Here is a 115,343-nt window from a genome sequence, read left to right on the forward strand (position 1 = left end):
TCAGACTTTCGCCCTGATCCTGTGCTTCTGAACCTGCTCGATCGATCGCCGATTTAGCTCGACCGATTCCTTCTTTAGCTTGACCCTGTGCCTGTCTGGCAGCACCTTCCGCCTGTCCAGATGCTTTGCCGAACTGACGTTGGACATTACCGTAGGCTCGGTCGATTTTTCCTTCAGCCTGATCGCTTGTTCCTGCGCCAAAAGCCCGATCAATTTGCTCTTGGGCATTTTGCCGCTCGTATTGCACCATGTCATTTCCCGCCATTGCAGCCGGAGTTGAAACGGTGAAAACCCCTTGCCATCCCAGGGTCAGGACAACTAGGCAAGCAAATGTAGCAACTAGTTGATAAGCTCTCTGTAGAAAGTTCACTATTAAGTGATTACGTTTCATCGACGAAACCTCTTCATTCACTGATGCTCCTATTTGTACTCTGAAGCACTCCCTTGATGAATCGATCTAGGGGGTGAGGTTATGACGCGATGAATACAGAAAAAATCTCCCTCTAGGTGTAGTGAAATAACAGAACGATTGCTGCTATTCTAATTAATCCCTCAATTTCAGCCAAATTAATTTATTCAGCCGCATTTTGGAAAAATTTCTTCCTGAGACTGAATCCGCTGCCCAGATGAGCCGCCGATCGCCTCAAAGTTCAGCAACGCCGCTAGATAATCTGGATGACCTTTCCCTATTCCCGCAGCACATATCCTACGCTCCGCACCGTATGGATCAGCCGCTTTTCATTCTCTTCTTCTAGCTTCAGGCGCAAATAGCGAATGTAAACCTCAATGATATTAGAATCACCCATAAAGTCGTAGCCCCAGACTTTTTCCAGGATTTGATCACGGGTGAGCACCTGACGGGGATTGATCATCAAGTATTCCATTAAATCAAACTCCTTTGCCGTTAGCTCGATCGCCCGTCCCCCTCGGAAAACTTCGCGGGTTTTACGGTTCAGGGTCAAATCATCAAACTGAAGCTGATCGGCATCAGGTTCTTGGGTTCGGCGTAGGTGGGCCGAACCCTGGCCAGGAGTTCTTCAATGCTAAAGGGCTTCACCACATAATCATCTGCCCCTGCATCCAGTCCTTCAATCCGATCGCCAACCGCATCCTTTGCCGTCAAGAAAATCACTGGAGCCTTATTACCCGTTGAACGCAGCCGCCGACAAATTTCCACTCCCGTCATCCCTGGAAGCAGCCAGTCTAAAATGAACAGATCTGGAGATTCTTCCCGGGCAGGGTTAGCCCCGTTAAACCATCGTTGGCAACACTGACTCGATAGCCTTCAGAGGTTAGCTCCAATTCCATAAATCGGGCTAATTTCACTTCATCTTCTACCAAAAGAATGTGGGCCGCCATAATTTCTAGTCCTTGATGCCTGTCGATAGATGACTGGAAGAACATAACTGGGAAGGAAGGGTCACGGTGAACAAACTGCCTTCCCCAGGATGTGACCAGACTTTGATTTGTCCGTCCATACTTTCAACCAGTGTTTTAACAATAGATAATCCCAAACCCACCCCTCCCGTCGCCCGACTCCGAGCGTGATCGATCCGATAAAAGCGATCGAAAATTCGTTCCTGTTGATCTAGCGGCATCCCACAGCCGTAGTCTCGGATTTCAATTGTGCGCGTCTCTTCAGTCTGCGATAGGGTGATGGTAATTGGATGGTCTGGCGGAGAATACTGGGCAGCATTATCCAGTAAGTGCGTCAAAATTTGGATCAGGCAATTGCGATCGGTGGTCATCCAAATGTCCTGATCAGCATTCACTTTAATTAGAGGGTGCTGTGCTTTTTCAGTCAGTTTGACCACATCTGCAACCAGATCATTTAGTTTCAGGCGTTCTGAATGCAAGTAAACACAACTGTTGTCTGCGCGGGCCAGATCCAGCAAACTTTGTAAGAGTTGAATCGTCCGATCGGTTTCTGAAATGGCGGTTTCTAATAATTCTTGCTGCATGGCACTGAATGAACTGCCTCGACGCTGCATACACTGGAGGGAACCATAGGTCACGCTCAACGGTGTTCTCAGCTCATGGGAAATATCCCCCAGCAATTGCCGCTGCTGTTCCCAGGACAACCCCAGGCGAGACAGCATTTCGTTCAGCTTCTCGGCCAGCTCTCTTACCTCAGTGGGGGCCTTGTCCAGGGTCATTTTGGCTTGACTTAAATCGTGCGCTGAAATGGTAGAGGCAATCTGGCTAATGCGGCGTAGGGGACAGAGCGATCGCTGAATGTACCAGGCAATCACGGCAGCCAGCAAGACGATCGCCAGACCTGTAACAATCCACAACCCTTGCATGGTACGGTTCAGCATTAACTGATTGCTGGTAATATCCTGGGCAATTCGCATCTGTCCCAGGTTCCGCCCGCGTACTTTGAGTAAATCGCTACACAGCACCAGATACCGCTGCTCGACCTGGTAAACGTTGGGCTGTTTGGGCAGTTCGTACAGTGCAAATAGATTCTCCCGAAATTCAGGCTCAATGACCTGAAAGGACTGGGATTGGGCAGTGATTTCCCCATCCGCTGCCTCTACCCAAATCAATACATTTGGTGGGGCCTTGTCGATCGCAAGCTGGACACTCTCCGCCATTGGGAACGATTCATTATAAATCTGCACATCCAGCGGCAGCCGATCGCTCAGGTGCTTGATCGTGTCAGTATGGGTATCAATCAAAATTTCCTGCATCCGCCAGCCTACCCAACAAGATACCCCCCCTAACCCCAGCACTGAGAACGTCGTCACTCCCACCGTCAGGCGAAATTGCAGTGAAGCAGGATCTAGCCAACGATGGGGCGATTGGGGGGGAGGGGGGAGGATTGGCGGGATTTTGGGTTAAACGATTTTCCACCCAGCTTTTAGCTCTAGACCATGCAGTGGAAGCATGGGAGCGTAGGTTAGTCATTACAGGCTGTGGCAGAATTCGCTTCATAGAAGAAAGGACGGCTGAAACAAAGATGACCTTTTATCTATTAAGCGTGATCAAGCTGAGATTGCGCTGAGAAACAACTGGGCAACTCCTAAAATTTTGCATATTTTTGGATCAAGTCCGACTCGCTGCGATCGTCCGTCGAGCCACTAGGGCTGCACTCAACAAAGAAATACCGCTCATCAGCAAACTAATTCCCACGTACAGACCAATCAGCCAGATGGCACTGAAGGGCCAGCGGTTCAGAACCATGATGCCCAAAATCAGGGTCACGATGCCATTCACAGCTACCAGCCATGACATCCTGTGCCCCGATCGGTTGGTGAAGGCCATAATGATTGTAAAAGCACCTTCAACAATAAACAAAATACCAAATGCGAAGGTCAGGGCAACCACCGCAGCCCCGACATTAAACAAAATGTAAATCCCGGCAACGACATACAAAAGCCCCACAATCAAGTTCAGCCAAAATCCTCTGACTGGCTTGGACTGAAAGGACTCCACAATCATCACAATACCGCTAATCAGCGTAATCCAGCCGATGACAAGGGTAAAAAACGCGGAGGCAATTCCAGGAGATAAAATCGCCAGAATGCCAAGAACAATTAGAGCAATACTGAGGGCAATGATCCACCCCGTTGCTTTTCTAAGATTAGGTTCAACCTGATATTCAACCGTCATAATTACACACCTCGGATTTTACAATTTCTACGGTTTGCAAACTGGCTACTGACAAGTCAAGCCTGATTCCATCTGCACCTGAGCCGCTTCTACCGCCGCAACTTCCTCTGCGATCGAGTCTGTTGCCTGTTGCAGGGTCGCTGTATTAGAAATGCCTTGAATGGCTCTGTCCAGTTCCTCCTGGGCTTGCTCTAACTCAACCACTCTTGCCTCTTGCACACTGGCGGCTGAGGTTTTCACCTGATTAAACGTCGCTTTCACTTCATCCTGGGCCTGCTTTAAGTCACCCACGGTGGAGTTTGGACTCAAGCTTCTGAGCGCGGCGACCGATGTTCTGAATCTTGCTAAATCTGTGCAGAGGGCAGCTTGTTTCTCTGCTGCGGTTGGAGTGGATTCATTTGCACAACTTGCCAGTAAAAGCAGAAAAAGCGCAGTTAGAGAAAGTTTAATTAATTTCATAGTTAATTCCTTGGTTGATAGTGATGAAAAATGTAAACCGTTGTAAAAAAAGAGCAACGAAAAGTAAACCAAATTGGCAATACAATCTGCATTTAAGGTGTTGGTCTAAGCATGGAGAATCAAGGGTTTGTTCTTAAAGCTAGAACAATAAAATATGAAATTGATAGGAAATCAGGGTTTCACCTGTCAATCAAGGATCATGAGGCGCGATCGAGTTGACGAATCAAATTCCAGCCTATGTTTTAACTTCGGAGGTTGGCGCAAGTTCTGGATTGGAGATAGGGGGCATGCGAGCGATCCGAAAACCTGTAATGCCATACAGCAGTGACAAAATCGGGCTGGCAATATTAAAGATGGCAAACGGCAAATAGAGGAACGTGGACACCCCCAGAGTGGCTGCCATGTAAGCCCCACAGGAATTCCAGGGCACCAGAGGAGATGTGACCGTACCGCCATCTGCTGCGGCCCTGGATAGATTTTGGGGACTTAACCCCCGCTTCTGGAACTCAATCCGAAACAATCGCAGGGGTAGCACTAATGCAATGTATTGATCCCCAGCAGTAATGTTCAAGCCGATCGCCGTTGCAATGACAGTTGCAAACAAAAGCCCAGTTGTTTTAGCCCGGTAAAGGATAGGATTGATCAGCTTTGCCAGCAGCCCAAATTCTTCCATAAGGGCGCCAAACGTGACCGCACCGATAATGATCCAGAGAGTGTACAGCATACTGTCCATCCCGCCCCGCGACAGCAGCATATCAATATCGGCAATGCCAGAATTTTCCTGATAGCCATTGGCCAACGCCATCCAGATGCCTTTGATATAGACCAGGGGGGCACCCAGGGTGGGATCATTCACAAAGCGCAGAATGGCTTGGGGTTGGAAAATTGCCCCCAGTACACCTGCCACCAGTGCTGCACTCATGATGGCCAGGGAGGCAGGCACTTTACGAATGGAGAACACCACCAAAAAGACCAGGGGGAGTAAATTCAGGGGGGTAATCCAAAAGAGTTGATTCAGTTGAGCCAGATCTGTTGCCGTTTCCAGGCTGGCAACGACGGTTTCCCTCAAGCCGAGCATGATAAAGATCACGAAGGCAATGACAAAGGCCGGAACTGATGTCCAGATCTGGGTGCGAATGTGCGTGTAGATATCAACGCCCGCCAACTGAGCACTCAAAACGGTGGTTTCGGAAAGGGGAGATGTTTTGTCACCAAAATAGGAGCCAGAAATGACGGCACCTGCGGTAATGACCGGGGAAACCCCAAGCAATGAGGCGATCCCAACCAGACCCACGCCGATAGTGCCAACCGTTGTCCAGGAACTGCCGATGCCCATCGAAACCACTCCGCAGATCAGGGCACTGGCCGCATAGAACCAGTTGGGTTGTAGCAATTGAATGCCGTAATACACCATCGTTGGAATAGTGCCAGACATATTCCATGTCCCAATCAACGCCCCCACTGCCAGCAAAATAAACACCGCACTGACGATCGAGGAAATCGCCCGCCCCCCCGCCGCACTGATATCACTCCAGGGATGCCCATTTTTCAGAATGATGAGCGCAGCAACCATTGTGCTGAAAATCAACGCAACCTGGACTGGCCCATCGATCGCATTCAGCCCAAACAAAGAAACGGCCCCACCGATCGAGACAATCAGCACAACCAGCGAAATCAGGACATCCAGATAGGACGGTTCTTTGATGGGACGGGGACGAGGAGGTGGATTAGACATAGCATTTCCTCAGTTCTCAGCACTGTTCTCAACAGAGTTCTCAACAGAGTTCTCAGCACTGTTGTACAAAATCTGGATGATCCGGGAACCCGGTTCACTCAGCGCATCACGGGCGATCGTCGCCACTTCCCCCGCCACACTTACCGTATATTCAGCCACCACATCACCAAAAGAATTGCGCTGGATGGCCACCGTTTGTCCGGGAGTCACTTTATCTCGCAGGTCAACTAGCATTTCCAGGTAGCCGCCCGTTGCCGAACGTATTGTCTCGAAGGAGTCACCGAAGAAAGTTCCCGCTTCCCTGGAGGTGCGATCGATCGAGCCGTCAATCACCCTGTAATGCTTCAGCACATTCATGCTGCCCTCCACCGCCATCGCAATCTTGCGCGGATCAAAAATTCGCGGTTCACCAATTTCGATCGTCATTACCGGAATTCCCGCTGCTACAAACGCCATTTCCAGGGAGCCGCTTTCCCCTGGATCGTTTTTGATTTGCTCCACCGGAAACAATTCAGCCATCTGGCGAATCTCTGGCTGTCGCAAGTCGGCAAAGATGAACATCGTGAAATCGCCCCCCGTTGAGGCGGTGTGATAGTCGAGAGCCACATCCACGTTGGGTTTGAACAACCGATGCCAGAGCATTCCGGCATGGCGAGTCGGGGCATCATCGCCCATTTCGTCACCGGGCCAGACGCGGTTCAGATCAACCAACGAGCCGCCTTTTTGCCCGATCGGCCATTTGCGCTGAATGTGCTCTTTGGCTGGACGGGAGAGATCGAAAACCGCCATCACCGTCCCGGCCATTTGGGTGGGATCAAGACTTGCCATCACCTGATGGGCCGCATTCACCGGGCTGAGTTCATCCCCATGTACCCCTGCCGTCAGCACAATGCGTTTGCCGGTCTGTACTCCCTTGGCTACCACCACGGGTACATACCAGTGTTGCCCGGTTCCCATTTGCACCCCCTGGAAAAAAAAGCGGTGCTTCTGTCCGGGTTCCAGGTCGTTGATATTCAACTGGCTGATCACTGGCACCCCCTGGATCACATCGCCTGTGTAGACCGTCTGCTCTGAGGGAATCAGCATTGCATTCAGTAGTGTTGTCATAATGACTGATTTCCCCTCATAACAGCGGCAGATGCGTCTTTAAGTTAAACCGATAGCCGTGGGGCAAAATGTGCAGCTTCACCCCGCAAAGGGCGATCGGTTCATCTTTGAGCAAACCCTCCAGGTTGTTGTGGGTTGTGGTCGTTTCATCCACCACCGTAATTGCTCCCTGCCCCACCACTTCAAATTCATCGCCCTTCACAATAATGCCTGTGTCTTCATCAATGCCCAGTCCTATTACCGCAGGTTGCAACACCAACGCGGCTAACAGGCGACCCAGGCGACCCCGTTGGGCAAAGTGCTGGTCGATCACAATTCCCGGTAAAAAGCCCATGCCCGGCCCCATGCTAACGGCATCCACACTGGGGTTAGAAACCGATGCCCCCCCGACAATCATTTGATCCGGCATCATGGCTGCTCCGGCACTGGTGCCCCCAATCGCGGCTCCCCGATCGTGCCGCTGGTGAATCACTTTATCGAGGGTGGTTCCTTGAATAAATTCCACAATCCGCGACTGATCCCCCCCCGTGAAGAAAATGCCCGTTGCTTCTTCCACAATGCGAAGCGAACTTTCCCGTTCCGAGTGGTCACGGTGTTCCGTATGTACCGCTTCTACTGACTCCGCCCCCAATCGCCCAAACACATTGATGTAGGTTTCTCCCACCTCCACGGGGTAGCCTGTCGCGGCAGTCATCACAGCAATTTTGGCATTCACCCCGCCCGCAGCCCGGACGAATTCCCGCAGGACAATACAATCGCCTTCCTTGTCTTCAGCTCCGCCAATAATGACCAAAGGCCCCCGTGTTGATTCTGTACCCATTGTGATTTCTCCTTGTTTTTTCCTGGTTAAAAGTCCACCGCATCTCGAATAATCGGGCAGGTCATGCAGTGTCCACCTCCCCGTCCCCGTCCCAGTTCCGCCCCAACGATCGTCACCACTTCGACTCCTTCTTTCCGCAGGGCTGTATTGGTTAACGTATTGCGATCGTAGGCCACCACTACACCGGGTTCCAGGCAGACAAAGTTATTGCCGCTGTCCCACTGCTGCCGCTGGCGAGCGTAGACATTGCCCTGGGTTTCCACCACCCGCAGCTTTTTCAGGTTGAGGGCCGCAGCCACCACCTCCACAAAGGATTCTGTCTCTTTAACCAGTTCATAGCCAGGGGCTTTATCGCTGGGATACAAAGAGAAGGGTGTCACCTGATCCATGATTTCTGGAAACAGACTGACCAGATCTCGATCGCAGAAGGTAAACACCGTATCCAGGTGCATGGCCGCCCGGAGTTTGGGCATAGCTGCAACAATCACCCGTTCCGCTCCCCCCTTAGCAAACAAAGCTGCTGCCAGTTGGGTAATGGCCTGACGAGAGGTGCGTTCGCTCATGCCAATCAGCACGGCTCCATTGCCGATCGGCATCACATCCCCACCTTCCAGGGTGGCAGACCCATGATTCACCGTTGGATCGCCCCACCAGACTTCAAAGTTTGCCTGGGCAAAGTCGGGATGGAATTTGTAGATAGCGGTGGTCAGAACCGTTTCTTCGTGACGAGCTGGCCAGTAGAGCGGATTCAGCGTCACACCACCATAAATCCAGCAGGTGGTATCGCGGGTATAAAGCGTGTTGGGCAGGGGTGGCAGCAGGTATCCGGTAATGCCGCTGGACTCCTGGGCCATTCTCAGCCATGCGCTACCAAAATCCTCCGGAATGTCGTAGGCCGCCAGTCCACCAATCAAATATTCTGCCAGTTGGCGAGAACTCAGTCCATCCAGGTAAGCGCGAACTTCGTTGACCAATCCCAAACCCACTTCATTGGGGACAATTTGCTGATCTAAAATCCATTTTTTCGCTTCCGGCACCTCCAGCGTTTCTGCCAGCATGGCATGCATTTCAACAACATCAATACCGCGATCGCGCATTTTCATGGCAAAGTCTGCGTGATCTCGCTTGGCCATCTCCACCCACAGCACATCATCAAATAGCAGATCATCACAGTTGGAGGGGGTCAAACGAGAATGGGCCAGACCAGGGGAACAAACCATGACTTTTCGCAGTTTGCCCACTTCGGAATGGACACCGTAGGAAACAGTCGCTTGATTTGTAGCAGCAGGATTAGTTGCAACAGTCATACATGGCTCCGTTTATTGATTTCAGTCCAGTAACGTCAGTACAGCAATGTCAGTACAAGGAAAAATTTCAGGAGTATCCCACTTGGGGCAATTGATTAACTGGCAAAATTGGATGCGATCAAAGTATGAGTTCAGGAATACAAATTGAATAATTTGAAACTCTTGTGGGGTGGGCATCTTGCCCGCCCAGCCAGCAAAGTAAAATGATTGACAGGTTGTTTAATTCATAATCCTTAGTGTATTAATTTTTATCTAATCTTCATCGTTAATCGATCCGATTCTTTTTCACTCGCTAAATCACAATTAATCCCGTAAATAATCCGTAAATAGCTGAGAGGGCAGCAATCAGGATAATCGTGAAAAAGAACCACTCCCAGGAGCGAAAAGTGTTCAGGTTTTGCTCTCGACGGGCCAGGATAAACAAAATCGTTCCAGGCGCAAGGATTAGTCCTGACAACAGCAATTTATCCAGTCCACCCGCATAGAGCATCAGTAGGGAATAAAGGGTGGCGATCGCAGCAATGATCAACTCACGGGTGCGATTGCGAGAACGTTGAGCATTGGTGTCTCCACCCATTGCCAGCTTTAGCCCAAAGGCTGCTACCAATAAATAGGGAATCAGGGATAGGGCACTCGTTAACTCCAGGGCCACTTCAAAGGCTTGCTGAACAAACAGCGTCACAATCAAAAAGCCCTGAACCACGATATTGGTCAACCAGAGGGATGCAGACGGCACCTTCTGAGCATTTTCCCGGTTCAGGAACGTGGGCATCAGTTGTTCCTTGGCTGCCATGTAGGGCACTTCTGCCGCAAACAGCGACCAGGCCAGGTAGGCTCCCAGGACTGAAATCAGTAACCCAATACTGATGAAGATATTTCCCCAACGACCCACCACCAGTTCCAGCGCACCAGCCATTGAGGGATTTCGCAATTCCGCAATTTCTGCACGCGGCAAAATGGCATAGGGTAGGACAGTCACCATAATCAGCAAACACAGCACACCCACGAAGCCCAGCACCGTCGCCAAACCCACATCCGATCGCCTCTCAGCATAGCGGGAGTAAACGCTTGCCCCTTCAATGCCGATGAACACAAATACTGTCACCAGCATTGTGCTACCAACTTGCCGTACCAGCGATTCTGCCTCATAGTCCTGCCCGCCCCAGAGATTGGCCGTAAAGACATCGAGGTTAAAACTAAACAGGAGAATCAGAATAAAGGCGATGATGGGGACAATTTTGGCGATCGTGACGATCGTATTCAAGCCTGCGGCCTGCTTAATTCCCCGCAGAATCATAAAATGAAACACCCACAGCACGATCGAAGCAACGATGACGGCTGGAACGGTGTTGCCATCCCCAAATACCGGAAAAAATTCCCCTAAAGTGGATTGAATCAGTACAAAGTAGGAAGTATTTCCGACACAGGTTCCCGTCCAGAAAGCTAATGCTGCCAGGAACCCCAAATAGTTACCAAAACCAGCTTTGGCGTAAGCAAAAATCCCTGAATCCAGATCAGGTTTGCGTTCAGCTAAGGTCTGAAATACGAATGCCAGCATGAGCATGCCGACTCCTGCAATGACCCAGGCAATTAACGCACCAACTACACCCGTCGCTCGACCAAAGGCCGCAGGTAAGGTGAAGATTCCTGCCCCCACCATTGATCCGACAACGAGGGCAATGAGGGCATTGAGTGGCAGGGTTTGCTTCCCTGTGGTTGAAACCCGATCGGATTCTATATTTACCTTAAATTCCTGATTTGATGTCATACGGTGTTCCCCAGCGTGACTGAGTCAAAATAAGCAGTCTGTCGTTAGGATTGTGGAGTAAATGACCTGTACGGTGGTTTTGCTGAATGGACTGGGCGGGCAAGATGCCCACCCCACAAAAGTTTCAGCTTATTGTGGAGCGATTATCTCGCCCATGGATTCAATCAATTTCCAATGACTGTGTTCCAAACTCCGATGGCTCCTGATGACGATTCATTTGATCGAGCAGATTAGAGATTTGAACCGGTAAGGTAGACGGATCAAATGGTTTGGCGATCGCCCCAGCAAAGCCCATCTGGTGAAGCTGCTGACAGGTGAACCAATTGGCTCTGGAAGTAATCAGCAAAATCGGAATGGAGTGCCGAATCGAATGTTCCTTGAGTTGCTCAACAAAAATGAGTGCATCTGCCTCCGATGTAGAAGTATCAAGCAAAATTACGTCAGGGTGCAATGTTCTACACAAATCAATTCCTTCTTGAATAGTGTAAGTTAACGTCACCCGCCATCCTCCCAATTCACTGAGACAAATATGCAAAACATCTCCAATGCTGGCTTCACACTCAATTAGTAAAATTGATTTTGTAGACATGGGAGCGCCCTCTGTCTCAGAAAGGAAAATTTTATAGCTTAAGCAATTTCCTACCTTTCGGATTAGTCATTTTTGAACATAATCTGAACAACGAACAACTGGAATCCAAAATCTCAAAGGCTTTTAAGATGAAACCAATGTCCAGGATTTGATCTAATTCAACGATCGCTGAAATAGCTGTTCCAATGCCATTTCAGCTTGAAAATGCAGATCAAAGTCCAGTTGTAGTTCTTCTAATGTTTGTCTGGAAATTGCCACCATCACCTGAGCCGAAGGATAATCATGTTCACGGAGCTTAACTAAAGCGTTTGATAGAACATTGATCACAGTTTCAACCTGCTCAATCTTGGAAGAATCATCATTAAACATGATGGTCAAAAATTTACTGAATTGCTTCGTGATTTAAGTTAACAAAAAGATGGAAAATTGACATAAAGGAACGACCGTTTGCAGGAAACGAATTGAATCCAATGTGCCTTGAATCAGCATTGAAATAATTCAAGTTACCTGCCCTGTAATATAGGACAAAAAAATAAGAAACTGATATGAACCAAAGTTTGATAGCTCTATAGCTTCCACTGCATGATATCTGCAACCTGGTTCCAAACCGTAAGGGGATCAAAGGGTTTGATGATTACCCCTGCCACATTTAGCGCGGCAAATCGCCTTTGATCGCTGGGTAGTGCCTTTGCAGTGAGGAGAATGATGGGAATAGTGTGGGTATATGGGTTTGACTGAAGTGCCTGATAAACCTGGAAGCCATCCATATCCGGCATTGAAACATCTAGCAAAATGGCATCCAACGTTTCCGCCTTAGCAATTTGCAGTCCTTCCTCCCCGGAGGCGGCTGTGATGGTCTGCCATCCTGCAAACTCCTCTAGCGACACCCGCACCACCTCCCGAATATCCACTTCATCATCGATAATCAAGATCCGTTTGGTCATTCTTCTCCTGAACTATCAACGGCAACGTAAAGTAAAAGGTGCTGCCCTCTCCTAAAGAACTCTCGACCCAAATCTGCCCCCCATGCTGCTGCACGATGCTCTTACAAATGGCTAATCCCAGCCCGGTTCCTCCCTTTTGGCGAGAATCCGATACATCTACCTGCTGGAATTGTTCAAAGATAGATTCCAGTTTGTCCGCAGGGATACCACGCCCCCGATCTTGAATGGAGAAGAGCACATGGGGACTAGAAGGATGCAAGTCGCTTTCAGCTACCCTCTCAGCCTTCAACCAAACTGTTTCACCAGCCGGAGAAAACTTAATGGCATTGCTCAGTAGATTCGTCAGGGTTTGAATCACGGCATCCGGGCTGGCCCATAGAGTAACCGCAAGGGGAGTCATAGAAAGGGTAATGGTAGACTGATCGGCGATCGCCTGCACACTGTCGATCGCTTGTTGCATCAGAGTTGACACCTGACAATGTTCTTTGACCAGTTGCACCTTGCCTAATTCCAGTTTTTCTAAGGTGAGAATGTCATCCACCAGCCGTACCAGTCGATCGCTATTGTTAATCGCAATTTTTAGCATATGTTCGGCCCGTTCGGGCCGGTTACTAAAAACCCCCGATCCTAAAATCCCTAGCGCACCTCGAATGGAGGTCAGAGGGGTACGTAGTTCATGGCTGACAACAGAAATAAATTCATCCTTCATGCGTTCTACTCTGTGGCGATCGCGCATATCCATCACCTGTCCAATACAGTAGAGCGGTTGTTCGCGTGCATCTCTAATTAAGGCGGCACTCATCAGAACGGGAACAATGATTCCTTGTTTGGTGATGTATCGTTTTTCAATTTGAAACGACTGAAGTTTGCCCGCCATCATTTGATTGAACCCTTTTAGATCGATCGCCAGATCGTCCGGATGGGTAATGTCTTGAAAGCTGAGGGACAACAATTCCGCTTCGGAGTACCCTAATAAATCGCAATAGCAAGAATTGGCTTTGACAAATTGTCCCGTTGTTGAAACGAGGGAAATCCCAATGGGCGCATAATCGAAGGCACTGCGGAACAACTCCTCACTGGACTGCAGGGCCGCTTCCGTGCGTTTAAGGTCGGTAATATCGACTTCTACCCCATCCCAAACGGTGCGTCCATCCTGCAAGCGGCGAGGAACGGAGCGAATCGACGACCATTGAATGTCTCCCTGGGCTGTCCGATTTCGCATTTGGAGTTCAATGGGGGTCAGGTGCTGGAGCGACTCCTGAACCACCTGATCAGCGTGAGCCAGTTCTTCCTCAAAGCCAATGGTGCGGATTGCTTTGGGATCGGCCAGGATGGCTTCTGGTTTCAAGCCCAGCAACCGTTCCACGCCAGCACTCACGTAGGAGTAGTAGAAACCCTTTCCCGGTTCGTAAATCCGCTGATAGATAAATCCTTTGGGTAAGTTATCGCCAATGGCCCGCAGCATCGCCTCCCGTTCCTGTAACGCTTGTTCCGTTTGTTTGCGTTTGGTAATGTCTTCTACGGTGCCCACGATGCGAATTGTCTTGCCACTTTCATCTTTAATGGGAAAAGACTGCGATCGCAGCCAGCGAATGTCTCCCTGCGGGTGGAGATAGCGATACTCTGCATCAAAATTTTTGCCTTCCTGCTCCTGCGCCAGGAGGGTTTGAACATACTCCCGATCGTCTGGATGAATTCGATCGATCCAGCGAGACATTCCCTGTTCCAGGGGCACATCTTTGATGCCGTCAATTTCAATGTAGGATGGATTGACATAGGAGTAGTAATCCGCTTCCACTTCGTAGACAAAAAAGCCTTCTCGCACGGTTTCTGCCAGTTGACGAAATCGCTCATCGCTGTCTCGCAATGCGGCTTCTGCCTGTTTCCGCTCGCTCAGCTCTGTTTGCAGTTGTTGGTAAAGATTGGCTTGATCAATGGCGATCGCCAACTGATTGCAAATGCGCTGCAAAAAATGGGCTTCTGAGTCCTGCCATTGCCGGCAATGGGAACAGGCATGAACAATCAGTAATCCCCATATATTTGAAATCGCATTGCCGCAGGTTTGGACGATCGGCGCAACAATTTTTGACTGCACGCCAATACTCTGCATAAACTCCAGCAAACAGTCCGCCCCATCAAGAGCCGTCACATCCAGCACAATTCGAGGTTGGCCCTGCCGATAATATTCATAGCAGTCCTCTGGGAAGTGTTCATCTGTCCAGCACATCTCCGCCGTGATGGGATATTCGGGGGCAACCGCTTCCTGAATCACCTGTCCCGAACCATCGGCATTCAACCGACAAATTAAGACCCGATCGGCTTTCAGGGTTTGCTGGATTTCAAGGACTGTTGTTGCCAGAATTTTTTCTAGATTGAGCGACTGCCGGATCGTTTGGGTGATAGTGGCTAGCAAACGTTCCTCTTCCGCTTGCGATCGCAGTGAGAGTTCTAGCTGTTTGCGATCGGTAATGTCTTCTGCAAATCCGGTATAGCGCACTGGCTGTCCGGCTTCATCCTGGGTCAAAGAAATTTCAGCAGAAATCCAGCGAATGACCCCATCGGGCCGGATGATCCGATATTCTCGTTGCGCAGATTGACCCTGAAACTGAGTTTGGAGCGAATTCAAGACTAGAGGGCGATCCTCTGGATGAATGGCTGCTAACCAGGAGTCGGGGTCTTGATAGAGGCTCTCGCAGGTGCGTCCCCAAATCTTTTCGTAGGCAGGGCTAATGTAGAGAAACTGACCGGACTGAGCCGATCGCACAAAGAAAAGCTGATTGACGGTTTGAGCAATCTCTCGAAACCGTTCTTCACTTTCTCGCAGAGCCGCTTCAGACTGTTTGAGCGGGGTAAGGTTGCGCACACTGACCACTACCCCAGAGATGGTTCCATCCGTCTCCACATAGGGAGAATAGGTCACGCTGACAAATTGCCGTCCCAAACCAGCAAACTCAAACCACTCGTGATACTGAACCGTTTCTCCGGCAAAGCAGCGATCGAGGTAAGGACGAATGGTGGTTTCAAAGACTTCCTGTCCCATCAGTTCACTGACGGAATGCCCGACAATTTCGGTATAGGTTTTACAATTCCAGTCCAGGTAGGTCTGGTTGACGATCTGATAGTGGTACTGGCGATCGACCAGAGAAATTGCATCGATCGTCGCAGATACAATGCGTTCATATCTTTGCAGGGCCAATTCTGCGGTTTGACGATCGGTAATGTCCGTCACCACCCCATGCCAGGCGATCGCCCCGCTCTCCCGTCGTTCCGGCTGAGAATTCCCCTGAAGCCATTTCACCAAACCCGTCGGTGTAACAATCCGCCACACATGGGAAAACGGTTTGAAGGTGCGTGTACTTTCCAGCACAGCCGCCTGATAGCCGGCTCGATCGTCGGGATGGATCGAATTCAGGATGACGCTGGCATCTTGCAGGGTTTCTTCCACCGTGATTTCGTGAATCGTCTCCACAGCGGAACTCATGTACTCAAACCAGAACCGCCCATCGGTTTCCCGCACCAGGGTATAGATGTTACCGGGGGATAGCTGGCTGTAATGGTGTAGCCATTGTTCCGTTTTGCGGAGTTTTTCTTCGGTTTGCTTAAGTTCGATAATATCCCGATGGGTCACGATCAGACAATCTTGTCCTTCCAGCCGCCGCCGTTCCGCAGAGATTAAAACAGTTTTGACTTCACCCGATTGGGTCCACAACTGGGCCTCCAGATTGGACACTCGACCCTGCTGTTGGAGTAAGGCTCGATAGCGTTGACGCTGGTTCAGGTTACTCCACAGGTTGAGTTCCAGGGCTGTGCGACCGATCATTTCCGATCGGGAATAGCCAAAAAATTCCAGCAGGCTATCATTAACTTCCAGCAGGCATCCTTCAAAGCTGGCGATCGCCATTGGATCAGGACTGGTGCGGAACACCGTGGTGAATTTCTCTTCAGACTCTTCCAGGGCTGTTTGGATGCGATCGAAAGACTGTTGCAGTTGGTCTGCCATCTGGTTAAAGGACTGGGCCAGACCATTGAATTCATAAATCAGGCTATGGGTCGGTAGCCGTTGATTCAGGTTGCCATTGGTCAATTGTTGACTGACCCGATTCAGTTGAGCCAAACGGGCTGTGATCTGGTTCGCAGCGATCCAATTCAGACTGATCGCCGTTCCCAGGGTCAGCAGATAGAGCCAATCGTCTGCCTGGGTATGCGCTGCCCCATCCTGGTAGGACAGATAACCCACTACAACCATTGCCGCCAGGACAGGCAACAGCCAGGGAATAATCAGTACCCACTTTAGAGGCAGATTCGCTGGGAACCTGGGGAGCGATCGGGGAGGGACAATCGGCATGAAAGATGCTTAACGTTAAGCGCAACAGGGCTATGGTCAGAAATCCCCATTTTAACGGGGCAACATGAACCGCGCTGGCATCACCTCCTGGATAGACTGGGTTGGGCGATCGGGGGTTCGGTAGATTGGGTCAGTTCCTGGCGTAGCTCCTTCAGCAGTTGAGAAAACTGAGTGACCAACTGGGTTTCCTGGCTCACCTGGACATCTAATAAATGTTCAACGGATCGGGCAATTTTTGAAGCCTTAGCATAGCCAAAGGTTCCCAATCCACCGGCTAATTTGTGTGCCTGGATGCGGGCAGATTCCTGTTGTTGTAAGCTCCAATCACCCGATAGAAACGATCGCTCGATCGCCTCCAGGGCTGCAATGCGCTGTTCTAAAGACACCTGAAAGTGTTCAGTAATTTGGCGAATGGCTGCTCTGCCCCGTTGCTCTCGAAGATTCCAATCATCATCCCGATCCACGGGTACAGACAAAGGCAGGACTTCGTTTCCTCCATTTACCGCTGTGCCTGCGTTCTCCATCGCTAGCTGCACCTCTTCGTCCGGCACTGGGGCTGCTTTTAACCGATAGCCCAATCCGTAAACCGTTTCAATCAAATCATCAAACATCCCAGCACACTTGAGGCGTTGGCGCAGATCTTTGATCAGATTGGTGATCGATCCTTCAACAGGTGTTTCCTCGATCGACCACAGATGATCGATAATGTTGCTGCGGCTGAAAACCCGGTGCGGATGGCGGAGAAAAAGCTCCAACAGGCTATACTCTTTCGGGCGAAGCGCGATCGTTTTCTGCTGATAGGTGACCTGAGCCGCAGCAGGATTCAGACACAGTTGCCCCCACGTCAGTACCGGAGGCAGGGCGGCATGTCCACTGCGTCGCAATAGGGCGCGTACCCTTGCCAGAAATTGAGCCGAGTGACAGGACTTAGAAACATAGTCGTCGGCTCCTGCATCCAGTCCAGTAATGGCATCTTCATCTGTATCCTTCACAGTCAGCATCAAGATCGGAGTTTGACAACCCTGGGCACGCAATCGGCGGCAAACCTCAATCCCATCCAGAGTTGGCAGCATGATGTCTAACAGAATCAGGTCATACCTCCATTGAGTTGCCATTTCCAAACCTGCCGCTCCATCTGAAACCCCATCAACCGCATAACGATGGGCAGCTAGCAAAGCTGAAAATAGCTCACTCGTATATTTGTCGTCTTCTATAAAAAGAATTTTCATATCAAACGCTCTATAGTGGATTTTAACGAAGATGCGGGCGAAACCTGAGGGAGGCAAGACCTGTCAGGAGACACAGCAAAATCTACTAAGAAAAGCTTTTCCGCAGACGCTGCTGACATGAGGAATACCCCTGGCACTCCAACAGCTTTTGCGACTGAACTGGCTGGTAGATGCAGATCGTTGGGGCTAGCCAACCTAAACCTTACGGAGGATCAAAGTTTTAATTTTTAAGCAAAATATAAACGATACAGGGTTTTATCTTCAGAAATTTCTATTGATCTTTTTGTTTTTTCCTAAGCGAAAATTTGCATCTATCTATGGTTAGATAATACTACAGATGCGTCGGAGTACGATGGGGATTTTGTTTTCTCTTCAGTCAGCGCGTACAGCAGTAGGGGTACACAGTATTGTCCCCTACCGGGTATTATCGCCCCTACACATTGCGGTTTTGTCCGACTCGATAGACCTGATACAGCAACAGCAGGGCAATAACCGTTCCAACTAACCCAGCCGCGATCGTGTTGATCATGGCTTGGATGGCAATCATATTAGACGGAGCAATCACCGCTCCCGGAGTGACAGTGGTGCCAATTTGATTCGGAGCAATTACCGTTGCCCCCTGGGGAAAAACCAACATGCGGAAGGTTAATTCACCCACCCGCGACAGGGCAATCAGCACCGCGATCGCCATCACTCCCAGGTTAGCCATCAGTCCCCACTTCAGATCTCGAATCACCTGAGCTTTAGCCGGACGGAGTTCTCGAACCTCCAGTTGACGAGCCAATTGGGTGTAGCGAAAACACCAGTAAATGCTGAACAGCAGGATGAATAGACAGACGATCGCCAACCACAAGCCAAAGGAAAACCCACTGCGCTGCGGTTGAACTGGGCTAAATAGAACGCTAGTCACCACCACCAGAATCGGAATAAATCCCAGCAGTGCTTGCAGTCCAAACCCCGTCCAGCCTAACCAGCGAAGCGATTGGGCAATTTGCTGGGGAGTCGATCGAGTGACTTCAGGCTTCAGAAAATCAAACATAAAACCAATTCCAACCTACTAAAGTTAATGCTTAGGAATGCGAATTAAATAAACTGAAACTCTTGTGGGGTGGGCATCTTGCCTGCCCAGTCAACAAAGCAAAACGCCTTACAGGTTATTTAATCCATGATCCTTAATGCTGCTCCACTACCACAATCCTCGAACCGCTTGAGCCGACGTAAAACGCAAAATGCCCGTGCCCTGCTCCGTTTGGTAAAAAATGGCCAGTTGCCCCTGATCATCCACCTCGTAGCGTTGGGCCCCCTGCAATGCGGCCAGATAACGCATTTCCTGATCCATGACTGCTGCCTCACAGGCCATAAACGTGGTGGCCAGTGGGCCAACGTTCAATTGTTCTCCTGCCGTTGTAAAGCCGCCCATAAAGCGATTACAGCCTCCCGACCCAGTAATGCGATCGCCCGAAAAGTCCGCAGTGAGTTCGGTGGTTTGGGGGGGCACCATTGGAGTCGGCGTTGCTGATTCTGTGATGCTGACCAACCGCCAGTTGCCTGTAATGGAAGCCGTTTGAGCCATGAGCTGTTCTTCTAAAAGGGGAACTGCGAGTCCGGGTATTGCAGCCACCATCTGCACTAAACCCAGGGTCAGAACCACAAAGCCACCTGTCAATGATTGATAACGTGAATGCTTGTTCATACTGATATCAAATAAAAATAGATGAGGGATTTGGGAGATAGAGCGTGTAACGGTGAAACCTTAGAATGGGCTGATTTTGATCCCCAGAAACCGATCGAGCAACGCACGTCGCCAGGCAAACCGCACAACCCACATCCAGATTAGGGCAACCAGTCCAATTCCTAAGTAGTGAATGAAATTGAGCGAAGAAAGTTCAAAAAAGTGATGCAACCCTGGAATCACAAGAATCAGCACGTACAGGATGAGAACAACACCCGCCAGGATGGTGTAGCGCCAGTCCCGACTCAGGGGTTCTCCACCCACCCATGCCGGAGTCGGCGGTTTCAGGAAGGGGAGCAGCAGTGAGCCTGCCAAAATCTGCATCGTCACCAGTGCCTGTTCTGCAATCTGTTGGGCCCTGGCAACATCAGCGCGGGTAATTTGGCGGCCTAATTCTGCAAACGGCAGTTGACCGCTTAACCAATCAAACACAGGGCCAATATTTTCTGCCAGAAAGTAGAGATACACCAGAACACTGGCAAAGGAAAGGGTCAACGTTGCTGGGAGAACAAAATGCAGAAATGGATCGCCTGATTCGGTTTTGATTTGCTGCGGCTTTGCCCAGAGGGTGACAAAGAAAGGGGGTAAGCCCACGGTCAGGAAGGTAGCAAGGGTACTGGTTTTAATCCCAAAGGGAAATGAGAGCGTAATCATGCCGATCGCCACGATCGCCAGAGTAAACGAGAAAATCCGCACCATAAACAGCTTACTGATATCAGCAATCCCATTACGAATGCGTTGTCCTTCCAGAAAGACTTTCGGCAACGCACTGAAGGTATCCTTCAGCAACACAATATCGGCAACTCCTCGTGTGGCCTGGCTACCGCTTTCCATAGCCACCCCCACATTCGCCTGCTTCAGCGATAGTACGTCATTGACTCCATCCCCCATCATGGCGACGTAATGACCACGAGACTGAAGACTCTCCACCAGACGGGCCTTTTGCTCTGGCGTAATCCGACCAAAAATCGTACCGTCTTCGGCCGTTTGTGCAAAGACAGCCTCATCCATGACCGCCAGCTCTTGCCCGGATACTGCAATAATGTCGTTGCTCAACCCCGCTTGCTTGGCCAGAGCAGCTACGGTCGCTGGGTTATCACCCGAAATCACTTTCACCTGAATCCCTGCCCGCTGGAATTCTGCCAGGGTTTTCTGGGCATCTGGACGCAGTTCATCGCCAAACCGTAAAATGCCGAGCGGTTGCAGATCGGGGGGTAAGACTGGATTTCCTGCCTGATCTTCCAGGTTCAGCACCGTTGGACTGTAGGCAAACATCAGCACGCGCAAGCCCTGATCCGCTCCTTCACGAATGTAGGCTTGCAGGGTGGACGCGAGTGGGATGACCGTTGCTAAAACCTCTGGAGCACCCAGCACATAAACCCCCGGAGCATTTGCAAAGGCGATCGCACTCCACTTGTGGGCTGAACCAAAGGGCACTTCAGTGTGAAGCGATCGTTTCTCACGGGGAAATGCCGTCAAAATTGCTTCATTGGTTTTGTTGCTGGATGAAGCACTGGCAGCATAGGCTCCCAACAGATGTTCTAATTTAGCGAGATCAATATCGATCGGATAAACAGATTGCAGTTGAATCCGGTTTGCGGTCAGTGTCCCCGTTTTGTCCAGGCACATCACATCCACATTGCTGAGGGATTCTACGGCATTAGACTGCTGAACCAAGGCACTCTGTTCGGCAATCCGCGCCGCGCCCAATGCATAGGTCAGGGTGATCATAAAATACAAGCCGATCGGCACTAAGCCGACAATCACCGCCAGGTTTTGCACTCCCGCCGTGAGGGAACTCACCCCCAAAATCATGCGCAGTCCGGTGATTAATCCCAGGACGATCGCCACTCCTAATAGCAAGCGAATCATCATGTTAATCCGCTGTTGGAGCGGAGTCAGCACTTTGCGAAATCGACGGGCTTCGGCAGTCATTTTGCTCGCTAAACTTTCAGCTCCTACTTTCTCCGCTTCGTAAAACCCCGTACCGCTGACGCAGAAACTCCCCGAATAGACCGGATCACCCGCCTGCTTGGGAATGAGATCGGATTCCCCCGTGAGCAAAGACTCATCCACTTTCAGACTGCCTTCACCGACCACCACCCCATCCACCACCACCTGATCACCCGGAGCGATCACCAGCACATCGCCCACCACAATCTCTGCCGGATCAACCACTCGTTCCTGCCCTTCCCGAATCACAATGGCTCTCGGACGAGTAATCAAAGCAATCCGATCGAGCTTTTTCTTGGCGCGGATCTCCTGAATCACATTAATCACGACATTCAGCAGCACCACAAAGGCCAGCACCAATACATCACTGGCGCGTCCCAAGGCAATCAGTACCAGGCTCAGAAAGAAGTACACCCCGTTAATGAAGGTGAACAGATTATCTCGGAGAATTTCCCAGTAGGTACGTCCGGTTTGTAAAGCGATGTTATTCCCTTGACCCGCCTCTCGACGACTGGCCGCCTCTCGATCGCTCAAGCCTTGCAGTTTGCTAACAGTAGATTTCATAGGTGCAGATAAGATTTTTCCGAATCACCGCAGTCCAGGTTCAGGTCAGATGTCGCTTAACGAAGAGGATCAATTTAAGTCTGGACGGACATCATAGACTAAAAGAGTATGAAACTGATATGACAACTGGGAGGAGGTTCAGCCTGAGCGGACAAAGCAAATTTTCCATGCAGTAAAATCATTAAGTCCTGTAACGACCCTGGCCTGCATCATTGCGCGCGCTCACACTAAAAATAGTGTTTAGTCACAGTTTGAATCATTCAGGTGAGATAGGGTAACGATAGGTCTAATCTGGGCATCCTTGATGTAAGACGACGATTCCTTCCTGCTGCAAATGCCCATAGCCCTGGGTATCCTGCATTTTCCCCTAGCACCAACGAGACTCCAGATGTTTAACGCCACTGAACTTCTAATTGATGATTTCGTCAAAAAACTGAAAGAGGGCTATCAGCGCACCTACGGCGGCTGGAAGCATGACTATGAAGACATCATTGGCTGGGTCGGTTCAATGGCGTTAGAGAACATCGCCAACAGTGATGCACTCTACCACAACGTCGAGCATACAATTCTGGTGACGCTGGTGGGTCAAGAACTGTTGCGTGGCAAACATATTCGTGAGGGCGGAGTCTCCTGCGAAGATTGGCTTCACTTCATTATTTCCCTGGTGTGCCATGACATTGGCTATGTCAAAGGAGTCTGCCGCCACGATCGCAACGGCTGGTATGACACGGGCAACGGCGAAATGATCCACCTGACTCCAGGCGCATCGGATGCCAGCCTGACTCCTTACCATGTCGATCGGGCCAAGCTATTTATCGATGAACGATTTGGCGGCCACAACTTAATTGATTCAGAGCGGATCAAGCAGAATATCGAGCTAACGCGCTTCCCGGTTCCCAAGGCTGAAGACCACCAGGACACCGAGAACTTTCCAGGGTTAATTCGCGCTTCAGATTTAATTGGGCAACTCAGCGATCCCCGCTACCTGAAAAAAATTGGGGCATTATTCTACGAATTTGAAGAAACTGGAGTCAATAAAGCACTGGGCTATCGACATCCCGGCGATCTCCGCAAAAACTACCCCAAATTCTACTGGAATGGGGTATATCCCTACGTTAAAGATGGTTTGCGCTATCTGGAGTTAACGCAGCAGGGCAAGCTGGTGATTGCAAACCTCTACTCCAATGTGTTCGTGGTCGAGCACGAACCCCTGAATCCGGAAAATCTTCTAGCTGAAGACTAAGATTAGAGATGTCAAGCAGGAATTGATACATTTCACTAAAAGTTCATAAAAACCTCACGATTTAAACAAAACTCTTCAACCGAATAGGGTGTTCTGCTTCAGCCCCCAGCGGTAGGATATGCAGAGGGGAAACTTGTGACCTGATGAATCCTGTAGTGATTTCCAGCTCACTAGGGTCTGTTCTCTGGGGTCTGTTCTCTCGGGCAACAACTTATTCCCCGGAGGTGGTGGATTCTTCCATGTCGTTCTGCCCACCCGTGCAAAGCCTTCCTGCAATCTATTCTCTCTCCAATTGCTTCAAGTTCCTGATTAGCAAAAGTCCTGATTAGCAAAAAGTTCTGATTAGCAAAAGTCCTGACTGTCAAAAATCGCTCAGGTCATCGCAACGTTGCGCGATCGTCATGTACCTGATGTACCTGTGAGGAGTGTGTTCTTGGTTCAGATTCAGCCTTTCAATCAATCTCGCTGGCAGCATCTCCCCCTTGCCCCTTCATTCATCACTTTTCTGGGGAGAGGAATCATTGCTGCTCTGGTAATGATCTGTGTATATTCTCCCGATCGAATGCATAGCGTTTGGGCCCAGCCAGCCCCGCCTGATGCAGCAAGCTCAGCATCCACAGATCCGCAACAGGATTTAGTCTTAGGGGTAGTGCGAAGTACCGATAATGCGGACTACTGGCAGCAAATTACAACTCGGCTGGATGGGGCAAACCTGCGCTATCAGGTGATTGACTGGGATCGAGTGGGACAAAATACCCGATTTGACAACATTTCTGTCCTGTTTCTCCCCGATGTTGCCCATGTTTCTGCTGAACAGGTATTAGCCTTACAAGACTGGGTTAACCGGGGTGGATTAATCATTGCTAGCGGTCGCACCGGCACGAGTGGTTCCGCAGGGGTTCGCCGTGCCTTTCAAGCCCTACTGGGAGCCTACTGGGAATCTACCCTGTCTCAACCCGTGACCCTACAGCCCGTTGCCCTCAATAGCCAGCGGTGGCTGCGAGAAGGAGATACGCAGTCGGTGATTACTGGAGGCACATTAATCCCCACAGGGCTGGGCAGTCAGTCCGTCGCCACCTGGAGAACCCCAGATGGAGCAACCGATCCGCGGGAGGGTTCCTCCACCAACACCGTAGCCATTATCACCACACGGCAGACTGTCTTTTTAGGATGGCGATGGGGACATCCCAATGACAGCCTGGCAGAGTTCGATGGACAATGGCTCGCCGCCGCCCTCACCCGCTTTCAGAACGCCCTCCCCGTCCGTACCGCCACCGCCCCCACCGCCCCATCCACTCCACCCACTCCCACCTCCCCACCTACTCTCCCTCAAACCACTCCCCCCTCCCCCCTCCCCCCTCCCCCTCCTACTTCCCACTCCCCCCTCCCCACTCCCCCTCCTTCCGTTTCCCCTCGTCCCGATCGCAACGCAGCTCCCCCCGGACTGGTGGTTGAACCCGGCTCCCGGCCGATCTCCATTGTCGATTCGATCGCCATGCGGCAGGAATTGGAAAACCTGATTGGGCGATATGAAAGTGCCTTGTTAGCTGCCGATGCTACTGCGGGAGAGTTTGACCTGGCGTTGCAGGGAGAAGCAGGAGCGGAGGACAAAAACGAGGAAGCGAAGGCAGAATCCCCAGAGGTCAGTTTAACGGCCAGTGCCGATGAGGTGGTTCGGCTGGCGAATAATCACACTGAAGGCAACCTGAACAGCCAGATCCTACAGGAAGCCCGCGAGAAACTGGCTATTTTCCTGGAACGAGTTCGCCAACAGGACTATGCTACTGCCCGCAGTGAATGGCTGGCTGCCCGTCAGATCCTCTGGGAAAACCTTCCCACCGATCGCCCCTTAGCACAAACGGAAATTCGGGCCATGTGGCTCGATCGCGGCACGATCGTTGAGGCGGGTTCAAAGCAGGGATTGGCAGTCATCTTCGATCGGCTGGCCGCAGCGGGAATTAATACCGTCTTTGTTGAAACGGTGAATGCAGGGTATCCGATCTATCCCAGCCAGATTGCGCCCCAACAGAACCCTTTGACGCGCCATTGGGATCCCCTGGAGGCAGCGGTTGAACTGGGACACGATCGCGGCATGGAAATTCACGCCTGGGTTTGGACTTTTGCAGCAGGGAATGAGGCCCATAATCGCATTGTCAATACTCCCCACAGTTATCCTGCCCAATCCTGACAGCAAATCCGGACTGGGCCAGCTATGACCATCGCGGCAGTCTAAACCTGCCGGGGCATGAGGAGCCTTTTCTGGATCCAGCCAATCCAGCCGTCCGCCGCTACCTCTTGCAACTGTACGAAGAAATCGTCACCCGCTATGACGTGGATGGGTTGCAACTGGACTATATTCGTTATCCCTTTCAAAATCCCTACGCCGGACGAACCCACGGCTATGGAACTGCTGCCCGTCAGCAATTTCAACAGTTGACTGGGGTGGATCCCATTACCCTGACCAGTCGATCGGGGCCCCTGTGGCAGCAATGGACAGAATTTCGGGTGGAGCAGATTACTTCCTTTGTCGCAGAAACGTCAGAAATGCTCGATCGGGTGCGGCCTGAGGTGGTGCTGTCCACCGCAGTTTTTGCCATGCCAACCCAGGAGCGGATCCAGAAACTTCAGCAAAATTGGGAAGTCTGGGCCCAGAATGGCTATGTCGATATGGTGGTGCTAATGGCCTATGCAGCGGATACCAATCGGCTCCAGCAACTGACTCAGCCCTGGCTCACCGGAGAGCGGGAGAACCTGGGATCGGCAATTATCCTGCCCGGAATCCGGATTCTTAACCTGCCGGATGCAGTCGTGTTTGATCAGATCCAGGCATTGCGAGACTTACCTTCGGGGGGCTACGCTCTGTTTGCCGCAGCCCATCTGCACGAAAACTTGCAGGGTATTCTGAACCGGACTCAGGGACTCAATCAATCGGATCCGATTCCCTTTCGTGAACCGTTTGCTGCTGCCACCCAACGGTTTACCGCCCTCCGTCGAGAATGGAACTTGATGCTGAGTCAAGACCAGCTCTGGATTCGAGAGGCGGAACGTGAGGCATGGCAGGCTCAGGTGGAGGCGCTGAATCAGGCTTTAGTGGATTTAGCGGAAAATCCCTCTCGCCGCAGGCTGTCTGAAACTCAGGCGCAACTCCAGGACTTTCAGACACAGTTTGATGACTGGATGTATCTCCAATCCCTCACCCAGAGTTACCGGGTGCGTACCTGGAACAACCGTCTGACGGTGATCAGCAACTTACTGGAGTATGGAGAGCGAGGCCTGTAATTGCGTGAACCGATCGCCCGTCTATCGTTCAGCGACTCGATCGGAGTATGCCCACCTGCCCCGTCACTCCCTGATGGTCTGTGCAACCCTGGTGCAAAATCCAGCGAATTTGGGGGGCTTGTGCCGTACCTGTGAGGCCTTTCGACTGGAAGCGCTGGTCATTGCCGATGGCTCCATCCCGCAAACGGCTGCCTTTCGCAATCTAGCCGCTTCCACCCACCACTGGCAACCATTGCTCACCTGCCCCCGATCGCACCTCCTGGACTGGTTGACTCACCAACAACAGCAGGGATACTGCCCGATCGCCCTTCACGCTGACGCAACGGCAATTCCCCTTTCCCAATTTGCCTTTCCCCAGCGATCGATTCTGGTGCTGGGCCAGGAACTCACGGGAATTCCCTCAGAAGTGTTGCAACAATGCGATCAAACGGTGACAATTCCGCAATTTGGTCTGGTGGAGTCTTTGAATGTGCAAACGGCTGGGTCGATCGCGGTGTATGAGTATATGCGGCAGTGGGCTTCCCCATCCCTCTGAGCCAACCCAAACCCAGATGAGACAATGGCGAAGGGGAACAGCATCGCCTCCTACATCTAACAAAATCTACCCTACGACGCACGCCTTAACAAACCTGCTTGTCGCTGCAAAGCTGTAAGTATTCTGGAAAACATTTTTTGAGGATTTTTTCAAAATTCCCATGATTTCCTTATTTTCTTGTTGTATTGTCCAGATAGTGTCTTCAAGCAGTGCTTACCTTCAAAAAGCAATTTACTTGCATCAGAGCAACAAGGAGCTAATGAGTTATGCCACTTCAACGTAAAAACGTTCCAGCTAAGTCAGTAAAGAGTGCGCTACTAGCAGCCGCCCTTGGGGTAGGAGCGGCATCCTCTGCCATTGCCAGTACCCAAGTGGCTCAAACCACCACGATCACTGGAACTGACTTCAGCAACATTGCTGATATCTTGACTGAACATGATTGCGTCATTCGCACCTATGACGGTTTTGTGGTGAATCAGGATGGTAGCCTGAGGGACTGGGCAACGGATGACTATCCTCGCCATGAGCGCGTTTGTACTCCAGGTCAACTGAATTATTTGTATAAGAACGAAAATTTTGCTGATGTAGACCTGCTCGCTGACTACAGCATTGGCACCTATGAGGCAGACAATCCCATCTTGATTGACATTGACAATATCATTTCTGTTCGCAATGTCACCCCCGGCAACTATGTCGTGGTCATTGCCGAAAGCTATACCCCCAACTCCGCCGCTGTGATTGATCTGCGAGAAATCTCCGAAGAAGATGCCCTGGCGTTATTAACGGCGATCGAAACTCGTCAGGTATTTGAACGGACGCAAATCACTCCGCCCCCTGCCCCGGCTCCGGCTCCAGCCCCCGCTCCGGCTCCGGCTCCGGCTCCAGCCCCAGCTCCAGCCCCAGCTCCGGCTCCAGCCCCGGCTCCGGCTCCACCCCCAGCCCTCTGGTAAAGAGTAAGGGCGCACAGTTGTGCGCCCCTACCGGGTACGTTGTTTTTCCGCATCCCCCTAAGCTTCGTCGATCGGATTTCTATCGATCGGCTCTCCTTCCGAGGGGACGATTGAAATGTCGGAGGGAGCAGGGGGCGGTTCGTTCGAGTTCCCCCAGGATTCGCCAGTTCAGAGGGAGCAGTCGTCGGGTTCGTTAGCTCATCTGCCTGAAATCCAGCGGTTGAAGGTTCAGCCCACAACGGATCATCTGGATCGGACTTGACTCGTTTGATGGGCAAATTGGCGATCAGGGCAGTGGTGCGCTGATCACTTTCCAGAGCAAACTCCATATCTTCCGGGTTAATCTCTACATAGCGAGAAACAATCTCCAGAATTTCCTGACGAATCTTTTCCACAATGGCAGGGGACAGGTCAGCGCGATCGTGAGCTACAACAATTTGCAACCGGCGCTTGGCAGTCTCCCGGCTCGTTTGAGGGACACCACGGGAAAAAATTCGTTCAAGAAGTTCAGTTAGCATGGAACATCGGAAGAGTTTGGCGAAGCAAGTCAAGGTTGGGAAGATGGGGGATAGAAGGAGTCAGGGGATTAATCGCGGGAACTAAAAAATCGACGGATTCGGGAGAATAGGTCGTCGTTGGTCGCTGTCAAATCCAGAAAGGGAACCTTTTCGCCATCCAAACGCCGCACAATGTTTTGGAATGCGATCGCTGCCGTTGACTCAGTTTGAGACAGAACCAGCGGTTCACCTTTATTGGTTGAGACGATGACGCGCTCATCATCTGGAACGACACCAATCAGAGGAATTGCCAGAATTTCCTGAACATCACTGACTGACATCATCTTATCCTGCTGTACCATCGCAGGCTTAATTCGATTAATGATTAAGTGAAGTTTCTTTACATCATTGGCTTCTAGCAAACCTACCACGCGATCGGCATCTCGCACCGCAGCAATTTCGGGTGTTGTGACAATCAGGGCTTCCTTCGCAGCCGCGATCGCATTCTGGAACCCCATTTCAATCCCAGCCGGACTGTCGATCAGGATGTAGTTGAAAACTTTTGTTAAAGCGTTGACCAGTTTGCGCATTTGATCTGGCGTAACTGCATCCTTGGTGCGATTTTGGGCTGCTGGCAACAAGACCAGGTTCGGTTGTCGCTTGTCTTTTACCAGGGCTTGCTCCAGGCGACATTGCCCCGCCAGCACCTCAACGGCTGTATAAACAATCCGATTTTCCAACCCCAGCAACAGGTCAAGATTGCGTAAGCCAAAGTCAGCATCAATCACAGCGACTTTATGCCCTCGCTGCGCCAATGCCATGCCAATGTTGGCACTACAAGTCGTTTTACCGACTCCTCCCTTGCCCGATGTAACAACAATAATGCGACTCATGAGTGGATGAAAATGGAATGGTGAATTTTAATCTTAAGGTTTGTCGTGTCTCAAGGTTTGTCGTGAATGTGAACTTGCTTGATTAATGCCCTCAATGATTGCCCAACTTGCATTACTCCAACGCGATGCCCCGATTTGGTTCCCCAAATGATAATCCATCAAACTCATATCGGTGGATGGGATGCATCATAGCTTCATACTAGGACAATCGTTCTCTGGAAAAATCGGAGGCTTTGGTGATGCGAATCCCGTCAGAAGCGACGTAGGCAACCTCTGGAAGATACTGGGAGTGGGGGTTCTCTGGCGATCGGGCCACAAAGTCGGCAATGCGGATCTGAGTCGGGTCTAATCGAAGTGCCATAATCATACAGCGAGAATTGCCCGATGCACCTGCCTGAACGACCCCTCGCAACGCCCCCCACACTAAAATATCTCCATCGGCGACAATGCTGCTGCCTGGATTTACGTCCCCCAACACGACCACCGTTCCCGGATGGCGCACTTCAATCCCCGATCGCAGGGTGGTTTGCAGATACAGCGGTTCTGCTAAGACCTGTCCTACGGAATCAGACTGGCTGAGGTGAGCGATCGCCGCTTGCTGTTCTACCGAAAACCCTGCCGTAGCAGCGGCCACTGCGGTTTGCCGTCGGCTCGTATAAACCCGTTTTAGTTGCAGTTGTGCTTCAGCCAATGCTTCAGAAATATCCTGTAGCTGTCGGACATCCAGCAGGCGATCGCGGGAGATCAGATGGACAGGCGCGTTGGGTTGCCAGAAGCGTTCCCCAGCACTCAGGCGGTTCTTAAGCTGCACCCACAGTTCTGACCAGGTCAGCGCACTGGGCGCATCGCTTTCTGGCGGCAGCAGGAGCAACAGCCGGCCATCTTCTCCTTTGAGCCGAACTTGAGGAACTTGGAGTTGGGATTCCGCTGGGTCAGGTGACTCAGGCGTAGATACCGATGGGGATTCATCAGATGTAGTCGTAGGCAGGGCAGCAGGTTCAGGCATAGAAGTACCTGATGCAGAGGAATCGGGCAGGGAGATATCAGGTACAGGGGTGTCAGAGTTCATGTGAAATGAATCTTGAATTCAGCGAAGACAGTAAAACACTAGCAGTAACCAAGATAACTTTCCATGATAATAGACACGACCTGTTATGGCGTTCAGGATCAATGCCGCTTCTCCTCAGTTCTCCCTTTGGTGGCTATACCCACGGACAATGAACGCGGTGGAAGTGTCGGAATCGCAAATCAAGCCGATCGCCCCTCCGGTTTCTGAAGTGCAACAAGCGGGATAGATCGCCCCTTTACATTCCCCTTTTCCCTGAAATCGTTAGATACGATGAAGGTTTACGAATAGTTGGATACATTCGATGAAAATGCCGTCGGGCTTGGTTATCCAAGATCGAAAGCTGACTCATTACCTTCTTGTTTACCAAGCGGAGGATGATAAGTCTGAATTTTTAGCCCGTGCCGGATACAAGTTGCAAAACTGGCAATTGCTGAAGCGGGATATACTCAAGGCAATGGAAAGTGCAGAAATAGCAGAGGTGACTCGGACGGATTGGGGAACCCGTTTTAAGGTCAAGAGTGAGTGGGTCGGGTTGAATGGACAACGGCTTGAGGTCATTACAATTTGGCAGCAAGATGAAGGTACAAGTACGGCTCGGTTCATCACGCTGTATCCAGACAAATTAAGGAGTACCGATACAGATAGGGAGAAGTGAGACAAATGACGACGGACGCATTGTTTCATTGGGTGGTGTTGCAGCGAGATATTCCGAATAGTGAACTGAAGGCAGGCGATCGGGCGGTGATTGTTGATTGTTTACCTGCTACGGTGAAGCAGCCAGAACCAGGTTACACCCTGGAGATTTTTCAACAGGGCGAAACGCTAGATGTGGTTTCGGTACCGCAATCGTGGGTCAGGCTTTTGCCTGAAGTTTGGGGTGAACCGGGAACTTCAGCGATCGAAGCAAGCTGAAAGACAGAACCGATCGCCCCTCTTCATTCTCCCCTTTCTCCTGGTGGCTGCCTCAGGTGTTCGATCGATCGTGTCCAGAGATGATCGGAGAGATTTCTTTCCTGCTTTTTGTAGAATAAGACATAAGGAGGAAGTTCTATGAACTGGTTGGTTGTGCTTGAACCTGACTCAGAAACTGGAGAATGGGCGGTGTGGTGTCCTCAATTACCCGGTTGTACCTCTGCTGGAGAGACTGAAGCAGCAGCACTGGAGAATATCCGTGAAGCGATCGCACTCTACCTGGAACCTGACTCGATCGAACTGGCTCCAGGGGCAATGATTCGAGAGGTTGCGGTAGAATGACGCGCATTCGTCGTATGAATGCTGCTGAAGTAGAGAAACTGCTAAAGCAATATGGATTTGAATTGATTTCACAGAAGGGCAGTCATCGAAAATGGCGAAATCCTGAACAGGGACTCCAGGTGATCGTGCCTTATCACAAGGGAAAAGATTTGCCGCTGGGTACGCTGCGGACTATTTTGACAGATGCCAGGATTCCTCAAACTGAGTGGAAAACAGATTAGGTTTTGCTCAATTGTTGGCTCTCCCTGATGGTTCTACTCCGCTGGTTACTGGATGTGCTGAGTCGCCTCTCTTCATTCCCCCATGTCCCCTGGTGGTTGCCTCAAATGCTCGTTCGCGTAGCTCTCCGTTCGCGTAGCGTTCCGAAGGAAAGGAATCGCCCCTTATCGTATTCGGATGTCTTTTGCCTAATCGCTGCTCTGATCAATAAACTTCATCATGAGATCCGAGTGTTAGCAGTAGAATCTCTTCTTCGCTTGAATCTGGGTTTTGTACAAATCTGAATATAATCCGATTGCTGTAATCAATTGAGCAAGCCCACCGTCCAACGAGATCTCCTTTGAGTTTATGGGTTCGTAAGCCTGGGTGAAATGGGTTTTCAGAGAGTTTCTGTAATGTTTGTTCGATCGGCTTTCTCAGTTGTGGATTGCGACGAATCAGCCGTTTTAGCTCTCGACTAAACCCTTGGCTCCAAACCAGTTGCATTAGCCATCTAGCTCCGCCATCAGGTCTGCGACTGATCCGCGTTTAACGTTACCTGCGGCGTAGTCTCGTTCAGCTTCTGCAACTCGCTGAAGCAGTTCTTCCCGTTGTTGTTGCTTTAATCGCTGTTGAATAATGTCCACTAAGACGGCTTGATCTTCTAAAGGTAAGGCTTCAACGGTTTCGATCGCCTGCTGAAAGGCAGAAGTTTCTCTAGGCATAGCAATCCATAAGTTGATTGGCACGAATAAAATCCAGATGTTTCTATCCTACCTGGAAGTCAGTTGCTCGTTCGCGTAGCTCTCCGTTCGCGTAGCGTTCCGAAGGGAAGGAATCGCCCCTCCGGTTTGTGAAGTTCGACAAGCAGGATACGATCGCCCTTCCGCATTCCCCCATTTTCCCTGATGGTTGGCTCAGTTGCTCGATCGTCTCTTGTACGGTCGGTGGTTCCGAGATTTGCTGCGATTTGTAGATGTTGCCTCTGAAATCAATGTCATAAATTTGGAGTTCGTCTGATTCTGCATCAATTCTGAAAACAATCCGGATTTTGCCAACGCGCATTCTCAAAAAGCCCTGCCATTCTCCCTTCAAACTCTTGATATCCATTTCGTTGAACGGAACGATTCCTTCTGAGTCAATGGACCGGCAGAAGATTGGCGAGTTTCTCGCGGATTTTTTCGGTTTCTTTTGCAGATAGCTTTTCTAAAAATTTGACAGCCCCTTTACTGAGGACGATTTCCATCTTTGACCCAATCTGTCATGTTCACGAACTCGCTCTTGTCATAGTCTGAGGGGGAGCCAAGCTTTTCTTGAATTTCCTGCATTTCTTTGTCGCTGACGAAGGGGAGCAAAACCTGGCATAGTTTTAATCTTTCTTCCCGCAGAACTTCTCGCACACTATCTTTAACCAGTTGCTTTAATGCGTTTTCATCCATCTTGAAATCCATTGCTCTCCATCATCAGTGTATCGCTCCATTCCTCGATCGCCCCTTCTGTCTTTGAGGTTCATCAGATAGAACCGATCGCCTCTCCTCATTCTCCTATGTCCCCTAGTGGTTAGCTCAGTTGCTCGTTAGCGTAGCTCTCCAGAGGAATCGCCCTTTTTGTCCAGGGATGATCTGATCTCGATTGATCATTACTTCAGCTTCAAGTTCTTCCAGTAATGCTGTTTCATTGGCTGCGATCCCCGCAAATCTCATAAAGTCTGGTTCTTGCTCAGGTTGTGCGGATTTTGGTTGAGCGAGTGAGATGACAATTTCAACTTCCTGTCCTTGAAATTGGGATAAACCGTTCACTTCCAATGAATCGCTGAGAATGGTTTTGCGAATCTTGATGATTTCCATCGTCCGGCTTTCCTCAATCCCATCTGCTTCAGTCTATCGCTTCTTCTCTCCATCCTTCTATCCCTCTATTGTCCCTGAAGCAATTGCTGAATCGCCCCTTGTGTCGCTGGATGATCTGAAAGCCGATCGGTTTGCCCTGCCTCTATCACCTGCTCCAAGAAGGAGAGGAAATTCTTCCACACGGTTTGGGTATTGGGGTGGGTTTCTCTAAGGCGATCGAACAGAATACCTAATGCCCGGACAAAGAGCGGTTCGGCTTCCCCGTAGCGTCCTACCGAGTAGTACAGTAATGCCAGATTGTTCAGACTGAGAGCGGTGTCGGGATGGTCTGCTCCTAACTGCTGCTCATAGATAGCAAGCGATCGCAGATAGAGCGGTTCGGCTTCACTGCAGCGTCCCATCGAGTAGTACAGTAATGCCAGATTATCCAGACTGGTGGCTGTAGAAGGGTGGTCTGCGCCCAACTGCTGCTCATGGATGGCAAGCGATCGCAGATAGAGCGGTTCGGCTTCACTGTAGCGTCCCATCAATCGGTATAGTGCTGCCAGATTGTTCAGACTACCAGCGATACCGGGATGGTCTGCGCCCAACTGCTGCTCATAGATGGCAAGCGATCGCACCAAGAGCGGTTCGGCTTCACTGTAGCGTCCCATCGAGTGGTACAGTAATGCCAGATTGTTCAGACTGAGAGCGGTGTCGGGATGGTCTGCTCCTAACTGCTGCTCATAGATAGCAAGCGATCGCACCAAGAGCGGTTCGGCTTCACTGTAGCGTCCCATCAATCGGTACAGTTCTGCCAGATTGTTCAGTCTGAGAGCGATACCGGGATGGTCTGCTCCTAACTGCTGCTCATAGATAGCAAGCGATCGCACCAAGAGCGGTTCGGCTTCACTGTAGCGTCCCATCGAGTAGTACAGTAATGCCAGATTGTTCAGACTGGTGGCGGTATGGGGATGGTCTGCTCCTAACTGCTGCTCATAGATAGCAAGCGATCGCACCAAGAGCGGTTCGGCTTCACTGTAGCGTCCCATCGAGTGGTACAGTAATGCCAGATTGTTCAGACTACCAGCAATACTGGGATGATTGGCTTCGAAACGTTGACTTGCTGTGTTGCAAGCAGCAATGTACCAGGGTTCTGCCTGCTGGTACTGTCCTTGACCTGAATAGAATTTAGCTATTCCAGTCAACGCCGACAGCATATCCTCATCGCTGTAAAAATCAGTCAGGTGTTGAGCAGCAGATTCTAGATGGGGAATGGCAGGAGTGAGTCGGGCGATCTCCATCAGGGTTGGGGTTTGGGGAATGGTGCGGGCAATCTCCGCCATGACACGACAAATCGATCGCTTCAACGCATCAACCGCTTCAGGATGGGAATGGGCGATCGACTTTGCCTGAAAGAACTCGCGGATCAGTTGGTGCAGCAGGTAGGTGCGTTCCCCCGATCGTTGCAGCAGGCTGAACCGGATCAACTGGTCATCCCTCAAGTCTTCCAAATCCTCTGGATCGCCATCGGCAAAACACGATTCCACCCACTGCCACTGCATCGGAGCCAGCCCAAACCAGCCCAGCAAATAGCAAAGTTCCCGCGCCGCGCCCTCCAACTCCTGCCAACTCAACTCAAAAGCCGCCGCCACGCCCAACTGAGCCGACATCCCCGCTTCCACTCGTTTCAATGCCCTGGCATCCAGCCGTTTTGCCTCCAACCGTTGCAGCATTTCGTCCAAAGCCAGATCCGGTTTCTGCGCCAGATATCGCCCCACTAGCTCCAATCCCAACGGCAAGTAGCCCAACCATTGACACAACGATTTAGCAGTTTCTAGCTGGCGATCGATCCGTTCCGCCTCCGTCAGTGCCCGCAACAAATCCAGAGCCGCCGCTTCCTGCAACACTTCAATTTCCAACTGCTGAAACGACTTCCCCAACTGCAACCGAGTCGTGATCAACAGCTTGAAGCGATCGCCAGACGGCAAATAGGGTTGAACCAGCCCATAATCCGTCACATCATCCAGAACCAGCAACACCGCTCCCTCGCGCCAGTGCTGCCAACACCAGCCCATCTGCTCCTGCAAATCCAACCCTTCCGGCACCTTCAAGCCCAACCGACTGCGGGCAAAGCTAACAATCTGAGTCCCTACATCTGCCTCCCGCGCCCGTAACCAGCACACCCCACCCGGATAGGTTTCCTGCTCCAGATGATGCCGCGCATACTGCAACGCCAACTCCGTCTTGCCAATGCCCCCCATCCCCGAAATCGCCGAAATCGCCAGTCGGCTACCTTGCTGCAACTGCTGATGAAGTTGCTCCAATTCCTGCGATCGACCCACAAACGCCTGAGCATGAATCCGAGGCAGGTTATGAGGAATCCCGACGATCGGAACTTCCGGCTCAGGATAGAACACATTGGTATTGTTCTCACCCGTATTCACCTGATAGTTCGTCCCACCGTAGTTCGTTTGATCATTCATGGGAGTTTGTCAAAGATGTGAATTCAAACCACCAAAACTCTTGTGAGATAGGCATCTTGCCTGGCCAGAACCAAGACTCTTGTGGGGTGGGCATCTTGCCTGCCCATTCAGGGCAAAGCATTTGCATAAAAAACGGTGATCTTAAGCAACACATCCTGCCGCAAATGCTTTGCCCCTACCGACCGTGATTGTGGGTTCCGCCAAAGAAATTTGTATTGTCCACGCCGGTCTTCACCTGATAATTCGTCCCCCCATAGTTCGTCTGGTTCATGCTGCTATTGTCTTCAATCCGCATCAGCGTAATTTCATGGGCGATCGTCTGCACCTGTTGAGCAAACTGCGGTTCCTTCCTCATCGCAATCTGCAAATGGGCGGTAATCTCCTCCAATTGCTCTGACGTAACCTTGTGAGACTGTTCGATCGCCTGAGCCGTAGGTCGCAGATCCGGATCGCGGCTGATCAGCTTTGACCAGACCAGCTTTCTCAGATCATCCATTTTTTGAATCGCATCCTGGGTAAATTGCTTTGCCAGTTCACCCGCACCCGCCTCCACAAATTTCTGAAACGCAAGGGTGGCGATCGCAGCAGCCGTAATCGTAGCAGGTTCCATAAGCATTAAAAATAAGGGAATTGACTCAGTTTTAACCCAATCCCCCAATATTTTTCAAAATCTCTCTACGCTGAGTGGACAGAACAGCTTGGTAAAGGCGGAAGACAGAAGGCGGAAGACAGAAGGCGGAATCAAAGATCTTCCTACCTCCTACTTCCTACCTCCTACCTCCTACTTCCTACTTCCTACCTTCTACTTCCTACTTCCTACTTCCTACTTCCTACTTCCTACTTTCCTCAGTCCTCAGTCCTCAGTCCTCAGTCCTACGGGCTAACGCCCACGCTCCGCGAACAGTCCTCAGTCCTTTCCCCCTCACCCATTCAACTTCTTCTGAAGCAACTGATTCGTCAACTTCGGATCCGCCTTACCGCCCGTCTCCTTCATCACCTGCCCCACAAAGAAGCCCAGTAGCTTCGTCTTACCGCCCCGGTACTTCTCCAGTTCATCTGGATTCGCCGCAATCACCTTGTCGATCGCCGCTTCAATCACCTTGGGATCAGATACCTGCACCAGTCCCTTCTTCTCCACGATCGCCTTCGGGGAACCGCCCTTCGTCAGCAGATCGGGCAGGATATCTTTGGCAATCTTATTGCTGATGGTGTTGTCCTCAATCAGCGTAATCATTTCCGCCAACTGCTCTGGCTTCAGGGGAATCTCCGCAATGCTCAACTTCTCATTGTTCAAGTAGGCACTGATATCGCCCATAATCCAGTTGGCCGCAGGTTTAGCACTGCCCCCGGCTGTCACGACCGCCTCAAAGTATTCCGTCATCGTCCGATCGTCCGTCAGCACCCGCGCATCGTAGGGAGATAAACCCAGGTCATTCTCATAGCGATGGCGTTTGGCGGCAGGCAGTTCTGGCAGTTCCGATGTCCAGGTGGTGAGCTGTTCCTTGGTGACTTCGATCGGCCCCAGGTCTGGCTCCGGGAAATAGCGGTAATCGCTGGAACCCTCCTTCACCCGCATCGTAAAGGTGCGCTGGCTCGATTCATCCCACAGCCGCGTTTCCTGAATAATCGGTTCCCCCGATTCGATCGCCTCAATTTGCCGCTCAATTTCGTAGTCGATCGCCTTCTGAATGGCACTGAAGGAGTTCATGTTTTTGATTTCCACCTTCGTGCCGAATTTTTCCGTTCCAGCCGGACGCACCGAGATATTCACATCGCAACGCAGCGAGCCTTCCTGCATATTGCCATCGCTCACCCCCAGGTAGCGCATGATTCGCCGCAACTCCTGGGCATACTCCGCCGCCTCCTGCCCCGATCGCAGGTCTGGTTCCGAGACAATTTCGACTAAGGGAACCCCCGCCCGGTTGTAGTCCACCAGGGAATGGGTCGAACCCGACAGCCGATCGCTGCCCGCATGTACCAGCTTTCCGGCATCCTCTTCCATATGGAGCCGCGTAATGCCCACCCGCTTGGTCAGGGCTTTGCCATCTTCACCCACCAGGGGTTTCCCCTTGTCGTCAGTTAGTTCAATTTCCAGCCAGCCATGTTCAGCGATCGGCAGGTCGTACTGGGAGATCTGGTAATTCTTAGGCAGATCTGGATAGAAATACTGCTTACGATCGAACTTACTGTAGGGAGCAATGGTGCAATTCAACGCCAATCCCGCCTTCACCGCATATTCCAGTACCTTTTGATTCAGAACGGGCAGCGTTCCGGGTAGCCCCATGCAGACCGGGTCGATATTGGTATTGGGATCTGATCCAAACTTCGTGGAGCTATCGGAAAAGATCTTGGTTTCTGTGCTGAGTTGGCAATGGGTTTCTAGCCCGATAATGGCTTCGTACTGAGTTTTAGTTTTCGCCGGAGTTGCAGTTGTCATGGGTAGGAATCTTGCATTAAGCAACGATCGATAGGCTCTATTTTATAGCAGTCGGCAGGGGGATGAGGATCGAACCAGGGGTGGCAAACCGATCGATGGGCAAAATCCTTCCTGGAATTCTGGTTTGTATTCCTGAGATGTTGGAAGTATTGGCAGAAGGTGGGCGGTGCCCACCCGACGTGAGGTTTTTAGTCTCATTCATCCGGATCTGGTTCCTCCGGTCAGCGGCGCAGGGGCGAAATTTGCCGATGGGCGGTTTGCCAGAGTTGAAACAGAATTTGCTCGGTGGGGGCGTGTAATTGAGCCATGAAAATCCCCTCTTCCTCAGAGTTGGACGTAACCCAGGTGCCCGAAATGCAAACCTCCATATGATCCGCATCGCAGATAGACAGGGACATCACGCCAGAATCTTCCTGGAGAATTGCCACCTCCAGTGCTGCATCATCCAGCGATCGCACCGGGAGTAGAATGGATGCGGTACTGGCTTCCAGCATCAGCCGATGCCCCGTTCTAAGGGCCAATAATACGCGCACAGTAATCCAATCTTCGAGCGATTCCTTCAAACATTCCAGGTGTAAGCCGCTTTCAGTATAGGTAACCTTCAGCATGACCAAGACTCCATCCCTGTTGATTCGTTTAGGTGATAATGCTGACCGTTATAAAATCGTGATCAATAATGGCGATCGCTGCGGTGGGCAGAATCCAAAGACGTTGGCTTTTGGGTGAGAACTGGAGTTCACGGTCAGATGAAGAACCCCCGCCTCGGTGAAGCCTGGGAAGCGGGGGTAGAAAAAACAAGCTGTTCTTCTAGTCCTGAGTCAGTACAGTAATGGTGCAAAGATTGCATCTGTACCTCCCGCTTCCGGATATGGGTCGCAGTCCGCCTAACTGGTGTCGAATAAGATGAGCCGGAGCCAATTGATCCTGTACAGATCGATCGCAGGCAGGCCGATCAGTCCTATCCAATCCAACAACAACACCGCCGCTGAACTTTGCGGAATTTTCTGAATTCTCTGCGTAATCGACAAAGGCGTAATGGACAAACCTGTCCGGCCCAAGATCGCTATGCCGATGATCGCCACACCCAAGGTTGTGCATAACGCTACCCATAGAGCGATCGCGCCCAAAGCCAGCTTGCAGCCCTGTTTGCAGAGAATCAGACCCCAAAGAGCCAGTATTGTGAATTGCGGAACCCATACCTGACAAACCAAGCCCTTGCCCAGCACACTCTACAGCAGCGATCGTGCCTCTGCCATCACCAGACTGGTGGATTCTGGGCGATCGGATTCTAAATGCTGGAGTGGTTTTTGAGTGGGTCATGGCTCGCCTCAGGGGAGATAAACCTTGCATCTAACTTTTAACATACTACACTTGTATTACGGAAGTGTCCAGAATTTCCGTGAAATTAAACCCAGTACCCTTTGTTCATTAGGAGAGGATCATGTATACAATGAATCGCACTGCAACCACCGATATGGAAGTCACGAGTATCCGCCTGGAGCGGGAACTGAAGGAAAAGTTGAAGGAATTGTCCGGCAATCAGGGCTATCAAGCGTTGATTCGGGATGTGTTGTGGAATTATGTTCGGCAGCGATCGGGAGAGGCAGAACCCCTGTTTGAGCGATCGGAGATTCGAGCCAGTCTGGAAGCGGTGGCTCAGAAAGAAGAGCGATGTGTACTCACGGGCGCGCTGATCAAACCCCGGGAGCCGATGTTATTAGGGCTGACGATGCAGGGAGAGCTGGTTCCCCTGAGCGTGGACAGTCTCGGTTAAGCGATTTTGGATTGGCAATTTGGGATTTTGGATTGGCGGGATGCTGCTTGATAGAGGGTGAAAACAACCTGAGCGGTTTATCTGCTCCAATCCAAAGTCCTGGCTTTGATTGAATTGGATTTAGAATGAACGCCTTCCGCTATGCTGATAGCTGAGATGCAATCCAGTCTTGGAGTTGATTCGTGAAAGCTGTATTGATGACTGCCGCCGGAAGCCCAGAGGTTTTGCAAGTTCATGCCGTTCCTGATCCTGCGATTCAGGGGGATAGCGAATTGCTGGTACGACTCCATGCGGCGGGTGTGAATCCGATCGACACGAAACTACGGCAGCGAGGCACGTTTTACCCCGATCAAATGCCTGCGATTCTGGGCTGCGATGGGGCAGGGGTAGTCGAAGCCGTGGGTTCTGGAGTGCAGCAGTTTCAGGTGGGGGATGCCGTTTACTTCTGCAATGGCGGTTTGGGGGGACATCCCGGTAACTATGCAGAGTATGCGATCGTCGATGAAAAGTTTGCGGCACATAAACCCAAATCCATGAGCTTTGCTGAAGCGGCCGCGGCTCCGCTGGTGCTGATCACAGCCTGGGAATCGTTATACGATCGCGGAAAATTAGAGGCAGGCAGACGAGTTTTAATTCATGCGGGGGCAGGGGGTGTGGGTCATGTGGCGATCCAACTGGCAAAGTTAGCTGGAGCCAGTGTTTGCACAACCGTCAGTTCTCCCGAAAAAGCAGAATTTGTGCAGCACCTGGGAGCCGATCGCGCCATTCTTTATTCAAACTCTGATCCGGTTAAAGAAACGCTGGAGTGGACAAAGGGAGAAGGCGTTGATCTAACCTTTGACACGGTGGGCAGAATGGTTTTATCCCAATCCTTTGCTGCAACTTGTATCTACGGGGATGTGGTGACAATCCTGGCTCCAGATGCCAATACGGACTGGAAAACCGCCCGCGATCGGAATTTGCGAGTGAGTTTTGAGTTGATGCTCACTCCTATGCTCAAAGGATTAACTCCTGCTCAACAGGATCAAGCCAAAATCCTTCAGCAGTGCGCCCGACTGATCGATCAGGGGCAACTCAAGATTCATCTGGCTCATACTTTTTCCCTGGATGAAGCAGCTCAAGCCCATCGCGTGCTGGAATCGGGATCAATGGTTGGCAAAATTGCGCTGGTGATGGAGTAGAGTTGAATGGCACTGACATCAGCAATTTTGAATCGCTGAGAGCCTTGATTTCTCGTAGGGTGGGCATCGCCCACCAGCCTTAATTCAGTGCCATTCAAATAGAATTTGTTACGAAAACGGGCAAGTTCTAGTGGGTACTGTTTGACTCTCAACTTGAATCGTCTGAAATGCTGCTTTGCTTAAGATAGTACGAATTTGAGCTTCAGCATTACGGCTAGCTACTTTCAGAATATTGTTGGCACATGCCTCTTCTCGAATCTGAGCAATCGCCTTGCGTTGTGCTTGATCATACAATTCTGGGCCTACCTGTGTGCCAAACCACTTCCGGTAGTTTGCCAGGGTTGAAGATTTATTTACATTTAAGCTGACATCACTGATATACGGTGCAGGCAGTAGGACGTAAATATTATGGTGTTCTGCATCCAGTGCTTTCACCTCTGCTTCTTCCAAATTGATAGCTGCCTGTACCCTGCCAACACCTTCGTAGATTAAATTAGTGTCGCCGACAGGAATTTTCAAGAGTTTTGCTTCTTTATTGATTACGACGGTTGCCCTGTTTTCAGTAGTGGCAGTGACAAGTTCATGAGCATCCTCAACACTACTGATGAGAAGCGTAGTCACATCTTCTTTAGTCGTAACGGTGTAGATATGGTGAGAAAAGTGGTTGACTGCATACAAGACAAGCACAACAACAATGAGCGAGCTGATGACCGCTCCGATAATATTCTTAGCTACAAATTCAGCCGTACCCTGGGCAATCTTGGGCAAACCAGCAAATGAGGTCATGTTTATACTCCTGCTCCATAAGACTTAGAGAATCTAGTCTATTGAAGCCTTGATTTACCGCTGCTTCCACAGAGAATGTACGGGGGTTAATAAACTTTCCACCCAAAGTCGCTCAAGGTTCATTTACCACTGTCGATCGCCTCCAGGGTTTGACTAATCTCAGCACACAACTGATCGTGACATTGCCCATTGCTGGCAACCAGACATCCCCACTGGCTGACATCCCCCGTGTTGTAGGTGAGGGGAGAACCATCCGCATGGGTAAAGCGGCCCCCCGCTTCCGTCAGGATTAATTCTGGTGCTGCCATATCCCAATCCTTCGGAGCAGACTTGCCAGATAAGGAAATATAGACATCAGCCCGTTGATCAACGATCGCCCCAATCTTGCCACCCACACTGCCCACCGCTAATTGATTCTGACAGGTGAGCTGTTGCAGCATTTTATTAAAGCGTTCATCTCGGTGAGTCCGGCTGACCACCAGCGTCAGGTCTTTCATCTGGTTGCGTTGAGACACCTGGAGGGATTTACTTTCACCATCAAGCGTTTCCACATAGGCTCCACCCCCTAAAACAGCATAATACAGCTTCTCTAGAGCCGGGCAGGCAACCACCGTTAGAGCTGGGCGACCCCGATAGGTCAATGCCAGGTGAAAAGCAAACTCGCCAGTCTTGTCAATAAAGTCGCGGGTTCCATCCAGTGGGTCAATAATCCAGACCCAATCCTGCGGCAGTGGTTCCGATTTTCCCTTCCCTTTATAGGTTTCTTCGCTCAGGTAGCCAAAATTCTCATTGCCAAATGCCGTTGCCAGGCGATCGAGAATGTAGCGATTAACGGCTAAATCAGCAGCGGTGACAGGGCCGTCTTTTTTTCTTGAACCGCCAAATCTCGCTCACTTCCATCCTGATTTGGCTCCTCAAAATAATACGATCGCAGAATCTTGGAGGCTCCCCATCCCAAGGTACGAGCAACGGCTAACACATCAGAAATCGGGGTTCCATCAGTTGTCTGTAACTCAGCCACGTTCAGCGTCTCCCAACGGCATCTACCGCATTATAAGAGGTGGGGAGTAGGGAATGGGGAGTGGGGAATGGGGAATGGGCGTAAGATGCTTGTCTCATCAGAATTCCAGATTATTCAATGACCGATCGCCCACAAATATTGCCCGCAAAATTTCTCTTTTTTGAGACTTTTTTGAGATAATTCGCAGTATTACTGTCACGTCAGGAGCGTGTGCGATGACTGTTCGCCAAACTCTACAAGCTATTGTTGCTGAAAAGCATTTGCTGACTCATCCCTTCTATGTTGCCTGGACGGAAGGAAAGCTAACCCGTGAACACCTGAAGCATTACGCCGAGCAATACTTCCATCACGTTTTGGCCTTTCCGACCTACATCAGTGGAGTTCATTACAACACGCCGCATCTCTCAGTTCGGCAGGAGCTATTGGAAAACCTGGTGGGTGAGGAGCAGGGAGAGAAAAACCATCCCGCCCTCTGGCGCAATTTTGCGGTGGCTCTGGGGGCAGAAGCCTCGGAGCTGGAGCAAAATCCCCAGTTGGACACCACAGCTAACCTGATCAGCACCTTCCGTGACCTGTGCATTCGATCGCCTTTCTATGCGGGTCTGGCGGCTCTGTACGTTTACGAGTCTCAGATTCCCGAGGTGGCAACGGTCAAAATTGACGGACTGAAACAGTTCTATGGCATGGATGACCCAGCAGACTATGAGTTCTTCTCGGTTCACCAGGTTGCAGATGTATACCACGCTGAATCGGTGATGCAGTTGGTGGAAGCCCATGCGGTGACGGAAGCGCAGCAGGCTGAGGTGGCTGAGGTGGCTCAAACGGCGGCTAATGCCCTCTGGTCGTTCCTGGATGGGGTTTATGAAACCTACTGCCAGGATATTGCTGAAACGGAAATGAGCGTTGCCTAGTTCACCGTATCCTTAGACCCTCTCCCAACTCATTCGATCGAGCGTTTGTCGTTGATTGTGTGCAGCGGCGAGTAGGGTCTAGGGAAGCATTCCATTGAGGCCAATTGGGCAATTTTCGTCGCGCAGGCAAGATGCTTGCCTGTAAACGCTTTGTCGTATAAATGCAGATTTGGGATACCCACGAGGCTAAGTGGTTTGTAATACCGATTCAAATCGTTTGCACGGCAGATAGATTGCCTGTAGGGGCGCACTGCTGTGCGCCCTTACTTACCGGGATGTGCAATTTCTGCCAATCAAATTGGTATAACCCTTCTCGCGCATTTCGCCATATTAAAGTTTTTATCGAAAGGCCAATCGGTTTTGCATTCAGGGAACCCTAGCTCTATTCCGAGCAGGCAGGGGAATTCCGATGACTGTCATCAGTGCCGAGGATTTGTTCAATCAGGGGTTAATCAAGGCCCAGAGAGATGCACAAGGGGCGATCGGACGGTTGAGTGAAGCGATTCAACAGCAACCGGACTTTGCGCATGATGGTGACAACCCAGGCTCAAATTAACCTTGAACAAGCCCTTGATCGAGAAATGAACGAAGCAAAAATTTATTTACAACGGGGACTGGTGCAAATGGCCCTGGGACGGTACGACGGAGCCACGGAGGATTTTGATCGGGCGATCGATTTGGATCCCACTTCTGCGGATGCCTACTTCAGCCGGGGCACCGTCCGATTCCGGTTAGACGATCAGCAGGGAGCCACGGAGGATCTGCACCAGGCAGCAGACTTATACATTGACCAGGGAAAACCTGAAGCGGCGAATCAGGCATTACAAGTGTTAGGGGAAGAAACAGACGATGCCTGGACAGATTTTGAAAATTAATCCCAATTCTCTATAAGGTTGCGCATTAGTCCGACCCCTCCCAACCTCCCCTGGGTAAGGGGAGGAACTGTAGGCGGGGGGGTAAATTCTATGCAGCACTACAAAGAATTGGTATTCAGATCAACCCAGACCAGAGACGATTCAACCATCAATTAGCAGGAACAATTAAGGGAGTACTTTGCTAATTCCTTCAACCAATTCAGAAAGGAACTGGGAAATCATTTCTTGAATGTGCCAGTTATGCACGAGATTCCATAGGAAGGAATGATCCTGAGATCCATCCTGAGCAATTTGCAGTAGGGTTAATAACAGGTGCTGTGACATATCGGTTTCCTGAGGCCATGCAGAGGTACATCGCTATCCTGACAACTGGAACCCAGGATTTGGAATAGTCCTGCGATCGGTACTTAAAAACTTCAAGTCCGAATGAGCAAAGTATGAAGTCGGCACGATTTATCCTGAAGCTGGCTGAAGAGAAGGAAAGAAGATGTTGCAGCATCAAGAGATGAATCCTGCGATTACCTCTTGATGCCGTGGCATGAAGCTAAACTTCGCTGACCGGATCAACCAGATCATCGGATGCTCCACCGCGAAGATACCGATTCTTTTCCCAAACCAGCGGCTTACTCAGCAGCAGTAATGCAATCAGGTTAGGAGCAGCCATCAATCCATTCAGCGTATCTGCCACATCCCAAACCAGGGTCAAACCACCGATCGCACCGATAAACAAGAACGCCAGAAACAGGAAGCGGTAGGGCAAAACGACACCTTTACCAAACACATACTCCCAGCTTTTCTCACCATAGAAATTCCAGGTCAGCATGGTGGTGTAGGCAAACAAAATCAGCCCAATCATAACCAGAAAGCCACCAGCCGGAATGCCCGTATCAAAGGCAGTAGAAGCCAGTTCTGCTCCCGTCGCGCCGGTGGGGAGAGCATCGGTGACAAGAATCACCAGGGCTGTCATCGTACAAACAATAATCGTGTCAATAAACACTTCCCACATGCCCCACATCCCCTGGCGAGCAGGTGTGTTTCTGGCTTGAGCATGGACGATCGAGGCAGCTCCCAATCCAGCTTCGTTGGAGAAAATCCCCCTGGCAATTCCATAGCGAATCGCTAACCCCACGGTTGCTCCGGTAATGGAATCGGTGGAAAAAGCATTGGAAAAAATTGCGCCAAGGGCGGCTGGAATGCTGGGAAGGTTCAACAGCAGAATAATCAGTGACCCCAAAATATACAGGATCGCCATAAAGGGCACGATTTTCTCAGCTGTACTGGCAATCCGAGTAATCCCCCCCAGGGTGACTGCTCCCACCAATACCAGCACCACGATTCCCGTAATCCAGGTAGGAACACCCAGGCGCAGGTTTAGCTCCTGGGCAACGGTGTTCGCCTGCACCATGTTGCCAATTCCGAAGGCTGCCAATCCCGCCAGCAGAGCATACAATACGGCCAACCACCGCCAACGAGAACCCAGCCCTTTCTCGATGTAGTACATTACGCCACCTGAAATCGTGCCATCTGCTTCAATCTCCCGGTAGCGCACACCGAGGGCCGCTTCACCAAATTTGGTGGCCATGCCCACCAGCCCCGACATCCACATCCAGAACACAGCACCGGGGCCGCCTAATGCCAAAGCCGTACTCACGCCAGCGATATTTCCCACGCCGATCGTTCCTGCCATTGCCGAACTGACGGCCTGAAACGAGGAGATTGTACCTTGTTCTTCGTTGGTTGTCCGAGCAAAATACTGCCCAAAGGTTTGATTCCAGGCATCAATCAGGTGAGTAAATTGAAAAAATCCAAGGCGAATAGTCAGAAAAAGCCCAGTTCCAATTAGCAGAATCATGAAGGGAGGGCCCCACACAATCCCATTAATCACACTATTAATTTCTTCAATGACTTCCATTTAAACAGATGCTCCACTTCTCTCAAAAAATGTGATTGTGGCAAAATGTGTCTCGTTGCCATGTACCGCCCAGGGTGAATCACTGGGGCTAGCAAGCGAGGGGCAGGGGTCTAATGCCCGTAGGGTACACCCTACCCGTCTTGTTTCGCAAAGCAGAATTGTACAATAGGATACCGTTTTCATCCGGGCAAGCCTGGGGCGATCGGCTGTAGGGTTTGACCGCAGGGAATTTCAGGAAAGTTAATTAATGTGATCGGGTGTGGGTTTTGTGGGTTCACAGTCGTTCATCAGTTCATGACATGAATCCCATGCTCTGAATCCTATTGCATGAATCCATTACATAACTCGATCGCGTTGGGTGTATCCCACTTTTGCATCTGCATGATGGATAGTTCACTGGCAGGCAAGATGCCTGCGCTACAGCGATCAGCTCAATCCAACCTTTGTTTACTCGTCCTACTCATCTTCATCCTCTTCGAGCCTATGACGATCGATGATTGCCCTCATCTCATCGTTTTCCACAAATTGTTCCACTGCACGATTAATCAAAGCGTTCATGCTGGTGTCAGATACACCCGCAATTTTTTTGATCAGCTTATATAGCCCGATATCCATCGAGACTTTAATGTCGTGTTTTCCTCTGCCAGTCGGCGACATAAACCTTTAAGTGACCTAATCCTAAAGGATTCTGGCATAGTATGATTAGTTTTACGTGTAAATGGGTTATCCACCCCATATGCACGTAAAACAATTGAACTACAAAGGCGAACCTATGATTATGCTGACCGAAGCCGAGGCGAACGAGATCAGGGCACTGCTGATTCAACTGAGCCGGGAGATCCTGTTACAGGGAACCTATCAGAGAAAAATTGCAAGCTGCCTGGTGATTTTATCCAAACATCCGCAGTAGCCCAATCTGCCTACTGAAAAAATTGAATAACCTGAAATCTCTTGTGGGGTGGGCAGCGTTTCGACTGAGCTCAAGGACGAAGTCTTGCCCGCCCAGTCAACCAGACAGACTGAAACTCTTGTGGGGTGGGCATCTTGCCCGCCCAGTCAACCAGGCAGATTCACTCCACCAAGGAAATGAATGAACTCATCCGGAATCGCAGGTCAACGAGGGGTAGATCTGGATATAGCAAAGCGTTAACTGAATCTCTATGAATACCGCCCCTCTGCGATCGTCTTCGTTGGGGGGCTTATAATTTGGGCGATCGGGTTTGATTTCTGAGAGCATCTCTGATAGGCAAGATGCCTGCGCTACGGAAGGATTGCCCCAATCCCTCGCAATTCCGATCGCAAATGGCACAATGGTAAATATCGATGAGCGAAGTGATGGGCAGTCTCTCATTTTTGAAGGGGTCTTACAAACAAGGCCTATGTAGAACTCTGCATCCTTTGGTAGGATGAGCTACATTAATAAATATTAAGAAATGAAACTGCCCTCGCCTTGAGAATGTAGGAGGAAAAGCCTCGGTGAATAACAAGCGGTGGAGAAATGCCGGATTATATGCCCTTTTGGTTGTTGTAGTTGTGTTCCTGGCATCGTCCCTATTCGACGGCCGGAACACGCAAACGACCGAGCCATTGCGCTATAGCGAATTTATTGGCCAGGTTGAAAACAATCAAGTTGCCAAAGTCATCATCAGTGCCGATCGGACTCGCGCCCAGGTGACGACCAACGACGGGCAACGGGCCCTGGTGAACTTACCCAATGATCCTGGTTTGCTGAACACCTTGCAGGAAAATGACGTTGATATTTCAGTCTCTCCCCAGGCTGAAGACAACGTTTGGGCCAGGGTTCTGAGTACCCTGTTCATCCCCTTCCTGCTGTTGGTGGTACTATTCTTTGTGCTGCGACGCGCCCAGAGTGGGCCGGGTAGCCAGGCCATGAACTTTGGTAAGTCCAAAGCCAGAGTCCAGATGGAACCCCAAACCCAGGTGACGTTTAACGATGTTGCTGGAATTGAGCAAGCCAAGCTGGAATTGGCTGAAGTAGTAGACTTTTTGAAAAACGCCGATCGCTTCACCGCCATCGGGGCCAAAATTCCCAAAGGGGTGTTGCTGGTGGGGCCTCCGGGAACGGGCAAAACGCTTCTGGCTAAAGCCGTGGCAGGGGAGGCCGGTGTACCCTTCTTCTCAATCTCTGGTTCTGAGTTTGTGGAAATGTTTGTCGGGGTGGGTGCCTCTCGCGTCCGCGACCTGTTTGAACAAGCCAAAGCCAATGCTCCCTGTATCGTATTTATCGATGAGATTGATGCCGTCGGTCGGCAACGGGGTGCTGGTTTAGGGGGTGGTAACGATGAGCGCGAACAAACCCTGAACCAGTTGCTCACCGAAATGGATGGGTTTGAGGGGAATACTGGAATCATCATCATTGCGGCAACGAACCGCCCGGATGTATTGGATGCAGCTCTGCTCCGTCCAGGACGTTTTGACCGTCAGGTGGTGGTCGATCGCCCTGATTACCAGGGACGCTTGGAGATCCTGAATGTTCACGCGCGTGGGAAGACCCTTGCTAAGGATGTCGATTTAGAGAAAATTGCCCGTCGGACTCCAGGGTTCACCGGGGCGGATCTGTCCAACCTGCTGAACGAAGCCGCGATTCTGGCTGCCCGACGTAACCTGACCGAGATTTCGATGGATGAAGTCAACGATGCGATCGATCGCGTTCTGGCGGGGCTGAGAAGAAAGACCGGGTGATGAGCGAGAAGCGGAAGCATCTGGTGGCGTTCCACGAAGCCGGTCATGCTCTGGTGGGTGCTTTAATGCCCGATTATGATCCAGTCCAGAAGATCAGCATTATTCCTCGCGGTCGGGCTGGCGGTTTAACCTGGTTCACTCCCAGCGAAGATCGGATGGATTCAGGTCTATACTCTCGTTCCTACCTGCAAAATCAAATGGCGGTGGCGCTGGGCGGGCGGATTGCTGAAGAAATTATCTTTGGTGAAGAGGAAGTCACGACGGGAGCCTCCGACGACCTGCAACGGGTTGCCCGTGTCGCCCGGCAAATGGTCACTCGCTTCGGCATGAGCGATCGCCTGGGGCCAGTGGCGCTGGGTCGCTCTCAGGGTGGGATGTTCCTGGGACGAGACATCATGTCAGAGCGGGACTTCTCTGAGGAAACGGCTTCCGCGATCGATGATGAAGTTCGTAACCTGGTGGATCAGGCTTACCGTCGGGCCAAGTCGGTCTTACTGGAAAACCGCCACGTTCTGGATCGGTTGGCCGAAATGTTGATTGATCGAGAAACCGTTGATGCGGAAGATCTGCAAGAGTTGCTGGCCACCAGCGATGTCAAGATGGCTTCGATCGCGTAACGACGTTGAATCGAACAAATTAACTTGGTGATTTGATTAGGGCAGGTGCGATACCTGCCTTTTTTATTGGTTGACCTGTTGATTGGTTGACCTATTGATTGGTTGACCTACGCAGGTTGCCATTCCGGCTCCGGTCATCACCAGAAAATCCCATGCTCCCGTTGCGTCATCTGATGAGAGTTCCCTTCATATGTCAAATTAGTTTACTAATTGCCAGGGATGCTGAGGGTTCAATGCTAAGAGTTAAGAGATGAGATTTTAGCAATGCTCAGTTCGTAACGCGCAGTTGAGCCATGACAGAACAATCCTGGCTGTCCCTAGTCCAATCCCAACGCACGATCGCAGTCATTCGTGCCCCTGAACTAACCCTGGGGGTTCAAATGGCCCAGGCGGTTGCGGCGGGCGGAATTCGGCTCATTGAAATTACCTGGAATAGCGATCAAGCGGCCAAGCTGGTGCATCAACTCCGAACTGAGCTACCCGACTGCATGATTGGAGCTGGAACGCTGACCAGTCCCGATCAGCTATGGGAAGCAGTGGCCGCCGGGGCCACTTTTCTTTTCATGCCCCACAGCAACCCAGAAATGATTCAAACCGCAGTCAGTCAGCAGGTTCCCGTGATTCCTGGAGCTTTGACACCCACAGAAGTTATCACTGCCTGGCAACTAGGAGCCACTGCCGTTAAGGTGTTTCCAGTTCAGTCGGTTGGTGGGGTCAGCTACATCCGCCACCTGCGAGGCCCGTTCAACCAGATTCCGCTGATTCCCACTGGGGGCATCACCCTCGACAACGCCCGAGAGTTCATTGAGGCGGGAGCGATCGCCATCGGCATTTCAGGACAGCTCTTTCCCCCAGAAGCGATCGCCGCTGAGCGATGGATCGAGATTACTGAACGAGCAGAACGGTTATTAGAGGTGTTGGGAAGTGAGGCAGCTTGACCGATGCAAGTCATTACTCAAATCATCTCCTTCATCTGAGCCTGCCGATCCTTATTGACTGGAATAAACCGATCGCTGATTCCCTTGACAATAATGTAGAGAATCGGCACGACAAATAGACTGAGGAACGTCGCCACGAGATAGCCGCCAAACAGAGCCGTTCCCAGGGATTGACGGCTTTCTGCCCCTGCGCCAAAGGCAATCACCAGCGGGAAAAACCCAATCAAGCTGGAAATCCCCGTCATTAAAATCGGGCGCAGTCGTTCCTGGGAGGCTTCCACGGCCGCCTGTACCGTGGATAATCCTTTCTCCCGCAGTTGGTTGGCGTACTCCACAATCAGGATCGCGTTCTTGCTGGCCAGACCAATCAGCATTACCAAACCGATTTGCCCATAGACATCATTGGGAATGCCTCGCAGGAATTGAGCCAGGATCGCCCCTAACACGGCCAGGGGAACCGAGAGCAGAATGATCACCGGATCAACAAAGCTTTCGTACTGCGCCGCCAGCACCAGGAAGACAAAAACCAAACCCAGCCCAAAGATAATCGGAGCCTGACCACCGGATTCAATTTCCTCCAGGGCCGTTCCTGTCCACTCATAGCCAATACCCGGCGGGAACACCTGCGCCGCAGTTTCTTCCATCGCCTGAATTGCCTGGCCCGAACTCCGCCCTGGTGCGGCATTCCCCTGAATCGAAATCGATCGAAATAGATTGTAGTGGGTAATATTTTGGGCACTGGTGGTTGACTCTACAGATACCAAATTGCTCAATGGAATCATCTGGTCATCCACCGATCGCACGTAGAACTGCCCAATGTTTTCTGGGTTATTGCGGAACTGCTGATCAGCCTGGAGGTAAACGCGATAGTTGCGCTGATCCAGGGTAAAGTCGTTGACGTACTGAGAACCCAGGAAGCTTTGCAGCGTACCAAACACATCGTCAATGTTGACGTTGAGAGCCTTAGCTCGATCGCGGTTCACCTCCACCAGCAGTTGCGGTGCATTGGCTGCATAGGTGGAAAATACTCCCATCAGATTCTCATTCTGGTTCGCCGCTCCCAAAAATCCATAGAGATTCTGGACAAAGTTATCCAGGGGAAGATTGCCGCGCCGATCCTGCATTTCCATCTGGAAGCCCCCAAAAGCCCCCAGACCTTGAATCGAAGGGGGCACCACCGCAAAAATTTGGGCCTGGGGAATGCCGAAAAACTGCATTTGCACCTGCTGAATGATACTCTGTATGCGGCTCTCCGCGCCTCGTCGATCTTCCCAGGGCGCGAGTTGCGTGAACATAATGCCCTGATTCGGAGAAACCCCCGCAAAACTGAAGCCCGTCACGGCAAAATTAGACTGCACCCCAGGAGTCTGTCGGACAATTTCGTCGGTCTGATCTAATACACGCTTGGTATAGTTCAGCGAAGTGCCTTCCGGAGCCTGGACAATCGTAATAAAGTAACCCTGGTCTTCTTCCGGCAGGAAAGCCGAGGGAACCACCTGATACATCCAGGCAGTAAAGGCCAAGGCTGCCACAAACACGGCCAGCACGATGTACTTAAACCGGGTGAGGAAATGCAGCGATCGCCGATACCGCTGGCGCATATGATCGAGAAAGCGATTGAACCGCTCAAAGGCTCGACCGATCACGCCTCGACTTTCAGGGCGAGACCGTAACAGCAACCCTGAGAGCATCGGGGATAGGGTGAGGGCATTAAAGGTTGATACGGCCACTGCAAAGGCGATCGTCAGAGCAAACTGCTGATAGATCGCGCCCGTTGTTCCAGGAAAGAAAGCAACGGGGATAAAAACCGCCATCAGCACCAGAGAAGTGGCAACGATCGCCCCAGACAGTTCTTGCATGGCCTCGCTAGCGGCGCGGATGGGATGCATTCCCCGATCCTGTACCTTGGCAGCAACTGACTCGACGACGACGATCGCATCATCCACCACCAGCCCCGTTGCCAGGGTCAAACCGAACAACGTCAATGTATTCAGCGAAAACCCGAAGAGGCGCGTGAAGATAAAAGTACCGACCAGCGAAATCGGAATCGCCAACGCGGGAATGATGGTGGTGCGCCAGTCCTGCAAGAAGATAAACAGGACGATGATCACCAGACTCACAGCCGTCAGCAGGGTAAATATCACATCTCGCATGGAGGCTGAAACAAAAGTAGTGGTGTCGAAGGCAATGGCATAGTCCAAGCCAGGGGGAAATTCCCGCTTCAGATTTTCCAACTCGGCCCGAATCGCCTGGGTCGCCTGGAGAGCATTGGTTCCAGGACGCTGAGTTACCCCCATCCCAACGGCCTCTACTCCGTCGTAGGTCAGGAAGGTCGCGTAGTTTTCCGCCCCTAACTCGACGCGCCCCACATCCCGAAGCCGCACCAGGCTCCCGTCGGTTCCCGTACTCAAAACAATGTTTTCAAACTCTGGAACGCTGGATAGTCGGCTCACTGCCCGCAGGTTAATCTGATAGTCCTGATCCTCTGGGGCTGGCTGTTGCCCAATCTGCCCTGCCCCCACCTGAATATTCTGTTCCTGAATGGCTGTTGCTACATCCTGCACGGTCAAGCCCCGACTGGCCAGACGATTGGGATCGAGCCACAGGCGCATGGCATACTTCCGTTCCCCAAAAATTTGGATATCGCCAACCCCCCGAATCCGCCGCAGTGCCTCCACCATGTAGATATCGGCGTAGTTACTCATAAAGGTGGCATCGTACTCACCGTTCTCCGGGAAGAGGGCGATCGCCATCAAAAAGTTGGTGTTCTGCTGATTGACCGATACCCCGGTTTGCGTCACCTGACTGGGCAAAAGGGATTCCACCCGCGCCACACGGTTCTGGACATTGACCGTTGCGATATCTGGATCTTCCGAGGCTTCAAACGTGACGGTAATCTGGCTTGTGCCATCACTGCCGCTGGTGGAGCTGATGTAGCGCATGCCCTGCACCCCGTTGATTTCCTGCTCCAGGGGATTGGTGACTGCGGTTTCAACGGTTTCTGCATCGGCTCCGGTGTAGTTAGCCGTGACCACCACCTGGACTGGGCTGATATCAGGAAACTGGGCAACCGGGAGAGTAGGTAGGACGATCGCCCCCAGAAACACAATGATGATGGAACAAACGGCGGTGAAAATCGGTCGTTTGATGAAGAAATTGGCGAACATAGGAAATTGGTGTCAGGGGACAGAGGGGAAGCAGGGACAGGCAAATCGGCAAGCTGATTGCCTTAAACCGTAAGCGAATCCATTACAAAGAACATCACCCAACTGGTTATTCATGCACTGATGGTTAGTACACTAACCTTTAACAAAGAATAAAGATGACCGCCCTGAAAATCTGTGGGGGTAGGTACTCAGATTGACGGGTTACTCAGGTTTTCAGGTTTACTGAGCACTCATGGGTTGTTCTGGCTGTCCGGGAGGTGGCCCATCCATAATTGGCGCGCCGTCCGACAAGTTCAGAATGCCAGCCGTAACGACCTGTTCGCCAGGTTCCAGTCCAGACAGGATTTGATAGCGATTGCCTTCGATCGCCCCCACCTGTACGGGTCGCTGGCGAGCAATCTGTTGCGGTTGATCCGGGGGAGCCTCCTCATTGGGTTGAGCGACGTAGACAAAGGTTTGTCCGGCAATGCGCGTCACGGCTGCCACAGGAACCAGAATCCCTGGCCCCGTTTCCCAAATGACCCGCGCCCGAACAAACTGCCCATCTCGAAGTTGACCCTGATTGGGAAAGCTGGCCTTAGCCAGAACCGCCTGCTCCACGGTGTTCACCTCAGGAGAGACAAAGCTGATCTGCCCTTGTAACAGGGGACTTCCTTCTGAATCCAGCAGCTCTACAGGTAAACCGACTCGAAGCTGCGGAGAACGCTCGATCGGCACAGAGATGTTTAAATCCAGGGTGTCATTCTGAACAATGCTGGTCAGGGCGCGATCGGGGGTGACAAAATCCCCAACTCGCACGGGCACATTCCCCACCACACCAGCGATCGGAGCTCGAACCAGACTGTCATCTAAATCAGTGGCAGCCGCCTGTTGATCCGCCTGGGCCCGACTCAGTTGCGCTCTGGCCTGATTCACACGATCGTTAGCAGCCTCTACTCGCCGTTCGGCAGCATTGCGGTTGGCGGTGGCAGCACTCAAGGCCCGGTTTAAGGCATCCAGGTCTTGCTCCGGCAATGCCCCCTCTTCAATCAACTCTCGTCGCCGCTCAAAGTCGGACTGGGCAAACTCTTCATCGGCGATCGCACTTTGGAGTTCCGCTCGGGCCGTTTCCAGTTCTGCTTCTACCGTACTGATGGTCGCCTGGGCCGCTTCCACATCCGCGACAGCTCCACTCACCTGAGCCTGACTGCGTTCAGCCCGTAGTTCAATCAGCGGTTCACCGGATGCAACTGACTGTCCGGGACTGACTCGAATTGCCACAATCCGCCCCTGAATTTCGGGCCGCAACTCCACCCGATCCTGCGCCTCCAAAGCGCCAACAAATTCAGATGATTCGCGCACATTGGTCGATTCCACCTGCTCTAATTCAACCATCGCAGGCGGTGGGCCTTGCCCTTGGGCGGGAGGGTTACTGCATGCACTGGTCAGAACAGAGGCGAGGAAGGCTACGCCAATGACTCGATGAGTAAGGGAAGGGGAACGATTTGCCATGAGTCAAGATCAAGAATTTAAGTAATGAACACGGGGGTGTGCTGAATAGAGCGCACGAGGTTTGCGGAGATTTACTGCAAATGGCAGAAAAATGTCGGTCGGAATGAGCCGGAAATAATAACGCTATCAAGAACGCTATCAATGGGGATGAGTGACGATCGTTCCAGTCAAAGCACTATCTTTCAAACGATCGATTAAACGGGGAAGCTTAAATAATCTTAAAGATAGTTTTACACAGAATGCCATAAGAGGGGCTGATGAAAAATCGTCCATGTGGGTGAAAAGCAAAGATGAAAACTCGGAAAGTATTTTGCATCTTGCCAGAGTAGAGTATTATCTTGCTTTGAAGTGGTCGTAACGACGGATAGCAGAGTTAGAAAAGTTACAATTGACCTGGCTTCATAACGGTTGCACCGTAAATTGGGTAAAACCGAATCCAGAAAAATGGCTGGATGAATGGCTGAATAAATGGATTGATCAACCGATTAATCCGCCAAACAGTAAGGGCCAGTCGAGGTCGTAGTGGTCAAAGGGGGGAGGTTGAAGCGTGACGGGTAAGGCAATCTTTGAAGAAGGAAAAGTCCGGCACTTTGGAACGCACCGGAACCTGGAAAACTATCGAGATCTGGTGTTTGTCTTACTTCAGCGAGAGTTAAAAGTTCGTTATAAGAACAAGATCTTGGGCTATGTGTGGTCGATCGCCAATCCGATGGCAACCGCTTTGGTTTATTTTGTCGCCTTTGGACTGATTTTGCGGGTGCAGGAAGCTAATTATCCTCTGTTTTTGGTGGCGGGACTATTTCCCTGGCAGTGGTTGGCTAATTCGATCAACTCTTCGCCCAACCTGTTTGTGGGTAGCGGTTCAGTGATTAAGAAAGTGAACTTTCCCCGCAACATTGTGCCCCTGTGCGCCATCTTGAATCACATGATTCACTTTTTGGTGTCTATTCCGATCATCGTGCTGCTGCTGCTGATTTTTGGCGAAAGTCCAAGCTGGTCCTGGTTCTATGGCTTCCCAATTTTGTTGATCATTCAGTTCACCATGGCCTACGGTGTGGCCTTGGGACTATCTGCCATTAATCTGTTCTTCCGGGATTTGGAGCGGTTGGTCAGCATTATCATGAACTTCCTCTTCTTCCTGACTCCCGTGCTCTATACGATCGAGCGTTATCCCGTTCAGTATCGATCGCTGGCCGTGGCCGTGAATCCCGCCGCTGGTTTGATGGTGAACTGGCGACAACTGATCCTGCAGGGAACCCTGACCCCCTCCTATTTGCTGGTGAGTGCCCTCTACGCAGTTCTCTTCTTCCTGATTGGGTACACCATCTATCGGAAACTGTCCTGGAAATTTGCCGAATTGATATGAGAGAGCCAGTTATTAGTTTTCAGAATGTCAGTAAGTCCTATCCCCTCTACCGAGACATTCGCGGAATTAAGAACTTTCTGTTTAACTTTCCCCGAAACGTTAAGGCGATTAAAAACGATCGCTTTGAGGCCCTGCGGGATATTAATTTTGAGGTTTATCGGGGGGAAAAGTTTGGCATCATTGGGCGCAATGGAGCCGGGAAGAGTACCACGCTGGGCATGATGGCGGGGGTATTGAAGCCCGATCGCGGCATTGTGACGATTCGTGGCCGGATTTCGCCCCTGCTGGCTCTGGGGGCTGGGTTTCATCCGGAATTGTCTGGACGAGAAAATATTGTCCTCAACGGCGTTTTGATGGGGCTGACCCGGCGGCAAGTGTTAGCCAAAATGGACGAGATTATTGAATTCTCGGAGTTGGGGGAGTTTATTGAACGGCCGATCCGAGTGTACTCCAGCGGCATGACGGCCCGATTGGGCTTCTCCGTGGTGGCCCATCTCGATCCAGAAATTTTGCTGATTGATGAAGTGCTGGGGGTGGGCGATATCCGCTTCCAGCAAAAGTGCGTGGCTAAGATGACCAGCTTCCAGGAAAGTGACATCACGATGGTGTTAGTCACCCATTCTGTGGCCAGTGTGGCGAACCTTTGCGATCGGGCCATGTGGATTGAAGATCATGTGGTGCGGATGATCGGGGAGCCAGCCGCAGTGGTGGAAGCCTATTGTGAGTCGGCGGGGGTACCCATTGATCTGAGCGCGGTTAACAAAGCGGCACTTTAACCGTAACAATAGGTAAAGATTTTCCTGTAAAATTGCTGACTTAATTAACCTTGACAAGGCAGCTCTGGACGAATGAGAAAGTTTCCGGCTCAGTACAACCTGCAAGAGAACGACGTTCTGTACTTCACCCACATTCCCAAAACCGCAGGGATGACCTTCAGGACGATTGTTGAGGATCACTTCCATGCTGAGGAGATTTGCCCCGCCACGCTGAATGCTCAACTGGCAAAAATCCCTAAGGATGAGGTGATTCACTACCGCCTGTTTCGAGGCCACCTGGGGTTTATCAACCTGCCGGAGTTGATTCCTGGGAAAAATCTGGTCAACGTGACGGTACTGCGGGAACCCGTCGCCAGGGTGATTTCTCACTACGAGTACATTCGGCGGATGCCGGGTGACCCCCACTACGAGGCGGTTAAAGACATGACCCTGGAGGAGTTCGCCCAGAAGTTGACGGCTGGCAAGGTGGGGAAAAGCATTCAAACCTACCACATGGCCAAAACCCTGCGGTTTGATCTGGAGGGGTTGACTCCCGCTGAAATTTTAGAAGTGGCCAAGGAAAGCCTCGATCGCTTTGCCTTTGTCGGATTGGTAGAACGGTTCCAGGATTCGCTGTTTCTCCTGTCCTATATTTTTGGCTGGAAGCCGATTCTCAACAGCCGCAAGGAAAACGCTGCGAAAAAGAAGCAGCCGATCGATGAACTCCCGTCCAGTACGCTAGAAATTATCCAGGAAAGTACCCAGTGGGATGCGGAACTGTACCGCTATGCCCGCGAAATCTTTGAATCCCGCTACGATGAGATGATTCAGGATTTGCAGCAAGCCTATGGACACTTGAAATCTCCCCCTCAGGATCAAGACTCCGACGATCGCCTCCTGTGGCTGGAGCAGCATTATCAGCAACGCTACGCTGACTTGCACCGTCCGGCTCCCAAGTCTTTGCTGTACGATTTTCGGGAACCTTTGCGGGGTTCGGGTTGGCAACGTCGAGAATGTCCCACGGATCATCCGGCCTATCGCTGGATTGGGCCTGCCCGGTTTCCACCCTGGATTTGCCGATCGCCACGGATCCCCCTGTAGATTTGATGGTGGAATTTCGGATTATCTGTACCGAGCGAATTCCGGCGGATGTTTTGGATAGCCTGACGATGAAGGTCAACGGCCATCCCATTCCGCTGAATATCCTGTTGAGCGATCAGGGAACCCGATTCCTCCAGGGCTTGATTCCCCCATCGATTCTAAAAAACACCCCCTTCACTGAGTTTTCCTTCCAGGTCGATCGCGTCACTTCTCTGAAGGAAATTAATCCCGCCGATCCAGACACCCGGCAGGTCGGACTGGCCTTCAACTACGTCCAGGTGTTCCCCGTGCAGTCCCGACAACAGCACAGTGCCCTGTCCCACTTCCTGGATTGCGAAACCTGGCAGAATGCGATCGCGTTTTTGAACGCTCACGTTTCCTCGTCGGAATCGATCGTTGCCCCCCTGATTCTCAACATTCAGCTAGACCATGAACTACACGATCACTCTACGTTTCTGGCAGGCGATCCAACCAGTCAGTGGGTGGTGATTCACAAGGGCAGAACCGATCGGGTGGGAGCTATTCTATTTAAGCTGATGAGTCAGGGTTTCTCGCCCGTATTTGCCAATGAGGTGTTTGTGGTCTATTCCCGGCGATCGGATTTACCCACCGTCAGCTATACGTCACCCCACGTCAAACCGCTCTATGTGGATTACTTGAAGCGCAACGTCTTTGGTGCAGCCCTATCGTTTTATCGGAAGCACATTAGCCAAAGGCCGCAGGTGTCGAAGGTGGTAAAGCCGTTGATTAAGAAGTGAGGAGAGAGGAGGGAGGAGTCAGGAGAGAGGAGAGAGGAGGGAGGAGAGAGGAGGGAGGAGTCAGGAGTCAGGAGTCAGGAGTCAGATGGAACTTCAGAATTTTTGGGTAATCTACAGCGCAGGCATCTTGTTGGGCAGCAGTCCGATCGCCTTTGATCAGCCCTTAGAACGTCCTGATCGGAACTGTAAACTTTACTGGGCTGACTTATCCGCTAAACTACTTGCAAATGAATGGCGAGCGATGACCAGTCCACTCAAATGGACTCAATCTGTCTTCCAGTCGGATTGATCAGACTTTTATCAGGTAGCCCGCGATTGATCTGCGGGTGATTGGGAAACCATAGCCGACATTGGAGCGACACAAAACAATTGACTGATCCCAGGCTCCTTCATTCAAATGTCTTCCGTCCTCCGTCCGCCTTTTGCGATAAACCCTTGGTTGCTGTTAATCTCTCCTTTATCGGAACAAAACCTACTGGATTGGCCACCTACGCCATTCGTCTGATTCCAGAACTGTCCCTACCGGAGCTGGATTTATTTGCCTCCCGATCTTTTCCCGTTCAAAACCTATCCCACTGCACCTACCACGACGTTCCGGCGGATATGACCCCGGAGCAGGGTAAGGCGGGCCACTGGCGGCGGTTGCGGTGGACCCAGTTTCAGTTTCCCCGACAGGTGGCTCAGGTGGATGAACTGCGATCGCGTTCCCCAATTAAAGATCTACCGCTCCTGTTCTCCCCCATTCCCGAAGCTCCCCTCTTCACCCCTTACCGCTTCATCGTCGTCATGCACGACCTGATTCCCCTGCGCTTTCCCGGTCGTACCGCTCCCCTCACTTACTACTTCCGCTACTGGGTGCCGCAAGTCCTGAAACAGGCGACCCATATTCTGTGCAATTCCACTGCTACGGCGACGGACGTTCAGCAGTTTTACGGGATTTCTGCGAAAAAACTCACCCCGATTCCCCTGGCCTACGATGCGGATCACTTCCGGGTGCTGGAATCCGATCGCCTCAGTGCTCCAGAGTTTCAGCCCGATCGCCCCTATTTCTTCTACATCGGACGACATGATCCTTACAAAAATCTCCAGCGGGTGATCGCTGCCTTTGCGGCCTTGCCAGATCGATCGGACTGCGATCTGTGGATTGCTGGAGCTGATGATCCGCGCTATACGCCCCTGTTGAAGGCTCAAGCAAAAGAATTGGGGTTTGCCGATCGGGTTAAGTTTCTGGATTATGTGTCCTATCAGGCCCTGCCGTTACTGCTGAATCGGGCGATCGGATTAGTGTATCCGAGTCTATGGGAAGGATTTGGCTTGCCGCTGCTGGAAGCGATGGCCTGTGGAACTCCGGTGATTACCTCCAATCTCTCTTCCTTACCCGAAGTGGCAGGGGATGCAGCTCTGTTGGTGAATCCCTACCAGGAAGCAGAAATCACTCAGGCGATGCAGCAATTGCTCACGGAGGAAGCGAGTCGATCGGATTTGCGGAGGGCGGGGTTGCATCGAGCCAGTCAGTTTAGTTGGGCTAAAACCGGGAAATGGACAACTGCTGTGTTGCAAGACTATCTTTAACAGTTCAGGACTTTTCCTCTTAATCCAACGGGGGGGGTAATGCCAAACCGATCGAGTAAGGTCGGCAAAATATCGTAAATCTGGGCTCCTTCCAGTTGTTTTCCAGATGGGGGACGACCTGGATCGTGAAAAATCATCAAGCCATATTGAGCATGGTTGGCATCATCTGCCCCGGTGTCATTATCCGTCGTGTAAAGCGAGTCGTAGCCCACGCTGCCGATCGATCGCCAGGCTAAGTCATCAAAATAAACCAGTAGATCCGGTGCAATGCCCCGCACTTTTTGGTAAATTTGCTGCGGTTTGAAGGGCTTAATATTCAGCGAGTTGCCCGCTGGATCGGTGAGTTGAGTCAGGGCTTCAGCTAACTGCGATCGGGTTTGTTCGTACTCTGCCAGGGGAATCACCCCCTCTGGTTCTCTGCCTTTCACATTCAAAAACACGCGCCCATAGTAGCCCCCTGCGCCCCAGGCTTTCGTCTGACTCCAATCCACCTCCACCTGATCCAGCGGCGTTGGTTCCGTGGGTCGTTCCTTCAGCACCAGATAGCCCTGTTGAATCAGCCATTCATTCAGACAAATTCCCCCCATCAACGGTCGCGCTCCATGATCCGACACCACCAGCACGATCGTCTCTTCGCTACAGTGATGCAATAGTTCTCCAACCCGGCGATCGACATGGCAATAGTAATCATGAATCGCGTTGGCGTAGGGCGAGTTGGGTTCGTGCTGGGGATGGCGCGGATCCATTGGTTTCCAAAAAGAGTGGTGAATCCGATCGACTCCCATATCCACCAGCATCAGAAAATCTGGAGCATCCCGCTGAATCAGCTTTTCTGCCAGAGTAAACCGCTGATCGCAGAGCTGATAAAGATGGTGCAGGATCTCATCCTTGGCATCCGATCGAAAATCGGGCACATCCATCAGAAAATCCGGCATCCAGTCCACAATTTGCGCGGCCAGTTCCGGGGGATGGGTGAAGGGCACCTCGCGGCTGGGGGTGAGAAAACAGGAGACGAGGGAACCGTTCACGGCGTAGGGAGGAGAGGTTCCAGGAACGCTGATCGTAGCCACCGTCCAGCCCGCTTCCCCCAAAATATCCCACAGTCGCGGCACTTTCACAGCTCGACCATCGGAAATCCCCATACTGTTGTAGGTGCGATCGCGGCGATTCCGAAAGCCATAGATGCCCAGTTCCCCTGGATCCCGTCCACTCGTCATGCAACTCCAGGCGGGTACGGTAATCGCCGGAATACTACTTTCCAGCCGACCATAGCTGCCCTGAGCCATTAACCGCGAGAGGTTGGGCAAATCCTGCCGCCACTGCTCGAAGACCAGGGAGGGTTCCATGCAGTCTAAGCCGATGATGATCAGTTTGGGAGATGCTGATGTCATGGGGCTGATGTTTTAAGGGGATAAGGTTCGAGGTTGAGCGATTGATCTGAGCCAATTTCAATCATCCACAGAATGTCCTATGGATAATGTCCTATGGATACAAATGGATCTCCATAATGCAGGCTTGCTCCGTAGCGCAGGCAGCGTTTCGACTGAGTGCTCAAGCGTTCGACCGAGCTCACGCCGAGATCCGAAGTCTTGCCTGCCCGTTTGCGATCGGTTGTGCCAGTGCAAAACAGAGATACACCCATCATCCCCATTATCGGGTGTGTCTCTTCCGTCAGTGTGTTTAATTCGATCGGCTTTGGTGACTGGGCGGGCAGGATGCCCACCCCACAAGAACTTTGAGTAGGCTGGGCAGGATGCCCACCCCACAAGAATTTTAGTCTGACCTGAGGATTTCTAACCTTCTTCCCAGATCGGTTCCCTTTTCTTTAGATCAAAGCGATAGCCGTCAGGCAGGATGTGCAGGATCGCACCACAGAGGGCCAGTGGCTCATCCTTGAGGGATTGGCTCAGGTTAGAGTGAGCCAGTTTTGAGACATCGACCACCGTGATTGAACCTTGCCCAACGACCGTGAAGGCATCCTGGCTAACGACGATCGCTGTATTTTCGTCAATCCCAAATCCCAATACCACGGGCTGCTGCACCACCGCAGAGAGTAAGCGACCCAGGCGACCCCGTTCAGCGAAGTGTTGGTCAACCACCACACCGGGTAAGAAGGCCATACCCTCTTCCATTTCCGCCACTTCCAATCGCGGGTTCGTTTGGGGTTCCCCTTCGGCAATCATCATGTCCGGCATCATGGCAGCTCCAGCGCTGGTGCCGCCGATCACCAGACCCTCTTTCATATAACGGTCATGTAAGAGGCGATCGATTTCTGTGCCCTTGAGATTATCAGTAATTCGTCGCTGGTCACCTCCCGTGAAAAAGACCCCAGTTGCTTCCCGCAAAATCTCTAAGGCTCTGGGATCATCCCCGTCTTCTCGTCGGGACGTATCTACCACGCGCACATCTTCAGCACCCATGCGATCGAAAATTCGGGTGTATTGCTCTCCGACTTCCCCTGGCAGCCCAGTGGCAACCGTCATAATCACAATTCTTGCGTTAGAACCTCCTGACTGGCGGGCAAACTCTCGCAGAATCTGACAATCCCCTTCCTTGTCCTCTGCTCCACCAATAATCACGAGCTGACCTTGGGCAGTGGTCTTCTCCTGAGCTTGCATCTGGCTATCCTGTGGCGTTGATTGAGCCTGATTTGCTGCATCTGCGTTCTGTTCTGCTTCCTGGTTATCCTGAGCTGCAACCATACCGACCTCAAATTAAAAAGTGTGAGTCTCCCCACTAAATCACGATCGCCTCCAGGGACATAACATCCGATCGGTAGATTTTGATACAAAATTAAGATGCAACGAAAACGAAATATTTGTTTACATTTTTCAATTTTTAATCTGTGGCTTTCGAGCTATGGATTATCGCTCAAGGCTTCAGCCAGAGCCGATCGCGTACGTGCCACCACCACCCGGATGCGGGACAGTTGGGACTCATAAGCTGCCTGTTGTTCTGGGGCCACCGTTGCGGTGTTGACCCGCAGGAGTTGTTCGTAGGAACGAAAAATCTGGAAGGCATAACTGGCAACCTTCACCTGATCTTCCGTCAAAGCATGAATGCGATCGACTAGCTCCGCACAGGTGGATGAAAAGGGGAGTCCAAAAACATCGGCATAGAGGGGAGGAAGGGGATCCGATCGATGCTTCAAGATTTGAAGGATGTTTGCGGCAGCGTCTGAAATTTGCCCGTCAAAATCAGCCAGTAAATTCAGCAAGGACAACAGCAAAGTTTTAGAGGGTTTAGATTGAAGCGGAGAGGCCATACAAGCAGTTGGTTCTTCTCAATCTCTACACTCTTCATCATCACATAAATTCACGATTGTTCATGAATCTTAGTGGCGATCGGAAATAAATCTTTTCAGGATTCTAACTGCAATAGATTCAGCAGAAACACTCGCGTCTTTTCGAGGGAGAAGTGCATGGGCTTACCTCGATAAACAATTTGATAACAATGGGGATACTCACCAATGCCGTAGCCGGAAATTAAGCGTTTATGAAAGGCTTCCTCCGCCAGATGTTCTACCTCTTGCTTCAGGCTGGTTTCTAATACCGTACTCATGGTTTACCGTCCGATATTTTTTCGTAACTACGTTCAGTTATAGATCAATTCTAGCGAGATCTCACCCTCCAAATGGTTGAAAAAATCAGTAATTCTTCTGGTTAGTTCTTAATACTCTCTGCGGTTTTCTGGCTGACCGACGGACTGCAAATTGACCGACTGCTTCATCGTCCTGCCGCTAAAACTGTTGCAGCCGTAAGCGTCAGGGAACTGATCTGAGACGAACGGATCAATTGCTCATCCTGATAAATCTGCTCCTCGTATAAGCCATCTACCCATTCTAGAACCGTCACTTTGTGGGCGATCGGATCAACAATCCAATACTCAGGAATCCGTCGTGCTGCATATTCACTGCGCTTGTGGCGATAGTCGCGGCTTTCTTGCTGGGGGCTGACCACCTCAATAACAAGCTGCGGAGGTGGCATATCGTGGGTAATGACGCATTGGGATGCTCCCTCCAGGGCCGTTGCAGCCTCTTCTGATAGAACAACCAAATCGGGTTGCCGTGCGGTTGCCCTGGCTCCACTGACGGCAATTTGCGCTCCAATACTTAAGCAATAGTAGGGGATTCCCATTTGTAGGAAAGTGGCAAATAAAAAGGAGGCGATTTGATTATTCAAGGTACTTTCTGGCGGCATGGCGATTAGTTCCCCATCCACCAGTTCGTAACGGGTATCTGTGCCATCGTCATAGTTGAGATAGTCTTCCAGGGTCATGGGTTTTGCGACAACGGACATTGCGTTTACCCTTAATGTGAGTGCCAGTAATGTGAGCGCAGTGTGGCTTGCTGCTTTACAACTCCATAGTAAACTTGGGTTGGCATTTTACTTTGCTGACTGGGCGGGCAGGATGCCCACCCCACAAGAATTTCAGGTTGTTGGATGGTGTTTTACTTTGCTGACTGGGCGGGCAGGATGCCCACCCCACAAGAATTTCAGGTTATTGGATGGTGTTTTACTTTGCTGACTGGGCGGGCAAGATGCCCACCCCACAAGAAGTTTGCATTCCTAAACTTTTCGATTGAATTTAGCTTTTAGAGCTTCTAAAGAATTGTCCTGAGAAGATGGGCGATCCTGTGGTTTGGGTTCTTGCGGTTTGGGATCTTGCCGCTTGCCTTTCTGCTTCAGCTCCTGCCGTTGGGGTCGATCGCCCTTCTGCTGGACGCTCTGGGATCTCTGGTCTTTCTGTCCACCCCTCGTACCTCTCGGCTCATCGGCATTGGGGGAACGCATCGACAGGCTGATTCGCTTCAGTTGCTCATTCACCTCCAGCACTCGCACCTTGACCACCTGCCCGACTTTGACCACTTGCTTTGGATCACTGACAAACCGATCGGCGAGTTGGGAAACGTGAACCAGGCCATCCTGATGCACCCCAATATCCACAAAGGCTCCAAAGTTGGCCACGTTGGTCACGACTCCCTCCAGTTCCATGTCCGGTTTCAGGTCGCTAATTTCCTTAATGCCCTCCTTGAAGGTGGCGTACTTAAATTCAGCACGGGGATCGCGTCCCGGCTTCTCCAGTTCCGCCAGAATGTCTCGCAGGGTTGGCTCCCCGATCGCCTCAGTGACGTACTTTTTCAGGTCGGTTTTCTTGAGTCGATCGGCAATTTCGGTAATCTGGGTCAGGGGCACGTTCAGGTCAGTGGCGATCGTTTGCACCACGCTGTAGCTTTCCGGGTGAACGGCGGTGTTGTCCAGCGGATTTTTGCCCCCCCGAATCCGTAGAAACCCAGCAGCCTGCTCAAAGGCTTTGGGACCCAGTTTTGGGACTTTCAGGAGTTGGCGGCGATCGCCAAAGGCTCCGTTCTGATTGCGGTACTGCACAATGTTGTTGGCGACGGTGGGACTGATGCCAGAGACATAGCTCAGTAATTCTTTGGAAGCCATGTTCAAATCCACGCCAACGTAGTTCACGCAGCTTTCCACCGTTTCATCCAGCTTCTTTTTCAGCAATTTTTGATCCACATCATGCTGATACTGCCCCACGCCGATCGACTTCGGATCGATCTTGACCAGTTCTGCTAGCGGATCTTGCAGCCGTCGTCCAATGCTGACCGCGCCCCGCACCGTCACATCCTGATCGGGGAATTCCGCGATCGCCACCTCGCTGGCAGAATACACCGAAGCCCCCGACTCATTCACCATAATTTTGATCGGCTTACGTTCCAGGGTTTGCAGCACTTCCGCCACAAACTCATCGGTTTCTCGTCCAGCCGTGCCATTGCCGATCGCAATCAGTTCAATCTGGTAGGTTTCAAGCAGCCGTTTCAGAGTTTCGCCTGCCTGAACCCGTTTGGCATCGGAAGACGCATGGGGAAAAATGGTCTGGTACTCCAGGAATTTGCCCGTTTGATCCAACGCCACCACCTTGCAGCCCGTCCGGAATCCAGGGTCGATCGCCAGGGTTGGTTTCATCCCCGCCGGAGCAGACAGCAACAACTCCCGCAAGTTGGCTTCAAAGGTGCCGATCGATTCCACATCTGCCTCCAGCTTCTTCGCGGCTCGCACTTCCCCGATGAGAGAATTCTTCATCAGGCGGTTAAAGGCATCCTTGATCATCTCCCGGTAAAACTGGCGGATCGGACGCTGTTTGCTGCGAATCACCTCCGTCTCCAGATAGCCCAGCACCGTGTCTTCATCAAACTCCAGGGCAAAAACCAGAATTCCCTCTGTCTCCCCCCGATAGAGGGCAAGGAGGTTGTGGGGCGCGATCGCCTTCACCTTTGCCTGGTAGTTGCGGTACATCTCAAATTTGGTCGTCCCTTCCGGATAGTCTGCCTTCACCTGGGACGTGAAGATACCCGATTCCATCAGGTAATCCCGCAGGTATGCCCGCAGTGCCGCCTGTTCTGCCACCTCTTCCGCCAGAATATCCGAGGCTCCCTTCAGGGCATCCCCCGCCGAATTCACGCCCTTCTCTGTGGAGATGTACTTCGCCGCTTCGGATTCCAGATCTGCTGCCTGAGCGTTGGGCTGATTCACAGCCTTGATCCACTCCGCCAACGGCTCCAAACCCTTCTCCTTGGCGATCGTGGCTCTGGTGCGCCGCTTCGGGCGGTAAGGCAGGTACAGATCCTCTAGCTCGTTCTTCTGGAGGCAGGTTTCGATCTGATCGCGCAATTCCTCGGTCAGCTTGCCCTGATCCTGGATGGATTTGAGAATGGCAGCCTTCCGCTCCTCCAGTTCCGTGAGATAGGTATGGCGATCGAACAACTCCCGCAACTGCACTTCGTTCATTTCTCCGGTGCGCTCTTTCCGGTAGCGAGCAATGAAGGGAACCGTTGAGCCTTCTGCCAGGAGTTGCAGGGCATTTTCCACCTGGAAGGGCTTGAGGGAAAGTTCGTTCGCCAGCAGTTGAGGAATGTTCAGCATTTCAGTATCAAACAATCGATCGGTTATTAATGCGCTTGAGTCGCTCTGTTCAATCTTGGAGTATATCTCGCAATTTTGCTACCATCTCTGTCCGGGTAGAGACCTCTAGTTTGCGAAACATCCGCTTTAGAGCCTGCTTCACAGAATTCTGAGTAATCCACAACTCCGCACCAATCTCGGCATTAGTTAGCCCCCTTGCCACTAGGTTTGCAATCTGAATTTCTCTGGGAGTTAAGCGTTGCAGAAGCAGATTGGAATTCACCGAAGTCCGTCTTCGTAACTCTGCCAATCGGGTAGAGAGATGGGTACAGGCTGCACCAAGTTGAGCTAAATCCAATTGATCAAATGTAGGGGTATCACCTACACGGGCAAAGTTAACGGTGCCAATCAACTGTCCCTGACCAACGATCGGCCCAGTCATGATGTGCTCATGATCGTACTCAGAACAACACCGTTGATATAGTTCACTTTGTTTCCAGCTTCCTTCCGGCAGTACCAACGCTTCATGGGCTGGAGCATGATACTGCATCACATATTGCAAAACCGGATCAACTGCTTTGCCGAATTTTTGGTATCGCTCCACAAAAGTATTTGAGACACCTTGGACATCCACGCTTGCTAACTGATTCTCTTCATTCAGCAGATAAATCCCCCAACGCTGCACCCCAAAATATTCGCTGACTCCATCCATAAACCGGAACCGCAGGGCTTCTTCGGTTGGGGCAGTGGCGATCGCTTGAAATAAAGGGGAAAGGGAACGAACCATGTTTATGCTTGAGGTTGTATTGAGATGGCTGGAAAGTGTACCTACTTGGGGACTATCCGAGGTCGAAGCCTGATTCTACGATCGTTCCATGTTCAGCCCTTTCAGACAACTACAAAACAATGGCTAAATTGCAAATTGGCTTTTTAATTTATCCTGATGCTGTTCAGCTTGATGTGATGGGTGCCTACCAGGTTTTCGCCTTTCCACCTGACACGGAAGTACATTTGGTCGGGAAAACCCTGTCTCCCATAATCAGCAATGAGGGTTTGACCCTGGTTCCAACTACAACGCTGTCTGATTGTCCACCTGTGGATGTGATTTGCGTTCCCGGGGGTGGTATAGGACAAGTAGAAGTGATGCGAGATCAGGAAATTTTGAACTTCTTGCAACAGCAGAGCCAAACTGCACGATATGTTACCAGTGTCTGTACAGGTTCCCTAATCCTGGCGGCAGCTGGCTTGCTGCAAGGTTACAAAGCCACTTGCCATTGGGCATTCCGCGATCAATTGGCAATGCTGGGGGTGGAAGTGGTTGCCCAACGAGTGGTGATTGACCGCGATCGTGTAACAGGTGCAGGTGTAACCTCAGGAATCGATTTTGGTTTGACCCTGCTGAAATTACTCTGCGGTGAAGAAGTGGCACAAATGACCCAACTGATGCTGGAGTATTGCCCTGAACCTCCATTTAATGCAGGCACTCCAGAAACCGCAGACACAGAGGTTGCACAAAAATTGTTGCAGTTTGGGAAGCCTTTGCTCAATGCCTTCCTGGTTCAAACCAGAGATACAGCGAGTCGGCTGAATCTGGGAAATACCCAGGTTTAAATTCCACAACGTTGCAGTAGCGACTTCTTAATAATTCCAATCTGGCGAGAATTGCAATAGATACTGCGAATAAATGTTAAGAAATAAAAAATGAGCGACTATGGCCGCTTCTCGCAGCACCATGGTCGTAATGAACAGCTGCCAGAAACAGGTTCCAGAATTGCCATCGCTATGACGAAGGGATGAAAATGATCTCCGCGATCAGCCAGGCGATCGACCGATCGTGAATCTTGGAGATCCTTTTCACTACAGCACAAATGAACCCCTTTTAACCAGTGGCTAGATGCTCTAAAACCTTTCTGAAAATTGGAATCCAAAAATTGGACTCCGAAAACTTGACAGAGCTTCCGAACCCTAAAACTCCGTCAAAATTTTCGGATCACAATGGGAAACACGATGGATGAACGTCCCAGTTGATGGGTCAGGTGTGAGGAGTAGAACAGCCTGGGAAACTACTTGCGGCGACGACTCGTCGAACGAGTTGAGGTTCGCTTAGCTCTGGTCGAAGTAGCATCCCCCGTACTACGACGACCCCGTCCCGTGGTTTTTGGTTCGGCTTCGATGACTTCTACCTCCGGTTCAGTTTTTTGGGCTGCCGCTCGCCCCCGCTTTCGAGTCGTTTTTTCTGCTGTGTCCGTTGATGCTTCAGATGCATCATCTTCCTCATCAGTCGAAACATCCTCACTCTTGGAGCCTCGGCGCGATCGAGTTTTTGTGGCTGTGGTTTTCCGCTTCCCTCGACCCGCAGGGGCATATCGCTTGAGCGTGGTTACACTGATTTCAATGCCATTGCCAGAGAGAATCTCTGCAATCTCTTCGTAGCTGTATCCTTTCGCCAATGCAGCCCGAATATCTTCCTGAAGCTCATCAACTGCTTCTCGCAGTGACATGACTTCCTTGGGTTTCTCCGGCAGGTTTTGCAGAAGTGCATTTGCCTGATCGATCGCTTGATTGGTGACATTCGCGGACTTGATTCGTCGATTTGCTGAAGTTGCCATTTTTGATAACTAAACACAAAACAGATTCCATTCATTCTATTTCCTAGTTGACAGAATTGGCATGGGTATTCTCAATTCAGTGACAATTTTTTTCTTGAAACGTGGCAGATGACTGGGGCAGTCGTGGCAATTTCCGGATTGTTCCCAATCGATTGAAGATTCTGTCACAATTTCTGATGCTCCGACTTTCCCATAGCCGAGACATTGTAAAGAACCGGATTGGGCAATTCATCTTTTCAAACTGCCGCAGTGCTGGTGCAACTTTTACCCGCCTGAATTCCCATCGGGTCATGGTGCACGAATTCAAGCGAGTGCTAGTATGATTCCTTCATTACATTGATCGGTCAAATTTTATGAGGTTACTCAAACTGCTCTTTATCCGTCATGCTCAATCCGTAGGCAATCAACAAAAGCGGATGCAGGGACAAGCTGAATTTGAACTCTCTCCGGAGGGAAGGCATCAGGCGGAGAAACTGGCCCAGCGGTTACTGACGGAAGGATGGCGACCATCTTATGTTTATACCAGTCCCTTAAAACGTACCGTTCAAACCACTGAGATTTTGCTGGCCGGTTTTTGGCTGAGCCCCTCCCCTCTAATATCAGTGACTTGATGGATGGTGAAGTGGGTACTCCCATTCCAGAACTAACGACCACTGCACTCCATCCAGGTGATTCATCCTGCATGGGATCAGGAGTTGAATCAACCACAGCATTCAACATCCGATCGAGCCACAACTTGAGCCACAACGCCGCATCATCCCCAAGCATCGAACCAGAACCAGGTCTTGAATTGGATGAAGACAATGTTCGATCGCCTGCTCCAACGATTGCTGCCACCACCGCTCCACAGAACGTCAAACATCAAACTTTTCAAACCCGAGAGGGCGATATCACCGTAGAGTATGCTGACGAGTTACAAGAACATCAGAACGGAATTTTTCAAGGTCTCACCTGGCCGAAGCACGGGCCCAATATCCCGATTTATGTCATGCGCTGGAATCTTCCTCCGATTGGATTCCTGTGCCTGGAGCTGAGTCTTTAAAGACTGCCCGCGATCGAGCGCATCGATTTATCCAACGTCTGCTCGATCGTCACACCGATGGAGAGCACATTTGGATTATTACCCATAGCTGGATTATGCAACACCTGATCTCAGAACTGATGGGCTGCGATCGATCCTGGAGACTTCATGCCCACAATACTGCCTTGTTTGAATTCTGGATTGATCGATCGCGGTGGCAACGCACAGACCAAAATCGCTTTAATACGGATCTATGGCAAATTCGACGATTTAATGATCATCAACATCTCAGCAGCGGTGATAGCTGGTAACGGTTCATCTGCAAAACGGATCTGATCCAGGGAAACTACCAGAGCAACAATCGCTTAAAACCATCGTCATGGGCAGGAAATTTAAATCAGGGATTGCGGAAAAGTTGCATACAGCGAACTGTTGCTTGATTTGTAGAAGATGAAAAATCGTCCCCAACATATTGAAAAAGTTTAAAAAAAGGTTATTTTTAGTATCAACGGCTTCTGTTTGATATCATTTGACCCGCAACGAAAACATCTTTCAACCCTTCTCCAGTCCCACACGTTCGGTGAACAATCGGTGAACAATGGTCGATTCAATAGATGACATTGCAAGGCAAGCTCGTCAAGGCAGCGTCTCTGCAATTATTCAAATCCTCAACGAAAAATTGGCAGACTCTGGAGTGCGTACCAGAGCCGTATTTGAGCAAGGTGTCTTGCAACTTTTGTGTGAAGCTGCCACGCCAGAGCAGTTGGAGCAGTCTGTTTTAGTGCCAGATGTACGGCGCATTCTGGAAGCGATTCAACCTCGTCGAATTCGTCGGGTAAACATCAACAGCCGCATTGTTCGAGAACAGCAATTGCTTTGGCTAGAAGAAATTAACCGAGATGGGGTCAATCAATTGCTCTGGTCTGAAGAAATCGTGCTGAACCGTCCTAATTTTATGCAACGGTTTTTCCGAGATCTGGGCGATCGTCCCCCCTTGACCCCAAAACCAGTTTTCCCAAGAAATCTCCCACCCGGTTTGCCCGTGAAAAAAGCCTGTTCTGGCGGGGTTTGATTGGCGGAGCCAGCCTCAGCGTTTTTTTGCTGCTGGTCGGTTGGACCGTTTACAACTGGGTGGGGCGATCGGAGTCCCCGGTAGCAACGGAAAATTCAGCCATTGAAGATCCGAATGCAGATCCGAATACAGACTCACCAGATTTGGTGCAGGTTTCCCCAGAGGCAAACCCCCAGCCCAATCCCAACGCCGATCCCAACGCCGATCCCTTTGCCGATGCAGTGCGGCTGGCTGAGGGAGCGGTAGCAGCAGGGCAACAGGCCCAAACGCCAGAAGAATGGCAAGCCCTGGCCGAACAGTGGCAACGCGCATCTGAATTGATGGCTCAGATTCCATCGACGGATCCCCGTTACGGAGTCGCCCAAGACCGGGTAGGAGTCTATCGGCAAAATGCTGAAACCGCGTTGGCGCAGGCAAGCGTTGAAAACTAGATCGCTGGGTTGGCTGCAATTGGGCTGGCTATCAACCGGAGAATGCAGGCTGAGAACAGGCTGAGACAGGAAATCCTTGAGAGATTGGGACGACAAAAATCATGAGTGTCAGAATTGGCAACGGGTACGACATTCACCAACTGGTGCACGATCGGCCGCTGGTTTTGGGTGGAGTGAAGATTGACCATGAGTTGGGGCTGCTGGGGCATAGCGATGCCGATGTTTTGACCCATGCCATCATGGATGCCATGCTGGGAGCCTTAAGCCTGGGGGATATTGGGCATTATTTTCCCCCCAGCGATCCCCAGTGGGCCGGAGCAGATAGTCTGGAGCTTCTAGCGCAGGTGAACCAACTGATTCGAGATAAGGGTTGGAAGATCGGCAATCTGGATTCAGTGATTGTAGCGGAACGCCCCAAACTCAAGCCCCACCTTCAGTCCATGCGCGATCGACTGGCCACGGTGCTGGAGATTTCTGCCAACCAAATTGGCATTAAGGCAACCACCAACGAGAAATTGGGCCGACAGGACGGGAAGAAGGGATCGCGGCCTATGCCGTCGTGCTGTTGCAAGAGGAATAAGCCCACGATCGAGATCAAGGATCGTGGATTAAATAACCTGTTCACCGTTCTGCTGCTTTGACTGGGCGGGCAAGATGTCCACCCCACAAGAATCTGCTGCTTTGACTGGGCGGGCAGGATGCCCACCCCACAAGAATCTCAGGTTATTAAATTTGTGTTCCTAAGGATGCTCCGTTCTTAGTTGCAGGGCGCGAGATTGGAACCGCCCCCAACCAAACGTTCAGCAATCCAACCCGTACGAGTTGTGTTGGTTAGGCTGGTGTAGCGCACCTGCATCCAGACATAGCTACCGACAGTTTGGCGATTGGGGGGAGTGCTAGTGGAAAATACCTGGGAGCCTCCCGCTGGCCCATCTAAAGATCCGCCTGGAGTGCGTTGAGGCTGACCATTCGGGGCTTCGCGGGCAATCAACCCATTGGTAGGCAAGACCCGGAAGCAGGTTTCGCTGGGCGGCAATTGATCACACCCCGTCAAAAAAGCTGCATTGACCCACCCTACAACTCGGATATCCGATGTGGGGGAGGTTCGATAGTAGACCTGGGCCCGTCCTTCCCGCAGAACGCCAGTGAGGGTGACGGGAGTTCTGGCAGCAAATGTTCCAACCCGATTGACCGCAGATAGGCTGGAGTCGGCAAATACCTCTACTGGGCGATTGGTGGCCCGACAAGCTCCGATAAAGCCCGGTCGCTCAAACGCGGGAAGATCTTCAGTGGCGGCTGGGGTGATTTCTCGAGTGGGGGCGGCAGGCTCTGGTGTAAACCCTGGCTCTTGAGCGATCGCAGGTAATTTTAGTCCCAGGACAGTTGGGGCAACCAGGAAAAGGGCCAGCCCAGCAGACTTCATCATTTGAACATTAAATTTTTTCATAAATTTACAGTAGTAAACACTCATAAATCCAATGAAACAAAACCATTTACGTCGAGAGTGTACCACAAGAGGGTTCACCGCTCGATTCGCCCAATTTATCAGTTTTTTGGCAGTTTGAGTGATGCACCCTAAAGGCTCCTTTTTGTATCCTTGCGCCGCCGCCTTTTGCCTTTTGTCGGTTGTCTTCCCCCTTTGCATCCCCCACCCCCCTTTCGACGGGATGTATAGTAGAAAGCAGAGAAATGTAAATAACCGTAACGGAACTATGGCTGTCGATCTGGCTCGGAGTTCGGTTTGGTCAGCGGCGCAGGACGCAAAGACACTCAGATCTATCTTTGAAACGATTCATGCGGAAAGCTGCCCTCGATCGTTCAACTTTCATATCCATACCGTCTGTTCAGATGGACGATTGCAGCCGGAACAGGTGGTGAAACAGGCGATCGAAATTGGACTACAGGGATTTGCGATTACAGACCATCACAGCGTTAATGGTTATCGCAAAGCACAGCGATACTTAGAAAATTGGATCTGGTCATCATTTGATACGCCTCAACCCAAAGTAGCTCCAACCCTCTGGACGGGGATGGAAATTAATGCAGGGCTATTGGGAGTGGACGTTCACATTTTGGCCTATGCCTTTGATCCAGCCCATAAAGCCCTCTGTCCCTATCAGCGGGGTGCTACTGTGTCAGAGCAGGTTTACGCTGCGGCTCGTGTGATTGAGGCAGTTCATGAAGCTGGCGGAATTGCGATTTTAGCCCACCCAGCTCGCTACCGTCGATCGCCCTTTGAACTGATTCCCGAAGCTGCTCGGCTGGGGATTGATGGGGTCGAGGCTTACTACGCTTACGGCAATCCATTCCCCTGGTCTCCCAGTCTAGAGCAAACGGCGGAAGTACGAGGTCTGGCTGAGGCCTATGGACTGCTGCATACTTGTGGAACCGATACCCACGGGATGAGCTTAATGCAGCGGATTTAGGCAGGCAAGGTGTATCCCAGTTTAGATCGGTTTGCTTTGCTGACTGGGCGGGCAAGACTTCGGCTTGAGCCCTTCGGCTTGAGCTCAGGTCGAAAGCTCAGTCGAAACGCTGCCCACCCCACAAGAATATCCAGTTGGTTGAATTGGCATCTCTTAATAAGCTGGCTCTGGTTCCTGCAACGGATCGGGCTGGATGGTGGGATAATACTCCTCCTCGCTCAGACCCGGATCGATCGCCTCAGGATACTCCTCTGAGTAAACCGTTTCAGGATAGACGGAGTTAGCTGGCTGGATCGTTTCCACGGTCGGATCAAGAGCGGGGGGCAGGAGGGGCCGTAGGAATCCTGTCCCAAACGAATAGTAATGTCTGAAGCCAGGCTGCCTGTACTTTCCACCAGCACTTCCCCAAATCCTAGCCCTTCCTGGAGTTCCCTGGCGGCGCGGGCATCTCCCTGCTGCGCGATAATCTGCGTTGTGACTAGCGGTTCCTGCCAGGGATAGTCCACATAGACATTGCCATAGCCCGCATTGCCAAGGTGATTCAGCAGATTTTGCAGCGTGTAAGGGTCTCCAATACTGTCTTGAATGGCGATCCGCGCCTGAGTTGCAAATTCCCTGACATCAGCCGTATTCGCACTGCCAAAGTATTGATGCACCATCACATCAATCTGGTGATGATTGGGAATCCAGTAGCTCGCTCCATACTCTGCCTCTGAGCCAAAATCCCCAGGAACCATCAGCATTTTCACGTTAGGGCGATCGGTTTGGGCGGCAAATCCAATCAGCGCAATCAGTTCCTCAACGCTCAGGTTCGTATCCAGGTTGGACTGAATCACCGACAGGATTTGGGGAATTCGGGGGAGTGTGGCGGGTTTCAGCACCTGATCCGTCAAAGACCGCATAAACATTTGCTGCCGTTGGATGCGCCCGATGTCACCGTACTCGTCGTAGCGAAACCGGAGGAAACCGAGGGCTTCCTTGCCGTTTAAGTGCTGTTCTCCCTGCTGAAGATTAATATACAAATGCTGAGACTCATCGGTATATTTCATGTCTTTGGGCACATAAACCGTCACGCCGCCCAGGGCATCCAGCAGTTTCTCGACCCCCTGGACATTGATCCGAACGTAGCGATCGATGCCTACTCCCCCCAATAACTCACTCGTCGATCGGGCACTGAGGGCTGGGCCACCCACCGCATTAGCCGCATTAATTTTGGTTAAGCCCATTCCCTCGACCCAGGCACGGGTATCTCTGGGGATAGACAGTACGGTGACTTGATGAGTATCAGGATTAAAACGAATCAGCAGCATACTATCGGTCAGCCCTTCTAGAGAATTGACCGGAGCGTGATAACCCAGATCTCTCACCTCTGGCGGTGGATCATCCACATCTGAGGACAGCACCTTTACCCCCAGCACCAAAATATTGACCGGACGAGTCAGCCGGGGCAATCGCAGGTTCATACCCGATGAGATGGGGTCATTCTGGTTAAAAATGCTGTCATCCCCCCCATGTAAAGGAGATTGGATCAGGGGAGTGCCAGCGATCGCCACGGCCAGCAATGCACCTGCCGAAGCTGAGACAGCCGCCACCCCCGTTAAGCTAAACAACAGCCATAACCATCGCCATCGACCAAATTTGGATGGTTTTTTGCGGAGTACCTTAGGGGCAGAGTGGGAATTATAAGCTTTCGGGGACACGGACTTCCTCACACGTAAACAGGAGAGAACTAGAAGCGTCAGAAATTTTTCTCAAGGCAAATGCCAACCCAAGCCCAGCAAGCGGAGGGGCATCCGTTGCTGTTGACTGAACATCCCGCGAACGAACCGGAATGGTCTTGTATCTGCCAGATATTAACTAAAAAATAAGCATTCGTCAGCAGGCGGAGCATAATTAGCAGCAAGGTTACATAGCAGATGATTACAGGTTCACGGAACCAGAAAACTGATAGTTTATCGTGTCAGAAGAAATTTGTAACACACTTCAGCGCAAATCGTATTAATCCCGAAGATTTTGGGCTTTGGGGCAACGGATAGAAAAATTGGGAATGTTGGGAATGTACTGTCAGCCTTCTCCCCCAGGATGAACCCTGTAAAATAAGAGCATTCCTGGGCAAAGCGTCGGGCTTGGTGAATTGTATGCCTCGCGCGACCTCTGGCGTTATCTTCTAGCCTGATCTGCAATCTCTCCTCAACTCAGATGACAAAACTGCTCACCATCGAACTTCCAGAAGAACTGGAGCAACAACTCGTTGTTCAAGCCCATGCTCTGAACGCACCCCTGGAGAGTCTGGTTGTTCAGACCCTTACTGCACTTTCAACTCTGATCCAGTCCCTCCAGGACGATAACCCAGCCATGCGCCAGGGAGCAGCAGCAGCACTGGGTGCGATCGGGACGGAGGCAGTCGTGCCTCTATTGGTTCAGTCACTTCAAGACGATATCCCCCAGGTTCGCCAAACGGCTGAAGCGGCTCTGAGAAAAATCGGTACTGAGACAGCATTGACCGCAATAAAGACAGCATTTCCGCCAAAATCTAGGGTCGATCGCTACGACCCCATCACGCCGCTCATTGGCACCCTACATCTGAACACGACTGACCTGGCTGAAAACCACGATCGCTACCTTGGCGAAGCCCTGACCCAGGAGCTAAACTCCGGTGAGTAGGCTGTTCATAGATACATCGGGCTGGGCCAGTTTGTTCATTCCAACTGAATCTTTCCACATTCAAGCCGCTCACCATTTTGCTCAAGCACAAAAGCAGTACCAGTCTTTGATCACCACCAACTACATCGTGACTGAATTGGTAGCACTACTGAGCATTCGCCAATGTGCCCCCCGCAATACGCTCTTCCAGTACATTGACTCAATCAGAACTGCTTCAATAGTGGAGGTCATTCATATTGATGCAGCCACAGATACTACTGCTTGGGAACTTTGCAAAAGCAGACCTGACAAGGTGTGGTCTTTAGTCGATTGCACCTCCTTCGTGATTATGCAACGATCGGGCATCCAGAATGCGTTAACCACGGATCACCATTTTGAACAAGCAGGCTACGTTCGCCTACTGAAGCGATGACAGTTAAGGAGCTTACCTATGAGCCAGAACATCGATCACCGACGACACTACCCATCTCTCGCCCAACTCAGTTTCTGCGGCTGGCTGATTAGCGTTGGCTATGCGGCCATCTCTCCCCCTGTCTCCGCTCAACCCGATGCCCCTTCCCTTTCTCAATTCTCGATCGCCCAAACCTGCACCGCCAACTGTGGCTCCCGCCAAATCCAGTTCACCCCCGGACAGGCAGTACGGCTCCAGATGTCCAACCGAACCTCCAGCCTGGTGCGAGTCCAACAGCGACCCCTGACGGATACGATCGCCCTTCCTCCGGGCGCTGAGGTCGAAATTAGCTCCAACTTTGGCACAGAGCCGAACCTGTCTGTGATCTTCTGGGATGAAACGAATCTGGGGCTAAGGGCAGTCCTCTTCCGTCCGGAACCGAATCTGCTGCGGATCGAACTGATTCCCGGATCGGGGACAGGCGATCGATCGGTTTATATCGAAAACGATGGTCGAGTTCGGTTATTCTAGCCTTTAGTACAATTATCCTAATTTAGAGAAAATCATCAGAATCGTTGTCGATCGATTATCGTAGGTTGGGTTAAGCTTGCGAAACCCAACGCCCCAGGGAATGCAAATTGAATAGCCTGATCTTGTGAATAGCCTGATGGGGAATAGTCATCTTGCTCCCTCCGTCAATGGGGCATCATTACACAGGTTATTTAATCCGCCATTCTCAGTGTTAACATCTCGAATCAAAGCATGTTGGGTTTCATGCCTCAACCCAACCTACAGGAATCTACTCAGTCCTCAGTCCTCAGTCCTACGGGCTAACGCCCACGCTCCGCGAACAGTCCTCAGTCCTCAGTCCTCAGTCCTCAGTCCTACGGGCTAACGCCCACGCTCCGCGAACAGTCCTCAGTCCTCAGTCCTCAGTCCTCAGTCCTCCTTACCTCGTGTCCCGTTCCTCCTCCTGTCCAAACCAAAGATGGCACATTGCTCCAGCCCAGCCGGAGAAAGCGGCCCAGTTGGGCCATATCACCCAGCTTTCTCCCCTATTGGGGCAGGTGTTGATCAATCGAGGATTTGATACCCCTGATGCAGCGCAGGTATTTCTGGATCCTGAACGGCAGCAGTTGCCTTCTCCCCTGGAGGAGTTTCCCGATTTACCGATCGCCCTGGAGTTTTTGCTGCGAGCCATTGCCAGCCGTCAGCCGATCGCCATTTGTGGGGATTATGATGCGGATGGCATGACCAGTACAGCTCTGTTGCTGCGGGCGTTGCGGGCGATGGGGGCTGTGGTGGACTATGCAATTCCCAGCCGAATGCAGGAGGGATACGGCATCAATCGGCGGATTGTGGAGGAGTTTTACCAGGAAGGCGTGGGGCTGATCCTGACGGTGGATAACGGGATTGCAGCCTATGAGCCGATCGCCAGAGCCAGGGAATTAGGGCTGACGGTCATTATTACCGATCACCACGACATTCCGGAAGTTTTGCCGCCCGCCAATGCGATTTTGAACCCGAAGCTGATTGATCCAGAGTCGCCCTACTGTGGGATTGCGGGAGTGGGGGTGGCCTATGTGCTGGCGGTTTGTTTGGCCCAGTGTTTGCAGAAAACCCAGGATTTAACGACTCCCCTGCTGGAATTATTTACGCTAGGGACGATCGCGGATTTAGCCCCTCTAGCGGGAGTAAACCGACGGTGGGTGCGGCGCGGCTTGAAATTATTGCCCCAGTCGCGGATTGTGGGGATTCAGGCATTGGTACAGGTGGCGGGTTTAAGCCAGGAGAAGCAGCTCAAGCCAGAGGCGATCGGCTTTCGGTTGGGCCAAGGATTAATGCGATCGGGCGCATTTCAGACCCGCAGATTGTGATTGAACTGCTGACGACGGAAGATGAGGGGTTGGCCCTGGAACGGGCCATGCAGTGTGAGCAGGTCAACCAACTGCGGCAACGATTGTGTGAACTGATTGAACAGGAAGCGATCGCCTACTGTGAGCAAAGCCAGATGGATTGGCAGTCCGATCGGGTTCTGGTGGTGGTGCAACCCGACTGGCATCATGGGGTGATTGGCATTGTAGCGTCGCGGCTGGTGGAGCGGTACGGTGTGCCCGTGTTCATTGGCACCTATGAAGAAGAGGATCCCGATCGCATCCGAGGGTCTGCCCGCAGCATTCCAGAATTCCATGTGTTTGAAGCCCTCCAGTTTTGCGGTGAGATTCTCGATCGATACGGCGGACACCGGGCCGCTGGGGGTTTTTCCCTGGAGGCAAAGCACCTGGAAGAATTTCGATCGCGCCTCAGCCTGTTTGCCAACGGGCAACTGCAACCGGAACACCTCAAACCCCTGGTGACGATCGATGCCCAGGCCCACCTCAGCGATCTCACCTTCAACCTCTATCACCAGATTGATGCCCTCCACCCCTGCGGCATCGAAAATCCTGACCCCGTCTTCTGGACTCCCAACGTCCGCATCCTGGAACAAAAGGCGATCGGCCGCACCCAGTCCCACCTCAAACTCACCCTCACCCAACCTGAAATATCTTCGTCTGTACGGGCGAATCGCGATTCGCCCCTACCTCCTCCCTCAATCAAAGCAATCGCCTGGCGATGGGGAGAATACTATCCTTTACCCAGCCCGATCGACATTGCCTATCGTTTACGACTCAATGAATGGAACGGCACTCAGTCAGTGGAACTGGAACTGGTCGGGGTGCGTCCTGCGGCAGGTCAACCCGCGATCGATTCCAGGGGGATTCAGGATCGGGATAGGGAGCAGGGGCGATTGAACCGTCCAGTGCGCTATCCAGAATCCGTCCAATCCATTCGCAATGAGTCCAAATCCGGGCGAAACCATCCATCAGATCAAGGGATAAATCAGCCTGACGATCATCATTCGGGTAGCAATCCTCTCCCTAATTTGGTTAATGAAGGCGTTGAATCACCAGATTGTGATTTAAACCAAACTGCCAGTCTGTTTCAGCCAGAAAATCATCAACCAGAAAATCATCAACCAGAAGAGTATCAACCAGAGAATCATCAATCAGAAGAGTATCAACCAGAAGAGTATCAACCAGAGAATCATCAATCAGAAGAGTATCAACCAGAAGAGTATCAACCAGAGAATCAGCAGCCAGAAGAGTATCAACCAGAAGAGTATCAACCCGATCGCCCTTCCCTGGAAGAGGAACTGCGGGAATCCCGATTTCTGCAAACCTCAACACCGATCGAGTTTTATTACAACAAACGCAAGTACACCTGCGGTATTTCCCAGGTGAATGACACAAAGGAACTGCGAATTCGTAACTTCGCTGGACAGGTGCTGGCGATTCAACCCCAACAGCGTCGAGGACTCCTCGGTAAATGTCGAGCGGAAGCGAAGGAGATTGATATTTCAGAACCGTATTATTTCAACTTAATTCGATCCGCCCTCAGTGCATTGGAGCTATCGGAGAAGAATCAATTACTGGAGCAGAAAAAAAAACTCTTGACTGAGAAAGATCAGCACATTCTGACGCTGCATGATCAAATCTCTCACTTGAATCAAGAACTAAACCAGACTCAGGAGCAAGAGGAACAACTGCGATCGCTCCAGACAGAACTTCAGCAGCGACAGGCGACTTTACACGAATACGAAAGCCAGATCACCGAACTTCAGATTCAGATTGAAACTGAAAAAGCTCTAGCTAAGGAATCCTCTACGCCCAAATCAGTCCGTCAATCAGTTCCAGAAAAGATCGATCCCAACGATCCAAAACAGCAAGCCAGAAAACAATTTGGGAGTAACCGCTGGCTCAAGCTGAATCCCCATAGTCAGCGCGATCTGGTGACTGCCTTTAAGCATCAGATGGCAATTCAAAGTGAATCAACTTTAGATGCGATCGCCGATTATTCAGAAGCAGGATTGCGATTAGGATTTGTCGTGGAGCGAGAAGTAGTTCAACCTTTCTTCAAGCACCTGCATCAGTACTTGTTGAACAATGGCGGTACGGATGAAATTGGTGGAGTCACGCTGAGAGCCAGGAAAAAATATACCCTGGGAATGCTGCCCCCCCTTCTGTCAGCCCAGTGGTATTCCTTTCGAGAATCGGTGCTAAAGGGCGATCGGCCCTCTCCAGAGGAGGATTTGTACTGTTCCGTCCAGTTTGATACCGTCAACCAGAAAGACCGCACTGCAATCCAGACTTTCCTCGACCAGTGGCCGCATCCCGTCGCGGAGTGGATCGTCCAGCAGCCCGTCGGAGCTGCATCAGCGATCGATCAAATCAACAAATTGCGAAATATTGCTGCCCATGCGGACTCACCGTTACAGGCTTGGCAGTACGATTTGCTGCAAGCGTTGGTGATGGGGAGTGATTCTCAACGAGGCATTTTTCAAGAAATGTATCAGGATTGAGCAGCGATCGCCTCCCTAAATTCTGGAGGGGGTAATTGCTCTAAATGTTTCCAGCACACGGTACAGGCAGGAAGTTGATGTTCAGCGGCAAAGGGTTCGTGAACCTGATCAAGCCAATCAAAAAATGCCTGGAAATTATGGGCGATCGTTTCAGGAGAGCTATTCACCGTTCCCAGTTGAAAATGGGGAGCCTGATTTTCGATCGCAAAGGGACAGGCATGGAATTTGCCTTCGGTGGTCAGAACCGGATAGCAATGGGGACAGCGGGAACTGGCTTTGGGGCGGGTCGTTTCTCCGGAAAATGGCTCCACCCCGCGACCGGAATCCACCACATCGGAATGACCAATGGCGATCGTGCCTGGATGGTCGATTTCGTACTGTTCTAACCGTTCCAGAGATTGACGCGGCATTTGTGGCGCACCATCCCCCGTCGTAATGGAATAATTTAACGAAGCCGTGGTGTTCTGCAACGGATCAGACTCCAGGATTTCGAGTAATCGCGCTGCCTGAATCCCATTGGAATAAATCACGATCGCCCCTTGATACCCATGCTGGCGCAGGTAAGCGATCGCCCAGATCACATTCTCATGGTTCAGGGTCGGTTCCCCACCATAGAATTTGACCGCTCCCTGCTCGTGCAGCATCACAGTTTGCAGGACGGCATCTAAATGGGTTTGAGTGTATTCCGCATAGTTTCCCTTGGGACTACCAAACACCGTACAAAACGAGCAATCCCGATTACATTGATTACCGGGATAAAGATGGAGTTCCATCAGGCGATTTTGCTGGATCACGCCTCGATCACGAGACGATCGTTCTTTGAAGATAGTGTGCGCTGGCATAGTATTCTCTGGCATAGCGTTCTCTAGTATTACGAGGCAATTTGTGCTTCCCAACCTTGTTCGAGCCGTGTGGTGTATTCGGCATTAACGACCGGAACGGTCTCACTGATTAACTCCTGCAAGGGAATGCCATAATTCTCCTCCACCCTGGCGAATTCCGATCGCAAATCGTCCGGTACTTTGCTGATGTCCAGGAGTGGCGGATCGCCCCAAACCTCTGGTTTAAACTTCTCCAGTTGACCTTCCGGGCTGGAGAGGATATTGGCTAACACCATTGCTCCGGCTGGATTGCTGGCATTAATGGGAATGGCAGTGAACGAGGGATCATTCAGGGAAATTCCCGGCATCGTAAAGGCTTGCGTGGTGGCAGGAAATTGTCCCGTGGTCAATCCTTCCGCAACGCGAGAAATAAACACGGGCATCATCCAGATCTCGCCATTGGCAAACAGTTCGTGCAGGCGAGCCTGGGTGGGCGGATAGGTTTCCCCTGCGCGCCAGAGGTAGGGTTCTAATTCTCGAAGATAATCAAACACCAGGGGTGAATTCTGATTCCACAGGGCTTCGTCAAATTCTGCCCCCGCGTACTGTTCATAGCCCCCCGTCACGCCATAGAGCGTTTTCAGCAAAAAGCGGCTTCCGTCAAACACAGGTGGAGCCACATAGGCAAAGCGGCGGGATTTTCCCGGCCCAGGTCATTAATTCCTCAAAGGTTTGGGGTGCCTGGGTGACTCGCGCCCTGTCCATTACCATGACGTAGTAGGAGCCAGTGTAGGGAGCAGAATAACCTTCGATCGGCAGTCCAAAGTCGGTCGTCACTGCCGGATTATCCCGATCGTAGTACTGGAGGGCAGGGAGTGCATCATTAAACGGCCCAAACAACAGATTCCCCTGCTTCATCGTCCGAAAGTTTTCACCGTTAATCCAGATCAGATCAACGTTGCCCCCTGTGGTCAATCCCGCCTGGACTTCGCCAATCACCTTATTCACTGCTTCCACCGTATCATTCAGGGGCACCCGATTCAGTGTCACATCATATTCACTGCTTAACCTGGCTCCCACCCACTGATCAGCATAGCGATTGGTCTGATCACTACCGCCCCACATCGCCCAATTCACCGTCGTTCCCCTGGCCGCCGCCACGATCTCTTCCCAGGAGGCTGTGGTGAAATCGATCGCCGATTCTGGATTCGCAGCCTGCTGATTGCGCGCGCAATTTGCCGTTAATGTGGCCAAACAAGTACTGGCTCCTAACCAGAGAAACCGCCGACGGGGCAAGGAAAACCGATCGCGGACATTAAAGGAATTCATCAATTTCACCCAATATCAATCAAAATTACATTCTCAAGATCACAAACCAGACATCACAAACCAAACATCACACAACATTCATTGGCTCAGTCTCCAGAACAGATTCCGCAAAACACCAGAGGGCATCGGGTGGCAGATACGCCCAGACCGTTTGACCGATCGCAAAATTTTGAGTCGGCGCAATCCAGGCTTGAAATGAGCATGGCCATGAACCCTCGGGAGAGATCTGGAGGGTTAAACGACGCTGCATTCCCGTGAATCGGTTGGCTACGACGATCGCTGGAATTAAATTCACCGATGGGAACGGTTCAGGGAATAGCTGAATTTGTTCGGGACGAATCGTGAACTGAATCTGACCCTGCGCTGAATTATGACTGGTCAAGATCACATCCTGGGTAATTCTCCACTGCTGATCCTGAGCCGTTGCCGTGAAGAAATTTACCCCACCCATAAACCGGGCCGTTAACTCATCGCAGGGCTGTTGGTAAAGCTGTTCTGGGGTCGCTACCTGCCGTAAACGACCCTCAAACATCAAAGCAATCCGATCGGACATCACCACTGCTTCAGATTGATCGTGAGTCACCAGCATCAGCGTCACTCCCGTTTGGGCATGAAGCTGTAAAATCAGGGACTGCATCTCTTCCCGCAGGTTGGCATCCAGGGCCGAAAGGGGTTCATCCAACAGCAATAACTTGGGACGGATCACCAGCGATCGGGCCAGGGCCACTCGTTGCGCCTGTCCGCCGGAGAGTTCAGAGGGTTTGCGATCGCCGAAGCCTTCGAGCTGAACCTGTTGCAGCATTGCCCTGGACTGCTGTTCCCGCTCCACCCGATTCACCCCCCGCATTTTTAACCCAAACGCCACATTCTCTCCCACCGTCAGATGGGGAAACAGCAGTCCCCGTTGCAGCACCAGGGCCATATCCCGCTTTTCGGTGGGTACTCGGTTCAGGATTTTTCCATCCAGTTCAATCACCCCCGCATCCGGCGATCGGATTCCAGCAATCAGTTGCAGGGTGGTAGACTTGCCGCAACCCGACGGCCCCAGGAGTGAGACAATTTCCCCCGATCGGATGTCCAACCACAGGTCTTGTACGGCCGGAACACCACGAAAGGATTTCGTCAGGTTTTGCAATCTTAACTGACTCATGCCATTCCTCCCAACCCAGCTTCAACCCTCAGTTCAAACCGTTCAAACATTGCCCAACCCTCCCAAGGCCGCATCATTTTGCAAAGCCCGGCTAGCTAGCAGCAAAAAGAGTAACCCTGGCATCATCGAGGTGATGGCGACCGCTGCAATCAGCCCATTGTTGCCCCCCTGCATCAAGGTGAACAAAACCATTGGTAAAGTGAACACCTGACCACTCCCGACAAAAAAGGTCAGCAAGAACTCATTCCAGGAAATTAAAAAGGCAAACAATGCGCCTACCATCACCCCAGGGGCAATCAACGGTAACGTCACCTGAACCAGCACCTGCACCGGGGAGGCCCCCAGCGATCGCGCCTGAATTTCGTAGTCCCTATTAAAATTGGCGAACACGCTGGCCAGTACCAGGGTCATGTAGGGAATGGTGGGCATCAGGTGAACCAGAATCACCCCGGCTAGGGTACTGTTCAACCCCAACCGAATCAGGATGGACTGAATTCCCATCAATGTGGCCAGGGGCGAGACGATGATAGGAGTCAGGAGGACTAGCTTGAGTACCGTTTTACCAGGAAACTCCATCATGCCTAAGGCGCGTCCTGCCGGAAGTCCCACCAGTAAGGATAAACCCGTGGTGATCAAGGCAATTACTAAACTTTGCAGGACTCCTTCGCTGACCCGTGAGGGGGTGGAAATAATCTGGAGCCAGTGTTGAGTTGTCCATTGGGCTGGAAGCAGTTGCGGAAAGAACCATCCCTGGGCAAAGGACCAGATCAGTAAGGGCAGGAAGGGTAAAAACAGTACCCAAATCACCAGCGTCAGGAGTGAAATTTGCCCAGCTTTGGGGACTTGTAAGGGGGCTTTGAGGAACATTTTTGGGAATTAGATTTGTTATCAAGAGGCAGACTGGAAGCCTGCGCTACGGTTGCTCGATTATCTTTGAGATGATGATGGGTGGGAACGATCGCCCGACGTGAGCCATAGGTAAAAAACGATAATGAGTAACGAAATTACCGATAGAATTAAACCCAATGCGATCGCCTCCGATCGCCGCGTGAGATCGGTATCGGTAAAGGCTCGATAGACCAGAACGGGTAAGGTGCGCGGACGAGTTGATCCCAGTAAAAAGGGAACCTCAAAGGAGGCAAAGATGAAGCCAAACACAATTAAGCTGGAGGATAAAATTCCCGTTTTCAACATCGGTAAGGTCACTGTCCAAAAGCATTTCCAGGGATTAGCTCCCAGTACCCGCGCCTGAGTTTCGTAGGCTGGATCAATACCCCGCAGCACGGCCAACAAAATCAGGGTGACAAACGGAATTTCCTTCCAGAGAAAGTGCAGCAACACGCCGATGTTCCCTGCATCGTTGACCAACAAAGGAAAGTCCTGATCTGACTGAATCCAACCCCAGTGATACAAGATCCGCGCCAGAAACCCACTGGGCGAAAGCAACAGCAACATTCCCGCTACGCCAACCAGATGGGGAATGGGCAATGTGATTTGGCAGGCAAGACTGGCCCATCGTCCCGACGATCGCAACAGTAAGGCTAACCCCAAACTGAGCAATACCGAGAGTCCGGTGGAAACTGTGGCAATGTAAAGACTCAGGCCCAGCGATCGGAAGAATTCTGGATTGGCCAGGACGGCTTGATAGGCGGCTAACGTGGGTCTACCATCGCTCAATAAACCAATTACCCCAATACTTTGCAAGAACGCCATCACCAATCCACCCCCAAACAGCACCACCACAATGCTGAGGGCAGGGAGCATCAGGAGGTAGGCGAATCCCTGCTGTTGCAATTGGGTGATGGTTGCCCCTGCTGGGCGGGGCGATCGGGGGAGGGCTGCTTTCGTCATGGGATGGGAGGAGGGTGGAGTAAATCATCTGGTGGGGGTTCAGCTTTGTTGGCTGGGCAGGCAAGACTTCGGCTTGAGCGCTCAGTCGAAACGCTGCCCACCCCACAACAGGTTTGTTGACTGGATTCAGTTGCATGGGCGGGCAGGATGCCCACCCCACAAGAGGTTAGTTTCTAAGCATTTTGGGCGATCGGGTATGGTATGAACAGGTTTTGATATGAAAATTGATTCATGTCAATCAAACAGTAAGGCGGTTCTTTGCGGGTTGTCAATCGGTTGAATTTGGGAGCATCCCATTGATGCAAATGGATCGATTTCTGTAGCGCGGGCATCTTGCCTGCCAGTAAACGAGCCGCCATGCAAATGCAAAAGTGGGATACACCCGTTGAATTTGGGGTCAGCCGGAGGGAAGGAATCCTTTACTAGTGTAGAGACCAGGCTGGATTGCCAGATGAATGAACCCTGAGAATTTGGGGAGAATTGGGTACAAAAGTTGCTATGATGAAGTTCCGCTGATTCGGGTGACTAGCGCAACGGTAGCGCATCGGACTCTTAATCCGCTGGTTCTGGGTTCGAATCCCAGGTCACCCATTTACCTCTAAATCTTGCAACACCAATACGCCGCTGGGTCACAGGTAAACAACCTCTGCCAAGATGCGTTCTCCAATGCGTGGTTTTAAACCCGCCTTATGCACCAGATCGACCTTGACTCCTAAATTGGAGATTCTGTAAAACGGGCTTATCCTCAACTTGGGCAGGCAGAACCTCAAGATCCATCGCTGCCTCACCCCCCATTCACTTCACCCTTCCCCGACATAACGCAACACAGAATCAATGAACCGTTGGCTGAAATAAATCCCGGACTCATGCATAGCCTCCAATAGCGGCTTGACGGCTTTGATCTCGCCCAATTGCTTTGCCTAAATCAGTAACCCTACCGACCCCGTAACCCTGAGCTGTAACGATTCAGCCACCTTGCGCCCCGTCAGTTCATCCATTAGCACCAACGAAGCCCGTTTTTCCAGTGCTAAGGCGATCACGGCAGCTTCTCCCCGATCGAGGGTCGGTAACAAAAGGCGCATCTGGTCTTCGGACTGCAAAGACTCGACCTGAATCCAGGATTCCTGCGGTAGGTGAATCTGTCCTGTGGTCGTCCCACTGTAGGTTGTGATTTCTTCAGCAACCGCCGTCGGGATTAGCAGTTTCCCAGCAACCTTTTGCAGCAAGGGCAGTTGTCCGATTCTGGCAAAAGCAATTAAGGGCGTAGCGTTGCTGATGATATTAGTCATGGTCTGTCAATGCAGCAAGTCCAGCCAGGTCAGTATTCAGGGCAGATTCGTCATAGTCAAAGGCGATAATCCCTTTTTGAGCCAGCAGATCCATAAAAGCCAGACGGTTAAGCTCTGCAAGCTCTGCCGCTTTGCCCAGAGACAGTTGCTTACTCTGGAAGAACGAGACCGCCGCCAACAACCGAAATTGCTGACCTAAATCATTCGCCCCCATTTTCAGAGCAGCCAAAATATCCTGGGAAACTTCAAGGGTAATGGTTTCAGTACTCATGGCTTGCAGCTCTTTGAAGATCGATTAGGAAAAGGAAAGCAATCATCCTCTCTAGGTTAATCCAAACCAACCTGACAGAGACCTGTATTACCTGAAGAAAGATGCCTGCCGCCGTTGGGCTTCAACGTTAGACATAAACGAATGTCAGAGATACCCATCCCACAAGAATTCCAAATGTCAGAGATACCCATCCCACAAGAATTCCAGTGGTTGAATTCTATGCTTGAGGTTCAGGATCGTTTAACCAGTTCATGATTTCCTGCCAGAGTTCTGGAAACTGTTGACGACTTTGTTGAAGTCGGGCCATTCGTTCTGCCCCGTTTGGACTGTTTCCATCGGCATACCAGCGATTCGCCGTAATCCAGTATCCTGCCGTCCAGCACAACGATCGCACTGCCGGGAACACGCCAAAGGCTGTGAAGTGATGCTGAATCCGATCGGCTAAATCAGCATCCTCCAGAGCTTCGTAATAGTGGTGCAGGAAAAACGCCCGATCGCTGGCGGGTAAATGATATCCCTGACAGCGGCGCACCGTCACGGGGGAAAGGAAATGACCCAGATCTCCGGCTGGTGAACCCAGTTCAGCCCACTCCCAATCGATGAGATAGGCCTGGCGATCGTTAATCACCCAATTTTCGCAGGTGTGATCGCTATGCACCAGACAACAGTGGGGATAGTCGGTGAGTAACGATTCTGCGTTCAACTGCTGTTCAGCCTGATGCAGAACTGCCTCCAGCATTTGGATGATTTCGGGTTCCGCGTCTGGGGCAGTCAAATAGGGCTGGGCATAATCCTTCGCCTCTTGATAGAACCGGGTTAGGGGTTGATCAATCACTGGAACCTGCGATCGAATCCGATCTAGCTCATAGCCTGCCTCCAGGGGTAAACGGTGGAGTTGGGCCAGGGTTTCAGCACACTGCTGTAAATGCGATCGGCTATAGTTCAGGGCGATCCCTTCCAGGTAATTCGTGATTAAGTAGGTGTAGGGAAAATCCGCCGTCGGTTCCGGTTTCGCATCCTGGAGTTGATGCCCAATTCCAGTTCCCTGGAGATACTGGAGGATCGATTGCTCAAACTGCGTCACCCGCTCAATTTTTCCTGCAAATCGCTGGTTGGGTGTGTTCACCGCCACCCGTACCAACTGAGTGTGATTCAGTCGAAAAATCACATTCGCTTCCCCGTGGGCCAGTAGTTCCAGATGGCAAGATTGATTGGCAAAGCGCGTGCGTTGTAGATGCTCTCCGAGCTGATGCTGGAGTCTGTCGAGTTGAATGGTTTGAGTGGGCACAGTTCCTCCTACACCGATCGGGGACGCACAGCAGTGCGCCCTTACAGGCTGGTAAAAAACAGAATTCGTCTGATTTACGGTTTAATTTTTCCTCTCTTGACATGAATAGAATTTCATATCATTAGTGATTGTAATGCTCATTTGCGGTTTGAGCTTCCTTCAGGCATGTTTATGACTTCCCAGCAGTTCTCTCCCTCCTTTTGCGCCCAACGCCTCAAGGTGCTCGCCGATCCGAGCCGATGGGCAATTCTCAACTTGCTGCTGGACGGTTCTAAATACGTTTGGGAGTTGAATGAAATTCTGGCTCTGGAGCAAAGCCTGTTATCTCACCATTTAAGAATTTTGCGCCAGCAAGGATTGGTTCAGGCTCAGCGGGATGGTAAAGCGGTGCTGTATTCCCTGGCTCCTGATGTCCGAGTGCGATCGGGGGATGGCTTTAATTTAGGATGCTGCGTTTTGTCACTAAAGGACAATTGCCGATAAGAGCAACCGATCGGAGGATGACGATCGCCTGTGCTCTCCATCAAAATTTCTTAACATAGACCGTAATGCTCCTGAACACTTGTGCTTGATCGTGAGACGAAACCGCCTTTCCCTGTTCTTATATGCTGCGCTGACTTTGAGCATTGCCTTTCTGCCAGATGCCCTCACTCCCAAACCTGTTCAGAGTGCAGAGCGGATTCACTTTACCGTTGGGCCCCTTGACCTGACCATCTCAGTCGATTCGTTGGAAACCTTCGTAGAAACAGGGGAAATTACACCCGAATTGCGGCGATATACTCGCTATCTGGATGATCAAACCTTAGAAGAACTCCAGCCTTTACTGCAACAATCCTTTGAAGTCAGTCATGTGGCTGTGGCGCAGTTAGCCTATTCTCCGATCGGAGAAACTTTTTTGCAGCAGTTGGGGGAAGTGATTCAGACCCAATCTCGGCAAAACGGATTCTATGCAATTCGGGCGGCTCTAATTCAAGCAGCACAGGATCCAGAGGGAATTACGCTGATCAACGTGATTCGCTATTTCCCAACGGAAGGACTGCGAATCAATACACGCCAGGTACAAGAACTGGTGCAAGAGTTTAGAGTTTTACTGGAATATCAGGATGCAACCCTGCGGGCGATCGAGCAACAAGCTGTTTTGGAAGCCGCTGAATTTCCGACTGACTTTACCCAACTGCCCGATCTGACTCAGCCAGGAGAATTTGCAGTGGTCAGACGAACGGAAACGATTACGGATGGCGATCGACCTGGACTCAACGGCCAATTTGGACGAGTTTATGATACTGATTTTTACTTTCCCCAGGATGCACCCTCTCCGGCTCCAGTGATTGCGATTTCTCATGGACTGGGTTCAAACCGGGAAGAGTTTGCTGAACTGGCAACTCATTTGGCTTCCTATGGTTTCGCAGTGGTTGTCCCAGAACATATTGGCAGTAACACCCAGTTCAGAGAAGATGCCCTGTCAGGCTTGTTCTACCAATTGCTCAGACCAGAGGAATTTATCGATCGCCCGATTGACATCACCGTAGCGTTAGATCGTCTAGAACGCTTTGCCCAAGAGAATCCCGATATCGCTGGAACGCTTGATATGGAATCAGTAGGGGTTATTGGCCATTCCTTTGGCGGCTATACCGCTCTAGCCCTGGCAGGAGCAGAAATCAACCCCCTGCGGCTGGCGATCGAATGTCGGGATGAGCAGATTAACTTAAACATTTCGCTGCTTCTCCAGTGCCTTGCTATAGAATTACCGCCTGCCTCAATTGATTTAAGTGATCCTCGCGTCCGGGCGGTCATCGCCATGTCTCCCGTTCCCAGTGCCATCCTGGGGCCAGAGGGTATGGAGGCGATCGATCGGCCCACGTTCATCATTGCCGCAGACAATGATTTTGTTGCCCCCGCCATTGCCGAACAAATTTATCCCTTTACCTGGCTCACCACTCCAGAAAGATATTTAGCTGTACTTTCCCCAGCCAGTCATCTCACGGTGATCGACAGCATTTTTTTGGGAACGACTTCTCCCCTGGATGAATTGCTGATCGGCCCCAGTGGCGGACTCGGCAGCCAGTATACGCAGGCTCTCAGCGTTGCCTTCATGGAGTTCTACCTGAACGATCGCGCCGATTATCAGCCTTATCTCAGTGCGGCCTATGCGGAGTTTCTGAGCCAAGAGCCATTGAACCTTAGCTTGATTCGATCGTTGACCCGCGAACAACTAGAGGCAGCCTATGGAGATACGCCGCCGCAAGTCGTTAGACCGTTGTTTGAAGAGGAATAGGGAAACTACTGGAGCTTTTCAATTTACATCTTGCTGGAATGGGAATTGATCATCTGAAATTCTTGTGGGGTGGGCATCTTGCCCGCCCAGTCAACAAAGCAGAACAATGGACAGGTGATGGACAGGTTATTGAGTTAACCCTGCTTAAACATTAAAACGGAATAGCATGACATCCCCTTCTTGAACGGTATAATCCTTACCTTCACTTCGAACCAAACCTTTCTCTTTTGCTCCATTCATGGAACCCGTTGTCACCAGATCCTGGTATGACACCGTTTCCGCTCGGATGAAACCCCGCTCAAAGTCAGAGTGAATGACTCCAGCCGCTTGAGGAGCCGACATTCCAGCGTGAATCGTCCAGGCACGAGTCTCTTTGGGCCCGGTTGTAAAATAGGTACGGAGTCCCAACAGTTCATAGGTCGCCCGAATCAAAGACTTTAAGCCCCCTTCTTCCACGCCCAAGGATTCTAAAAATTCTTTTTGTTCCTCCTCCGGCAGTTCAATCAGCTCTGACTCCACCTGGGCCGACATCACCACCACCTGAGCATTTTCCTGGGCAGCCACTTCCCGCACCTGCTCCACCCAGGCATTGCCTGTGGCCAGATCATCTTCCGAAACGTTGGTTGCGTAGATAATTGGTTTCAGGGTCAACAGTCCCAATGGCTTGACGAATTCTTCCTCATCGTCAGTCAGTTCCACCTGACGAGCGGGTTTGCCTTCGTTGAGCACAGCACTAATTTTTTCCAGGGCTGCCAGCTCTACCTGCGCCTCTTTACTGGTGCGGGCTTGTTTGCGGACTCGTTCCATGCGGCGTTCGATCTGCGACAGATCCGCCAGCCCCAGTTCCAGGTTAATCACATCAATATCCCGGGCTGGATCAACGGATCCCGATACATGGATAATGTCGTCATTGTCAAAACAGCGCACCACATGGACGATCGCATCTACCTCGCGGATATTGGCAAGAAACTGGTTGCCCAGCCCTTCCCCCTTACTTGCGCCCTTGACCAATCCAGCAATATCAACAAACTCAACTCGCGCCGGAATAATATTGGTAGAATCAGAGATTTTTCCCAAGACCTGCAAGCGTTCATCGGGAACCGACACCACCCCAACATTAGGCTCGATGGTACAGAAAGGAAAATTGGCGGCCTCGGCTTTGGCATTGGCGACGAGGGCATTAAATAAAGTGGATTTCCCGACGTTGGGCAGTCCGACGATCCCGGCTCTCAGCATGACACTCTGGATAAATGCGACAGATAGTTAACAAAAGTCCATCTCTCAGTGTACTCGCTTCGGCTTCATCTCGACTAAGTTAAAAACAATTGCCGGATGCCTGCGCTGCCAATCTCCACGGCGAGGGCTGCCAGCAAAAAGCCCAGAAGTTTTGTCGCAATTAATGCTCCCTCTGCCCCAATCCAGTGGGAAACACGGTTTGCCTGCCGGAAGATCAGCCAGGAAACGATCATCGCACCCAGAATTCCTCCAATCACGCTGGTATGAGCATTGGGGGCTTCAGACATCAGGAGCATCACGGTGGTTAAGGTTCCCGGCCCTGCCAGGAGCGGTAACGCCAGAGGGGTGATGGCCACATCCCGATCGCCTTCCACGATCGGTTCATCTAGCTTTCCATTCAGCATATCCAGCGCAATGAGCAACAGCAGTAAACCACCTGCCACTTGTAGAGATGCAATGCTGATGTGGAGATAGTTCAAAATCGGTTGTCCGATAAAAGCAAACACAAGCAATACCGCAGTCGCAACCACCGTAGCGCGATCGACCACTTGATTGCGCTCAGTCGTTTCCATGCCTTTAGTCAAAATTAAGACGATCGGGGCGTTGCCCAGGGCATCTGCCAGCACAAAGACCGCTACAAACGTCCGCACCAAAGTTCCCACATCCACTCAGCACCTCCCTGGATGAATCACGAGGATCAATCAAAGCTTCCTCCTGTTAGCCTAGCTTATAGATGCAGAAGTCAATGCAGGAAAAACAGCAGGAAAAAGCCTTACCCGATCGAAACCGAAGTAAGGCTTATGTCCATCCAGAATAATTGCCTATCCGAATCACTCAAGTTTTTGGAATTCAGGCTCTGACGGGGTTTTCAGATCGGTTCTTAATTGAACAGATTCAAACTGATGCGATCGCCTTTAATCACCTTTGACTGCCAGACCAGCTAATCCAGCGGTGGGTGACATCTCGAAACTGAACTGAATGGTGCAGTTCTGCCTCATTAATGTTCGTGCCTTCCAAAATGGCTCCGCTCATCTCTACACCATTTAGAATTGCTCCGACCAGATCCGCATTCACTAAAACCGCACTACGGAGATCCGCACGGCTGAGATTGGCCCGTCCCAGTTTTGCCCCAGTCAGGTCAGCCCCAATTAAATTCACATTACTGAGGTCGGCACTGCGGAGGTCAGCATTGGCCAGATCCGCATTCGTCAGATTCGCCCGACTCAAATTTGTTCCGAGTAAATTTGCCCCGCTCAGGTCAGCTCCACTCAGGTCAGCACCCGTCAGATCCGTATGGCTGAGGTTCACTCCGCCCAGGTCGGCACCGTGCAGGCAAATGCCACCAAAATCGCGCTCCCCCTCAGCATAACGGGTCAAAACTTGTTTAATATCCATAGTTCTTCTCCAGCTTTTGTTTAGTGCCTATCCATTCCTTTACGAAATTTTGGGATGGAGTTTGAGTCCTAAAAGTGATCTTTACCGTACATAAACGGATGGCTCACACTTGAAAATTAGTCATTCGATCGCGCTGTTTCTCATTTTTTCTCATTCTTTAAAAGGTCAACTTTCTAAAAATGGTCAGGCCACTACCAATGCACATCAATATGCACCTCAATGCACCATGCCCCAAGAACGCCAGGACTGTATAAGCTGATTCAGCTTGATTAATTTCAGCCTGATTGATTTCAGCCTGATTGATTTCAGCTTGATTGATTTCTGATTGGATTGAAATTGCAGAAACGGCATTGTTTATATGAGAATTATGCTGCATTTCATCTAGCTTTGTGGAGTTTTTTATCAAAAAGTTACCATCATCTCCAGTCCGATATTTTTTAGCGCAAAAGAAAACGCATGGTGTTAAAGCTATGAAAGGGTTGCTCCCTGGTGTGAATGCCTCAATGCAACCTACTTCAATGCAACCGTGCATCTTTTGCTGATTCTTTTGCCGCTTCTAATGAAGATTGTGATTTGTCCTGGTATTCACGCAGTCGATCTGACCCAGCAGTTTGTGATGAGCCTTGGGAAATTACCGAATCCAGTTCTGGTGTTTCCCACCGATCGCTACCCTGCCTATTCCGGCTGGCATATCGTGCAATTTCTGCAAGCCGGTTCTCCAGAGCTGGCTCCAGATGATGAAATTTTATTAATTGGATTCAGTGCAGGTGTAGTAGGGGCTGCCAGTGCGGCTGTTTTGTGGCAGGGCCTGGGCAAATCCGTTAAGGCTCTGATTGCGATCGACGGGTGGGGCGTACCGCTATGGGGCAACTTCCCGATCTACCGGGTCAGCCATGATTCGTTTACCCACTGGAGTTCGGCACTGCTGGGTTCAGGAAATGAAAGTTTCTATGCTGACCCCCCGGTGGATCATCTAGAACTATGGCGATCGCCTCAGAGGTCCTGGGGCTGGCAGGTCAGATCAGGCTATTTTGCGGCTCAGGCTCATCGACCCATCACTGCCTGTCAGTTCATCCAACAATTACTGAGTCGTCACCACGAATCGTGAAGTTTGTATGAAGGAAAATAGCCGATCGAATAAACTATCGTGAACTGAATTTGAAGACAAGACAAAGATTGAGATTTTAGTAACGAATAAACATCATCAATGTAAAAAAATTCACTTAATATAGCGAAGAATACTTTGCAATGTGGCAATTCTGACACCGAGCCATTATGAGCAGACGATCTGATGCAGGGTCAAATCGGAATCTTCGTCCGAAAAAGCTGTCCCGCCTGTACATCAAAGAGGAGTTTGAGCTGGACAAGCCATCCCCCTCCCGTCCTTCTATGAGGTGGTTGTTTTCCCTGTTGCCGATCGCCGTCTTTTGTTCCTCCTTAGTATTGGCCATTGCCGTTACGGTACAGGACTCTCGCCCCAAATCCTCTGTCCCGGATATGACCAAAAGTGAAGCATTTCGGTGGGCTGTGAACCGCGCCATGAGTGCGGCTGAACTGACTCAGATCGCTCAATCCAGAGAAGAGTGGACGACCGTCGCAGACTGGTGGCAGGAGGCAGTTGAGTTTATGGAAGCAGTGCCTCGAACGCATCCTAAGTATGACGTGGCCCAGCAGAAGGTAGAGGAATATCAGAATAACTTAAGCTACGCGATGGGCAAGGCCGATACCCAGGCGGCTGATGCTTCCCCTAACCTGTGGTCGCTCGGTTCTCGTCGCATTGATCTGATCCGGACTCAGGGGGAACCCACCCACACCACCCGATATGATGCGCTGTGTCAGGAAGTTCTGAACTACGGTGGCAGTACGGTTGAGTTAAATAACGGCATTATCGTGGGTTATGAAGATATCGATCGCAACCTGCGGGCCATCGCCGGGGATGAACCCGTTTCTACAGCCCTCGTCGGCGATGGCTATAGCTGGACGATCGGCTCCACTCGCTCAGATGTATTTGCCATTCAGGGCACTCCCGATCGCGTGACGCGATATGATTCGCTGCGGCGAGAAACGCTGTATTACGGCAACAGCACGATCGACCTTGTTGAAGATAAGGTTGCAGGCTACAACAATTTAGGCAACAACCTCCGGGTTGCCATTGCCACCATTCCCTCCGGCAGTGAAGATGAGGCGGTTGGATTTTGGACGATCGGCACAGAACGCAATGATGTGTTTAGAATCCAGGGCACGCCTACCCAGGTCAATCTGGAAAACTCCCTGTGTAAAGAAATCCTGCACTATGGCAATAGCGTGATTGAACTGCGGAATGGGTTTGTCAGCGGCTATAACAATCTGAGTGGCAACTTGCAGGTTCGGGTGCGCTGATCAACTGGAGGATCCTGGCAAGCGGTCTTCAGTTCATGGGAGTATGTCACTTTTGTCGCCCTCACCCTAAATCCCTCTCCCAAAGGGAGAGGGACTTCGATCTGGCTCCCCTTCTCCCCACTTGGGAGAAGGGGCTGGGGGATGAGGGTTAGACTTGCAAACGTGACATGCTCCCTTCGTTCATCCTCAATCATCACGATTCAATATCAGAAATGATTCGGTGGATGTCCCTTGCAATACTACACTAAGGGTGGTTATCCCTTGTGAGGTTATTGGCCCAGTCACACTTGGCGACATTCTCCTGGATTCATGAAGACTCGATCGTTTGTTTCTATCCTGATTTCTGTAGTTCTGGTGCTGCTGCTGGCGGGTGGAGCCGGGGCTTACTGGCTGGTGTCCCGCAATCCCCTGCTGCTCATGGAGGGTGTGGAACAGGCCCCCGAAGCCAGTGTGTTCCTCTCGCGGCAGTCTCCCCTGGTGGTATCCCTGCTGGTTCATCCCGATCGCCTGACGGCCTTTGGATTAGCCGTCACCCCCCCCACGCAACGAAAGCGAGTACAAACGCAGTGGCAACATTTTCGGCAGGCTGTGTTCGGCAATCGTGAGTTGGACTATCAGCAAGACATTCAGCCCTGGTTGGGAAATGAGCTAACTTTTGCCGTGACCACCCCTGATATCGATCGAGATGCTTTGAATGGGGAACAACCGGGTTACTTGCTGGCAGCGGCTATCCGCAATGGGGACAAGGCCAATCAAGCAATTCAAACTTACTGGCAACGCCAGGCCACGACAGGGGTAGATCTGGTGTTTGAGCAGTTTGCTGGGGTGAATCTGGTCTATAGCGATCGAGAGCAGGCGACTCCTACCGTTGGAACAGCCTCTGAGACGGCTTTGGCGACAGCAGTGGTGGGCGATCGGTTTGTCCTGTTTGCCAATCATCCCAAGGTGCTCCGCGATGCCATCAACAATCTGCAAGTTCCAGAATTGAGCCTGAGCCGTAGTGAATCCTATCAGCAAGCCCTGCAACAGCTTGTGCAACCCCACGTGGGTCTGGCCTTTGTTCACCTACCCCAATTGGCTGCATGGCTGGAGGATACTGATGCGAATTCATCTCCCCTTCCCCCCACAGCGGCGACTGCCACGTTTGATAGCGTGTTGATGGCGTTACGGTTAGATGACCAGGGCATTATCGCGGATACTCAACTGTTGACGGCCCCTGGACAAACGATCGAACCCAGTCGTCCAGAATTTACTCAACCCGTTTCCGCCTTACAGTACATTCCCGCCAACAGTCCCCTGGTGGCAGCAGGTCACAATTTAGAGCAGGATTGGGCGACCGTGACAGCCAATCTGGACGGATATGAGGCGTTGCAAAAGCTGCTCCATCAACCGCTGGATTCCCTGGCGCAACAGTGGGAGACAAAACCAGAAGAAATTATGTCCTGGATTCAGGATGAATACGCGCTGGGATTGCTGCCCCAGGAGAATGGCACTCAGTCCGACTGGATCTTTGTCACCCAACAATCCCCCGAACTCAGCGATCGTCTTACCCAGCTTGACCAAACAGTCCAGCAGGAAGGAATCAGCATCGGACGTTTTACGATCGCCGAGCAGCCCGTCACCGCCTGGACAAAGCTCTCTGCCATGAGCCGAACGGTGGCAACGGCTGAGTCCAAACTCGACCGCAAAGCCAATCGTAAATCCGATCGCAGCAATCCCCGTGAATCAGTCACAGTTCAGGCAGAAGTGCAGGGCGTTCATGCTTCGATCGCCGGGTACGAAATTTTTGCCACCTCCCTGGATGCGATCGCCCAATGCCTTGAATCCAGCCAGAACTCTCTGGTGGCGACCGATCGATTTCAGCAGGAAATAGCGGCCCTCCCTTCCCCCAACGATGGCTATATTTTCGTTGATTGGCTGGCACTCCAGGAAACCGATCGTTCCACCTCTTCTCCTCTGCCCAAATTAAAGGGACGATTAGCCTTCCTCAGACCTGTGATCAATGAATTGCGCACCTTGACCTTCAGCAGCAATGGCAGTAGCTCGACGGCAGCCAAAGGTACCCTCTTCCTGCGGCTTTGAGTTGGGGGATTATTCTGGGTGAACTCCTGCTGGGTTCACTTCGGTCACTAAGCTGCACCCTGCTGCTGGAACCGCCAAGCCTTCGGAGGCAGAAGACCAGCACGCCACCAGACAACGCTGATCGTGCTCTCGTTGTTCATCGGTGAGCCAGCAACGATGCAAACATTTTGCCTGATAGTCTTTCTTATAATCTCAGTAGATCGCAAATTCATTCTAGAGAGGGTAAATAGATGGCTGTGATGACTGGGAAATGTCGCTCGACAGCCTGAGAGAGAAACTCCAACATGGTCTTGAGACTAAAGAGTTCTCGGTAAACGACCCGTCCTCCTCGTTGAGTACGGCTCACAAAGAACCAGAGCAAATACACCCAGAGATTGACCAAAATAAACGCCAGAGCCACAAACAGCAAACGGGTGACTGGATTCTTGCTCGTGGTGCGGATACGGCACCCATTTTTCATCCTGTAGCTGGTCTCGATACCGAAACGGTCTTTGTAATGCTGATGCATCTGCTCCAAAGCAACCCTCACACGATGCACCACGTATAGGGTGTATTGGATACCATGTTTCCCTTTGAACCCTTTGTAATAGCTGCAAATCACCCGCATCTGACAGGTAACTGAACCATATTGAGGGCTGTTGAGGGTATAACGGGTGGCATAACTTTTGCGCCCAATCAACAACTGGCGAGTACCTCCACGTTTGCCTCGAATTACCGCAGGCATGAGAAACGGAATATTGAGAGCTTTGAGCCAACGAATGACTGGTACACTATAGAACCCACGGTCAAGATAAAGCCGTTTGACGCGGACTCGTAAGGGAGTCAGCATGGCTAATAAATAAGTGATGGTTGCAACCAATGTTTCATGCCGATGCACGGCATGAATACCCAAAGTAACCCGTTTGTTACGACAAATCACATAGACGGTGGCATAGGCAAAGAACGAAGTCGTGCCTGCCTTAGCTTGAGAGCGGTAGATGTAAGGCTCAGTGGCGACGTTCACACTGCCGTAATAGGGAATCAGATGGAGGTCAATGGCAATACGATGCTTGCCCTTACGAATTTTTGGGGGGATGCGGCTTTGCAGAGCGGCATTGAGTTGAGATTCCAGAGTTGTGATATCGTCTAACTTATCGAGATGATAGCGAATGCCATTGCCACTGGGTACGCCCTCCAATCGTTGTGTTGTGTGTTCAATGCTATCGCTGCGACTGGCGGCCCGTAGCAAAATCTCAAACAGATCTTGGAGTGTGTATCCACCTTGCATGTCCAGGGATAAGTGTTCCAATAGGCAGTCGAGGGCTACCTCCAACGTCGCTTCATCCGTCAAAGCTGGAGCAGGCGATAATGAACTTGGGTAGATCGTCATGGCTTTGTTTTAATGCGTTTAGCCTGACCCTACCCCTTTCCTAGAGAATTTGCGATCTACTGAATCTTGATGAATGCAGGCTGCTGCTACTGCCTGGGAAGGAAGACCTTTACAAGGATGTTTATTCGGTTGATATTCTACCTGGTTAGTGCCAGATGAGATTTTCATAAGTCTAATTGAATTCATACACAGACCCCGACAGGATCAGCATAGAAGTCTGGGGCATGTCAGAGCTTCTCCCAATGGTGTCGCATGATTGAGTGATATTTGTTACCTGGATTTACCCCAACTGGTTCATCTAAGCGGGTGAACTTGAGGTCGCATCAGTGCAGCAATTCGTTAGGATTTGGAAAGCGAGGTAAAAGCCAGCCGTGAGTGACTGGAACGTTTGATGTCATCCATAATCCAAACCCTACCGACCGATGTTGTGGACTTAATTGCCGCAGGCGAGGTGATTGACTCCCTGGCGGCCGTCGTGCGGGAGTTAGCTGAAAACGCCTTAGATGCTGGAGCAACTCGGATCACGATCAGCCTTTGGCCAGAACAATGGTGCATTCAAATCGCAGATAACGGATCGGGCATGACCCTGGCGGATTTAGAACAGGCGGCGATCGCCCACAGCACCAGCAAGATCCAATCTAGCCAAGACCTCTGGCAGATCAGCAGTCTTGGGTTCCGTGGAGAAGCCCTCCATAGCCTGGCCCAGCTCGCCCAGCTTGAACTCTGTAGCCGCGACTCGACCTCCTCCAATGGTTGGCGCGTCCAGTACACCGCTCAGGGTGAACCTGCTCAGGTGGAACCGATCGCCCTTGCTCCTGGCACGATCGTCACTGTATCCAACCTCTTCGGCAACTGGCTTCCCCGTCGGGCTGGCTTTCCTCCCCTGACCCAACAACTCCGCTTGATTCAGCAAACTATCCAACAGCTTGCCCTCTGTCATCCCCACATCACCTGGCAAGTTCAACAAGGCGATCGACCCTGGTTTAATATTTGGGCGGGTACATCAGCACAGCAAATTCTGCCCCAAATTTTGCGAGAGGTGCAGGTGGGGGATTTGCGAGAAGTGAGGGTGGGGAGTCGGGAGTCGGGAGTCGAGAGTCGGGAGTCGGGAGTCGAGAAACCGGGAGAACCCAGCGAAGCACTCACCTACTTACCCACTCACCCACCCACTCACCCACCCACCCACTTACCCACCCACCCACTTACCCACCCCTCTACTCTCCTCCTTGGCTTACCCGATCGCTGCCATCGTCGTCGTCCTGATTGGATCAAAGTTGCGGTGAATGGTCGCGTGGTTCGGGTGGCAGAGTTGGAACAAACTATTCTGGGAGCATTTCGGCGGATGTTACCCCGCGATCGCTATCCTGTCTGCTTTTTGCATCTCCAGCTTCCTCCCAACCTGGTGGATTGGAACCGCCATCCTGCCAAAGCTGAAATTTACCTGCATTCGCTATTGAATATCCAACAAGCCGTCACCCGGGCGATCGACCATGCCCTGCATCTCCAGAACCATACCCTTCCGGAAGCTCCCCAAACCGCCAGAATTAGCCACCTGATCAAAGCCGCAGAACCCAAAGGTCACTACCGCTCCATCCCACCCACTCCCGACTCCCGACTCCCGACTCCCGACTCCCGACTCCCGACTCCCGACTCCCCACTCACTCCCCTCAAAGCCCTCGCCCAGGTTCACCAGATGTATATCCTGGCGGAACATCCCACTGGAGTCTGGTTAGTGGAACAACACATTGCCCATGAGCGGGTGTTGTATGAGCAGTTATCCGATCGCTGGCAGCTCGTCCCTCTGGAATCGCCCGTAATTTTGAATGAACTGTCCCTTCCTCAGCAGGAGCAACTGCACCGGATTGGGATTGAGATTGAACTGTTTGGCGATCGATTGTGGGCAGCGCGATCGATGCCTGAGGCGTTGGTGAATCGGGGCGATCGGGTGGATGCAATCCTGGAACTCAGTTTGGGGGGGGATTTAGAGTCCGCTTTGGTGGCGACAGCTTGCCGAACGGCAATTCGGAATGGAACTCCGTTGTCTTTAATGGAGATGCAAACTTTACTGGATCAATGGCAGCAAACTCGCAATCCTCGCACTTGTCCCCACGGTCGGCCGATCTATTTGCAGCTTCAGGAATCTAGCCTATCGCGGTTTTTCCGTCGGCATTGGGTGATTGGTAAGAGTCACGGAATTTGAATAGGGGCGCACAGTGGTGAGAATGCACCGGGGACATATGTGGGGACTGGGCGGGCAAGATGCCCACCCCACAAGAGTCAAGAGTTTGAGTTTGGTGCTTTTTTCTAACCTTGTTCTAACCTTGCTTTGCCGCCACACCTAATTGGCTGAATAGCAGACTCGGCACGTAGGAGCCACCTCCCACCCACTCTGGTGTATCGCCCAACTCTTGCAGATTTTGAAAAGCTTCAAAGATGTTGCCCGCCACCATCGTATCTTTCACTCGCCCGACAATTTCGCCCTTTTCCACCTTATAGCCCAGAGCCAGATTCACGGAGAATTCTCCCGCCAGTTGGTTCGACTGGCCCGCACCCAAAACGCTTTCTACAATCAAGCCTTCATCCATACTGGCGATCAGTTCGGCGGTGGAGGCTCCTCCGGGTGCGATGCAAAGATTCACCATATCTGGGCCGGGCCGCGATAGCCCACCCCGGAAGCCATTGCCGGTGGATTCCCGTCCAGCCCGAGCCGCCCACCGTCGATCCCAGTAGAAGCCCATCACCGTTCCGTGATCAATGTAGGCTTTGCGGCTGGTGGGAGTCCCTTCATCATCAAAGGTGCAGGAACTTACGCCCAAACTCGGATCTTCAAATAGCGTCAGGCGAGGGTCGAAGGCCGTTTGTCCCAGCTTATCGGCTAAGGGCGAGGCATTCTGCACCACTGCCTGACCGGACAGCACCGTATCAAACAATCGTCCAATGACGCTGGACACAGCTCTGGGGGTGAACAAAACCGGGAAGGAGCCACTGCGGATGGTGGCATTGCGTTCCGCTCGCCGGAATTTTTGCAGCACTTCATTCAGAATCCGATCGTAGTCTGGAGCCTGATCGCGCACCACATCATAGCTATACACTTCCAGAAAATCTTCGCCCCGCACCAGGTTGCCCGAAAGGGTCGCACTCAGAGTTTGGTTCGATCGCTCGGTATAGACATCCTCACTCGTCGCCAGTTTGACGGTGCCAGAGCCAACCCGGAAGCCGACATCCACCAGGACATCAGAATTGTAATCATGCACTGCCCGAATCAAGGTTTCCCCCACTTCCACCAAGTCCTGGGTACTGGGAGGGGTATAGAGGGAGCGATCGTTGCCATCCCAGCTATGGAAATTGGAAGCAAATTCAAATTCCGCCGGACTGCCAATTTCCGCCGTTTGGATGGCTGCATCCACAATCTCTTCCAGCCGCGTCAGATCCGTTGAACTGGCAAACCCCAGGCGACCGTTGCAGATCACCCGCAGGGCTACCCCTTTGACGGCCTTAGTTTGTAGAGATTTCAGCCGATTATTCTCAAAATCGATCGGCGTACTCTGGCTGGATAGAAAATAGACCTCAGCGGACTGGGATCGCGGTTTGGCGAGGGTCAGGAGCTGAGCGAGAATGGAGTCGGTTAGGTCGGACATAGGTGAAGAGAGTAAGAAGGGGGCAGATTTCCAAGTTAACTGAACCACAGGAGTCCACCGATCGTCAAAGCAATGCCGATCAGGGCGACCCAGACAAAGCGATTATCCTGGGTATTCACCTGGCTCAGGTCAATGTCTTCCAGTTCCGGTTCCGGTTTGGGACGAGGCGATCGTTTCTGAGGGGATGGCGTATAGCGGGAGGCAACTACTTTGTTAGCATCAGACTCCTCACTAATATTACTGAGGTCGGGAATTTGGGTGAGCCATTCCTGACGACGCTTGAGTTGGGGAGCTTTGAGGATGTACAACAACCGTCGGCTTTGCTTGCGGGTCTTAAAGTTAGGATGCTGCTCTAGCCGTTCGCATAACCCGATCGCCTCGGTGGTTCGCTCGGCAGCACTATAAGCATTCACCAACCAGATTTGGATTTCTCCCCCCAACGGAGAATTTCCTCCCGCCAGGGATACCGCTCGCTCCAGGCATTCCACCGACTGGCGATAGCTGCCCCGCTCAAAGGCATTTCGCCCTGCCTGGTAAAGCTCCCTGGCCAGTTCCAGATCGTCCTGTTCGGAGGTGGTTGGTTCTCGATCGTCTGTCGTCACGATTAGGGTCGGTAAGTGAGTAGGGGGTGGGTGAGGATGTGCTTTTCCCGATTCCTCAGTCCTCAGTCCTCAGTCCTCAGTCCTCAGTCCTCAGTCCTCAGTCCTCAGTCCTCAGTCCTCAGTCCTCAGTCCTCATCAGCCCTCTCCTACATCCTATACCCGGAAGCCACAATCATGGAGCCGATCCCGGCATCGGTGAAAACTTCTAACAGGAGAGAGTGGGAAATCCGGCCGTCGATAATATGGGCTGCTTTGACTCCCTGGGCAAGCGATCGGACACAGCAGGTGACTTTGGGAATCATGCCCCCGGAAACGATGCCCTGGTCAATGAGACTGCGGGCTTCCTGAATGTCTACTTTGGCGATCAGGGTGCTGGGATCTTTGTAGTCTTTGAGGATTCCGGCGGTATCTGTCATCAGAATCAGCTTCTCCGCATCCAGGGCAGCGGCCAGTTCTCCGGCTACGGTATCGGCATTGATATTGTAAGCCTGGCCGTTTTCATCGGCAGCGACGCTAGAAACCACTGGAATATAGCCATCCTGAACCAATGCTTCGATTAACTTGACGTTAGTGGCACTGACTTCACCCACAAAGCCGATCCCCTCATCTCCCTGGGGTCGCGCTTTAACCAGGTTGCCATCCTTGCCACACAGTCCCACGGCAGAGCCCCCCGCCTGATTGATCAGGGAAACAATTTCTTTATTCACCCGACCGACTAGCACCATTTCCACCACATCCATCGTGGCTGCATCGGTGACGCGCAAGCCGTTCTTAAACTGCGCTTCGATCCCCAGTTTATCCAGCCAGGTATTAATTTCGGGGCCGCCACCATGCACCAGCACCGGACGTAACCCCACACAGGACAAAAACACAATGTCTCGCATGACTTTATCCTTGAGGTTGCTGTCCTTCATGGCCGCTCCGCCATACTTTACGACAATAATCCGTCCGGCAAACCGCTGGATGTAGGGTAGGGCTTCGCTGAGAACCCGAACGCGAGTGGCATCATCGGTGATGGGGAGGGTGTCAGGAGTTGTGGTCATAGACGAGGGAAGTCGATCGAAGGTTGATAAAAAATTACTGTCTGCTTAGTGTACCAGGAGCTACCAAATTCAGATGTGTAATTCGAGCACACTTCCTTAACCCAGTTCCCTGGAGAACCCTAAGTATCGTTGGGAATTCTTAAATCTTAAGATAGGTATGGTCGATCGGTATCACATTAGTGAAGTAGCCCCAGAAGTTATGATCAATTTTGACAAAACCCTGAAATACAGCACTTTCGAGGTATATGAGGTACACTTAAAAGGAGATTAGAGGTATCAAGAATCCCGATGAAAGCCTACTCCGTTGATTTGAGAGAAAAAATAGTTAATGCTTATGAGAGAGGCGATACTTCAATTAGAAAAGTAGCCACTCAGTTTGGCGTTGCGAAAAGCTATGTCCAAAAGCTGCTCCTCCTTAAGAAAACTCAGGGACACTTGGCACCCAAGAAGCAAGGTGGAACAATGAAGGGACAGTTAGATGAGTACGGTAGCGAATTAACTGCAATGGTACAAAGCCATCCTGACGCAACTTTAGCAGAATATTGCGAGTATTTTGGAGAGCAATACAACGTTTGGGTCTGTCGCAGTGTCATGTGCTGTGCCTTGCAAAAACAACAACTCACGCGAAAAAAAAGACCTTACGCAGCACTCAAGCGAACACAGAGCGGGTGCAAAAGCTGAGAGTAGAGTATTGGGAGAAGGTCAAACCCATCGAGGTAGAGAACCTGGTGTTTCTAGACGAGATGGGAGTTCTACTCGGGTTGACCCGTACCCATGCTAGAAGCAATCGAGGCGATAGAGCGTATGACTTTAAGCCCTACTATCGAGGTGAAAAGGTGAGTGTGATTGGGGGCATCAGTTGCAAGCAGGTGTTGGCTCTCATGACACTAGATGGTTCAGTCAATGGCGATGCCTTCAAAGTTTTTATCGAGCATTTCCTGCTGCCGCAGTTATGGGAGGGTGCAGTAGTGGTGATGGATAATTTGCCTGCTCATAAAGTTGAAGCAATCGAGCCTTTAATTGAATCAGTAGGTGCCAGTGTTTTGTATTTGTCGCCCTATTCTCCTGAATTTAATCCCATTGAGCATTGGTGGTCACAATTGAAAGCATTCCTGAGACTATTTTCTCCAACTACTGCATCTGGTGTGGATGGTTTAATCGGAATAGCACTTGAGTTAATGAATCCTGAACACCTCAAAAATTGGTTTACACATTGCTGCTACTGTACCTCATAAACCCCGAATCCGCTGTATTTCAAAAGATTTCTATTTCCTTTGGCAACTGTGCTGGGGGTCATTTACCTGATTCTGCTGGTGGCAGGGGAAATTGATCCAGAGGATCGCAGATTGAAAAATACGGACGTAGCAATTCTGTTGATCGTGCTGTTGATTAATTCTGATTTGACAGAGCGATTGGCAAAATTTCGCCTTGGTTCAGAAGGGGTGACGCTGAAGCTAGAAGAACTGGAAGAACAGCAGGATCGGATGAACCAGACTCAAAGAATCCAGGAAGAAGAAATCAAAGATCTGGCGGGTCTGTTGGTTAGAGATCTACTGAGTACAAAGGAACGTGACCTGTTAAAAAGATTGGCTGCCGATCGCCCTTTTCCCTACGAAGATAAAGAGAAATTTGTAGAGGATTTGATTCAATTGGGCGATCGAGAATTAATCGAAAGTCCATCTCAAGATGAATTAAAAATTGAGGAAATTCCGCAATCCTCGGATGACTTAAAGCAGTTCGTTCAGGTGTCGCAACTGGGCTATATCTGCCTGAAGTTTATGCAAAAGGCTTTTTCAAATGAACGGTTGGATGAGTTGGAAATTGAAGAACAGTTGGATTGGAAGGAGTGAGGGGTGAGGAGTGAGGGGTGAGGAGTGAGGAGTGAGGAGTGAGGAGTGAGGAGTGAGGAGTGAGGAGGATCTCAACATAGTTTGCGATCTACTGAGTTTTGTTAACTGGGATGGGATTCCCCCCGATCGTCTGATCAACCCTTACCGCATGAGGCGATATTCAGTGCTGATGGACATGAACACGGCAGGATCGGGGGTGGGTAGGAGAGGACTCCAACTTTCGATTCTGCGGAAGTTTTTGAGATAGAGATCGTGAATCGTGGCGCGAACCACTTCTTTAGAACCAAAGATGATAATGCGAACGCGCTCTCGCCCTGCACTCGGATCAGAATCATCTCCAAAGGCAGGATGATCGAACAGGTTAAAATCACCTGTCATAGGAATTCTCCTTAGAATGGTTGGGGTTGTAATGAACGGAAGAAACCCAGCAACCTGGTTGTCCCCCCGTTCAACCATCGCAAAGTTGGGGATAGGAAGTTGTTCAACAAAAGCGTTAAACTAATCCAAGCCCGACGGACAGCTACGGTCGTCTGTAGGGTTAGAGGTATGCTGTAGTGTCTACCTACTTCATACCTCGCCAGGTTGTTGGGAGCCAGGCTACTGCGACACGCATTTGTTGTGTAGCCATAAGTTAAGAAGATACCAGATCGATCGCCATAGTCAAGTGTTCTGTTGTACAAATTTACTGACTGAGGGAAATCGTTCATGGGTCATGGGGCATGGGAGAGGCGCGATCGTCGGGTGTGATCTGGCTAGATAATTTGCAGAATCAGGTGATCATAGTGAGATCACTCAGATCATAGGGAACCCTAGAAAGGAATTTAGCTTAAGGGCAGTCTCCCGGTTCTGACCTATGACATCTCTAGCAAACGCCGCTTCGCAAGTCTTCACATTTTCTGACTACACCATCGTTGAGCAACTGTACCTGGGATCTCGAACAATCGTCTATCGAGCTGTCCAAACTTCCACTCAGCAGTCGGTCGTGATTAAGGTGCTGCGGCGAGAGTATCCTAGCTTTAGTGAACTGGTGCAGTTTTGCAATCAATATACCATTGCCAAAAATCTCCCGATTCCTGGTATTATCCAGCCTTTGCACCTGGAACCGCTGGGTAAGGGCTATGCTCTGGTCATGGAAGATTGGGGTGGGGTTGCCTTAGGGCAGTACATCCAACACCATCCTTTAGGCCTGTCAGAGATGATCGCGATCGCCATTCAACTGGCGGACATTCTGCATGATCTGGGTCAACATCGTGTGGTGCATAAAGACATTAAACCGGCCAACATTCTCATCCATCCAGAAACAAAGCAGGTCAAACTGATTGATTTCAGCATTGCATCTTTGCTGCCGAAGGAAACCCAAGAAATTCAGAATCCCAATGTGCTGGAGGGAACCCTGGCCTACCTCTCCCCTGAACAAACCGGCCGGATGAACCGGGGTATTGATTACCGCAGTGATTTCTATTCGCTAGGTGTAACGCTTTTTGAGTTGGCGACGGGTCAATTGCCATTTCACTCCAGTGAACCAATGGAACTGTTGCACTGTCATTTGGCCAAACAACCGCCCTCCATCTGCGATGTCAACCCCAATCTGCCCCTGATGTTGGGGGAGATCATTCGTAAGTTGATGGCGAAGAATGCTGAAGACCGATACCAGAGTGCGATCGGACTCAAACATGATTTGATGCAATGTCAAAAAAACCTGCACGGACCAGTCTGGTTTGAACTGGGACAGCATGATGTATCCGATCGGTTCTTGATTCCTGAAAAGCTTTACGGCCGGGAACAGGAGGTGACAACGCTCCTGTATTCCTTTGGACGGGTTGCCAACGGAGCTGCTGAACTGATGCTGGTCGCAGGCTTTTCGGGCATTGGTAAAACGGCTGTGGTGAATGAAGTCCATAAGCCGATCGTGCGCTGGAATGGCTACTTCATTAAAGGGAAGTACGATCAGTTCAACCGCAATGTTCCCTTTTCTGCTGTCGTTCAGGCGTTGCGTGACCTGATGGAACAACTGTTGAGCGAGAGTGATGTGCAACTAGAACAATGGAAACACCGCATTTTGTCTGTGGTGGGTGAGAACGGGCAGGTGTTGACTGAGGTAATTCCGGAGCTAGAGCAGATTATTGGTTCCCAACCGCCAGCCCCAGACCTCTCTGGTAGTGCAGCCCAGAGCCGTTTCAATCGGCTGTTCCAGAAGTTTATTGCTGTCTTCGCCACCCCCGAGCATCCCCTGGTGATGTTCCTCGATGATTTGCAATGGGCAGATGCAGCTTCGCTCAACTTAATGCAGGTCTTAATGACGGAGAAAGCATCGGGGTATCTGATGTTGATTGGAGCCTATCGGGATAATGAAGTTTCTCCAACCCATCCGCTGATGCTGACACTGGAGGACATTCAAAAAACAAATGCCAGGATTAATACCCTGACGTTAGCCCCGCTGAACCAGAGCGATGTCAATCAGTTGATTGCCGATGCGTTCAGTTGTACCCCCGATCTGGCATGGCCGTTCACCGAATTGGTGTATCAAAAAACAGCCGGGAATCCGTTTTTCATCACGCAATTTTTGAAAGCACTCTATGAAGATGGATTAATCACCTTTGATGGGGAAATTGGCTTCTGGCAATGTGATCTGGCAACGGTACGATCGCTGGCCCTCACGGATGATGTCGTGGAGTTTATGTCACTGCAACTACAAAAGCTGCCCTCTGCAACCCAATCCATCCTGAAACTAGCTGCCTGCGTCGGGAATCAATTTGACTTAGCAACCCTGGCGATCGTTTCAGAACAGCCTGAACTGGAAACCGCCTTGTCCCTATGGAAAGCGCTACAGGAAGGATTTATTATTCCAACAAACGAAGTTTATAAGTTTTATCAGAATTCATCGATTTTTAGTCATCAATCGACGACCCGTATAACTGATTCTCAAATTACCAATTTCCAAATCAACAATTCTCAAATTACCGATCGATCAAAAGAATTAATCGTTAACTATAAATTCTTACACGATCGCGTTCAACAGGCTGCTTACTCTCTCATTCCGGACTCCCAGAAAAAAGCAGTGCATCTAAAAGTTGGTCAGTTATTACTCAGCAGCACATCTTCTGAAACCCTTGAAGCCAGGATTTTCGATATTGTCCATCAACTTTATCAAGGTAATGAAATCATTGCTCAACAATCAAATCGAGATGAAGTCGCTCATCTTTATTTGACTGCTGGGAAAAAAGCAAAAGCTTCCACTGCCTATAAAGCAGCCGTTGATTACTTTACCGCAGGGATAGACTTGCTCACAGAACAGAACTGGAGCACTCACTATCAACTGACGTTTGACTTGTATCGAGAAGGTGCAGAGTGCGCCTATCTGATTGGTCATCTGAAGCAAGCAGAAACCTGGTTTGATTTAGCCCTGAGTCATGCTCAGGATGCATTTGAGCAAGCTGATATTTATGCCATTCAAATGTACCTGAAGATGACTCAAGGTGAAGATATTCAAGCTAGCTTTGAAGATGGGCTAAAGGGCCTGAGTATGCTTGGGATGCCCTTGCCGCGCCTGCTTGAAGAGCAGAAAGCTGAAATTCAAATTCAATTAGAACAGCTACAGACCAAACTGGCAACGATTTGCCCATCCGATGTCTTTAATCTGCCGGAAATGTCTGATCAAAAGCAGAAACTCTGCATGAGCTTGCTTGCCGATCTCTGGGCCGCCGCCTACATGGGAGGAGATGCAACGCTCTCGTACTTGAGTCTGCTGCTGATGCTCAACACTTCCCTCACCTATGGCAATACGGAAGCCTCTGGTTTTGCCTATTGTCTGTACGGAATGAACCTGGCCAATCAGGGCGATTATGCTACGGCCTATGAATTTGGTACATTAGCTTTGAAGCTCGATCGCCACTTCAACAGTACAAAGTTTATCTACAAAACAAATAATATTTTTGCTCATACGATTAATCCCTATAATCAACATCTAAAAACAAATCTAGCCGTATCGCGCCAGGCTTTTCAGGCTAGTCAAGCCGGTGGAGATGTGGTGTTTGGTGTCTGGGCGGTTTCATTTTTGATCTGGGCTATGATCCTTAAAGGAGATTGCCTGCCCGATATCTACGCAGAAACTGAAAAATATCTCGGTTACGTACAGCAAGTCAATGATGTCAATATGCTGTATGCCTTTACCCTACAACGACAGTTTCTCTTGAATTTGCAAAATACATTTCAAAACACAGACTTACTGCATTCACACCATTCGGATTATTCCGACGAGCAGCCTCCCTATATTCAAGTTTGGCGACAAAAGCAGAATTTTGAACACGGCATCAACTGGTATTGTTTTCTAAAGCTACAGCTTTCGTATTTGTATGGTCGTTATTCTGACGCAGTTGCAGCCGCTAAAGAAGCAGAAGCGACATTACCTTGCAATGCAGGGTTTTTTCCCATTATTCTGTATCACTTCTACTATCCACTGAGTTTAGCTGCACTCTATCCTGACGCAACGACAGTACAGCAAAGGGAATACTGGGAGATCCTGCAACACCATCAGCAAATATTCAAAAATCTATCCGATTTTTGTCCAGAGAACTTTCTACACAAGTACCTATTGCTATCGGCTGAAATGGCGGCTCTTTCGGGTCATGCACTGGAAGCAGTAAATTTGTACGATCGGGCCATTGCCGCCGCAAAAGCCAATGAATATCTTCAAGAAGAAGCCCTTGCCAATGAACTGGCAGCCACATTTTTCCTTAGATGGGACAAACCGTTGATTGCCCAGGAATACATGCTCAAGGCCTACTATGGCTATGCCCGTTGGGGTGCCAAAACCAAAGTTGCAGACCTGGAAGCTTGCTATTCTCAATTGCTTGCTCCTATCCTACGGCAAGAACGGCCACCGCTCTCAGTCAGCGAAACTGTTTTTGCCAGTGGAACGATCGCCTCCACGGGTACTTCCTCCAGTGGCATTTCCGATGCCATCGATCTGGTTACTGTTCTCAAAACCTCCCAGGCAATATCCAGTGAAATTGAACTGGAAAAACTGCTGTCATCCTTGCTGTCCATCATCATTGAAAATGTAGGCGCTGATAAGTGTGTGTTAATGCTGCTGCGGGGTGAACGTTTGCTGATTAAAGGGTTAGTCACCCTGGGAACACAACCCATTGTGTTGCAGAGCCTTCCTGTTGAAGAGAGTCAGGATGTTCCTCTCAAAATCATTCACAAGGTCATGCATCAGCAGCACAGCGTCGTACTGATTGATGCAATGGCAGATCCCACTTTAGTCGCCGATCCATACATTGTGCATCAGCAACCCAAAAGCCTTTTATGTAGTCCAATTTTGCATCAGGGTAAGTTAAAGGGAATTGTATATTTAGAGAATAATCTGGCAACAGGAGCATTCACAGCCGATCGCGTCGAGTTGCTCAACCTGCTCTGTGCCCAGGCAGCGATTTCGCTAGAGAATGCCAGGCTGTATGAACGATCGCAGCAATATGCTCAACAGCTAGAGCGATCGCTGAACGAGTTAGGCCATACAGAGTCTCGCCTGCGAGCATCCCAGCAACGGCTTCAGCTCATGGTTCAACAAACACCCCTAGCCGTCATTGAGTGGGATATCAATCAGCAGATTACGAGTTGGAACCCAGCCGCAGAAAGAATATTTGGCTACACCCAGGAAGAAGCTCTGGGTCGTCCAATTCACTTTCTCGTTCCTGAAAAGCTCCAGCCTCAAATCGCAAGAATTAGTGCCGATCTTCTACTGCAACAGGGCGGTCATTTCAGCATCAATGAAAACATTACAAAAG

The 115,343-nt window shown here is 51.1% G+C and carries 107 protein-coding genes, 1 tRNA gene and 7 pseudogenes (2 of these 115 cut by a window edge); 48 read left to right on the forward strand and 67 right to left on the reverse strand.

The features are described from left to right. The 3 genes and pseudogenes from ACM1PF_RS20620 to ACM1PF_RS20630 form a co-directional block, all read right to left on the reverse strand. On the reverse strand, positions 1-391 hold the 5' portion of the coding sequence (locus ACM1PF_RS20620; protein ID WP_416666517.1) for a CsbD family protein. 29 nt of this gene lie to the left of the window's left edge; only the first 391 of its 420 coding nucleotides appear in the window; its start codon is at positions 389-391; the stop codon falls past the left edge of the window. Between the two features lie 295 nt (positions 392-686). Beyond that, a pseudogene (locus ACM1PF_RS20625) lies at positions 687-1,359 on the reverse strand (response regulator transcription factor). A gap of 5 nt (positions 1,360-1,364) precedes the next feature. Beyond that, on the reverse strand, positions 1,365-2,750 hold the full coding sequence (locus ACM1PF_RS20630; protein ID WP_416666518.1) for a sensor histidine kinase: 1,386 nt from the start codon (positions 2,748-2,750) through the stop codon (positions 1,365-1,367). Between the two features lie 23 nt (positions 2,751-2,773). Between ACM1PF_RS20630 and ACM1PF_RS20635 the strand changes: the two genes are divergently transcribed. Continuing rightward, positions 2,774-3,007, forward strand: a complete 234-nt coding sequence (locus ACM1PF_RS20635; RefSeq protein ID WP_416666519.1) for a hypothetical protein — start codon at positions 2,774-2,776, stop codon at positions 3,005-3,007. Positions 3,008-3,048: 41 nt separating this feature from the next. Here the strand turns inward: ACM1PF_RS20635 and ACM1PF_RS20640 are convergent, their stop codons facing one another. From ACM1PF_RS20640 to ACM1PF_RS20710, 15 genes are all read right to left on the reverse strand, one after another. Then, positions 3,049-3,615 (reverse strand): HdeD family acid-resistance protein, encoded by a 567-nt coding sequence (locus ACM1PF_RS20640; RefSeq protein WP_416666520.1) that lies wholly within the window; start codon positions 3,613-3,615, stop codon positions 3,049-3,051. Between the two features lie 45 nt (positions 3,616-3,660). Next, on the reverse strand, positions 3,661-4,074 hold the full coding sequence (locus tag ACM1PF_RS20645) for a hypothetical protein (protein WP_416666521.1): 414 nt from the start codon (positions 4,072-4,074) through the stop codon (positions 3,661-3,663). A gap of 235 nt (positions 4,075-4,309) precedes the next feature. Beyond that, on the reverse strand, positions 4,310-5,809 hold the full coding sequence (gene nhaC / locus ACM1PF_RS20650; protein WP_416666522.1) for a Na+/H+ antiporter NhaC: 1,500 nt from the start codon (positions 5,807-5,809) through the stop codon (positions 4,310-4,312). 9 nt (positions 5,810-5,818) lie between these two features. Continuing rightward, positions 5,819-6,916: a M14 family metallopeptidase gene (locus tag ACM1PF_RS20655; protein WP_416666523.1), complete on the reverse strand. Its 1,098-nt coding sequence runs from the start codon at positions 6,914-6,916 to the stop codon at positions 5,819-5,821. Positions 6,917-6,932: 16 nt separating this feature from the next. Then, positions 6,933-7,736 carry a cyanophycinase gene (locus tag ACM1PF_RS20660; RefSeq protein ID WP_416666524.1) on the reverse strand — a complete coding sequence of 268 codons (804 nt, stop codon included), beginning with the start codon at positions 7,734-7,736 and terminating at the stop codon, positions 6,933-6,935. Between the two features lie 26 nt (positions 7,737-7,762). Further along, positions 7,763-9,043 (reverse strand): arginine deiminase, encoded by a 1,281-nt coding sequence (arcA, locus tag ACM1PF_RS20665; protein WP_416666525.1) that lies wholly within the window; start codon positions 9,041-9,043, stop codon positions 7,763-7,765. A gap of 292 nt (positions 9,044-9,335) precedes the next feature. Further along, positions 9,336-10,811, reverse strand: a complete 1,476-nt coding sequence (locus ACM1PF_RS20670) for a basic amino acid/polyamine antiporter (RefSeq protein WP_416666526.1) — start codon at positions 10,809-10,811, stop codon at positions 9,336-9,338. 160 nt (positions 10,812-10,971) lie between these two features. Next, positions 10,972-11,400: a response regulator gene (locus ACM1PF_RS20675; protein ID WP_416666527.1), complete on the reverse strand. Its 429-nt coding sequence runs from the start codon at positions 11,398-11,400 to the stop codon at positions 10,972-10,974. A gap of 153 nt (positions 11,401-11,553) precedes the next feature. Beyond that, a complete protein-coding gene (locus ACM1PF_RS20680) occupies positions 11,554-11,769 on the reverse strand; it encodes a hypothetical protein (protein WP_416666528.1) in 216 nt (71 codons plus the stop codon). A gap of 197 nt (positions 11,770-11,966) precedes the next feature. Next, positions 11,967-12,344, reverse strand: a complete 378-nt coding sequence (locus tag ACM1PF_RS20685; RefSeq protein ID WP_416666529.1) for a response regulator — start codon at positions 12,342-12,344, stop codon at positions 11,967-11,969. Next, positions 12,316-16,689, reverse strand: a complete 4,374-nt coding sequence (locus ACM1PF_RS20690; RefSeq protein ID WP_416666530.1) for a PAS domain S-box protein — start codon at positions 16,687-16,689, stop codon at positions 12,316-12,318. Before ACM1PF_RS20690 ends, ACM1PF_RS20685 begins: the two co-directional genes overlap by 29 nt. Positions 16,690-16,769: 80 nt before the next feature. Further along, on the reverse strand, positions 16,770-17,918 hold the full coding sequence (locus ACM1PF_RS20695) for a response regulator (RefSeq protein WP_416666531.1): 1,149 nt from the start codon (positions 17,916-17,918) through the stop codon (positions 16,770-16,772). Positions 17,919-18,351: 433 nt separating this feature from the next. Further along, positions 18,352-18,957 (reverse strand): DUF3611 family protein, encoded by a 606-nt coding sequence (locus tag ACM1PF_RS20700; RefSeq protein ID WP_416666532.1) that lies wholly within the window; start codon positions 18,955-18,957, stop codon positions 18,352-18,354. Positions 18,958-19,104: 147 nt separating this feature from the next. Continuing rightward, positions 19,105-19,611, reverse strand: a complete 507-nt coding sequence (locus ACM1PF_RS20705; protein WP_416666533.1) for an META domain-containing protein — start codon at positions 19,609-19,611, stop codon at positions 19,105-19,107. 60 nt (positions 19,612-19,671) lie between these two features. Beyond that, positions 19,672-22,167: an HAD-IC family P-type ATPase gene (locus tag ACM1PF_RS20710; RefSeq protein WP_416666534.1), complete on the reverse strand. Its 2,496-nt coding sequence runs from the start codon at positions 22,165-22,167 to the stop codon at positions 19,672-19,674. Between the two features lie 388 nt (positions 22,168-22,555). Here ACM1PF_RS20710 and ACM1PF_RS20715 point away from each other — a divergent pair, with 388 nt between their 5' ends. The 5 genes from ACM1PF_RS20715 (at position 22,556) to ACM1PF_RS20735 (ending at position 28,174) form a co-directional block, all read left to right on the forward strand. Further along, a complete protein-coding gene (locus ACM1PF_RS20715) occupies positions 22,556-23,410 on the forward strand; it encodes an Npun_R2479 family HD domain-containing metalloprotein (protein ID WP_416666535.1) in 855 nt (284 codons plus the stop codon). A 433-nt stretch (positions 23,411-23,843) separates the two neighbouring features. Then, positions 23,844-25,598, forward strand: coding sequence for a family 10 glycosylhydrolase (locus ACM1PF_RS20720; RefSeq protein ID WP_416666536.1), 1,755 nt, complete (start codon positions 23,844-23,846; stop codon positions 25,596-25,598). Then, a complete protein-coding gene (locus ACM1PF_RS20725) occupies positions 25,595-26,689 on the forward strand; it encodes a glycoside hydrolase family 10 protein (RefSeq protein WP_416676741.1) in 1,095 nt (364 codons plus the stop codon). The genes ACM1PF_RS20720 and ACM1PF_RS20725 overlap by 4 nt, the downstream gene beginning before the upstream one ends. A gap of 4 nt (positions 26,690-26,693) precedes the next feature. After that, positions 26,694-27,224, forward strand: coding sequence for a TrmH family RNA methyltransferase (locus ACM1PF_RS20730; protein WP_416666537.1), 531 nt, complete (start codon positions 26,694-26,696; stop codon positions 27,222-27,224). Positions 27,225-27,490: 266 nt separating this feature from the next. Further along, the gene (locus ACM1PF_RS20735) at positions 27,491-28,174 is read left to right on the forward strand and encodes a hypothetical protein (protein WP_416666538.1); all 684 of its coding nucleotides are present in this window, start codon (positions 27,491-27,493) and stop codon (positions 28,172-28,174) included. A 242-nt stretch (positions 28,175-28,416) separates the two neighbouring features. On the opposite strand, the pseudogene minE reads toward ACM1PF_RS20735, so the two are convergent. From minE to minC, 3 genes and pseudogenes are all read right to left on the reverse strand, one after another. Then, positions 28,417-28,692 (reverse strand): annotated as a pseudogene (minE, locus tag ACM1PF_RS20740) (cell division topological specificity factor MinE); the annotation flags it as partial. Between the two features lie 68 nt (positions 28,693-28,760). Further along, on the reverse strand, positions 28,761-29,564 hold the full coding sequence (gene minD / locus ACM1PF_RS20745; protein WP_416666539.1) for a septum site-determining protein MinD: 804 nt from the start codon (positions 29,562-29,564) through the stop codon (positions 28,761-28,763). A 199-nt stretch (positions 29,565-29,763) separates the two neighbouring features. Beyond that, a complete protein-coding gene (gene minC / locus ACM1PF_RS20750; RefSeq protein ID WP_416676742.1) occupies positions 29,764-30,570 on the reverse strand; it encodes a septum site-determining protein MinC in 807 nt (268 codons plus the stop codon). A 148-nt stretch (positions 30,571-30,718) separates the two neighbouring features. Here minC and ACM1PF_RS20755 point away from each other — a divergent pair, with 148 nt between their 5' ends. The 5 genes from ACM1PF_RS20755 to ACM1PF_RS20775 all read left to right on the forward strand — a co-directional run bounded on the left by ACM1PF_RS20755 (position 30,719) and on the right by ACM1PF_RS20775 (position 32,108). After that, a complete protein-coding gene (locus ACM1PF_RS20755) occupies positions 30,719-30,859 on the forward strand; it encodes a hypothetical protein (protein WP_416666540.1) in 141 nt (46 codons plus the stop codon). A gap of 93 nt (positions 30,860-30,952) precedes the next feature. After that, positions 30,953-31,288 (forward strand): DUF6883 domain-containing protein, encoded by a 336-nt coding sequence (locus tag ACM1PF_RS20760; protein ID WP_416666541.1) that lies wholly within the window; start codon positions 30,953-30,955, stop codon positions 31,286-31,288. A 5-nt stretch (positions 31,289-31,293) separates the two neighbouring features. Continuing rightward, complete coding sequence (locus tag ACM1PF_RS20765) at positions 31,294-31,545, forward strand: DUF4926 domain-containing protein (RefSeq protein ID WP_416666542.1); 252 nt, start codon at positions 31,294-31,296, stop codon at positions 31,543-31,545. A gap of 138 nt (positions 31,546-31,683) precedes the next feature. Next, positions 31,684-31,887, forward strand: a complete 204-nt coding sequence (locus tag ACM1PF_RS20770; protein ID WP_416666543.1) for a type II toxin-antitoxin system HicB family antitoxin — start codon at positions 31,684-31,686, stop codon at positions 31,885-31,887. Continuing rightward, a complete protein-coding gene (locus ACM1PF_RS20775) occupies positions 31,884-32,108 on the forward strand; it encodes a type II toxin-antitoxin system HicA family toxin (RefSeq protein WP_416666544.1) in 225 nt (74 codons plus the stop codon). Before ACM1PF_RS20770 ends, ACM1PF_RS20775 begins: the two co-directional genes overlap by 4 nt. A 202-nt stretch (positions 32,109-32,310) precedes the next feature. Here the strand turns inward: ACM1PF_RS20775 and ACM1PF_RS20780 are convergent, their stop codons facing one another. From ACM1PF_RS20780 to ACM1PF_RS20825, 10 genes are all read right to left on the reverse strand, one after another. Beyond that, complete coding sequence (locus ACM1PF_RS20780) at positions 32,311-32,592, reverse strand: type II toxin-antitoxin system RelE/ParE family toxin (protein ID WP_416666545.1); 282 nt, start codon at positions 32,590-32,592, stop codon at positions 32,311-32,313. Continuing rightward, positions 32,592-32,810: a hypothetical protein gene (locus tag ACM1PF_RS20785; RefSeq protein WP_416666546.1), complete on the reverse strand. Its 219-nt coding sequence runs from the start codon at positions 32,808-32,810 to the stop codon at positions 32,592-32,594. Before ACM1PF_RS20785 ends, ACM1PF_RS20780 begins: the two co-directional genes overlap by 1 nt. 43 nt (positions 32,811-32,853) lie before the next feature. After that, a complete protein-coding gene (locus ACM1PF_RS20790; protein WP_416666547.1) occupies positions 32,854-33,195 on the reverse strand; it encodes a type II toxin-antitoxin system RelE family toxin in 342 nt (113 codons plus the stop codon). Between the two features lie 116 nt (positions 33,196-33,311). Then, entirely contained in the window at positions 33,312-33,524 is a 213-nt protein-coding gene (locus ACM1PF_RS20795; RefSeq protein WP_416666548.1) for a hypothetical protein, read from the reverse strand. Between the two features lie 126 nt (positions 33,525-33,650). Further along, entirely contained in the window at positions 33,651-33,932 is a 282-nt protein-coding gene (locus tag ACM1PF_RS20800) for a hypothetical protein (protein WP_416666549.1), read from the reverse strand. Positions 33,933-33,997: 65 nt separating this feature from the next. Continuing rightward, positions 33,998-36,397 carry a tetratricopeptide repeat protein gene (locus ACM1PF_RS20805; RefSeq protein WP_416666550.1) on the reverse strand — a complete coding sequence of 800 codons (2,400 nt, stop codon included), beginning with the start codon at positions 36,395-36,397 and terminating at the stop codon, positions 33,998-34,000. A gap of 175 nt (positions 36,398-36,572) precedes the next feature. After that, a complete protein-coding gene (locus ACM1PF_RS20810; protein ID WP_416666551.1) occupies positions 36,573-37,007 on the reverse strand; it encodes a hypothetical protein in 435 nt (144 codons plus the stop codon). Between the two features lie 312 nt (positions 37,008-37,319). After that, a complete protein-coding gene (gene gatB, locus ACM1PF_RS20815) occupies positions 37,320-38,834 on the reverse strand; it encodes an Asp-tRNA(Asn)/Glu-tRNA(Gln) amidotransferase subunit GatB (protein WP_416666552.1) in 1,515 nt (504 codons plus the stop codon). 221 nt (positions 38,835-39,055) lie between these two features. After that, positions 39,056-39,442 (reverse strand): alr0857 family protein, encoded by a 387-nt coding sequence (locus tag ACM1PF_RS20820; protein ID WP_416666553.1) that lies wholly within the window; start codon positions 39,440-39,442, stop codon positions 39,056-39,058. A 276-nt stretch (positions 39,443-39,718) separates the two neighbouring features. After that, positions 39,719-40,060, reverse strand: coding sequence for a hypothetical protein (locus tag ACM1PF_RS20825; RefSeq protein ID WP_416666554.1), 342 nt, complete (start codon positions 40,058-40,060; stop codon positions 39,719-39,721). 215 nt (positions 40,061-40,275) lie between these two features. On the opposite strand from ACM1PF_RS20825, the gene ACM1PF_RS20830 reads away from it, so the two are divergent. Continuing rightward, positions 40,276-40,608, forward strand: a complete 333-nt coding sequence (locus tag ACM1PF_RS20830) for a hypothetical protein (RefSeq protein WP_416666555.1) — start codon at positions 40,276-40,278, stop codon at positions 40,606-40,608. 182 nt (positions 40,609-40,790) lie between these two features. Beyond that, positions 40,791-41,789, forward strand: coding sequence for a zinc-dependent alcohol dehydrogenase family protein (locus ACM1PF_RS20835; RefSeq protein ID WP_416666556.1), 999 nt, complete (start codon positions 40,791-40,793; stop codon positions 41,787-41,789). Positions 41,790-41,897: 108 nt separating this feature from the next. Here the strand turns inward: ACM1PF_RS20835 and ACM1PF_RS20840 are convergent, their stop codons facing one another. Beyond that, positions 41,898-42,575, reverse strand: coding sequence for a DUF4230 domain-containing protein (locus ACM1PF_RS20840; protein ID WP_416666557.1), 678 nt, complete (start codon positions 42,573-42,575; stop codon positions 41,898-41,900). A gap of 119 nt (positions 42,576-42,694) precedes the next feature. Beyond that, positions 42,695-43,563 (reverse strand): annotated as a pseudogene (locus ACM1PF_RS20845) (3'(2'),5'-bisphosphate nucleotidase CysQ family protein). A gap of 248 nt (positions 43,564-43,811) precedes the next feature. Here ACM1PF_RS20845 and ACM1PF_RS20850 point away from each other — a divergent pair. The 3 genes from ACM1PF_RS20850 to ACM1PF_RS20860 all read left to right on the forward strand — a co-directional run bounded on the left by ACM1PF_RS20850 (position 43,812) and on the right by ACM1PF_RS20860 (position 45,382). Beyond that, entirely contained in the window at positions 43,812-44,507 is a 696-nt protein-coding gene (locus ACM1PF_RS20850; RefSeq protein ID WP_416666558.1) for a CADD family putative folate metabolism protein, read from the forward strand. A 409-nt stretch (positions 44,508-44,916) separates the two neighbouring features. Further along, positions 44,917-45,063 (forward strand): hypothetical protein, encoded by a 147-nt coding sequence (locus ACM1PF_RS20855; protein WP_416666559.1) that lies wholly within the window; start codon positions 44,917-44,919, stop codon positions 45,061-45,063. Next, complete coding sequence (locus tag ACM1PF_RS20860; protein WP_416666560.1) at positions 45,035-45,382, forward strand: tetratricopeptide repeat protein; 348 nt, start codon at positions 45,035-45,037, stop codon at positions 45,380-45,382. The genes ACM1PF_RS20855 and ACM1PF_RS20860 overlap by 29 nt, the downstream gene beginning before the upstream one ends. 544 nt (positions 45,383-45,926) lie before the next feature. Here ACM1PF_RS20860 and ACM1PF_RS20865 read toward each other — a convergent pair. Both ACM1PF_RS20865 and ACM1PF_RS20870 read right to left on the reverse strand, forming a co-directional pair. Then, positions 45,927-47,294, reverse strand: coding sequence for an alanine/glycine:cation symporter family protein (locus tag ACM1PF_RS20865; RefSeq protein ID WP_416666561.1), 1,368 nt, complete (start codon positions 47,292-47,294; stop codon positions 45,927-45,929). A gap of 456 nt (positions 47,295-47,750) precedes the next feature. Next, a complete protein-coding gene (locus ACM1PF_RS20870) occupies positions 47,751-47,951 on the reverse strand; it encodes a hypothetical protein (RefSeq protein WP_416666562.1) in 201 nt (66 codons plus the stop codon). A gap of 115 nt (positions 47,952-48,066) precedes the next feature. On the opposite strand from ACM1PF_RS20870, the gene ACM1PF_RS20875 reads away from it, so the two are divergent. The 3 genes and pseudogenes from ACM1PF_RS20875 to ACM1PF_RS20885 all read left to right on the forward strand — a co-directional run bounded on the left by ACM1PF_RS20875 (position 48,067) and on the right by ACM1PF_RS20885 (position 51,552). Further along, positions 48,067-48,204 (forward strand): hypothetical protein, encoded by a 138-nt coding sequence (locus tag ACM1PF_RS20875; protein ID WP_416666563.1) that lies wholly within the window; start codon positions 48,067-48,069, stop codon positions 48,202-48,204. 566 nt (positions 48,205-48,770) lie between these two features. Beyond that, positions 48,771-50,614: pseudogene (gene ftsH3, locus ACM1PF_RS20880) on the forward strand (ATP-dependent zinc metalloprotease FtsH3). Between the two features lie 293 nt (positions 50,615-50,907). Then, on the forward strand, positions 50,908-51,552 hold the full coding sequence (locus ACM1PF_RS20885; protein ID WP_416666564.1) for a bifunctional 4-hydroxy-2-oxoglutarate aldolase/2-dehydro-3-deoxy-phosphogluconate aldolase: 645 nt from the start codon (positions 50,908-50,910) through the stop codon (positions 51,550-51,552). A 17-nt stretch (positions 51,553-51,569) separates the two neighbouring features. Here ACM1PF_RS20885 and ACM1PF_RS20890 read toward each other — a convergent pair whose 3' ends face one another. Then, on the reverse strand, positions 51,570-54,719 hold the full coding sequence (locus tag ACM1PF_RS20890) for an efflux RND transporter permease subunit (RefSeq protein WP_416666565.1): 3,150 nt from the start codon (positions 54,717-54,719) through the stop codon (positions 51,570-51,572). Positions 54,720-54,938: 219 nt separating this feature from the next. After that, the gene (locus ACM1PF_RS20895; protein ID WP_416666566.1) at positions 54,939-56,210 is read right to left on the reverse strand and encodes an efflux RND transporter periplasmic adaptor subunit; all 1,272 of its coding nucleotides are present in this window, start codon (positions 56,208-56,210) and stop codon (positions 54,939-54,941) included. A 547-nt stretch (positions 56,211-56,757) separates the two neighbouring features. Here ACM1PF_RS20895 and ACM1PF_RS20900 point away from each other — a divergent pair. The 6 genes from ACM1PF_RS20900 to ACM1PF_RS20925 all read left to right on the forward strand — a co-directional run bounded on the left by ACM1PF_RS20900 (position 56,758) and on the right by ACM1PF_RS20925 (position 61,762). After that, the gene (locus ACM1PF_RS20900; RefSeq protein WP_416666567.1) at positions 56,758-57,576 is read left to right on the forward strand and encodes an ABC transporter permease; all 819 of its coding nucleotides are present in this window, start codon (positions 56,758-56,760) and stop codon (positions 57,574-57,576) included. Then, positions 57,573-58,352 carry an ABC transporter ATP-binding protein gene (locus ACM1PF_RS20905; protein ID WP_416666568.1) on the forward strand — a complete coding sequence of 260 codons (780 nt, stop codon included), beginning with the start codon at positions 57,573-57,575 and terminating at the stop codon, positions 58,350-58,352. The genes ACM1PF_RS20900 and ACM1PF_RS20905 overlap by 4 nt, the downstream gene beginning before the upstream one ends. A gap of 72 nt (positions 58,353-58,424) precedes the next feature. Then, positions 58,425-59,432, forward strand: a complete 1,008-nt coding sequence (locus ACM1PF_RS20910) for a sulfotransferase family 2 domain-containing protein (protein WP_416666569.1) — start codon at positions 58,425-58,427, stop codon at positions 59,430-59,432. Then, positions 59,345-60,190, forward strand: a complete 846-nt coding sequence (locus ACM1PF_RS20915; protein ID WP_416666570.1) for a hypothetical protein — start codon at positions 59,345-59,347, stop codon at positions 60,188-60,190. The genes ACM1PF_RS20910 and ACM1PF_RS20915 overlap by 88 nt, the downstream gene beginning before the upstream one ends. A gap of 85 nt (positions 60,191-60,275) precedes the next feature. Next, the gene (locus ACM1PF_RS20920) at positions 60,276-60,479 is read left to right on the forward strand and encodes a hypothetical protein (protein WP_416666571.1); all 204 of its coding nucleotides are present in this window, start codon (positions 60,276-60,278) and stop codon (positions 60,477-60,479) included. A gap of 146 nt (positions 60,480-60,625) precedes the next feature. Further along, positions 60,626-61,762, forward strand: coding sequence for a glycosyltransferase family 4 protein (locus tag ACM1PF_RS20925; RefSeq protein WP_416666572.1), 1,137 nt, complete (start codon positions 60,626-60,628; stop codon positions 61,760-61,762). On the opposite strand, the gene ACM1PF_RS20930 is transcribed toward ACM1PF_RS20925, so the two are convergent. The 7 genes from ACM1PF_RS20930 to ACM1PF_RS20960 all read right to left on the reverse strand — a co-directional run bounded on the left by ACM1PF_RS20930 (position 61,759) and on the right by ACM1PF_RS20960 (position 69,463). Then, complete coding sequence (locus tag ACM1PF_RS20930) at positions 61,759-63,153, reverse strand: alkaline phosphatase family protein (protein WP_416666573.1); 1,395 nt, start codon at positions 63,151-63,153, stop codon at positions 61,759-61,761. The two genes, ACM1PF_RS20925 and ACM1PF_RS20930, sit on opposite strands and share 4 nt — an antisense overlap. Positions 63,154-63,555: 402 nt before the next feature. Next, the gene (locus ACM1PF_RS20935) at positions 63,556-64,380 is read right to left on the reverse strand and encodes a cyanophycinase (RefSeq protein WP_416676743.1); all 825 of its coding nucleotides are present in this window, start codon (positions 64,378-64,380) and stop codon (positions 63,556-63,558) included. A gap of 239 nt (positions 64,381-64,619) precedes the next feature. Next, positions 64,620-65,027 carry a hypothetical protein gene (locus ACM1PF_RS20940; RefSeq protein WP_416666574.1) on the reverse strand — a complete coding sequence of 136 codons (408 nt, stop codon included), beginning with the start codon at positions 65,025-65,027 and terminating at the stop codon, positions 64,620-64,622. Positions 65,028-65,122: 95 nt separating this feature from the next. Then, on the reverse strand, positions 65,123-65,323 hold the full coding sequence (locus ACM1PF_RS20945; RefSeq protein ID WP_416666575.1) for a hypothetical protein: 201 nt from the start codon (positions 65,321-65,323) through the stop codon (positions 65,123-65,125). Positions 65,324-65,487: 164 nt separating this feature from the next. Next, complete coding sequence (locus ACM1PF_RS20950; RefSeq protein ID WP_416666576.1) at positions 65,488-66,060, reverse strand: Uma2 family endonuclease; 573 nt, start codon at positions 66,058-66,060, stop codon at positions 65,488-65,490. 270 nt (positions 66,061-66,330) lie between these two features. Then, positions 66,331-68,697: a Tex family protein gene (locus ACM1PF_RS20955; RefSeq protein ID WP_416666577.1), complete on the reverse strand. Its 2,367-nt coding sequence runs from the start codon at positions 68,695-68,697 to the stop codon at positions 66,331-66,333. Positions 68,698-68,746: 49 nt separating this feature from the next. Then, positions 68,747-69,463 (reverse strand): LuxR C-terminal-related transcriptional regulator, encoded by a 717-nt coding sequence (locus ACM1PF_RS20960; protein ID WP_416666578.1) that lies wholly within the window; start codon positions 69,461-69,463, stop codon positions 68,747-68,749. Between the two features lie 119 nt (positions 69,464-69,582). On the opposite strand from ACM1PF_RS20960, the gene ACM1PF_RS20965 reads away from it, so the two are divergent. Continuing rightward, a complete protein-coding gene (locus ACM1PF_RS20965) occupies positions 69,583-70,287 on the forward strand; it encodes a DJ-1/PfpI family protein (RefSeq protein ID WP_416666579.1) in 705 nt (234 codons plus the stop codon). A gap of 452 nt (positions 70,288-70,739) precedes the next feature. Here the strand turns inward: ACM1PF_RS20965 and ACM1PF_RS20970 are convergent, their stop codons facing one another. After that, on the reverse strand, positions 70,740-71,285 hold the full coding sequence (locus tag ACM1PF_RS20970; protein ID WP_416666580.1) for a hypothetical protein: 546 nt from the start codon (positions 71,283-71,285) through the stop codon (positions 70,740-70,742). A 353-nt stretch (positions 71,286-71,638) separates the two neighbouring features. Here ACM1PF_RS20970 and ACM1PF_RS20975 point away from each other — a divergent pair, with 353 nt between their 5' ends. The 6 genes and pseudogenes from ACM1PF_RS20975 to ispF all read left to right on the forward strand — a co-directional run bounded on the left by ACM1PF_RS20975 (position 71,639) and on the right by ispF (position 74,389). Beyond that, positions 71,639-71,896: a phosphoglycerate mutase family protein gene (locus tag ACM1PF_RS20975; RefSeq protein WP_416666581.1), complete on the forward strand. Its 258-nt coding sequence runs from the start codon at positions 71,639-71,641 to the stop codon at positions 71,894-71,896. Then, positions 71,860-72,327: a hypothetical protein gene (locus ACM1PF_RS20980; RefSeq protein ID WP_416666582.1), complete on the forward strand. Its 468-nt coding sequence runs from the start codon at positions 71,860-71,862 to the stop codon at positions 72,325-72,327. The genes ACM1PF_RS20975 and ACM1PF_RS20980 overlap by 37 nt, the downstream gene beginning before the upstream one ends. Beyond that, positions 72,279-72,617, forward strand: coding sequence for a histidine phosphatase family protein (locus ACM1PF_RS20985; RefSeq protein WP_416676744.1), 339 nt, complete (start codon positions 72,279-72,281; stop codon positions 72,615-72,617). Before ACM1PF_RS20980 ends, ACM1PF_RS20985 begins: the two co-directional genes overlap by 49 nt. A gap of 287 nt (positions 72,618-72,904) precedes the next feature. Beyond that, positions 72,905-73,378 (forward strand): hypothetical protein, encoded by a 474-nt coding sequence (locus ACM1PF_RS20990; protein WP_416666583.1) that lies wholly within the window; start codon positions 72,905-72,907, stop codon positions 73,376-73,378. Beyond that, positions 73,375-73,809, forward strand: coding sequence for a hypothetical protein (locus ACM1PF_RS20995; protein ID WP_416666584.1), 435 nt, complete (start codon positions 73,375-73,377; stop codon positions 73,807-73,809). The genes ACM1PF_RS20990 and ACM1PF_RS20995 overlap by 4 nt, the downstream gene beginning before the upstream one ends. A 101-nt stretch (positions 73,810-73,910) precedes the next feature. Further along, positions 73,911-74,389 (forward strand): annotated as a pseudogene (gene ispF, locus ACM1PF_RS21000) (2-C-methyl-D-erythritol 2,4-cyclodiphosphate synthase). Positions 74,390-74,566: 177 nt separating this feature from the next. Here ispF and ACM1PF_RS21005 read toward each other — a convergent pair. Then, complete coding sequence (locus ACM1PF_RS21005) at positions 74,567-75,256, reverse strand: hypothetical protein (RefSeq protein ID WP_416666585.1); 690 nt, start codon at positions 75,254-75,256, stop codon at positions 74,567-74,569. Between the two features lie 265 nt (positions 75,257-75,521). Here ACM1PF_RS21005 and ACM1PF_RS21010 point away from each other — a divergent pair, with 265 nt between their 5' ends. Beyond that, positions 75,522-76,235: a PHP domain-containing protein gene (locus tag ACM1PF_RS21010; protein WP_416666586.1), complete on the forward strand. Its 714-nt coding sequence runs from the start codon at positions 75,522-75,524 to the stop codon at positions 76,233-76,235. Between the two features lie 218 nt (positions 76,236-76,453). Here the strand turns inward: ACM1PF_RS21010 and ACM1PF_RS21015 are convergent, their stop codons facing one another. After that, complete coding sequence (locus ACM1PF_RS21015) at positions 76,454-77,935, reverse strand: LCP family protein (RefSeq protein ID WP_416666587.1); 1,482 nt, start codon at positions 77,933-77,935, stop codon at positions 76,454-76,456. Between the two features lie 499 nt (positions 77,936-78,434). Here ACM1PF_RS21015 and ACM1PF_RS21020 point away from each other — a divergent pair, with 499 nt between their 5' ends. The 4 genes and pseudogenes from ACM1PF_RS21020 to recJ all read left to right on the forward strand — a co-directional run. Further along, on the forward strand, positions 78,435-78,899 hold the full coding sequence (locus ACM1PF_RS21020) for a HEAT repeat domain-containing protein (protein WP_416666588.1): 465 nt from the start codon (positions 78,435-78,437) through the stop codon (positions 78,897-78,899). Beyond that, positions 78,892-79,311, forward strand: a complete 420-nt coding sequence (locus tag ACM1PF_RS21025) for a type II toxin-antitoxin system VapC family toxin (protein WP_416666589.1) — start codon at positions 78,892-78,894, stop codon at positions 79,309-79,311. Before ACM1PF_RS21020 ends, ACM1PF_RS21025 begins: the two co-directional genes overlap by 8 nt. Positions 79,312-79,329: 18 nt before the next feature. After that, a complete protein-coding gene (locus ACM1PF_RS21030; RefSeq protein WP_416666590.1) occupies positions 79,330-79,821 on the forward strand; it encodes a hypothetical protein in 492 nt (163 codons plus the stop codon). A gap of 425 nt (positions 79,822-80,246) precedes the next feature. Then, a pseudogene (gene recJ, locus ACM1PF_RS21035) lies at positions 80,247-82,012 on the forward strand (single-stranded-DNA-specific exonuclease RecJ); the annotation flags it as partial. 1,667 nt (positions 82,013-83,679) lie between these two features. On the opposite strand, the gene ACM1PF_RS21040 reads toward recJ, so the two are convergent. The 6 genes from ACM1PF_RS21040 to ACM1PF_RS21065 form a co-directional block, all read right to left on the reverse strand. Further along, positions 83,680-84,531, reverse strand: a complete 852-nt coding sequence (locus ACM1PF_RS21040) for a radical SAM protein (RefSeq protein ID WP_416666591.1) — start codon at positions 84,529-84,531, stop codon at positions 83,680-83,682. Positions 84,532-84,560: 29 nt separating this feature from the next. Further along, positions 84,561-85,178 (reverse strand): extracellular solute-binding protein, encoded by a 618-nt coding sequence (locus tag ACM1PF_RS21045; protein WP_416666592.1) that lies wholly within the window; start codon positions 85,176-85,178, stop codon positions 84,561-84,563. Then, complete coding sequence (locus ACM1PF_RS21050) at positions 85,171-85,839, reverse strand: ABC transporter substrate-binding protein (RefSeq protein ID WP_416666593.1); 669 nt, start codon at positions 85,837-85,839, stop codon at positions 85,171-85,173. Before ACM1PF_RS21050 ends, ACM1PF_RS21045 begins: the two co-directional genes overlap by 8 nt. Before the next feature lie 67 nt (positions 85,840-85,906). Next, the gene (locus ACM1PF_RS21055) at positions 85,907-86,989 is read right to left on the reverse strand and encodes an ABC transporter ATP-binding protein (protein ID WP_416666594.1); all 1,083 of its coding nucleotides are present in this window, start codon (positions 86,987-86,989) and stop codon (positions 85,907-85,909) included. A gap of 42 nt (positions 86,990-87,031) precedes the next feature. Then, entirely contained in the window at positions 87,032-87,856 is an 825-nt protein-coding gene (locus ACM1PF_RS21060) for an ABC transporter permease (protein WP_416666595.1), read from the reverse strand. Between the two features lie 60 nt (positions 87,857-87,916). Further along, the gene (locus tag ACM1PF_RS21065; protein ID WP_416666596.1) at positions 87,917-88,840 is read right to left on the reverse strand and encodes an ABC transporter permease; all 924 of its coding nucleotides are present in this window, start codon (positions 88,838-88,840) and stop codon (positions 87,917-87,919) included. 519 nt (positions 88,841-89,359) lie between these two features. Between ACM1PF_RS21065 and ACM1PF_RS21070 the strand changes: the two genes are divergently transcribed. Then, a tRNA-Lys gene (locus ACM1PF_RS21070) sits at positions 89,360-89,431 on the forward strand. Positions 89,432-89,469: 38 nt separating this feature from the next. Here ACM1PF_RS21070 and ACM1PF_RS21075 read toward each other — a convergent pair. The 5 genes and pseudogenes from ACM1PF_RS21075 to ACM1PF_RS21095 form a co-directional block, all read right to left on the reverse strand. Continuing rightward, positions 89,470-89,571, reverse strand: a pseudogene (locus tag ACM1PF_RS21075) (DNA polymerase beta); the annotation flags it as partial. Between the two features lie 69 nt (positions 89,572-89,640). After that, on the reverse strand, positions 89,641-89,751 hold the full coding sequence (locus ACM1PF_RS21080; protein WP_416666597.1) for a DUF3368 domain-containing protein: 111 nt from the start codon (positions 89,749-89,751) through the stop codon (positions 89,641-89,643). Between the two features lie 9 nt (positions 89,752-89,760). After that, a complete protein-coding gene (locus ACM1PF_RS21085; protein WP_416666598.1) occupies positions 89,761-90,129 on the reverse strand; it encodes a DUF3368 domain-containing protein in 369 nt (122 codons plus the stop codon). Beyond that, the gene (locus ACM1PF_RS21090; protein ID WP_416666599.1) at positions 90,122-90,400 is read right to left on the reverse strand and encodes a UPF0175 family protein; all 279 of its coding nucleotides are present in this window, start codon (positions 90,398-90,400) and stop codon (positions 90,122-90,124) included. The genes ACM1PF_RS21085 and ACM1PF_RS21090 overlap by 8 nt, the downstream gene beginning before the upstream one ends. A gap of 217 nt (positions 90,401-90,617) precedes the next feature. Beyond that, complete coding sequence (locus tag ACM1PF_RS21095; protein ID WP_416666600.1) at positions 90,618-91,688, reverse strand: phosphotransferase family protein; 1,071 nt, start codon at positions 91,686-91,688, stop codon at positions 90,618-90,620. 171 nt (positions 91,689-91,859) lie between these two features. Here ACM1PF_RS21095 and ACM1PF_RS21100 point away from each other — a divergent pair, with 171 nt between their 5' ends. Beyond that, entirely contained in the window at positions 91,860-92,171 is a 312-nt protein-coding gene (locus tag ACM1PF_RS21100) for an ArsR/SmtB family transcription factor (protein ID WP_416666601.1), read from the forward strand. Between the two features lie 91 nt (positions 92,172-92,262). After that, positions 92,263-93,963, forward strand: coding sequence for an alpha/beta hydrolase (locus ACM1PF_RS21105; RefSeq protein WP_416666602.1), 1,701 nt, complete (start codon positions 92,263-92,265; stop codon positions 93,961-93,963). Between the two features lie 144 nt (positions 93,964-94,107). Here ACM1PF_RS21105 and ychF read toward each other — a convergent pair whose 3' ends face one another. The 4 genes from ychF to ACM1PF_RS21125 all read right to left on the reverse strand — a co-directional run bounded on the left by ychF (position 94,108) and on the right by ACM1PF_RS21125 (position 97,126). Continuing rightward, the gene (ychF, locus tag ACM1PF_RS21110) at positions 94,108-95,199 is read right to left on the reverse strand and encodes a redox-regulated ATPase YchF (RefSeq protein ID WP_416666603.1); all 1,092 of its coding nucleotides are present in this window, start codon (positions 95,197-95,199) and stop codon (positions 94,108-94,110) included. Positions 95,200-95,273: 74 nt separating this feature from the next. Next, complete coding sequence (locus tag ACM1PF_RS21115; protein WP_416666604.1) at positions 95,274-95,867, reverse strand: MarC family protein; 594 nt, start codon at positions 95,865-95,867, stop codon at positions 95,274-95,276. A 250-nt stretch (positions 95,868-96,117) separates the two neighbouring features. Then, entirely contained in the window at positions 96,118-96,594 is a 477-nt protein-coding gene (locus ACM1PF_RS21120) for a pentapeptide repeat-containing protein (protein WP_416666605.1), read from the reverse strand. Positions 96,595-96,751: 157 nt separating this feature from the next. Next, positions 96,752-97,126, reverse strand: coding sequence for a hypothetical protein (locus ACM1PF_RS21125; RefSeq protein WP_416666606.1), 375 nt, complete (start codon positions 97,124-97,126; stop codon positions 96,752-96,754). Positions 97,127-97,153: 27 nt separating this feature from the next. On the opposite strand from ACM1PF_RS21125, the gene ACM1PF_RS21130 reads away from it, so the two are divergent. The 3 genes from ACM1PF_RS21130 (at position 97,154) to ACM1PF_RS21140 (ending at position 101,055) form a co-directional block, all read left to right on the forward strand. Next, positions 97,154-97,702 (forward strand): hypothetical protein, encoded by a 549-nt coding sequence (locus ACM1PF_RS21130; protein WP_416666607.1) that lies wholly within the window; start codon positions 97,154-97,156, stop codon positions 97,700-97,702. 167 nt (positions 97,703-97,869) lie between these two features. Next, positions 97,870-98,973, forward strand: a complete 1,104-nt coding sequence (locus ACM1PF_RS21135; protein ID WP_416666608.1) for a hypothetical protein — start codon at positions 97,870-97,872, stop codon at positions 98,971-98,973. Between the two features lie 309 nt (positions 98,974-99,282). Next, positions 99,283-101,055, forward strand: coding sequence for a DUF3352 domain-containing protein (locus ACM1PF_RS21140; protein ID WP_416666609.1), 1,773 nt, complete (start codon positions 99,283-99,285; stop codon positions 101,053-101,055). A gap of 208 nt (positions 101,056-101,263) precedes the next feature. Here the strand turns inward: ACM1PF_RS21140 and ACM1PF_RS21145 are convergent, their stop codons facing one another. Then, positions 101,264-102,424 carry an ISH3 family transposase gene (locus ACM1PF_RS21145; RefSeq protein ID WP_416666610.1) on the reverse strand — a complete coding sequence of 387 codons (1,161 nt, stop codon included), beginning with the start codon at positions 102,422-102,424 and terminating at the stop codon, positions 101,264-101,266. Positions 102,425-102,815: 391 nt separating this feature from the next. On the opposite strand from ACM1PF_RS21145, the gene mutL reads away from it, so the two are divergent. Continuing rightward, positions 102,816-104,624: a DNA mismatch repair endonuclease MutL gene (mutL, locus tag ACM1PF_RS21150; protein WP_416666611.1), complete on the forward strand. Its 1,809-nt coding sequence runs from the start codon at positions 102,816-102,818 to the stop codon at positions 104,622-104,624. Between the two features lie 115 nt (positions 104,625-104,739). On the opposite strand, the gene ACM1PF_RS21155 is transcribed toward mutL, so the two are convergent. From ACM1PF_RS21155 to argB, 3 genes are all read right to left on the reverse strand, one after another. Then, positions 104,740-106,062, reverse strand: a complete 1,323-nt coding sequence (locus tag ACM1PF_RS21155) for a TldD/PmbA family protein (protein WP_416666612.1) — start codon at positions 106,060-106,062, stop codon at positions 104,740-104,742. A 35-nt stretch (positions 106,063-106,097) separates the two neighbouring features. Further along, on the reverse strand, positions 106,098-106,664 hold the full coding sequence (locus tag ACM1PF_RS21160; protein WP_416666613.1) for a hypothetical protein: 567 nt from the start codon (positions 106,662-106,664) through the stop codon (positions 106,098-106,100). Positions 106,665-106,810: 146 nt separating this feature from the next. Continuing rightward, positions 106,811-107,707: an acetylglutamate kinase gene (gene argB / locus ACM1PF_RS21165; RefSeq protein WP_416666614.1), complete on the reverse strand. Its 897-nt coding sequence runs from the start codon at positions 107,705-107,707 to the stop codon at positions 106,811-106,813. A 288-nt stretch (positions 107,708-107,995) separates the two neighbouring features. Here argB and ACM1PF_RS21170 point away from each other — a divergent pair, with 288 nt between their 5' ends. From ACM1PF_RS21170 to ACM1PF_RS21180, 3 genes are read left to right on the forward strand one after another with little or no spacing between them, the layout of a single operon-like run. Next, positions 107,996-108,388, forward strand: a complete 393-nt coding sequence (locus ACM1PF_RS21170) for a helix-turn-helix domain-containing protein (protein ID WP_416666324.1) — start codon at positions 107,996-107,998, stop codon at positions 108,386-108,388. After that, positions 108,376-108,942, forward strand: a complete 567-nt coding sequence (locus ACM1PF_RS21175; protein WP_416666323.1) for an IS630 family transposase — start codon at positions 108,376-108,378, stop codon at positions 108,940-108,942. The genes ACM1PF_RS21170 and ACM1PF_RS21175 overlap by 13 nt, the downstream gene beginning before the upstream one ends. 39 nt (positions 108,943-108,981) lie before the next feature. Continuing rightward, entirely contained in the window at positions 108,982-109,557 is a 576-nt protein-coding gene (locus ACM1PF_RS21180) for a hypothetical protein (protein ID WP_416666615.1), read from the forward strand. Between the two features lie 141 nt (positions 109,558-109,698). Here ACM1PF_RS21180 and ACM1PF_RS21185 read toward each other — a convergent pair whose 3' ends face one another. Then, positions 109,699-109,935 (reverse strand): hypothetical protein, encoded by a 237-nt coding sequence (locus ACM1PF_RS21185; RefSeq protein ID WP_416666616.1) that lies wholly within the window; start codon positions 109,933-109,935, stop codon positions 109,699-109,701. 475 nt (positions 109,936-110,410) lie between these two features. Between ACM1PF_RS21185 and ACM1PF_RS21190 the strand changes: the two genes are divergently transcribed. After that, positions 110,411-115,343: the 5' portion of a trifunctional serine/threonine-protein kinase/ATP-binding protein/sensor histidine kinase gene (locus tag ACM1PF_RS21190; protein ID WP_416666617.1), read on the forward strand. Its footprint extends 1,013 nt past the window's final position; 4,933 of the gene's 5,946 nt are visible here — the first part of the coding sequence; its start codon is at positions 110,411-110,413; its stop codon lies beyond the right edge, outside the window.

Origin of the sequence: Egbenema bharatensis FJBBOT/2019 (assembly GCF_048077055.1) — a bacterium.
Lineage (GTDB): Bacteria > Cyanobacteriota > Cyanobacteriia > Elainellales > Elainellaceae > Egbenema > Egbenema bharatensis.

Coding starts and splice junctions, on each gene's coding strand:
- ACM1PF_RS20755 (WP_416666540.1), top strand. CDS start 30,719: ATGGCGTTCAGGATCAATGCCGCTTCTCCTCAGTTCTCCCTTTGGTGG.
- ACM1PF_RS20700 (WP_416666532.1), bottom strand. CDS start 18,957: ATGTTTGATTTTCTGAAGCCTGAAGTCACTCGATCGACTCCCCAGCAA.
- ACM1PF_RS21055 (WP_416666594.1), bottom strand. CDS start 86,989: ATGAGTCAGTTAAGATTGCAAAACCTGACGAAATCCTTTCGTGGTGTT.
- ACM1PF_RS20930 (WP_416666573.1), bottom strand. CDS start 63,153: ATGACATCAGCATCTCCCAAACTGATCATCATCGGCTTAGACTGCATG.
- ACM1PF_RS21120 (WP_416666605.1), bottom strand. CDS start 96,594: ATGGATATTAAACAAGTTTTGACCCGTTATGCTGAGGGGGAGCGCGAT.
- ACM1PF_RS20770 (WP_416666543.1), top strand. CDS start 31,684: ATGAACTGGTTGGTTGTGCTTGAACCTGACTCAGAAACTGGAGAATGG.
- ACM1PF_RS20675 (WP_416666527.1), bottom strand. CDS start 11,400: ATGTCTACAAAATCAATTTTACTAATTGAGTGTGAAGCCAGCATTGGA.
- ACM1PF_RS20895 (WP_416666566.1), bottom strand. CDS start 56,210: ATGGCAAATCGTTCCCCTTCCCTTACTCATCGAGTCATTGGCGTAGCC.
- ACM1PF_RS20950 (WP_416666576.1), bottom strand. CDS start 66,060: ATGTCCGTTGTCGCAAAACCCATGACCCTGGAAGACTATCTCAACTAT.
- ACM1PF_RS20820 (WP_416666553.1), bottom strand. CDS start 39,442: ATGCTGAAGGTTACCTATACTGAAAGCGGCTTACACCTGGAATGTTTG.
- ACM1PF_RS21040 (WP_416666591.1), bottom strand. CDS start 84,531: ATGCCAGCGCACACTATCTTCAAAGAACGATCGTCTCGTGATCGAGGC.
- ACM1PF_RS20670 (WP_416666526.1), bottom strand. CDS start 10,811: ATGACATCAAATCAGGAATTTAAGGTAAATATAGAATCCGATCGGGTT.
- ACM1PF_RS20695 (WP_416666531.1), bottom strand. CDS start 17,918: ATGAAAATTCTTTTTATAGAAGACGACAAATATACGAGTGAGCTATTT.
- ACM1PF_RS21140 (WP_416666609.1), top strand. CDS start 99,283: ATGAAGACTCGATCGTTTGTTTCTATCCTGATTTCTGTAGTTCTGGTG.
- ACM1PF_RS20870 (WP_416666562.1), bottom strand. CDS start 47,951: ATGTCGCCGACTGGCAGAGGAAAACACGACATTAAAGTCTCGATGGAT.
- ACM1PF_RS20735 (WP_416666538.1), top strand. CDS start 27,491: ATGCCACTTCAACGTAAAAACGTTCCAGCTAAGTCAGTAAAGAGTGCG.
- ACM1PF_RS20920 (WP_416666571.1), top strand. CDS start 60,276: ATGGAACTTCAGAATTTTTGGGTAATCTACAGCGCAGGCATCTTGTTG.
- ACM1PF_RS20810 (WP_416666551.1), bottom strand. CDS start 37,007: ATGGAACCTGCTACGATTACGGCTGCTGCGATCGCCACCCTTGCGTTT.
- ACM1PF_RS20860 (WP_416666560.1), top strand. CDS start 45,035: ATGATGGTGACAACCCAGGCTCAAATTAACCTTGAACAAGCCCTTGAT.
- ACM1PF_RS20875 (WP_416666563.1), top strand. CDS start 48,067: ATGATTATGCTGACCGAAGCCGAGGCGAACGAGATCAGGGCACTGCTG.
- ACM1PF_RS20935 (WP_416676743.1), bottom strand. CDS start 64,380: ATGCAAGCTCAGGAGAAGACCACTGCCCAAGGTCAGCTCGTGATTATT.
- ACM1PF_RS20680 (WP_416666528.1), bottom strand. CDS start 11,769: ATGTTTAATGATGATTCTTCCAAGATTGAGCAGGTTGAAACTGTGATC.
- ACM1PF_RS20765 (WP_416666542.1), top strand. CDS start 31,294: ATGACGACGGACGCATTGTTTCATTGGGTGGTGTTGCAGCGAGATATT.
- minC (WP_416676742.1), bottom strand. CDS start 30,570: ATGCCTGAACCTGCTGCCCTGCCTACGACTACATCTGATGAATCCCCA.
- ACM1PF_RS21135 (WP_416666608.1), top strand. CDS start 97,870: ATGAGCAGACGATCTGATGCAGGGTCAAATCGGAATCTTCGTCCGAAA.
- ACM1PF_RS20965 (WP_416666579.1), top strand. CDS start 69,583: ATGGCTAAATTGCAAATTGGCTTTTTAATTTATCCTGATGCTGTTCAG.
- ACM1PF_RS20645 (WP_416666521.1), bottom strand. CDS start 4,074: ATGAAATTAATTAAACTTTCTCTAACTGCGCTTTTTCTGCTTTTACTG.
- ACM1PF_RS20975 (WP_416666581.1), top strand. CDS start 71,639: ATGAGGTTACTCAAACTGCTCTTTATCCGTCATGCTCAATCCGTAGGC.
- ACM1PF_RS20840 (WP_416666557.1), bottom strand. CDS start 42,575: ATGACCTCATTTGCTGGTTTGCCCAAGATTGCCCAGGGTACGGCTGAA.
- gatB (WP_416666552.1), bottom strand. CDS start 38,834: ATGACAACTGCAACTCCGGCGAAAACTAAAACTCAGTACGAAGCCATT.
- ACM1PF_RS20660 (WP_416666524.1), bottom strand. CDS start 7,736: ATGGGTACAGAATCAACACGGGGGCCTTTGGTCATTATTGGCGGAGCT.
- ACM1PF_RS21060 (WP_416666595.1), bottom strand. CDS start 87,856: ATGTTCCTCAAAGCCCCCTTACAAGTCCCCAAAGCTGGGCAAATTTCA.
- ACM1PF_RS20705 (WP_416666533.1), bottom strand. CDS start 19,611: ATGAACAAGCATTCACGTTATCAATCATTGACAGGTGGCTTTGTGGTT.
- ACM1PF_RS20940 (WP_416666574.1), bottom strand. CDS start 65,027: ATGGCCTCTCCGCTTCAATCTAAACCCTCTAAAACTTTGCTGTTGTCC.
- ACM1PF_RS21085 (WP_416666598.1), bottom strand. CDS start 90,129: ATGACTAATATCATCAGCAACGCTACGCCCTTAATTGCTTTTGCCAGA.
- ACM1PF_RS20790 (WP_416666547.1), bottom strand. CDS start 33,195: ATGGATATCAAGAGTTTGAAGGGAGAATGGCAGGGCTTTTTGAGAATG.
- ACM1PF_RS20800 (WP_416666549.1), bottom strand. CDS start 33,932: ATGGAAATCATCAAGATTCGCAAAACCATTCTCAGCGATTCATTGGAA.
- ACM1PF_RS20905 (WP_416666568.1), top strand. CDS start 57,573: ATGAGAGAGCCAGTTATTAGTTTTCAGAATGTCAGTAAGTCCTATCCC.
- ACM1PF_RS20960 (WP_416666578.1), bottom strand. CDS start 69,463: ATGGTTCGTTCCCTTTCCCCTTTATTTCAAGCGATCGCCACTGCCCCA.
- ychF (WP_416666603.1), bottom strand. CDS start 95,199: ATGCTGAGAGCCGGGATCGTCGGACTGCCCAACGTCGGGAAATCCACT.
- arcA (WP_416666525.1), bottom strand. CDS start 9,043: ATGACTGTTGCAACTAATCCTGCTGCTACAAATCAAGCGACTGTTTCC.
- ACM1PF_RS21065 (WP_416666596.1), bottom strand. CDS start 88,840: ATGACGAAAGCAGCCCTCCCCCGATCGCCCCGCCCAGCAGGGGCAACC.
- ACM1PF_RS20885 (WP_416666564.1), top strand. CDS start 50,908: ATGACAGAACAATCCTGGCTGTCCCTAGTCCAATCCCAACGCACGATC.
- ACM1PF_RS21125 (WP_416666606.1), bottom strand. CDS start 97,126: ATGCACGGTTGCATTGAAGTAGGTTGCATTGAGGCATTCACACCAGGG.
- ACM1PF_RS21010 (WP_416666586.1), top strand. CDS start 75,522: ATGGCTGTCGATCTGGCTCGGAGTTCGGTTTGGTCAGCGGCGCAGGAC.
- ACM1PF_RS20685 (WP_416666529.1), bottom strand. CDS start 12,344: ATGACCAAACGGATCTTGATTATCGATGATGAAGTGGATATTCGGGAG.
- ACM1PF_RS21145 (WP_416666610.1), bottom strand. CDS start 102,424: ATGACGATCTACCCAAGTTCATTATCGCCTGCTCCAGCTTTGACGGAT.
- ACM1PF_RS20710 (WP_416666534.1), bottom strand. CDS start 22,167: ATGAAATCTACTGTTAGCAAACTGCAAGGCTTGAGCGATCGAGAGGCG.
- ACM1PF_RS20955 (WP_416666577.1), bottom strand. CDS start 68,697: ATGCTGAACATTCCTCAACTGCTGGCGAACGAACTTTCCCTCAAGCCC.
- ACM1PF_RS20855 (WP_416666559.1), top strand. CDS start 44,917: ATGACTGTCATCAGTGCCGAGGATTTGTTCAATCAGGGGTTAATCAAG.
- ACM1PF_RS21020 (WP_416666588.1), top strand. CDS start 78,435: ATGACAAAACTGCTCACCATCGAACTTCCAGAAGAACTGGAGCAACAA.
- ACM1PF_RS21155 (WP_416666612.1), bottom strand. CDS start 106,062: ATGTCCGACCTAACCGACTCCATTCTCGCTCAGCTCCTGACCCTCGCC.
- ACM1PF_RS20850 (WP_416666558.1), top strand. CDS start 43,812: ATGACTGTTCGCCAAACTCTACAAGCTATTGTTGCTGAAAAGCATTTG.
- ACM1PF_RS20640 (WP_416666520.1), bottom strand. CDS start 3,615: ATGACGGTTGAATATCAGGTTGAACCTAATCTTAGAAAAGCAACGGGG.
- ACM1PF_RS21170 (WP_416666324.1), top strand. CDS start 107,996: ATGAAAGCCTACTCCGTTGATTTGAGAGAAAAAATAGTTAATGCTTAT.
- ACM1PF_RS20780 (WP_416666545.1), bottom strand. CDS start 32,592: ATGCAACTGGTTTGGAGCCAAGGGTTTAGTCGAGAGCTAAAACGGCTG.
- nhaC (WP_416666522.1), bottom strand. CDS start 5,809: ATGTCTAATCCACCTCCTCGTCCCCGTCCCATCAAAGAACCGTCCTAT.
- ACM1PF_RS20690 (WP_416666530.1), bottom strand. CDS start 16,689: ATGCCGATTGTCCCTCCCCGATCGCTCCCCAGGTTCCCAGCGAATCTG.
- ACM1PF_RS20890 (WP_416666565.1), bottom strand. CDS start 54,719: ATGTTCGCCAATTTCTTCATCAAACGACCGATTTTCACCGCCGTTTGT.
- ACM1PF_RS20785 (WP_416666546.1), bottom strand. CDS start 32,810: ATGCCTAGAGAAACTTCTGCCTTTCAGCAGGCGATCGAAACCGTTGAA.
- ACM1PF_RS20865 (WP_416666561.1), bottom strand. CDS start 47,294: ATGGAAGTCATTGAAGAAATTAATAGTGTGATTAATGGGATTGTGTGG.
- argB (WP_416666614.1), bottom strand. CDS start 107,707: ATGACCACAACTCCTGACACCCTCCCCATCACCGATGATGCCACTCGC.
- ACM1PF_RS20775 (WP_416666544.1), top strand. CDS start 31,884: ATGACGCGCATTCGTCGTATGAATGCTGCTGAAGTAGAGAAACTGCTA.
- ACM1PF_RS20915 (WP_416666570.1), top strand. CDS start 59,345: ATGTCCCACGGATCATCCGGCCTATCGCTGGATTGGGCCTGCCCGGTT.
- ACM1PF_RS20795 (WP_416666548.1), bottom strand. CDS start 33,524: ATGGATGAAAACGCATTAAAGCAACTGGTTAAAGATAGTGTGCGAGAA.
- ACM1PF_RS20830 (WP_416666555.1), top strand. CDS start 40,276: ATGTATACAATGAATCGCACTGCAACCACCGATATGGAAGTCACGAGT.
- ACM1PF_RS21130 (WP_416666607.1), top strand. CDS start 97,154: ATGAAGATTGTGATTTGTCCTGGTATTCACGCAGTCGATCTGACCCAG.
- ACM1PF_RS21185 (WP_416666616.1), bottom strand. CDS start 109,935: ATGACAGGTGATTTTAACCTGTTCGATCATCCTGCCTTTGGAGATGAT.
- ACM1PF_RS20990 (WP_416666583.1), top strand. CDS start 72,905: ATGGTCGATTCAATAGATGACATTGCAAGGCAAGCTCGTCAAGGCAGC.
- minD (WP_416666539.1), bottom strand. CDS start 29,564: ATGAGTCGCATTATTGTTGTTACATCGGGCAAGGGAGGAGTCGGTAAA.
- ACM1PF_RS20655 (WP_416666523.1), bottom strand. CDS start 6,916: ATGACAACACTACTGAATGCAATGCTGATTCCCTCAGAGCAGACGGTC.
- ACM1PF_RS21090 (WP_416666599.1), bottom strand. CDS start 90,400: ATGAGTACTGAAACCATTACCCTTGAAGTTTCCCAGGATATTTTGGCT.
- mutL (WP_416666611.1), top strand. CDS start 102,816: ATGTCATCCATAATCCAAACCCTACCGACCGATGTTGTGGACTTAATT.
- ACM1PF_RS21005 (WP_416666585.1), bottom strand. CDS start 75,256: ATGAAAAAATTTAATGTTCAAATGATGAAGTCTGCTGGGCTGGCCCTT.
- ACM1PF_RS20970 (WP_416666580.1), bottom strand. CDS start 71,285: ATGGCAACTTCAGCAAATCGACGAATCAAGTCCGCGAATGTCACCAAT.
- ACM1PF_RS20805 (WP_416666550.1), bottom strand. CDS start 36,397: ATGAATGATCAAACGAACTACGGTGGGACGAACTATCAGGTGAATACG.
- ACM1PF_RS20945 (WP_416666575.1), bottom strand. CDS start 65,323: ATGAGTACGGTATTAGAAACCAGCCTGAAGCAAGAGGTAGAACATCTG.
- ACM1PF_RS21030 (WP_416666590.1), top strand. CDS start 79,330: ATGAGCCAGAACATCGATCACCGACGACACTACCCATCTCTCGCCCAA.
- ACM1PF_RS21100 (WP_416666601.1), top strand. CDS start 91,860: ATGACTTCCCAGCAGTTCTCTCCCTCCTTTTGCGCCCAACGCCTCAAG.
- ACM1PF_RS20715 (WP_416666535.1), top strand. CDS start 22,556: ATGTTTAACGCCACTGAACTTCTAATTGATGATTTCGTCAAAAAACTG.
- ACM1PF_RS21050 (WP_416666593.1), bottom strand. CDS start 85,839: ATGAATTCCTTTAATGTCCGCGATCGGTTTTCCTTGCCCCGTCGGCGG.
- ACM1PF_RS20910 (WP_416666569.1), top strand. CDS start 58,425: ATGAGAAAGTTTCCGGCTCAGTACAACCTGCAAGAGAACGACGTTCTG.